The 111,883-nt window shown below is 41.2% G+C and carries 90 protein-coding genes and 1 riboswitch (1 of these 91 only partly in view); of the genes, 64 read left to right on the forward strand and 26 right to left on the reverse strand.

Features of this window, described 5'->3' with window-relative positions; all coding sequences use genetic code 11:
- Positions 1 to 910: the 5' portion of a glucose-1-phosphate adenylyltransferase gene (gene glgC / locus PR833_RS05080; RefSeq protein WP_272525937.1), read on the reverse strand. Its footprint begins 383 nt before the window's first position; the window shows 910 of its 1,293 coding nt (coding positions 1-910); it begins with the start codon at positions 908 to 910; its stop codon lies off the left edge, out of view.
- Between the two features lie 754 nt (positions 911 to 1,664).
- Here glgC and PR833_RS05085 point away from each other — a divergent pair.
- The gene (locus PR833_RS05085; RefSeq protein ID WP_004922128.1) at positions 1,665 to 1,919 is read left to right on the forward strand and encodes a helix-turn-helix domain-containing protein; all 255 of its coding nucleotides are present in this window, start codon (positions 1,665 to 1,667) and stop codon (positions 1,917 to 1,919) included.
- Between the two features lie 269 nt (positions 1,920 to 2,188).
- Here the strand turns inward: PR833_RS05085 and PR833_RS05090 are convergent, their stop codons facing one another.
- Both PR833_RS05090 and PR833_RS05095 read right to left on the reverse strand, forming a co-directional pair.
- Complete coding sequence (locus PR833_RS05090; protein WP_272525938.1) at positions 2,189 to 3,181, reverse strand: hypothetical protein; 993 nt, start codon at positions 3,179 to 3,181, stop codon at positions 2,189 to 2,191.
- A 318-nt stretch (positions 3,182 to 3,499) separates the two neighbouring features.
- Complete coding sequence (locus tag PR833_RS05095) at positions 3,500 to 4,336, reverse strand: MurR/RpiR family transcriptional regulator (protein WP_004922124.1); 837 nt, start codon at positions 4,334 to 4,336, stop codon at positions 3,500 to 3,502.
- A gap of 286 nt (positions 4,337 to 4,622) precedes the next feature.
- Here PR833_RS05095 and PR833_RS05100 point away from each other — a divergent pair, with 286 nt between their 5' ends.
- The 11 genes from PR833_RS05100 (at position 4,623) to PR833_RS05150 (ending at position 21,159) form a co-directional block, all read left to right on the forward strand.
- Positions 4,623 to 6,134, forward strand: a complete 1,512-nt coding sequence (locus PR833_RS05100; protein WP_004922117.1) for a CoA-acylating methylmalonate-semialdehyde dehydrogenase — start codon at positions 4,623 to 4,625, stop codon at positions 6,132 to 6,134.
- 12 nt (positions 6,135 to 6,146) lie between these two features.
- Positions 6,147 to 8,084: a 3D-(3,5/4)-trihydroxycyclohexane-1,2-dione acylhydrolase (decyclizing) gene (iolD, locus tag PR833_RS05105; protein WP_272525939.1), complete on the forward strand. Its 1,938-nt coding sequence runs from the start codon at positions 6,147 to 6,149 to the stop codon at positions 8,082 to 8,084.
- A 1,044-nt stretch (positions 8,085 to 9,128) separates the two neighbouring features.
- Positions 9,129 to 10,115, forward strand: a complete 987-nt coding sequence (gene iolG / locus PR833_RS05110) for an inositol 2-dehydrogenase (RefSeq protein ID WP_004922108.1) — start codon at positions 9,129 to 9,131, stop codon at positions 10,113 to 10,115.
- Between the two features lie 120 nt (positions 10,116 to 10,235).
- Positions 10,236 to 11,924, forward strand: a complete 1,689-nt coding sequence (locus tag PR833_RS05115; RefSeq protein WP_004922104.1) for a solute:sodium symporter family transporter — start codon at positions 10,236 to 10,238, stop codon at positions 11,922 to 11,924.
- Positions 11,925 to 11,940: 16 nt separating this feature from the next.
- The gene (locus PR833_RS05120; protein ID WP_014656439.1) at positions 11,941 to 13,812 is read left to right on the forward strand and encodes a DUF294 nucleotidyltransferase-like domain-containing protein; all 1,872 of its coding nucleotides are present in this window, start codon (positions 11,941 to 11,943) and stop codon (positions 13,810 to 13,812) included.
- Entirely contained in the window at positions 13,809 to 14,513 is a 705-nt protein-coding gene (locus tag PR833_RS05125; RefSeq protein WP_004922098.1) for a 3'-5' exonuclease, read from the forward strand. Before PR833_RS05120 ends, PR833_RS05125 begins: the two co-directional genes overlap by 4 nt.
- Before the next feature lie 276 nt (positions 14,514 to 14,789).
- A complete protein-coding gene (locus PR833_RS05130) occupies positions 14,790 to 15,923 on the forward strand; it encodes a Gfo/Idh/MocA family protein (RefSeq protein ID WP_272525940.1) in 1,134 nt (377 codons plus the stop codon).
- A 20-nt stretch (positions 15,924 to 15,943) separates the two neighbouring features.
- Positions 15,944 to 17,848, forward strand: a complete 1,905-nt coding sequence (locus PR833_RS05135) for a bifunctional 5-dehydro-2-deoxygluconokinase/5-dehydro-2-deoxyphosphogluconate aldolase (protein WP_004922090.1) — start codon at positions 15,944 to 15,946, stop codon at positions 17,846 to 17,848.
- Between the two features lie 32 nt (positions 17,849 to 17,880).
- Entirely contained in the window at positions 17,881 to 18,774 is an 894-nt protein-coding gene (gene iolE, locus PR833_RS05140) for a myo-inosose-2 dehydratase (protein ID WP_004922086.1), read from the forward strand.
- 143 nt (positions 18,775 to 18,917) lie between these two features.
- Entirely contained in the window at positions 18,918 to 19,751 is an 834-nt protein-coding gene (gene iolB / locus PR833_RS05145; RefSeq protein WP_004922083.1) for a 5-deoxy-glucuronate isomerase, read from the forward strand.
- Positions 19,752 to 20,046: 295 nt separating this feature from the next.
- Entirely contained in the window at positions 20,047 to 21,159 is a 1,113-nt protein-coding gene (locus PR833_RS05150; RefSeq protein WP_014656437.1) for a class II histone deacetylase, read from the forward strand.
- Between the two features lie 55 nt (positions 21,160 to 21,214).
- Here PR833_RS05150 and PR833_RS05155 read toward each other — a convergent pair whose 3' ends face one another.
- Together PR833_RS05155 and PR833_RS05160 are read right to left on the reverse strand one after the other, a co-directional pair.
- On the reverse strand, positions 21,215 to 21,856 hold the full coding sequence (locus tag PR833_RS05155) for an NAD(P)-dependent oxidoreductase (protein ID WP_014656436.1): 642 nt from the start codon (positions 21,854 to 21,856) through the stop codon (positions 21,215 to 21,217).
- A 213-nt stretch (positions 21,857 to 22,069) separates the two neighbouring features.
- Complete coding sequence (locus PR833_RS05160; RefSeq protein WP_004922072.1) at positions 22,070 to 23,038, reverse strand: FUSC family protein; 969 nt, start codon at positions 23,036 to 23,038, stop codon at positions 22,070 to 22,072.
- Between the two features lie 207 nt (positions 23,039 to 23,245).
- Here PR833_RS05160 and PR833_RS05165 point away from each other — a divergent pair, with 207 nt between their 5' ends.
- Positions 23,246 to 23,863: a malonate decarboxylase holo-ACP synthase gene (locus tag PR833_RS05165; protein WP_004922067.1), complete on the forward strand. Its 618-nt coding sequence runs from the start codon at positions 23,246 to 23,248 to the stop codon at positions 23,861 to 23,863.
- Positions 23,864 to 23,990: 127 nt separating this feature from the next.
- On the opposite strand, the gene PR833_RS05170 is transcribed toward PR833_RS05165, so the two are convergent.
- Positions 23,991 to 24,629 carry a glutathione S-transferase family protein gene (locus tag PR833_RS05170; RefSeq protein ID WP_014656435.1) on the reverse strand — a complete coding sequence of 213 codons (639 nt, stop codon included), beginning with the start codon at positions 24,627 to 24,629 and terminating at the stop codon, positions 23,991 to 23,993.
- A gap of 405 nt (positions 24,630 to 25,034) precedes the next feature.
- On the opposite strand from PR833_RS05170, the gene PR833_RS05175 reads away from it, so the two are divergent.
- From PR833_RS05175 to tehB, 5 genes are all read left to right on the forward strand, one after another.
- Positions 25,035 to 25,592, forward strand: a complete 558-nt coding sequence (locus PR833_RS05175; RefSeq protein ID WP_272525941.1) for a cytochrome b — start codon at positions 25,035 to 25,037, stop codon at positions 25,590 to 25,592.
- 14 nt (positions 25,593 to 25,606) lie between these two features.
- Positions 25,607 to 26,185 carry a YceI family protein gene (locus tag PR833_RS05180; protein WP_014656434.1) on the forward strand — a complete coding sequence of 193 codons (579 nt, stop codon included), beginning with the start codon at positions 25,607 to 25,609 and terminating at the stop codon, positions 26,183 to 26,185.
- Between the two features lie 208 nt (positions 26,186 to 26,393).
- Positions 26,394 to 27,203 (forward strand): topoisomerase IV, encoded by an 810-nt coding sequence (locus PR833_RS05185; protein WP_272525942.1) that lies wholly within the window; start codon positions 26,394 to 26,396, stop codon positions 27,201 to 27,203.
- A gap of 349 nt (positions 27,204 to 27,552) precedes the next feature.
- Positions 27,553 to 28,632: a linear amide C-N hydrolase gene (locus PR833_RS05190; protein WP_004922053.1), complete on the forward strand. Its 1,080-nt coding sequence runs from the start codon at positions 27,553 to 27,555 to the stop codon at positions 28,630 to 28,632.
- 113 nt (positions 28,633 to 28,745) lie between these two features.
- Positions 28,746 to 29,633 carry an SAM-dependent methyltransferase TehB gene (gene tehB / locus PR833_RS05195; RefSeq protein ID WP_004922049.1) on the forward strand — a complete coding sequence of 296 codons (888 nt, stop codon included), beginning with the start codon at positions 28,746 to 28,748 and terminating at the stop codon, positions 29,631 to 29,633.
- Between the two features lie 59 nt (positions 29,634 to 29,692).
- Here the strand turns inward: tehB and clcA are convergent, their stop codons facing one another.
- Both clcA and PR833_RS05205 read right to left on the reverse strand, forming a co-directional pair.
- On the reverse strand, positions 29,693 to 31,093 hold the full coding sequence (clcA, locus tag PR833_RS05200; RefSeq protein WP_036941215.1) for a H(+)/Cl(-) exchange transporter ClcA: 1,401 nt from the start codon (positions 31,091 to 31,093) through the stop codon (positions 29,693 to 29,695).
- A gap of 404 nt (positions 31,094 to 31,497) precedes the next feature.
- Complete coding sequence (locus tag PR833_RS05205; protein ID WP_014656430.1) at positions 31,498 to 32,595, reverse strand: porin; 1,098 nt, start codon at positions 32,593 to 32,595, stop codon at positions 31,498 to 31,500.
- Between the two features lie 318 nt (positions 32,596 to 32,913).
- Here PR833_RS05205 and hcp point away from each other — a divergent pair, with 318 nt between their 5' ends.
- Both hcp and hcr read left to right on the forward strand, forming a co-directional pair.
- Entirely contained in the window at positions 32,914 to 34,566 is a 1,653-nt protein-coding gene (gene hcp / locus PR833_RS05210; protein ID WP_014656429.1) for a hydroxylamine reductase, read from the forward strand.
- Between the two features lie 46 nt (positions 34,567 to 34,612).
- Positions 34,613 to 35,617 carry an NADH oxidoreductase gene (hcr, locus tag PR833_RS05215; protein ID WP_060560862.1) on the forward strand — a complete coding sequence of 335 codons (1,005 nt, stop codon included), beginning with the start codon at positions 34,613 to 34,615 and terminating at the stop codon, positions 35,615 to 35,617.
- 148 nt (positions 35,618 to 35,765) lie between these two features.
- Here the strand turns inward: hcr and PR833_RS05220 are convergent, their stop codons facing one another.
- Positions 35,766 to 36,002, reverse strand: a complete 237-nt coding sequence (locus PR833_RS05220) for a HEAT repeat domain-containing protein (RefSeq protein WP_004922032.1) — start codon at positions 36,000 to 36,002, stop codon at positions 35,766 to 35,768.
- A 615-nt stretch (positions 36,003 to 36,617) separates the two neighbouring features.
- Positions 36,618 to 36,789: riboswitch (M-box (ykoK) riboswitch) on the forward strand.
- Between the two features lie 74 nt (positions 36,790 to 36,863).
- Between PR833_RS05220 and PR833_RS05225 the strand changes: the two genes are divergently transcribed.
- A complete protein-coding gene (locus tag PR833_RS05225; protein WP_004922030.1) occupies positions 36,864 to 37,934 on the forward strand; it encodes a magnesium transporter in 1,071 nt (356 codons plus the stop codon).
- A 29-nt stretch (positions 37,935 to 37,963) separates the two neighbouring features.
- On the opposite strand, the gene PR833_RS05230 is transcribed toward PR833_RS05225, so the two are convergent.
- Positions 37,964 to 38,497, reverse strand: a complete 534-nt coding sequence (locus tag PR833_RS05230; RefSeq protein WP_141173165.1) for a SprT family zinc-dependent metalloprotease — start codon at positions 38,495 to 38,497, stop codon at positions 37,964 to 37,966.
- 106 nt (positions 38,498 to 38,603) lie between these two features.
- Here PR833_RS05230 and PR833_RS05235 point away from each other — a divergent pair, with 106 nt between their 5' ends.
- The 6 genes from PR833_RS05235 to PR833_RS05260 all read left to right on the forward strand — a co-directional run bounded on the left by PR833_RS05235 (position 38,604) and on the right by PR833_RS05260 (position 43,631).
- Positions 38,604 to 38,930 carry an ArsR/SmtB family transcription factor gene (locus PR833_RS05235; protein ID WP_040133352.1) on the forward strand — a complete coding sequence of 109 codons (327 nt, stop codon included), beginning with the start codon at positions 38,604 to 38,606 and terminating at the stop codon, positions 38,928 to 38,930.
- A 2-nt stretch (positions 38,931 to 38,932) separates the two neighbouring features.
- On the forward strand, positions 38,933 to 39,370 hold the full coding sequence (locus PR833_RS05240; RefSeq protein ID WP_272525950.1) for a YeeE/YedE family protein: 438 nt from the start codon (positions 38,933 to 38,935) through the stop codon (positions 39,368 to 39,370).
- A 4-nt stretch (positions 39,371 to 39,374) separates the two neighbouring features.
- Positions 39,375 to 39,782, forward strand: coding sequence for a DUF6691 family protein (locus PR833_RS05245; RefSeq protein WP_272525943.1), 408 nt, complete (start codon positions 39,375 to 39,377; stop codon positions 39,780 to 39,782).
- A gap of 268 nt (positions 39,783 to 40,050) precedes the next feature.
- Positions 40,051 to 40,662 carry a lytic polysaccharide monooxygenase gene (locus PR833_RS05250; RefSeq protein WP_004922007.1) on the forward strand — a complete coding sequence of 204 codons (612 nt, stop codon included), beginning with the start codon at positions 40,051 to 40,053 and terminating at the stop codon, positions 40,660 to 40,662.
- 67 nt (positions 40,663 to 40,729) lie between these two features.
- The gene (locus tag PR833_RS05255; RefSeq protein ID WP_061063804.1) at positions 40,730 to 42,409 is read left to right on the forward strand and encodes a glycosyl hydrolase family 18 protein; all 1,680 of its coding nucleotides are present in this window, start codon (positions 40,730 to 40,732) and stop codon (positions 42,407 to 42,409) included.
- Positions 42,410 to 42,716: 307 nt separating this feature from the next.
- The gene (locus PR833_RS05260; protein WP_004922001.1) at positions 42,717 to 43,631 is read left to right on the forward strand and encodes a LysR family transcriptional regulator; all 915 of its coding nucleotides are present in this window, start codon (positions 42,717 to 42,719) and stop codon (positions 43,629 to 43,631) included.
- Between the two features lie 444 nt (positions 43,632 to 44,075).
- Here PR833_RS05260 and metK read toward each other — a convergent pair whose 3' ends face one another.
- The gene (metK, locus tag PR833_RS05265; RefSeq protein WP_004921998.1) at positions 44,076 to 45,230 is read right to left on the reverse strand and encodes a methionine adenosyltransferase; all 1,155 of its coding nucleotides are present in this window, start codon (positions 45,228 to 45,230) and stop codon (positions 44,076 to 44,078) included.
- Between the two features lie 644 nt (positions 45,231 to 45,874).
- Here metK and speA point away from each other — a divergent pair.
- The 4 genes from speA (at position 45,875) to PR833_RS05285 (ending at position 51,151) form a co-directional block, all read left to right on the forward strand.
- Positions 45,875 to 47,779: a biosynthetic arginine decarboxylase gene (speA, locus tag PR833_RS05270; RefSeq protein ID WP_004921992.1), complete on the forward strand. Its 1,905-nt coding sequence runs from the start codon at positions 45,875 to 45,877 to the stop codon at positions 47,777 to 47,779.
- Positions 47,780 to 47,883: 104 nt separating this feature from the next.
- On the forward strand, positions 47,884 to 48,804 hold the full coding sequence (gene speB / locus PR833_RS05275) for an agmatinase (protein WP_004921989.1): 921 nt from the start codon (positions 47,884 to 47,886) through the stop codon (positions 48,802 to 48,804).
- A gap of 326 nt (positions 48,805 to 49,130) precedes the next feature.
- Positions 49,131 to 49,910 (forward strand): acetoin reductase, encoded by a 780-nt coding sequence (locus PR833_RS05280; RefSeq protein WP_272525944.1) that lies wholly within the window; start codon positions 49,131 to 49,133, stop codon positions 49,908 to 49,910.
- A gap of 335 nt (positions 49,911 to 50,245) precedes the next feature.
- Positions 50,246 to 51,151 (forward strand): sphingomyelin phosphodiesterase, encoded by a 906-nt coding sequence (locus tag PR833_RS05285; protein WP_004921983.1) that lies wholly within the window; start codon positions 50,246 to 50,248, stop codon positions 51,149 to 51,151.
- Between the two features lie 37 nt (positions 51,152 to 51,188).
- Here the strand turns inward: PR833_RS05285 and PR833_RS05290 are convergent, their stop codons facing one another.
- Entirely contained in the window at positions 51,189 to 52,058 is an 870-nt protein-coding gene (locus tag PR833_RS05290) for an alpha/beta fold hydrolase (protein WP_004921981.1), read from the reverse strand.
- Between the two features lie 178 nt (positions 52,059 to 52,236).
- On the opposite strand from PR833_RS05290, the gene PR833_RS05295 reads away from it, so the two are divergent.
- Together PR833_RS05295 and PR833_RS05300 are read left to right on the forward strand one after the other, a co-directional pair.
- On the forward strand, positions 52,237 to 52,476 hold the full coding sequence (locus PR833_RS05295; RefSeq protein WP_004921978.1) for a hypothetical protein: 240 nt from the start codon (positions 52,237 to 52,239) through the stop codon (positions 52,474 to 52,476).
- A 173-nt stretch (positions 52,477 to 52,649) separates the two neighbouring features.
- Positions 52,650 to 52,982 (forward strand): hypothetical protein, encoded by a 333-nt coding sequence (locus tag PR833_RS05300; RefSeq protein WP_225829648.1) that lies wholly within the window; start codon positions 52,650 to 52,652, stop codon positions 52,980 to 52,982.
- Here PR833_RS05300 and mutH read toward each other — a convergent pair.
- The 6 genes from mutH to leuA form a co-directional block, all read right to left on the reverse strand.
- Entirely contained in the window at positions 52,969 to 53,652 is a 684-nt protein-coding gene (mutH, locus tag PR833_RS05305) for a DNA mismatch repair endonuclease MutH (protein WP_004921972.1), read from the reverse strand. The genes PR833_RS05300 and mutH overlap by 14 nt on opposite strands.
- Positions 53,653 to 54,202: 550 nt before the next feature.
- Positions 54,203 to 55,882, reverse strand: a complete 1,680-nt coding sequence (gene sgrR / locus PR833_RS05310) for an HTH-type transcriptional regulator SgrR (RefSeq protein WP_141173512.1) — start codon at positions 55,880 to 55,882, stop codon at positions 54,203 to 54,205.
- Positions 55,883 to 56,197: 315 nt separating this feature from the next.
- A complete protein-coding gene (gene leuD, locus PR833_RS05315; RefSeq protein WP_004921966.1) occupies positions 56,198 to 56,800 on the reverse strand; it encodes a 3-isopropylmalate dehydratase small subunit in 603 nt (200 codons plus the stop codon).
- A 12-nt stretch (positions 56,801 to 56,812) separates the two neighbouring features.
- Entirely contained in the window at positions 56,813 to 58,216 is a 1,404-nt protein-coding gene (gene leuC, locus PR833_RS05320; protein ID WP_004921962.1) for a 3-isopropylmalate dehydratase large subunit, read from the reverse strand.
- Position 58,217: 1 nt separating this feature from the next.
- Positions 58,218 to 59,309 carry a 3-isopropylmalate dehydrogenase gene (gene leuB / locus PR833_RS05325; RefSeq protein ID WP_004921959.1) on the reverse strand — a complete coding sequence of 364 codons (1,092 nt, stop codon included), beginning with the start codon at positions 59,307 to 59,309 and terminating at the stop codon, positions 58,218 to 58,220.
- 2 nt (positions 59,310 to 59,311) lie between these two features.
- Complete coding sequence (gene leuA, locus PR833_RS05330; protein WP_004921957.1) at positions 59,312 to 60,892, reverse strand: 2-isopropylmalate synthase; 1,581 nt, start codon at positions 60,890 to 60,892, stop codon at positions 59,312 to 59,314.
- Positions 60,893 to 61,783: 891 nt separating this feature from the next.
- On the opposite strand from leuA, the gene leuO reads away from it, so the two are divergent.
- The 21 genes from leuO to lpxC all read left to right on the forward strand — a co-directional run bounded on the left by leuO (position 61,784) and on the right by lpxC (position 87,008).
- Positions 61,784 to 62,737, forward strand: coding sequence for a transcriptional regulator LeuO (gene leuO, locus PR833_RS05335; protein ID WP_004921954.1), 954 nt, complete (start codon positions 61,784 to 61,786; stop codon positions 62,735 to 62,737).
- A 288-nt stretch (positions 62,738 to 63,025) separates the two neighbouring features.
- The gene (locus tag PR833_RS05340; RefSeq protein ID WP_036943978.1) at positions 63,026 to 64,807 is read left to right on the forward strand and encodes an AMP-dependent synthetase/ligase; all 1,782 of its coding nucleotides are present in this window, start codon (positions 63,026 to 63,028) and stop codon (positions 64,805 to 64,807) included.
- Between the two features lie 296 nt (positions 64,808 to 65,103).
- Complete coding sequence (ilvI, locus tag PR833_RS05345) at positions 65,104 to 66,831, forward strand: acetolactate synthase 3 large subunit (RefSeq protein ID WP_040133349.1); 1,728 nt, start codon at positions 65,104 to 65,106, stop codon at positions 66,829 to 66,831.
- A 2-nt stretch (positions 66,832 to 66,833) separates the two neighbouring features.
- Complete coding sequence (gene ilvN / locus PR833_RS05350; protein ID WP_004921945.1) at positions 66,834 to 67,325, forward strand: acetolactate synthase small subunit; 492 nt, start codon at positions 66,834 to 66,836, stop codon at positions 67,323 to 67,325.
- 164 nt (positions 67,326 to 67,489) lie between these two features.
- Positions 67,490 to 68,500: a catabolite repressor/activator gene (cra, locus tag PR833_RS05355; RefSeq protein WP_004921942.1), complete on the forward strand. Its 1,011-nt coding sequence runs from the start codon at positions 67,490 to 67,492 to the stop codon at positions 68,498 to 68,500.
- A gap of 698 nt (positions 68,501 to 69,198) precedes the next feature.
- A complete protein-coding gene (mraZ, locus tag PR833_RS05360; protein WP_004921936.1) occupies positions 69,199 to 69,657 on the forward strand; it encodes a division/cell wall cluster transcriptional repressor MraZ in 459 nt (152 codons plus the stop codon).
- A gap of 2 nt (positions 69,658 to 69,659) precedes the next feature.
- Entirely contained in the window at positions 69,660 to 70,610 is a 951-nt protein-coding gene (gene rsmH / locus PR833_RS05365) for a 16S rRNA (cytosine(1402)-N(4))-methyltransferase RsmH (RefSeq protein WP_163886168.1), read from the forward strand.
- A gap of 2 nt (positions 70,611 to 70,612) precedes the next feature.
- A complete protein-coding gene (gene ftsL, locus PR833_RS05370) occupies positions 70,613 to 70,933 on the forward strand; it encodes a cell division protein FtsL (RefSeq protein WP_004921932.1) in 321 nt (106 codons plus the stop codon).
- Between the two features lie 12 nt (positions 70,934 to 70,945).
- Positions 70,946 to 72,712 carry a peptidoglycan glycosyltransferase FtsI gene (ftsI, locus tag PR833_RS05375; RefSeq protein WP_004921927.1) on the forward strand — a complete coding sequence of 589 codons (1,767 nt, stop codon included), beginning with the start codon at positions 70,946 to 70,948 and terminating at the stop codon, positions 72,710 to 72,712.
- Entirely contained in the window at positions 72,699 to 74,186 is a 1,488-nt protein-coding gene (murE, locus tag PR833_RS05380; RefSeq protein WP_272525945.1) for a UDP-N-acetylmuramoyl-L-alanyl-D-glutamate--2,6-diaminopimelate ligase, read from the forward strand. Before ftsI ends, murE begins: the two co-directional genes overlap by 14 nt.
- Positions 74,183 to 75,556: a UDP-N-acetylmuramoyl-tripeptide--D-alanyl-D-alanine ligase gene (murF, locus tag PR833_RS05385; RefSeq protein WP_004921921.1), complete on the forward strand. Its 1,374-nt coding sequence runs from the start codon at positions 74,183 to 74,185 to the stop codon at positions 75,554 to 75,556. Before murE ends, murF begins: the two co-directional genes overlap by 4 nt.
- Positions 75,550 to 76,632 (forward strand): phospho-N-acetylmuramoyl-pentapeptide-transferase, encoded by a 1,083-nt coding sequence (mraY, locus tag PR833_RS05390; protein WP_004921918.1) that lies wholly within the window; start codon positions 75,550 to 75,552, stop codon positions 76,630 to 76,632. Before murF ends, mraY begins: the two co-directional genes overlap by 7 nt.
- A gap of 2 nt (positions 76,633 to 76,634) precedes the next feature.
- Positions 76,635 to 77,960, forward strand: coding sequence for a UDP-N-acetylmuramoyl-L-alanine--D-glutamate ligase (gene murD / locus PR833_RS05395; protein ID WP_004921917.1), 1,326 nt, complete (start codon positions 76,635 to 76,637; stop codon positions 77,958 to 77,960).
- Positions 77,960 to 79,153 carry a cell division protein FtsW gene (gene ftsW / locus PR833_RS05400; protein ID WP_004921913.1) on the forward strand — a complete coding sequence of 398 codons (1,194 nt, stop codon included), beginning with the start codon at positions 77,960 to 77,962 and terminating at the stop codon, positions 79,151 to 79,153. The genes murD and ftsW overlap by 1 nt, the downstream gene beginning before the upstream one ends.
- Positions 79,150 to 80,223 (forward strand): undecaprenyldiphospho-muramoylpentapeptide beta-N-acetylglucosaminyltransferase, encoded by a 1,074-nt coding sequence (murG, locus tag PR833_RS05405; protein ID WP_272525946.1) that lies wholly within the window; start codon positions 79,150 to 79,152, stop codon positions 80,221 to 80,223. Before ftsW ends, murG begins: the two co-directional genes overlap by 4 nt.
- 57 nt (positions 80,224 to 80,280) lie before the next feature.
- Positions 80,281 to 81,744 carry a UDP-N-acetylmuramate--L-alanine ligase gene (gene murC, locus PR833_RS05410; RefSeq protein ID WP_036941184.1) on the forward strand — a complete coding sequence of 488 codons (1,464 nt, stop codon included), beginning with the start codon at positions 80,281 to 80,283 and terminating at the stop codon, positions 81,742 to 81,744.
- A 3-nt stretch (positions 81,745 to 81,747) separates the two neighbouring features.
- Positions 81,748 to 82,668 (forward strand): D-alanine--D-alanine ligase, encoded by a 921-nt coding sequence (locus PR833_RS05415; RefSeq protein ID WP_004921904.1) that lies wholly within the window; start codon positions 81,748 to 81,750, stop codon positions 82,666 to 82,668.
- A gap of 1 nt (position 82,669) precedes the next feature.
- Positions 82,670 to 83,479, forward strand: a complete 810-nt coding sequence (gene ftsQ, locus PR833_RS05420; protein WP_004921902.1) for a cell division protein FtsQ — start codon at positions 82,670 to 82,672, stop codon at positions 83,477 to 83,479.
- A gap of 36 nt (positions 83,480 to 83,515) precedes the next feature.
- Positions 83,516 to 84,772, forward strand: coding sequence for a cell division protein FtsA (gene ftsA, locus PR833_RS05425; RefSeq protein WP_004921898.1), 1,257 nt, complete (start codon positions 83,516 to 83,518; stop codon positions 84,770 to 84,772).
- A 57-nt stretch (positions 84,773 to 84,829) separates the two neighbouring features.
- Complete coding sequence (gene ftsZ / locus PR833_RS05430) at positions 84,830 to 85,990, forward strand: cell division protein FtsZ (protein ID WP_014656415.1); 1,161 nt, start codon at positions 84,830 to 84,832, stop codon at positions 85,988 to 85,990.
- A gap of 100 nt (positions 85,991 to 86,090) precedes the next feature.
- A complete protein-coding gene (gene lpxC, locus PR833_RS05435) occupies positions 86,091 to 87,008 on the forward strand; it encodes a UDP-3-O-acyl-N-acetylglucosamine deacetylase (RefSeq protein ID WP_004921892.1) in 918 nt (305 codons plus the stop codon).
- Between the two features lie 63 nt (positions 87,009 to 87,071).
- Here the strand turns inward: lpxC and PR833_RS05440 are convergent, their stop codons facing one another.
- Positions 87,072 to 87,593: a DUF721 domain-containing protein gene (locus PR833_RS05440; protein ID WP_004921887.1), complete on the reverse strand. Its 522-nt coding sequence runs from the start codon at positions 87,591 to 87,593 to the stop codon at positions 87,072 to 87,074.
- 211 nt (positions 87,594 to 87,804) lie between these two features.
- On the opposite strand from PR833_RS05440, the gene secM reads away from it, so the two are divergent.
- The 3 genes from secM to mutT all read left to right on the forward strand — a co-directional run bounded on the left by secM (position 87,805) and on the right by mutT (position 91,605).
- On the forward strand, positions 87,805 to 88,332 hold the full coding sequence (gene secM / locus PR833_RS05445; RefSeq protein WP_014656414.1) for a secA translation cis-regulator SecM: 528 nt from the start codon (positions 87,805 to 87,807) through the stop codon (positions 88,330 to 88,332).
- 103 nt (positions 88,333 to 88,435) lie between these two features.
- Entirely contained in the window at positions 88,436 to 91,147 is a 2,712-nt protein-coding gene (gene secA / locus PR833_RS05450) for a preprotein translocase subunit SecA (RefSeq protein WP_004921881.1), read from the forward strand.
- Positions 91,148 to 91,200: 53 nt separating this feature from the next.
- Positions 91,201 to 91,605 (forward strand): 8-oxo-dGTP diphosphatase MutT, encoded by a 405-nt coding sequence (gene mutT / locus PR833_RS05455; protein ID WP_040133346.1) that lies wholly within the window; start codon positions 91,201 to 91,203, stop codon positions 91,603 to 91,605.
- A gap of 189 nt (positions 91,606 to 91,794) precedes the next feature.
- Here the strand turns inward: mutT and yacG are convergent, their stop codons facing one another.
- The 7 genes from yacG to ampD all read right to left on the reverse strand — a co-directional run bounded on the left by yacG (position 91,795) and on the right by ampD (position 97,668).
- Positions 91,795 to 91,992, reverse strand: a complete 198-nt coding sequence (gene yacG / locus PR833_RS05460) for a DNA gyrase inhibitor YacG (protein WP_004921873.1) — start codon at positions 91,990 to 91,992, stop codon at positions 91,795 to 91,797.
- Positions 91,993 to 92,008: 16 nt separating this feature from the next.
- Complete coding sequence (zapD, locus tag PR833_RS05465) at positions 92,009 to 92,767, reverse strand: cell division protein ZapD (RefSeq protein ID WP_060560869.1); 759 nt, start codon at positions 92,765 to 92,767, stop codon at positions 92,009 to 92,011.
- Between the two features lie 9 nt (positions 92,768 to 92,776).
- Positions 92,777 to 93,382 carry a dephospho-CoA kinase gene (coaE, locus tag PR833_RS05470; protein ID WP_014656411.1) on the reverse strand — a complete coding sequence of 202 codons (606 nt, stop codon included), beginning with the start codon at positions 93,380 to 93,382 and terminating at the stop codon, positions 92,777 to 92,779.
- Between the two features lie 155 nt (positions 93,383 to 93,537).
- On the reverse strand, positions 93,538 to 94,725 hold the full coding sequence (locus PR833_RS05475; RefSeq protein WP_060560871.1) for a type II secretion system F family protein: 1,188 nt from the start codon (positions 94,723 to 94,725) through the stop codon (positions 93,538 to 93,540).
- Positions 94,725 to 96,125 carry an ATPase, T2SS/T4P/T4SS family gene (locus PR833_RS05480; protein WP_004921861.1) on the reverse strand — a complete coding sequence of 467 codons (1,401 nt, stop codon included), beginning with the start codon at positions 96,123 to 96,125 and terminating at the stop codon, positions 94,725 to 94,727. Before PR833_RS05480 ends, PR833_RS05475 begins: the two co-directional genes overlap by 1 nt.
- 14 nt (positions 96,126 to 96,139) lie before the next feature.
- Positions 96,140 to 96,565: a prepilin peptidase-dependent pilin gene (ppdD, locus tag PR833_RS05485; protein ID WP_272525947.1), complete on the reverse strand. Its 426-nt coding sequence runs from the start codon at positions 96,563 to 96,565 to the stop codon at positions 96,140 to 96,142.
- 554 nt (positions 96,566 to 97,119) lie between these two features.
- Positions 97,120 to 97,668, reverse strand: coding sequence for a 1,6-anhydro-N-acetylmuramyl-L-alanine amidase AmpD (gene ampD / locus PR833_RS05490; protein ID WP_116820419.1), 549 nt, complete (start codon positions 97,666 to 97,668; stop codon positions 97,120 to 97,122).
- A gap of 259 nt (positions 97,669 to 97,927) precedes the next feature.
- On the opposite strand from ampD, the gene nadC reads away from it, so the two are divergent.
- The 7 genes from nadC (at position 97,928) to acnB (ending at position 110,777) form a co-directional block, all read left to right on the forward strand.
- Positions 97,928 to 98,827 (forward strand): carboxylating nicotinate-nucleotide diphosphorylase, encoded by a 900-nt coding sequence (nadC, locus tag PR833_RS05495; RefSeq protein WP_004921849.1) that lies wholly within the window; start codon positions 97,928 to 97,930, stop codon positions 98,825 to 98,827.
- A 1,050-nt stretch (positions 98,828 to 99,877) separates the two neighbouring features.
- Positions 99,878 to 100,648 carry a pyruvate dehydrogenase complex transcriptional repressor PdhR gene (gene pdhR, locus PR833_RS05500; protein WP_014656406.1) on the forward strand — a complete coding sequence of 257 codons (771 nt, stop codon included), beginning with the start codon at positions 99,878 to 99,880 and terminating at the stop codon, positions 100,646 to 100,648.
- A 165-nt stretch (positions 100,649 to 100,813) separates the two neighbouring features.
- Positions 100,814 to 103,480, forward strand: coding sequence for a pyruvate dehydrogenase (acetyl-transferring), homodimeric type (gene aceE / locus PR833_RS05505; protein WP_004921831.1), 2,667 nt, complete (start codon positions 100,814 to 100,816; stop codon positions 103,478 to 103,480).
- A gap of 13 nt (positions 103,481 to 103,493) precedes the next feature.
- Positions 103,494 to 105,365, forward strand: a complete 1,872-nt coding sequence (gene aceF, locus PR833_RS05510) for a pyruvate dehydrogenase complex dihydrolipoyllysine-residue acetyltransferase (RefSeq protein ID WP_061063815.1) — start codon at positions 103,494 to 103,496, stop codon at positions 105,363 to 105,365.
- Positions 105,366 to 105,569: 204 nt separating this feature from the next.
- A complete protein-coding gene (gene lpdA, locus PR833_RS05515) occupies positions 105,570 to 106,997 on the forward strand; it encodes a dihydrolipoyl dehydrogenase (protein ID WP_014656403.1) in 1,428 nt (475 codons plus the stop codon).
- 388 nt (positions 106,998 to 107,385) lie between these two features.
- Positions 107,386 to 107,739, forward strand: coding sequence for a VOC family protein (locus tag PR833_RS05520; protein WP_014656402.1), 354 nt, complete (start codon positions 107,386 to 107,388; stop codon positions 107,737 to 107,739).
- Positions 107,740 to 108,179: 440 nt separating this feature from the next.
- Entirely contained in the window at positions 108,180 to 110,777 is a 2,598-nt protein-coding gene (gene acnB / locus PR833_RS05525) for a bifunctional aconitate hydratase 2/2-methylisocitrate dehydratase (protein WP_004921820.1), read from the forward strand.
- Positions 110,778 to 111,883 lie beyond the last annotated feature (1,106 nt).

The raw sequence follows: 111,883 nt of genomic DNA on the forward strand, positions 1-111,883 counted from the left end.
AGTTGCGGTCATACATATCTAACTCAGGGGTTACCGAGGCAAGATCCAGTGTTGCTGACCAATAGGCTTCTAATGTTCCGACATCGCGCCAGTAAGGAGGAACATCGGCATTGCTGGTGACACATGAATATTCAAAGGGATGAGCGAGAGCTTCTCTTCTGGCCACTATTTTGGGAATAATATCTTTACCGAAATCATTACTGGAACTCGGGCAAAGGCTATCGTCTTCTAACATTTTGTAGAGGTAATCACTGTTAAAAATATAGATCCCCATGCTCGCTAAACATGAATCAGGCGAATCTTTTAGTACCGGCGGGTCTTGTGGTTTTTCATGGAATTGGGTTATCCAACGATTCTCATCAATTTCCATTACACCAAATTGATGGGCTTCCTCTTTTTTCACTTTGATGCAGGCAACGGTAAATTTTGCATCATTGTTAACATGATCGAGCAACATGCGTGAATAATCCATTTTATAGATGTGGTCACCCGCAAGGATCACAATATATTCTGCACGATAATTACGGATAATATCCATATTTTGATAGACCGCATCGGCCGTGCCTTTATACCAATGGTCGGTAATTTCGCGTTGCTGTGCGGGTAGTAAATCGACAAACTCATTCATTTCTTCATTAAAAAACGACCATCCTCTTTGGATGTGTTGTACTAATGAATGAGATTGATATTGGGTAATAACACCAATTCGTCTAATACCCGAATTTAGGCTATTTGATAATGCAAAATCGATAATACGAAATTTACCACCAAAATGAACAGCAGGCTTGGCTCGTTTACTCGTTAATCCTTTAAGGCGAGTACCTTTACCTCCAGCAAGGATCAAAGCAACGGCCTTTTGAGGCAAATGACGAGCTAACATCATCATATTATTCATATCATTTTGAGACATACCTTAGAACTCTCCAAAATAAGCAAACTGTTATTTAAAGATTTCCCTATTGGTGTATACCTTTCATATTTCAAGTTTTTGTTCTTTTGAACTCAATGACTTAACTATTATTTTGTTCGCCATCTACTGTTATTCAAAATATTCAAGTATAGTAAAACTTAATATAATCGTTTATTGATTACTTTTAATCTAAAAAAGATGACTTTTTTATTTTTTTTATATTACTTACATTCAATAATATACTAGACTTTAGAAATTTAAATATGACTTTAAATGTTTTTCTTTTTTGGAATAAAATTAGTCCTAAATCAACTGACATAAAATGTCATAATTAGTAACAATAAAGTTATTTATCTTAATAATAATATGGCGATAATCTTATGAATGTTTTTAAAGAGTGATTATATAATTTAATAAATAAAAATAATAAAACACATAAAAACCACATAAAACTTACATGTATAAAATTCTTAAAAAGACGGTTTAATGCTGAATAATACGAAGTTAGGATACACATTTTTTGTGATTAATGTCACAATAAATATCTAGGGATAAAAAGATCTATTTTAAAAATGTCCTTATGATTCACTGGATTATGTTTTATGGTTGAAATTAATCATTTAGTGCTATTCATAATTCGATGAGTTTTTTGGCGTCATTTTTTAATTTAAATCAATTAATTTATGGAAGCAGAATGCTAATTTACGCATCGTCAAAACTAACTTTACTTAATTTATTTTTTTAGGGGGTTATTATGCAAAAAGATAATATTGCAAAACTACTTGGTATCAAAATTCGTAAACAAAGAGAAAGTCATAAAATGACGTTAAAACAAACGGCTAGACTAATTGGCGTTTCTGAAGATGAGATGACTCGCTTTGAAAGTGGTGAAAGCTGTATCGATGTCGATTCTTTATTCCAATTTGCCTGTTTATTTAACTTGGAGCCAACGACGTTTCTGTATGGTGTTGTTAACGTTAACCTAGGTACACGCTGCACCATTCATTAATAGGCGTATGATACACTCAGGGAAGGCTATAAAATATCTTGTAAACACCGTCAACAAAAGCACCAAATATCAACATAGAGAGATACTATGAGAAAGTTAATCGGACCGGAAGGAATGACAGAGTCATTATCTTTTTTGGCTCTATTTCTTCCGGCCTTGATTGTTAATTAAGTAATTATACTGAATAGTTTGATTTTTATTATCAAAAAATAATCAACAAGGTTATTATTGAATACATTATTGATTTAGGTAGATTATAAATTCACTTATCAAATAAACTGATTTAATTCCAATTGATTTAAAATCGATTCAGTTATTTTATTGATATCAATTAATTGTGAGTTTATGACGATTTTGTTTGTTTTATGTGGATTTAAGATGAAATGGTCAAGCTGTTTTATAATCAATGAATTTTCGTTAATTATTGAGAATTGGTTATTAGACATTAGAAAATTCTCAAATTGGAGATCATGATGGCATTGCTTAAGGGATAATTTATCAGAAACATTCCCTGTATTAAAAAACAGTTCTAGCGAGGCTAAAAAGCCATTGCTGTCTTTTAAATTAATCATAAGCACATCACCTTTTTCAATGTGTGAAAATGGACGAGAATATTGAATTGAGAGGGAATCAAATTTAAATTCAGGCAGTAAATTAAGGAGCAGCGATACTTTTTCTGCAATTAATGAACGTAATGTCTCTTTGGAAAGGCAATCCATTTTATCAATTTGACGGTGGGCGGATAAGCGCAATAAACCACTATCACGAGTACTCTTATTTGATAAGATTGATTTCATTTCATCATACAGGTGAGAAAAACGAAGCAGGCTATTTTGGCAGATATTAACATCGTTGTATTTAGCTAATTTGAGTAAATTAACTAACTCATTGGTTCCATAATTTGGAACATTATTGAGTAAAATATTTTTTCCTGAATTAATCGCAGATTGAATAATAAACTTTAATAGCTCTTCACTGCATAGGGATGTCACGATAATTGTATCAACCGCATCATTGTCGATGAGATGCTCGATTTTTCTTTTTTGGCAAATAAAGTATGCAGCTGAAGGTATCGGTGAATCTAACGAACAAACGGAGTTGAGTTGACAATGATGTTGGCTATGCAATATCGCTTCTGTATACCATGTATTGTGCGTGGGGGAGCCTATGAGGCCAATACCTGTCTTATTTAACGAGACAAGCGCATGCTGCTCTTCAAGTAAGCGAAGGTGGCCAAACAAATAGAGAAAATGTGTATTCATTACCAAGCTCCTCACCGAAAGGTTAGTTTCAGGTGTTTACATAATCTCAACATAACAGTGTGAAATAATAATTTCATTATTATTTTTATTGAAATTCATGTTTTCTGATGAGTCTCACAATTTTTAAAGACACTGGTAATAGGCTTAGATTTCATCCATGAGTGGTGATTAATAGCATCAAGAAACGAGGTACAGGTTAGTGAGTTTGGAGATTGCCGAAATTGAGGAATATTGAAAGGGAAGGGGAATCGATACCGCTTTGTAATGTTCCGGGCTAAGTCACAACGGAGGTATTTGTGTCCAAAGCCCGTCTTAAGATTAAACTAGCTTACTGCCTTGGCGATAAGCCAGTGCAACAGTGAGTGATTGCGCAAGACACAAGGTTGCTGACTGGGAACGGAAGGCATCAACTTGGGCTTCTTTGATCACAAAACAGACATCACTAAAACTAGCGAGTGGGCTGATTTGGCTATCTGTGATAACAATCTGCTTTGCGCCAGTTTGGGCGGCTTTTTCGCTCACCATAATGGTTTCTTCTGCATAAGGTGTGAAACTAATAGAAACCACAACATCTTTTTCGTTAATTCGGTTGATTTGCTCTTTGAACATACCACCAAGGCCATCGATCAATTGTGGACGGCACTCTAAGTGGCTAAGGGCATAGCTAAGATAGGTTGCAACGCTGAACGAACGACGTAACCCAATGATATAGACATTTTCTGCTTCGGCTAATAGGGTGACGGCTTTTTCAAGATCTTCAGCGGGGGTTCTCGCTGCCATTTGTTGTAGCGCTTGCGCATTTGAGTGAGCAAACTCTTTTAAAATCTGAGCAGGATCATCACTCAGTTCTTGGTCGCTATCCATTTCACGAAATAAACGGGCGCGATCGGTGTAACTTGCCGTTTCTTCCACTAAATTCATACGAAATAACTGTTTCATTTCGTTAAATCCGCTGAAATTAAAGGCATTAGCGAAACGGATTAAGGTAGATGGTGGAACATTGGCTTCCTTAGCGATGACAGCAACTGTATCAAAAGCCACACTATTTGTGTTATCTAAAACATATCGTGCTACTTGCTGTAGCCGTTTACTTAGTTCATCGTAACGGGAACGAACTTGCTCCTGAAACTCATTTAAATTCGATGCAGTTGACATAAAACCTCCGTGACTAGGCTATTGATTGTAGTTATTTTCAGCCGTTAGTCGAATTTTTTTGAAAAACTAATCCAACTAAATGGAATAATCAATTCATATTGCTTTTTATCTGAGGGCTGATTAAAACGATTTTTGAAACCAGTGTCTTTATCTTCAATCGACAATTTCATAAAAACTCAGTCTGGATCACATAAATTGAATGTTATTTCAGTTTTAGTTGAAAATGAAATGAATATTTCATATATCTTTAGCAACAAGGTAACTCTATCAGCTAAAGAGAGGCAACATGCAACAGATTCAGAATTTCATTGGCGGTGAACTTGTATCCAGCCAAAGTGGGCGTTTTGCACCCGTATATAACCCTGCAACCGGTGAACAAACAGCTCAAGTTGTGTTGAGCAGTGCTGCTGAAACTAAACAGGCAATAGAGGTTGCCCATAAAGCCTTCCCTAAGTGGTCAAAATTGTCTCCACTAAAACGTGCGCGTATCCTATTTAAATTTAAAGCGCTGCTTGAAGAGAATATGGATGATTTGGCGCGTTTAATTTCGAAAGAGCACGGTAAAGTATTTTCAGATGCTGTCGGTGAATTAACTCGCGGTCTGGAAGTCGTTGAATTTGCTTGTGGCATTCCACATTTACAGAAAGGTGAACATTCCGCCAATGTGGCAACCGGTGTTGATAGCCACTCCTTAATGCAGCCGTTGGGGGTATGTGCTGGCATTACGCCATTTAACTTCCCTGCGATGGTGCCTATGTGGATGTTCCCAGTCGCATTGGCAACGGGCAACACCTTTGTCCTAAAACCGTCGGAAAAAGATCCATCACTCGCTATTGAATTAGCAAAACTATTAAAAGAAGCGGGTTTACCCGATGGTGTTTTTAACGTTGTTCAAGGCGACAAAGAGTCCGTTGATGTATTGCTTCGTGCACCTGAAGTTCAGGCGGTCAGTTTCGTGGGTTCAACACCAATCGCAGAATACATTTACACAACAGCCTCAGAGCATGGCAAACGTTGCCAAGCACTAGGTGGTGCAAAAAACCACTGTATCCTAATGCCTGACGCGGATATGAACCTAGCGACAAATGCGATTATGGGGGCGGCGTTTGGTGCGGCTGGTGAGCGTTGTATGGCATTATCCGTCGTGCTTGCTGTTGGTGATGAGACCGCAGATACACTGATTGCAAACTTGAAACAGCAAATCGCTAAAATGACCGTAGGTCCGGGTATCGTTGATGGTAAAGAAAATGATATGGGGCCTGTGATTTCAGCACAGCATAAAGCAAAAATTTGTGACTATATCACCAGCGGTGAAAAACAAGGTGCTAGCCTGTTAGTTGATGGACGTGATTTCAAAGTGGCAGGTTTTGAAAATGGCTACTTTGTAGGGCCAACTCTGTTTGATAATGTCACTCCAGACATGGACATCTATAAAGATGAAATTTTTGGTCCAGTACTCGCCATTGTGCGTGTTCCAGATTTTGAAACAGGTCTGAAACTGATCAATCAACATGAGTATGGCAACGGTACGGCTATCTTTACTCGTGATGGTGAAACGGCTCGTGAATTCCAAGAGAATGTGATGGCGGGGATGGTGGGTATTAACATACCAATTCCAGTTCCGATGGCTTTCCACAGTTTTGGTGGCTGGAAACGTTCTATCTTTGGACCGCTGAATGTTCATGGAAATGATGGCGTACGTTTCTATACACGCATGAAAACGGTTACCAGCCGTTGGCCTGCAAGTGTCCGTCTGGAACATCATGAAAGCAGTTTCACAATGCCAACTATGGAATAAATGGAGCCCCATATGAATAAGCAGACAATGACCACAGCTCAGGCATTAGTTAAGTTTCTTAACCAACAATATGTTGAGGTTGATGGCGAGCAGTATCCGTTTATTCAGGGAGTATTTACCATCTTCGGCCATGGTAACGTAGTAGGTTTAGGGCAGGCGCTAGAAGAAGCGCCTGGGCACCTGCAAGTTTATCAAGGATGCAATGAACAAGGGATGGCGCATATTGCTACAGGGTTTGCGAAACAGAAAAAACGCAAGCAAATTTGTGCAGTGACATCCTCTGTTGGGCCGGGGGCAGCAAATATGGTGACGGCGGCTGCGACAGCGACCGCGAATCGCATCCCTCTTTTATTGCTGCCAGGTGATACTTTCGCAACACGTCAGCCTGATCCAGTATTACAGCAAGTTGAGCAATATGGTGATGGCACGATCAGTACGAATGATTGTTTCCGGCCTGTTTCGCGTTATTGGGATCGGGTATCTCGTCCAGAGCAATTGATGTCAGCGATGATCAATGCCATGCGTGTCTTAACCGACCCGGCAGATACGGGAGCGGTAACAATCTGCTTGCCACAAGATGTTCAAGGTGAAGCTTGGGATTATCCGGACTATTTCTTTGCTAAACGTGTTCATCGCATTGAACGTCGTCCAGCGACAACCGTGAGTTTAGAAGAAGCGGTCAGTTTAATTCGTAGCAAGAAAAAGCCACTGTTAGTCTGCGGTGGTGGGGTACGTTATTCCGAAGCGCATGATGCTTTCCGTACTTTCGCGGAGCACTATGCAATCCCATTTGGCGAAACTCAAGCAGGTAAAAGTGCCATTGTGGCAAGCCACCCTTTAAATGTGGGGGGGATTGGTACAACAGGCGGCCTAGCCGCGAACCTACTAGCAAAAGAAGCCGATTTAGTGATTGGTGTGGGAACACGTTTCACTGACTTTACTACCGCATCAAAGTCGCTGTTTAGTCACCCTGATGTACAGTTTTTGAATATTAACGTTGCTGAGTTTGATGCCTATAAGCTCGATGCCTTAAAAATTATTGCAGATGCAAAAGAAGGGCTAACGGCACTGGATGCTTTATTACAAGGTACTGGCTATCAAGCACAGTGGGGTGAGCGTATTCAACAAGCTAAGCAACAGTGGCAATCTGAGTTAGATAGATTATTCTCGATTCAATATAGCCCATTGAATTTTGTGCCAGAAATAGCGGGTCACCTTGATGATAAATTAGAGGAGTATCGTGAAGCGCTTGGTAGCGAGTTGGCACAGACTCGCGTCTTGGGGCTAATGCAGCGCCATATGGAAGATGATGCCATCGTTGTTGGTGCAGCAGGGTCATTGCCGGGAGACTTACAGCGTATTTGGTTACCTAAGCATCCTGATACTTATCATTTGGAATATGGTTATTCATGTATGGGGTATGAAATTGCTGCTGCCATTGGCGCAAAAATAGCAGCCCCGGAACAACCTGTTTATGCGATGGTCGGTGATGGCTCCTATTTGATGCTACACAGTGAGTTACAAACGGCTATCCAAGAAAACGTGAAGATCACCATTCTGTTATTCGATAACGCAGGTTTTGGTTGTATTAATAACCTGCAAATGAGTCAAGGCATGGGGAGTTTCGGAACGGAAAACCGTCATCGTAACCCACAAACAGGGCAAATGGATGGTCCATTAGTTAAAGTTGATTTTGCTAAAAATGCCGAAAGTTATGGGTGTAAGAGTTATCGCGTACATGATGAAGCTCAATTGATCGCCGCAATTGAGGATGCTAAATCGCATTCAGGTTGTGTATTAATTGATATCAAAGTACTCCCTAAAACGATGACTAACGGTTATGAAGCGTGGTGGCGTACCGGAACAGCGCAGGTCGCGAAGAAACCGGAAGTGGTTGCCGCAGCAGACAAAATCAAAGACATGGTTGCTAACCGAGTACGGCAGTACTAAATCATTACTCTGTAGGGAGGGTAATGGGCTAAATGCTTTAGCCATCTCTTTGCATCGCTCAAAATAAGTTGAAATATGCTTGTTTAATAAGGGGAAATAATCCGCCTTAGCCAATCGGCACATTGAAATATTGAGAGCGGTGATGAGCTCTAATCAGACAAGATCAGGTTATTTATCGGGAAGTTTGCATGGATGCAGTGGTTGTTATTTGACGATTAAAGTGGTTGACGTCATTAGGTTATTTCTTTTTACCCAGCGAAAGCTGGGTTTTTTGTTTGTCCATTTTGGGCATTGAAGGTTAAAAGCGATTTAATAAAATGATGAGCGTCGGCAAAGACTAAGTGAGATTGATGAAAAAAAATACCATCAATCAGCGAAGAAGAGACACCTCAATGTTTCTCTAATAGGGCTGGGCATTGTCGAAGATTGTCGGGAAAGCAATATGATTTAGGTTGATGTATCACGGCAAGTGTTAACTCGTTTTACCGAGTGCGAGAAAAAACGCATTTTGGTGAAGGTATGAAGTACTCGTTGGTGAAATGGCAACAACAATTCAAAGTCGAAAAGTCGTTTTTTTGGCATAAAGTGGCGTAACTCCTTTCACTTCACATCTTAAAGCTGTTCCTTTGATCGTTGGTCGTTCAGTTCGCTGGGAGCTTATCTTGTGCCATATTTATGGTTTTAGCGGGGGAACTCACGTCGACTCTTTCATTTTATCAGGAAAAAGGCAGTCAAAATAAAAGGAGTCGCTGTGACGAAATGATAATTAATGAAATGAATATTCTAAAATATCCGTTAAGTTGAATATCTCCCGTTATTAACCTTACTCTAATTGTGACTATCGGCATGCTCTAAAGGCTAATTGATTGAGTTTACATTGTTATTTTGTGATCAGAATAACACTAAAAATCCACTTTATTATAGCAATTGTTATCTAGTCCTCAAAAACATAATTTTCAATTAATTATAAATTGAAATGAATGTTTTATTTGTTATATTTCATCATATCCTAATAGTGGATTTATCGCCTCAAGGAGCATTTCAATGTTCAATATAGCACTATTTGGCGCAGGACGTATCGGGCAGGTTCATGCTGTCAATATTGCCGGCCACAAAGAAACTACACTTTACTCTGTGATTGACCCTTACCAACCTAATGCGCAAGCATTGGCTGAGAAGTACCAAGCGAAAGTTCAATCTACAGAAGAAGCGATGCAGGACCCAAATGTTCATGGCGTTCTGATTGCTTCTGCAACGGATACTCACGCAGATTTAATTGAACTTGCTGCAAAAAATAAGAAAGTGATTTTTTGTGAAAAGCCGGTGCACTTAGATCTTGAGCGTGTTAAAGCGTGCTTAAAAAGCGTTAAAGAGCACAATGTACCTCTCTTTATTGGCTTCAACCGCCGCTATGACCCACAATTTCGCCACCTGAAAAATTTATTCGAACAAGGCGCAATTGGTAAAGCTGAATCTTTAATTATTACATCACGGGATCCATCACCTCCACCAGCGGAATACGTTAAGGTTTCCGGTGGTATGTTCAGAGATATGACAATTCATGACTTTGATATGGCTCGCTTTATGATTGGCGAAAACCCATGCTCAGTCTATGCACAAGGTAGCAATGTCGTTGATCCTGCAATAGGGCAAGCAGGGGATATTGATACCGCGTTTATTATTTTGAAATTTCCATCAGGAGCCATGGCAACCATCTCTAATAGCCGTCGTTCAGGTTATGGCTATGACCAACGTATCGAATTACATGGTGAAAAAGGGTTGTTAACAGCAGGGAATATCAAAGAAAACAGCGTTGAGTTTTTAAGTGACGTTGGTTGCTTATCCGCAAAACCTGAATTCTTCTTTTTGCAGCGTTACCATGAAGCGTATAAAGCAGAATGGGAGCATTTTGTCGATATCCTTGCAGGCCGTGCTGAATCAGAGACAACAGGTACAGATGGTGAATTGGCGCTTTACTTAGCAGACAAAGCCCTAGAATCACTAAAAACAGGCAAAGAAATTCAACTTTAGTTTTAAATACCTCTTGTTTACCGATTACTAAATAAAAAGCGGGAAATGCCATTCCCGCTTTATCAGTCACCTTACATAAATTTATGCGCTAATTATAAATAGAAAGGCTTGGGGGTACTAATGCTGGCTCTACTTTCATTTATCGGCTTTACCTTATTGGTTGCTGGGATTGCTTATTATAAAACCCGAAATGCACATTTGACCTCGTCTGCCGAGGGCTATTTTTTGGGTGGCCGTTCCATGACTGGCCTGTATATCGGTGGCTCTATGCTACTGATGAATTTATCTACTGAACACCTTGTGGGACTAAATGGTTTATCTTTCCGAACCGGTTTTATTGTAATGGCTTGGGAAGTTATGGCGGCATTAACCATTGTGTTATTCGCTATTTATTTTTTACCGAAATATCTTAAATTAGGTATTTCGACTATTCCGGAATATTTAGAGCGCCGTTTTGATAAAAACACCTTATTAATTACCTCTATTTTATTCCTCGCAATGTATGTGATTTCATTGCTACCTATTGTGTTATATACGGGAGCTATTGCTCTTGAAAGCTTATTCCAAGTTTCACATGTTTTTAATGTTGATAAAACAACCGCCCTGTGGATTATGGTATGGGGAGTTGGTGGTTTAGGCGCTATTTACGCCATTTTTGGTGGTATTAAGGCGATCGCGATTGCAGATACTGTGAACGGCGCAGGTTTGATTATTGGCGGTCTATTAGTGACAATATTTGCCCTGATTTATGTGGGAGATGGCAACGCTTGGGCTGGATTAACTGAAGTCTATCAATCACATCCAGAGAAATTTAACTCCATTGGTGATGAAGATTCACTCGTACCGTTCTCAACTCTATTTACAGGGTTAATTGTTTCAAATATGTTTTTCTGGTGTACTAACCAGTCAATTGTCCAAAAATCATTGGGTGCTAAAAACTTAGCGGAAGGGCAAAAAGGGGTGATGCTCTGCGCGTTCTTTAAGTTGATCATCCCATCAATCATTATTTTACCGGGTATTATTGCATTCCATATTCTTAATGGCGAAATTGATAATCCAGATAACGCTTATCCCGTCTTAGTACACATGGTTCTACCTGAATTCTTAGTTGGATTCTTTGCCGCGGTGGTGGTTGGTGCAGTTTTCTCAACATTTAGTGGTGGTTTGAACTCTTCAGTCACTTTATTTACGGTTAATATTTATAAAGATCGTATCAATAAGAATGCGACAGAAGCTCAGACGGTTAAAGTCGGTAAATATTTGGGGATCGCTTTAGCGCTGGCAACCATGATTATTGCTCCTTTGGTTGCTAATGCTCCTGATGGCCTATTCTATTTAATTCAACAATTACAAGGTATCTTTAACGCACCTATTTTAAGTGTGGTGTTAGTTGGTTTGATGACTAAGCGTGTTCCTGCCATTGCTGCAAAATTAGGTTTATTGTTTGGTATGTCTGCTTACATCATTTGTAACTTTATTTTGGATCTAGATATCCACTTCTTCCATTTAGTGGGCATTTTGTTTGTCGCAAATATCCTCTTTATGCTGACTATTGGTTACTTCTTCCCGGGTAAACCTTATGAAGATGTTTATACTGAACAGGTTGATATCTCACCATGGCGTTTTGCGACTCCTGTTGCTTGCTTGATTGTACTAGGCGCTATCTCAATGTATGTCTATTTGGCTCAAGGTGCACCAAGCTATGTCATGATTGGTTACTATATTTTTGCCGCTATCCTTTTAACCTTTATTATTTATAAATTCTCAAAGGCGTGGTTAGTGGGTAAAACTCAGTCGGTTAATGCATAAAGGAGAGTGACGTATTATGGAGCCATCACTTATCCCGATGGTTAAGCAGTTTATCTCACAGCGTGACCCATTTGATCGCTTAGATGATATGCAGCTAGACCAATTAGTAAATAGCGTTGAAATTAGCTATTTGACTCAACGGGAAGTGTTGAAGCCGCACCAAATTGCTGGTCAAGGTTTATATCTGGTAAGAACGGGAGCGGTGGAACAACGTTATGAGGATGGCTCCTTAAGAGCAAGGCTGGGGTCTGGGGATGTTTTTGGGTTCAGTGTGTTAAACAAAACCCCAGAATCCCCCGGTGAATACCAAGTGATCGCTATAGAAAACACATTGCTTTATTGCATCCCTCGCGACTCGTTGTTGTTAGCGATGGAACAAAACCAAGCGGTTCGCCATCATTTTGCTTGTGAGGAAGGGCAGCGATTAGCATCACGGCCCAAAATCGATAACCTCACAGAAGATAGCCTGTTGTACTTAAATCCAGTCTCCTCCATTGAAAATGGCAATATCGTCGTGATTACACCCGGCACAAGTGTTCAAGATGCAGCTCAAGAGATGGTGCGAAAGCACCGTTCATCGGCATTAGTCATGGATGGGGAGACATTACTCGGGATCATTACCGATCGTGATCTGACGAAGCGGGTTGTGGCTTTAGGGCTGGATATTAAAACCCCCGTCAGCAAAGTGATGACTGAAAACCCAATCACCATTGCAGCCAATGCTCCTATCATTAATGCCATTGAATTGATGATGCAGCATAACATTCGTAGCTTACCAGTTATGACAAACCACCGTATCACTGGTGTTTTAACTGCAACGAGCTTAGTGCAGAAAAACAGCATGCAAGCGGTGTATTTGATTAGCCGCATTTATCGCCAAGAGAGCCTTGCTGAATTAAAAATGCTTGGGGTACAAAGGCAAGCTGTGTTTGAGTCTTTGATTGAATCCGGTGTTCAATCACACACTATTCAATTAATGATGACATTAATTGCTGATGCATTTAATAAGCAATTGTTAAGGCTGGCGGAACGAGAGCTAGGAGAGCCTCCCTGTGACTATTGCTGGTTTGCCGCAGGTTCACAGGCACGACAAGAGATGCATTATCTTTCAGACCAAGATAATGGGATCATTTTAGCGCGTGAAGTGACTAAGGAGGAGGAGGGCTGGTTTAGGCAACTGGCAGAGTATGTCTGCTATGGTTTAGACGAGTGCGGCTATTCTCTCTGTCCTGGGCATATTATGGCGACCAATCCCAAGTGGTGTAAGCCGTTAACACAGTGGCAGACCTATTATCAACAGTGGCTCAAAGAGCCTGAGCAACTGGCCTTATTAAACATTTCAGTTTTTTTAGATATTCGGTTTCTTTATGGTAGCCAAGTGCTGTTTAACTCATTGGTGCGTTCAGCAGAATCACATTTAAAAGGAAGTAAGCGGTTACTTTCAATGTTGGTCGCTAATTCAACGCGCATAAATCCACCTTTAGGTATGTTTAGGCAGTTTGTGTTGGTTAAAAATGGCGAAAACCACAGTGTCTTTAATATTAAAAAGCAAGCCGTTAATTTATTAGTGGAGCTTGCACGAGTTTACGCATTAGAAGCTGGTATTTTTACGCCATCAACCTTGACTCGGTTTGAAGTGGCGCGTGATTCAGGCATTATCAGTGCAGCGTCTTGCCAAGAGTTAACAGAAGCTTATTTGTTTATTAATCAGGTGCGATTTGGCTGCCAGCGCAGGGCATTGTTAGCCGGAGATGCGTTATCGAATTTAATTGTGCCTCAGCGGCTCACGCAATTTGAACGAAATCATTTGAAAGATGCGTTTCGTATTATAGCTCGCACGCAAGAAGCGGCGGAACAACGTTATCATGCTAAAGGTGTGATGAAATGATAGGTTCAATGCTGTGTTACCATCAGCCATTGGCGCGTTTAGCACGTCGCCGTGCGAAATTATTGCGTTCACCCCAACTACCGAAGCTATTGCAGGCAGCCTTACAATCACCGATACCGAGCGAGGATAGTTTATTAAAAACCCAACAAATTCTGTCGATTGATTTAGAAACTACAGGGTTAGATCCTGAAAAAGATAGAATTTTAAGTATTGGGATGGTGACCATTGCAGATAGCAAAATCCTACTCAAAAGCGCCCAACACTATTATGTGAATGATAACGAACCGGTGAAAGCAGAAACGGCGGTGATTAACCACATTACGCCGGAACAGCTCAGCGATGGGGTATCGTTGCCTCACGCCATTGCATCATTTTTACATGAAGCAAAAGGTAAGTGTATTTTGGCGCACGGCAGTGCGATAGAACATGCTTTTCTTTCTAAGGCATTGAATATCAAAGAACTCCCTTTGCTCTGGTTTGATACACTTAACATTGAAAAAACGTTACTAAGCCATAAGAATATTAATCGTAATGACTTTAGTCTGTCAGCCTTAAGAAGCCGTTATCAGCTACCCGATTATGATGCCCACAATGCGCTCTCTGATGCTATTGCTACAGCAGAACTCTTTTTAGCGCAATCTAAAGTGATTTACCCTTCCCAACATCCTGTTATTAAACAGCTCTATAAGCGCTCACAATAATATTTATAATGATTTTTTGAAATTTTCATTTCATTTTTAACCCTTTTTTATTTCATTCGTGAGATCAGATATAAAGAATATTATTTTTATTTCTTTATATATTAACTAATTACACAAAAAATTAAGGCTAGATCACATAATGAAATTAATATTTCTCGTTTTGTTGAAAATGAAATGAATATTCCGTATAAAGTCAGTATCAAATAAAAACATCAGGCACAGACATCGGGCTAGCTTGCGCTACACATGATGAGTTGCACGAAGGGAGAATACAGAATGAAAGAAATCCGCATTGGTCTGATTGGTACTGGCTATATTGGTCGTGCTCACGCAATAGCTTATGCGCAAGCGCCGACTGTTTTCCCATTAAAAGGCAAATTGGTTCGAGAAATGATCGCGGAAGTCACGCCTGAATTAGCCGAAGCACGTGCTAAAGAGTTGGGCTTTAATCGCTCAACGGATGATTGGCGAAAATTAGTTGCGGACCCAAACATTGATGTGGTCGATATTTGTTCACCAAACTTTTTGCACAAAGAGATGGCGATGGGAGCAATTAAGCATGGCAAACATGTTTATTGCGAAAAACCATTAGCCCTCAACTCTGACGATGCGAAAGAGATGGTGGCTGCCGCTGAGAAAGCTGGTGTGAAAACCTTAGTGGGTTTTAATTACATGAAAAACCCAACGGCCCAATTGGCAAAAGAGATCATCGCTAATGGTGAGATTGGAGAAGTTATTCATTTCTACGGCACTCATAATGAAGATTATATGGCAGATCCTAATGCACCAATCCATTGGCACTGCTTTAAAGAAAAAGCCGGTTTAGGTGCTCTAGGTGATTTGTCAGCCCATATTGTCAACATGGCGCAATTCTTAGTCGGTGATATTGAAACGGTATGCGGTGATATGGAAATTGTCATCAAGCAGCGTCCAGAAAAGGCCGGCTCGTCAGTGATGGTCGATGTGGAAAACGAAGATCAGGCCCATGCCATGGTACGTTTTGCGAGTGGGGCGATGGGCGTTATCGAAACTTCACGGATCGCGGCAGGGCGTAAAATGGGGTTAACCTATGTGGTTACGGGTACTAAAGGGACTTTATCCTTCACCCAAGAGAGAATGGCTGAGCTAAAACTATACCGCCATGATGAGCCTTCCAATCGCCAAGGTTTTAAAACAATTTTAGTTGGTCCAGAGCATCCTGACTATGCACCTTTCTGTAATGGCGCAGGGCATGGTATTGGGTTTAATGACCAAAAAACAGTTGAAGTCCGCGATTTAATTGATGGTGTCGCGACCGGTGAAAATATGTGGCCTGATTTTGAAGAGGGCTGGAAAGTGTCGCGTATTCTCGATGCTATCGCACGTTCTTATGAAGAACAGCGTTGGGTTAAAGTCACTGAAATCAATTAATTCTGTTCAAGGGGTAATTAATGGATAAGCAGAAGAAGTTAGATGTTATCTGCATGGGCCGTATCGCCGTTGACCTTTACGGACAGCAGATAGGTGCACGCTTAGAAGATATGAGTAGCTTTGCTAAGTATCTCGGAGGATCTTCAGGGAACGTTGCGTACGGAACAGCAATACAAGGCTTGAAGTCATCAATGTTGGCGCGTGTTGGTGATGAGCACATGGGACGTTTTATCCGTGAAGAATTACAGCGGGTAGGTTGTGATACTAGCCATCTAATTACGGATAAAGAGCGATTAACTGGGTTAGTGATCTTGGGGATCAAAGATGAAGATACTTTCCCTCTGATCTTCTACCGTGAAAACTGTGCGGATATGGCTATCACGCCAGATGACTTTAGTGAAGAGTACATTGCATCGGCACGTTGTCTGGCGATTACAGGCACCCATTTATCACACCCTAAAACCCGAGCAGCAGTGTTAAAAGCCCTAGAATACGCGAAACGCAACGGGGTGAAAACGGCGATTGATATCGATTACCGTCCAGTACTTTGGGGACTCACTTCATTAGGGGATGGTGAAACCCGCTTTATTGAATCGGACAAAGTGACAGAACAACTGCAAGAGGTTTTATCGTTATTTGATCTGATTGTCGGAACAGAAGAAGAGTTCCATATTGCAGGTGGCTCTACCGACACCATTCAAGCACTAAAAAATATTCGTCAATTGACCGGCGCTGAACTGGTGTGTAAACGAGGTGCACTTGGATGCTCAGTATTTACTGATGCAATCCCAGACACCTTGGATGAAGGTATTACTGTCAAAGGGGTACGGGTTGAAGTCCTGAATGTATTGGGAGCAGGTGACGCCTTTATGTCGGGCTTACTTCGCGGTTATCTCAATGGGGAAGGTTGGGAAAAAGCCTGTACTTATGCCAATGCGTGTGGAGCGCTGGTGGTTTCTCGTCATGGCTGTGCACCAGCGATGCCAAGTCAGCTTGAGTTAGATAACTATCTTGAGCGTGCGGCGGTTGTACCGCGCCCTGACTTAGATCCGATGTTAAATCACTTACATCGTGTTACGACTCGTGCAACACAGTGGGAAGAGCTGTGTGTCATGGCTTTTGATCATCGAATTCAGTTCGTTGATATGGCTCGCGCGGCGGGAGCTGATGTTTCATGTATTCCTTATCTGAAAAAATTGATTTTCCGTGCCAGCCGTGAAGTCGCGGAGGAAGCAAACTTACAAGGTAAAGCGGGGCTACTGTGTGACAGTACATTTGGTCAAGACGTGCTAAATGATGTGACGGGACGTGGTTGGTGGATTGGGCGTCCAATTGAACTACCGGCTTCAAGACCGCTGTGTTTAGAGCACGGTAATATTGGTTCACAGCTAGTCAGTTGGCCAAAAGAGCATATTGTGAAGTGCTTAGTTTTCTTCCACCCAGAAGATAACCATCCACTACGCCTTGAGCAGGAAAAAACGGTACAAGAGGTCTATAGCGCTTGTTGCCAATCCGGCCATGAACTACTGCTTGAAGTTATTCTACCGGCTGATATGGAACGTAATGACGAACTATACCTCAGAGCCATCAAACGCTTCTATAACCTTGGTATCAAGCCAGATTGGTGGAAACTGCCGCCATTGAAAGCCGAGAATTGGGATGAAGTGGATAGATTGATCCAAGAGCGAGACCCTTACTGCCGTGGTGTCGTGTTACTGGGTCTTGATGCGCCACAATCAGAGCTAGAAGCTGGTTTCAATGCTGCTGCTGGGAAATCGATTGTAAAAGGGTTTGCAGTAGGTCGCACCTTATTTGGTAAACCTTCTCTCGCATGGATGAAAGGTGAACTGGATGATGATGCGTTAGTGCAGACCATTAAATCTAATTATCACAACCTGATCGCCTTATGGCGTCAGCGTAAATAATTTTACTCTTACCTATACACAGGAGCTTCATCATGGCAATCCAACTCGGAATTAACCCTTTGACATGGACCAATGATGATTTACCAACATTGGGCGCAGAAACGCCTTTAGAAACATGTTTAACTGAAGGCCGTCAGGCGGGGTTTGCCGGTTTTGAATTAGGCAATAAATTTCCACGTAAAGCCGAAATTTTAGGGCCAATTTTAGAAAAGCATGATCTTAAATTAGTTTCAGGTTGGTATTCAGGCGAACTACTGACTCGCAGCGTAGAAGAAGAAATTGAAGCAGTGCAAGGCCACTTAGCGTTATTACGCGATTTGGGCGCAAAAGTGATGGTGTTCGCGGAAGTCACTCACTGTATTCATGGCGACCAAGACAAACCTGTCCATATGCGTCCTTTGTTCCCTGCGGATAAATGGGAAGAATACGGTAAAAAATTAACCGAATTCGCTAAATATACCTTATCTCAAGGCGTACAAATCGCGTATCACCATCATATGGGAACCGTGATCGAATCAGCGGAAGATGTTGATAACCTGATGAAACACACCGGTGATGAAGTTGGTTTACTGCTTGATACAGGCCACTTAACGTTTGCCGGAGCAGATCCTGTCGAGGTTGCGAAACGTTGGGCTAAACGCATCAACCACGTTCACTGTAAAGATATTCGCCCTGATGTGCTAAAAGACGTGAAAAACCGTAAAACCAGCTTCTTAAATGCTGTTTTAGCGGGTGTCTTTACGGTTCCTGGTGATGGTTGTGTTGATTATCCAGCGGTATTTAAGGTATTGAAAAATAGCCAGTATGAAAATGGCTGGTTAGTGGTTGAAGCGGAGCAAGATCCTGCCATCGCTCATCCGCTGACTTATGCGACAATGGGCTATAAGAATCTGCATAAATTCGCGAAAGATGCAGGTCTTATCTAAATGACCATGGATAGCAAATCTCAATTATTTGAGTTGCTAATAATTGAAGAGTGAAGTTAGCCCGATGAGTCGAGTGATATCGATAATTCGGGTAACTGAGCTTCCACAGCTTAAAGTATTTTTTAGAGGCCGAGGTAAGCGATATGTCTAAATTATTATCAAAGTATCATTCTCCAGATGCGCATAAGCGTACTCAGCATATTACGCCTGAAATCGCCAACTGGGGATATGTGCACTTTGATGTGTATGAACTCAAACAAGGTGAATCTATTTCCTTGCCGGCATCTGAGAATGAAGTTTGTCTAGTGTTGGTTGCAGGTAAAGCAACGGTGAAAACGCCGGGGCAAACATTCGAAAATATCGGCGACCGTATGGATCCTTTTGAGCGCAAAAAACCGTATGCAGTTTATGTGACAGCACAAGAAGCGGTTGAGGTGAAAGCAGAAACGGCGCTAGAGCTAGCAGTATGCCAAGCAAAAGGTAAAGGCACGTATCCGACACGCTTGATAGGGCCAGAAGACATTGATGCTGAGCAGCGTGGTCATGGTAATAACAAGCGTTATGTTCATAACATTCTACCTGATAATAAATCAGCAGATAGCTTACTGGTGGTTGAAGTCTTTACTGATGAAGGGTGCACAAGCTCTTACCCAAGTCACAAGCATGATACCGATAATGAACCTGCAGAAACTTATTTGGAAGAAACCTATTACCACCGTCTGAATCCATCTCAGGGTTTTTGTATGCAGCGTGTTTACACGGATGACCGTGAATTAGACGAGTGCATGGCGGTATATAATAAGGACGTCGTCATGGTGCCTAAAGGCTACCATCCAATGGCAACAATGGCGGGTTACGATAACTATTACTTAAATGTAATGGCTGGCCCGACACGTAAGTGGCTCTTTACGTGGGAAAAAGACCATAGTTGGATCAATAGTGAAACGTATGCCGCTAAACATCGTGATGAAAAGTAGTTATTAATACTCACAGACGGTTGTTTCTTGAATTAGTGAGAAACAGCCGAGGTTGTAGAGTACGTACCAAAACCAAACCAAAATCTGTTATCTATTGTTTGCCGGTAATTTATTACCGGCTTTTTTGTTTATTACGATATTAATAAGTTTGTGATGCCATTATTGCCAGTAATAAACAGTATAAATGTGAAAAATTGAATTGTAATATCAGTCACATTATTAATATATTAACCTGTTTGTGTGTTTCCATTGTGTTAATTTTGTGTAAACAAAAAACATGATGAGTGAGGTGTCAATGAAGCGTAAAACAGGTTTTTTCTTCGATGAACATTGTTTTTGGCATAGTACTGGCTTACATGCCACAACGTTACCCGTTGGCGGCTGGGTACAGCCTCCCGCTGGAGCTTCACATGCGGAATCACCGGAAACGAAAAGGCGGCTGAAAAGCCTAATGGATGTTTCTGGTTTAAGCCGCTCTCTGATTTTATCTTCCGCTGAGCCTGCAACTGAAGAGACATTACTTAAAATACATCCTCAAGAATATTTAACCCGTTTTAAACAAGTGAGTGATAATGGGGGAGGGCTGTTGGGAAAAGAAGCACCATTAGGCCCTGGAAGCTATGAGATTGCTAAATTATCTGTAGGATTGGCTTGTGCTGCTGTAGAGGCAGTACTTAAAGGCGAACTGGACAATGCTTATAGTCTTTCACGTCCACCGGGTCACCACTGTTTACCGGATGAATCGATGGGATTTTGTTTCCTTGCGAATATCCCATTAGCGATCGAACGCGCTAAGACACTATTTAATATTGAGCGTATCGCTGTCATTGATTGGGATGTTCACCATGGCAATGGAACTCAACATATTTTTTGGGATCGCTCAGATGTTTTAACCATTTCAATACACCAAGATGGTTGTTTTCCTCCTGGGTACAGTGGGGAAGATGATATTGGTGGTGGAGATGGTACAGGGTATAACATAAATATTCCGCTACTCGCGGGAGCAGGGCACAACAGTTACATCTATGCGATGGAGCAGATAGTGATCCCTGCATTGGCACGTTTTAAGCCTGAATTGATTATTGTGGCGAGTGGTTATGATGCGAATGCCATGGATCCATTAGCCAGAATGCAACTGCATAGTGAGAGTTTTCGTGACATGACTCGTCTTGTGATGAATGCCGCGGATAGCTTGTGTGACGGTAAGTTAGTTATCGTTCATGAAGGTGGATATTCAGAGGCGTATGTGCCTTTCTGTGGACTTGCTGTTATAGAAGAGATGAGCGGTGTACGTACCGAAGTGGCTGACCCCTTATTGGATTTTATTAGGTTACAGCAACCAAGAGCGGAGTTTGAACATTTTCAGCAACAGTTACTGGATAAGCTGAAAAAGAAATTTGGCTTATAACCAAATAAGTTTAGGTTTGCTCCTCGTGATGTGAGTCAGGAGCAAACCCTGCTTTTTAATAAGCAGCTGTAAATTGTTTGCGAATAAATTGCGGCTTTTCTGCTTCATCAAGAATGGCAACCGCAAGATCTTCAACTGAAATTTTGGCAGGAACGTTACCGTTCATCAATAATTGGTTGCCTGCAAGCCGAAATGTTTGTGTGCGCTCACCTGATTCTAACACCGCGGCAGGAGAGACAAATGTCCAATCTAGCTCGGGGGTGTTTTGCAGTTGTTGTTTGAACTCTCTGACCGCTTGCGCTCCCGGTTTGATTTCAGCAGGGAAGTCAGGGGAATCGATTAATTCTACTCCAGGAGCGATTTCAAGACTCCCAGCACCCCCTACGACAATAAAGCGTTTAACGCCAGACTGTTTGACGGCCTGTAAAATAGCCTGATTGCCTGTCACTGTATCTTGATATAGGTTTGGGTTTTGCCAACCGCCATTAAAAGCACTGATTACAATATCCTGCCCTTTAAGGCGTGCTGTTAGCCAAGCAATATCAGTAACATCCCCTGAAGCGGTGACTAAATGAGCATGTTGCTGTAGTTGGTTACTATGGCGAGAAATGGCTGTCACTTGATGTTGGCGAAATAAGGCTTCATTCACGAGAACCTTGCCGACGAAACCCGTCGCTCCAATAATCGATATTTTCATCATTTTCCCCGCAAGTTATTAATAACATTAAGCTATAGTGAAGTTTTATAGCTGCAATTGGATCAGATTTCCTACATCGCTCTATTTGAGTATATCTCAATGTGGAGAAGTATAGTGGTATTCCCTTAACCATTTACTGAACATTACGCGCAGTTTTCGGGAGAAGTAATGGGAACGCCCTGAACACTCAGGGCATCTTAGCTAGACAGGTTGTTATTTGGCATCCCTAAACAGTTTTAAGATGATACTTGTGATAATGGCAATAACGCCACCTAATGCCGTTTCCAATACCCTATCAAATAGCAGTACATAGGCAGGGTGTCGCCAATAGATGACCTGTTCAAGCACGGAAAGGATCAAACTTGTCACGATAAAGGTCATAAAAGTATAACCATGATGGAAACTCATCGGCATTAAAAAGGCAAAAACCACAATAGCGGTAAGACCAATATAAGGCATCAAAGGGGTATTGAATAAAAAATAAAGTAAAATAACCGAGAGCAAACTACCCGCAACACGTTGTAGCGTTATATGAATAATACTTTGTGATTTTGGATGTAGAACAAACACAAATGTCAGTAGCGTCCAATAAAAATGGCCGAGCTCCAACATCCGAGGGATCGCTAACGAAAGTGATAAACCAATAGCATAAGTCATCGACCGAGGAATAATGTATTTGCGTAGCGTAAATAAATTTTGTTCGACGAGGCTACCAGTAAGGATAATATGGCGATGCATCTTCTTACTTAGCAGGTAACAGGTCATTAGGGTGACGCTGCTCCCAATTAAAAAACCCAGTGCAAGGCTCTTTGATATATCCGGTAGAACCGTTCCAATGGTTGACATGATAATCATAAATTTCATCGTCAAATCCATAACGGGATCGGTTCCATAGAGTTGATAATAAATAAAAGAGAAAATAGCTAGGTAAACATAAAAGCTGGTGCCTAACCGTAAGGTATCCCCAATAAAAATGGCGAGCATGATCATGGCTAACCAAAAAGCCGTATAGAAATAGTTTTTATACTCTTTAGCAGCGTTAAAAAGGTTAAAGGCATATAGTGTTGAGAAAGCGGCCCACATAGAAGCTTGTACATCCATAATGGCGAAAGCAACTGCTGCACTTAATAGCATACAGCCACTAAACATAAGACCGTCATTAATCGCTGGTATTTTCCTCATAAAAAGATGCTCACAAATTGCGGTGTAAGTTATTATTTATTAAAGTAAATTTATACTATCATAAATATCAGCCAAAGGTCTGTACTCAATCAATTAGAATGAAAATAGACACAAAATGCCAAATTCCATCTAACGGTATTTTTTGCCATCTAAAAATTGCATAATAATCTAAGAGCATGTCATTAGAATTAAAATAAGGAATCTGTAATGCAAGTGAATCCCCATGATTTTGTCTGGATCAGCAGCCTTGATGATTTACCCGTGGAATCACTGCCGGAATGGGTTATTTCTCAATGGAATAAGCAATTGCCATTGGTCGTACGCCGAGAAGCAACGGATGAAAATAAACTTTCAGTGGGTATTCGAGGGATCAAACCGGGACAGCGTGTTATTACTCAAATAGATAAGTCAGCAATTACTCATATTATGAATGTAGAGTCTCTCGTTTCTAACTCACGAGAATTACAGCGCTCTATGTTTATCGCATTACCGCCAGTACAAGTATTATTATTACTTTCACAGCATAATTGGCCATGGAAATGGGCGGTGACAGGGAGCTGTGCCTATACATTAGTGACCGATATTCAAAGTATGCTCGCAGATTGTGATTTGGATGTTTTGATCCGTTGCCCTACGCGCCACAAAAAAGAAGACTTTGCGGAGTTTGCCATTAAAGCGAATACGCCTTTATGCCGCATTGATATACATGTTGAGACACCAAAAGGTGGTTTCTCTTTGGCAGAATGGTTTAAAAACGAAAAAGTCACGCTTCATACGCCGAATGGCGATGTCATGACAGCAGATCCATGGGATGAAAACCTGTAATTGATGGTGTTACAACCGATATTTGCGGGCGATTTAGCCATATTGAATAAAAATTAGTTTTGATGCTCGTACAGATGATTTTTTTATAAACAATCGGTTAAGTTGGGCTGCAAACAGCCCAATCGTATTAGATATGTTCAACGCTTGGCTCTTCAAGCCCTGCTCGATACCATTCCTGCATTGCCGGTAACGCTAGCATGCGGTCAACCCATTGTTGAGCGGCATTACTCATAGGCAGTTGATAACTACGGATCCTAAAGGCGACAGGGGCGTAAAAAGCATCCACCGCCGTAAATTGATTCCCTGCTAGCCATGGTCCACCAAAGGTCGTAAAGCCTTCTTGCCATAACTGTTGAAGCCGATTAAGGTCGGCTTGTAATTCTCGAGAAAGTTTTTCTAATGGAGCTTGGTGAGTCAGATTCATCGGACATGTTTGGCGAAGCGCCGTGAATCCAGAGTGCATTTCTGCACTAGCGCAGCGAGCCCATGCACGTGCTTGTTTATCAGCAGGCCATACTTGAGGGAACGCTTCATAGAGATACTCACAAATCGCCAGCGAATCCCAGATCGTTTGCTTCCCATCGACTAAGCAAGGAACAAGGCCAGTGGGCGAGAAATTTTTAAACTTATCGTGGCTACTTTTCCCTCTACCAGTTTCAAAATAACAGAGGTTTTCATCGAAAGGGATACCGAGCGTTTTGAGCAAAACCCAAGGGCGTAGTGACCACGAAGAGTAATTTTTATTAGCAATCCAAAGTTTGTACATAGTATGACACCCTATATCGGTAGAATAATGAGAGGGAAGATAGTGGCTAACAAGCCCATTTAATTTAAGTGTTTTATGGACAATGACAACGATTTATTAGACAGAATACAAAATTAGGTTATATTTTTTTTATATAAGTTATAACGAAAATTATAGTTGCAATAAGAGTAATAAAAATAAATGGTTTCTTTTATTTACATAAACTGAAGATAATTTTATTTACATTAAATGATTGGCACTAGACAAATTGAAATTTATTGAAAAAACGATAATGTTGATAGTATTTGAATATGTTCAACAAAATATTTGTTTAAGTTAGGGATAGGAATAATTTAAAAATCCCCTTATGATTACGGCAGGTTATTAAAACAAATGATTACCTTTTAATTTATAAGGCTATTTATCATGCAATGGAAAAATAGTGCCACTCGTTATGGGCATATATCACTGCTCATACATTGGTTAGTTGCGATTGTTGTATATGGAATGTTCGCACTGGGTTTATGGATGGTGACCCTTGGTTACTATGATAGTTGGTATCATCAAGCACCCGAAATTCATAAAAGTATAGGTATTTTATTATTTATTGTTATGGCATTTCGTGTGATTTGGCGGTTTATTTCTCCGTCACCTAAACCGCTTGAGAGTTATAGTCGTTTAACCAAAATAAGTTCAGCGATCGTACAAATATTAATTTATGTGATTTTATTTAGTATTTTGATCAGTGGTTATTTAATCTCAACTGCTGATGGCCAACCCATTAGTGTTTTTGGTTGGTTTGAAGTACCCGCTTTATTTACTGGTGCAGCAACACAAGCAGATACAGCAGGGGATATTCATCTTTATCTTGCTTGGGCAGTTGTTTTGCTATCACTTTTACATGCCTTTGCAGCATTTAAACATCACTTCTTTGATGGTGATATTACTTTAAAAAGAATGTTGGGTTTTAATCCCGATAAATAAACGTGGAGAAAGATATGTTTAAGAAAACGGTTCTTGGTCTGGCAACTGGAGCATTATTTTTAACAGCAGGTTCTGCATTAGCTGAAACCTATAAATTTGATAAGCAAGGTCAACACGCATTTATCGAATTCCGTATCCAACATTTGGGTTATAGCTGGGTTTATGGCAGCTTTAAAGACTTTGATGGTAGCTTTACCTACGATGCAAAAGATCCTGCAAAAGACAAAGTCGAGGTGACAATTAAAACGGGTAGCATCGATACTAACCATGCTGAACGTGATAAGCACCTACGTAGTGGCGATTTCTTGAATGCGGCGAAGTACCCAGAAGCGAAATTTGTCTCTACTGACGTGAAAAAAGAGGGTGAAAATTACAAAATTACAGGTGATTTCACACTCAATGGTGTCACTAAACCTATCACTTTAGATGCTAAATTGATGGGTGAAGGTAAAGACCCTTGGGGTGGATACCGTGCTGGTTTTGAAGCACAAGGGAATATTAAACTGAAAGATTTTAACATCAAATCAGACTTAGGTCCTAAATCTCAAGAAGTTGAGTTGTTAATTTCAGTTGAAGGCGTGCAAGAGAAGTAATGATTCTTTAGCCTAAAATGCCCTCAATGCGACCCGCGCATTGGGGGCAATATATTTGGATTTTTAATTTCCTTTTTTCCTATAGCTTAATGACTTTGTAACAGGGTAGAATACATTAAAAATCAAATGGCTTGATCGTAAGTGCTTATTTAGGATAAGTCAGTTGAGGCGATTTATTAGTCAGGCATTGTTATAAAGGTATAGGCTCTTGGAGACAAATAATTCACGTAAAACAGCACTGGTTGTTGTTGTTATTTTTATCGCGTTTGCACTCGGTTTTTATTGGTTGGGCAAAGATAACAATACATTATCAACACAAGCAGAGGCTGAAGTTCAATCAAGCTCTTTAGAGGCACCATTAAGCGTTGCTCAGATAGAGGCATTATCTGATATCGAAAAAGATATGCCGGTTATTAAAACGATAAAAAAAATCAATCCTGATGTTTATCAAGCCATAGAAAATATTGTTCGTGATTACGATCCTTCTAATGAACTACTGAGCCGACATATGTTTGATCAGATAGTGGGTAGTGTCATGAAGCTCGTGACTGAACGTATCCCTTATGCTTCGGATGAATCCATCATTAATTTTACCAGCAAAGTGAACGATTATTTAAATGTGCTGTTGGAAGCAGACCCGTCAGGAAAAACCTGTTTCTATTCACTGTTCCCATATTTGCGTGATTCAGCGGCGATTATGCCACCACAAAAAAGTCATTCGGTCCTCCTTAAACAATTAGAGGCAACCAATGAATTACTGATTTCCAGTGAAGCTGGCGTTAAACAGCCGACATTGTCGAATGAAGAAAAAAACACAATTCTGACGAATATTCAGGCTAAATTAACTGCAAAATATGGTAAGAAAACCTCATTACTAGGGGATTTAGAAAAAGCTAAGCAGCAACCGGCCGTCACTTGCCGTATTACAATGAGTTTTTACGATCACATTTTGGCGATGCCAGATAGCCAGAAAAAAGCGGCCTTTTTACGCTCTCTATTCGCTGGCACGAATCAATAATCAGTGACGCAATATCCCATCTTAAAATGATGGGATATTGCTTCATCATGTTATTTCCCTGCCAAATATGACGGTTTAATAGACAAAGTCGAATATATCCTCACATTAATGAATGTATTTTTTGAAGCTAAATAGCCTTTAATTGTTATTGAATGTTTCAAAAGGTTGATTCGTCCTGCGCATAGCTCATAATTCTTCTATACTTTTATCATCAAATTATATTTTCAATTTTATGATGAATATGAACATGTTAATTGAGCCAAGTTGATACATTTTATTTATTCAGTCCATCACTGTTTGACGATGTGTAAAGTCTATTGGCGGTAACTCTTTGTTTCTAGGAGGTCAGATGTCGTTTGTTAAGAAAAGCATGGTTGCACTACTCACCGCGGCCGCAGTTTATGTTCCCTCAGTTGTCACTCAAGCATGTACGCGCGTCGTGTATTTAGGTGAAGATCAGCAAACCATGACAGCGAGGACGATGGACTGGAAATATGATATTGGGACTAATTTATGGATATTTCCGCGAGGAATGAAGAGAGAGGGTATCGCTGGGCCTAACTCCCTAAAATGGACGTCAAAATACGGTAGTGTGATTGCATCAGGCTATGATATTTCAACGACCGATGGGGTGAATGAAAAAGGTTTAGTGGCTAATTTATTATGGCTTGCAGAATCACAATACCCGCCAGCGAATGATAAGCAGCCAGCGCTCTCTATCTCATTATGGGCCCAATATATGCTTGATAACTTTGCGACGGTGGCTGAAGCAGTAGAAGCATTAGAGAAAACACCGTTATTGGTTATGACCGATAACGTACCCGGGCAAGACCGTTTAGCCACTTTGCATTTATCATTGTCAGATGCGAGTGGTGATAGTGCGATTGTTGAATACATTAATGGTAAGCAAGTTATCCACCACAGTCGCCAATATCAAGTCATGACAAATTCACCTATTTATGAAAAGCAATTAGCTATGCAGGAATATTGGCAAGGAATAGGTGGTACGGTTATGTTGCCGGGCACAAACCGCTCAGCGGATCGGTTTGCACGTGCACAATTTTATATTAATGCTATCCCACAACAGACAACACCAAATAAAGCCGTTGCCAGTGTGTTCGGCGTTATTCGTAATGTGTCTGTTCCTTATGGATTAACCACAGAAAACTCACCTGAAATTTCCTCGACTCGCTGGCGGACTCTAGTTGATCATAAACGTCAACTCTATTTCTTCGAATCCGCTCTAACCCCAAATATCTTTTGGACTAACCTTAAGAAGATTGATTTCTCTGCTGAAACGGGCAAGGTGAAAAAACTGACCCTCGGTGCTGAGCAGAGTCATATTTTTTCTGGCGATGCGACCAATGAGTATGTAGAGAGTGAGCCTTTTGAGTTTTTAGGTTTATCAGCAAAACAACTGGGTTATTAATCTTCCGCTATCAACCTTCTGGTTTTCCAGAAGGTTGATTCTGATCAAGCTACCAAACATCATCTTATGAAACCTTTGCAGGTCGATTAATAAAGTTATAAGATGTATTTAATATGCAACTTAAAGGTGATGATATGAGCGAGTTAGTTTGTTATAAGACTATGCCTGTGTGGGATAAAGCCTCTCTTCCTCTGATGTTTCAAGAGCGCCATAACACGAAAGAAGATACCTATGCACAACTTCGAGTACTAAAAGGAACACTCGATTTTGTTATTTTTTCAGAAGACGGTAGCGAGCAAAAATTTACATTTGATATTAATAACCAACCACCGATTATTGAGCCTCAAGTTTGGCATCGAATTTCGGATTGCAGCGATGATATGCAGTGCCAACTCTCCTTTTTATGTCATCCCGATATCAAATTCTATAAAGAATATGGCTTAACTATCCCACATTCGGAAGTGAGATTTTTGTGTGAAAATAACCTGTCTCAGCCATGTAAAACGTTAGATTTAGGATCAGGACGTGGACGCAATAGCTTCTATCTTGCATTGCAAGGTTATGACGTGACAGCGGTAGATATTAACCCACAACATATTCAGGCCATTGAATTTGTCAAAAAACAAGCTGGTATAGAGAATATTAAAACTGCGATTTATGATATTAATAGCCATCAAATCAAAGACGATTATGATTTAATCATCTCTACCGTTGTATTAATGTTTTTGCAGCGTGAACGTATTGCGGATGTTATTGCTAACATGCAAGCACACACATTACCGGGTGGTATTAATGTGATCGTATGTGCTGCTGAAACGCCAGATGCTCCTTTAGATTTGATCCCATTCAAATGCTTTCTCAAAGCAGGGGAGTTGCATGAATATTACAAAGACTGGGAGATTTTAAAATATAATGAAAATCCTGGTCATCTGCATAGAACGGATGCGCAAGGTAACCGTATAAAACTTAATTTTGCGACATTAATTGCCAAAAAGCGGTAGTGTTTGATTAGGTTAAGACAATTGCGGGATGCGTAAAACATCCCGCTGGTTGATTAAGCTTAGCTCGCCGCTTTGGTTTGCTCTGCTGATTTTTCTTGCGCACTTCTTTGCAATGTTCTTTCTAATAAAACCGAGTAAAGTGGTCTACCACCTAAAAATTGCGCTACCATGGTCGCGCCTAGACAGGTAATAATCATAGGTAAAATAAGTTGGTAGTTACTGGTCATTTCGAGTACTAACACTAACCCCGTTAGCGGCGCTCTGACTGTCGCGGCAAATAAAGCGCCCATACCCGCAATAGCAAAAGTGCCCACTTCAATGTGGTAATCCGGAAAAAGCTCTAACACGCAGTAACCGTAAATGCCACCGAAAAGCGTACCTAAAGCGAGTAGTGGAGAGAAAATACCACCGGGGGCACCAGAGCTAAAGCTGATAGTGGATGTGAGGAAGCGTAGGGCAAAAAACAGTATTAAGACCGATACAGTAAAACTTCCTGCTACCATTTGGTGGATCACAGAAAAACCGCCTCCAACAACTTCAGGAGTATAAACACCAATAGCACCACAGCATCCACCGATTAGGCCTCCCATTAATACAAAACGAGAAACTTTATTTTGATAAAATGCGAGGAATTTCGTTTGTAGATAAAGCAAAAAGCGGTTAAAGCAAATACCAATCACCCCAAATAGCATTCCTAAAATTAAATAAAGCCATAATGTATTTAAGGGGGCAGATGAAAATTGTCCAATATTTAAGATGGCGGCTTGACCACTGATTAATTGGTAGACAATGGTAGAGGTAATTGAACCAATAAACACCGCTTTTATGGATATTAAGCTATATTTAAACTGTGGACGCATCTCTTCAATAATAAATAAGATACCTGCCAGTGGGGCATTGAACGCCGTTGATAGCCCCGCTGCTGCACCCGCAGCTAATAACGTATGACGTGATTCATTATCTTTAATACGAAAAATATCATAAAACATTTGGCTGATATTGGCGCCGAGCTGTACTGTTGGGCCTTCGCGGCCTAGCACCATTCCAGAGCCTAATGCACCTAATCCACCAAAAAATTTAACGGGGATAACGCGCCACCATCGTACAGGGCGTAGGTCTTGTAATGCGCCTTCAATTTCAGGTATCCCTGATCCCCCTGACTCTGGTGAGATTTTCTTGACGAGATAATAGCCTATCATCGCTAATATTGCAGATACTGCAAACATAGCAGGAATAAGTAGCCATTTGTCGGTAATAAGTTCATTAACAGAACTGCTTCGATAGTTGCTCACCCATGTTGTGCCTAGTTCAAATAAGGTTCCCACCAAGCCAACAAATGCACCAATGACCGCGGATAAAAGCAATATGCCAAATGGGGTCTTATTAGATTCTTTTAATCGTCTGAGTATTCCGAAACGATATTTCATTGCGGATTGACTCATTGAACTTTGTTCAGACATCTTTTTATGACTCTCTATTAGTGATGTATAGCAACTTATTGTAATTTTAGTATGACAAGCAGTATGTCAAACCATACCACAATTTTATTGTCAGGTATTTTATTTAATAAACAAAGCAAATAAAACGTAAGACTTTACTTTTTTTAATTATTGGAATATGACGTTATTTAATTAAAGTGAAATTAATAAGTCATAAATGTGTAATCATTTATAATATCTGTATAAAGTAAGCTAGTTTAAGTAAATAATAAGGGATATGCGCTAAAGTTTATTAGATTTGTTAATAAAATAATCGGTAAGTTAATATTTAAGTCGGGGAATGACAGGACGTTTGGGGATAATTGCGTATGATGGAATTCACCCCACTATGAAAACCATAATGGGGGTGAATTACTTAAATAGATTTAAAATTGGTAAATTAAACCTAAGCCAAGCACATTGTCTGTATTGATACCATAGTCATCGGTGAATTGGTTATCTTTTAATAAATTGATTTTGTAATCAATGACAGCGGCCATATTCTTGTTGAAATCGTAGGATGCACCAACTGCAATATACTTCACTAAGTCTTTATTGCCATAATTACCTAGGTTTTTACCTTTAGATTGGTTATAGCCAATGGAGGGTGTCAGGCCAAAATCGAACGAATACAATGCAACTAGTTCAAGATTTTCTGTTTTGTTGGCAATCGCCTCAGCGTCATCATCGCCAAATCGGGTTGTGTTGAGTGTTTGCCCATACATCGCGGCTAAATATAACTCATCAAGTTCTAATTTACTGCCAAGGTTCCAAGCTTCGGCGCGTTTTCCTGTTGCTCCCGTTTTAATATTATTCTGGCTTGGCGTACGCGATGAATTTGAATAACCGCCACCAATTGAGAGACCCCAACCTAATTCATAAGCGGTAGAAAAACCGTAGCCATCACCATTGTTATCTAATGCGCTTGAGCCGGTTGATTTATTTTGATCGCCATTTTTACCTTGGTACTGTAGAGCGAAGCTTAAACCATCAATATAACCAAAACCATTGTTATTACGATAAGTTAGTAAATTGCGGTTACGGCCCATCATGAAGGTATCTTCTTGATCCATGGTATCAGCACCCCAAAGTGGCAATACGTCTGTCCAAGCATTGGTATCATAAATCACACCATAATTACGACCGTAATCAAGTGAGCCGTAGTCTGCAAATTTTAATCCAGCGTACGCTAAACGATTTTGGTTATCATTACTGGTTTCCGCTTTATTGGTCGACGTTTCCCACTCAAAACGACCAAAACCAATTAACTGGTCTGTAATTTGCGTGTCACCTTTAAACCCTAAACGGACTCGTGAATCATCCCCATCTTCCCCGCTTTTTGCATCGGCAAAATAGTGGCGAACATCAATTTGACCGTAAACATCCAGTTTATTGCCATCTTTGTTATAAACCTCAGCAGCATTGGTAACACCCGCCGCGAATAATGTGCAGATAGTCACTGCAAGAATAGTCTTTTTCTTCATAAAAAATCCTTTAAGCCATTTACTAACTAAGTGAAATCTTTTTGTACCTAACAAATTAAGCGCGGGTATTATCAAGTTAACAAATCAAATTTAGCAAGTACTAATTCGAGCAAAAATGAAACTATTTATCTTAAGGATACTGTCATAAGGCTAATTTTCCTTATTTTATTAGTGAGATAGATGCAAATAGTTCTCATTTACTAAAAACATTAATATAGATCAATAAAGCATCAGATAAGCTTTAAATCCGCTTTCTTATTATCGAAAAAGGTTTAATCTTAATGTTGTATTCAAAATGCAACTTATGAGGCAATGAACATGTACTGTGTGCAATGTGAACAAACAATTAGAACTCCAGCTGGCAATGGCTGTGCATACGCGCAGGGTATGTGCGGTAAAACGGCGGAAACGTCTGACCTGCAAGATTTATTAGTGGCTGTACTACAAAGTCTGTCGGCGAGTGCAGTTACGGCCCGTGAATTGGGAATTATTGACCACGATGTCGATAGCTTTGCTCCTCGAGCTTTTTTCTCAACACTGACAAACGTTAACTTTGATTCAGAGCGTATTATTGGCTATGCACGTGAAGCGATTTATCTGCGTGATAAATTAATCAAGCAATGCCAAGCTAAAAATAGTGCCATTGTGTTTAATCACCCCCTGATTAATATCCAATTAAATGGTAACGATATTGCGACCTTGCAAAAACAAGCCGAAGCGTTCGCACTTGATATTGATAAAGCACAAGTGGGTGATGATATTCATGGCTTACGCATGCTTTGCTTATATGGGCTAAAAGGTGCTGCCGCTTATATGGAGCATGCTCATGTATTGGGCCAATATGATAATGAGATTTATCGTCAATATCATCAAATCATGGCGTGGCTCGGTACATTACCAGCGGATATGAATGAACTGCTTGATAACGCGATGGCGATTGGCCAAATGAATTTCAAAGTCATGGAAATTCTAGATGCAGGTGAAACAGGGGAGTTTGGTCACCCTGTGCCAACAGAGGTCAATGTTCGCCCTGTTGCTGGTAAATGTATTCTTATTTCAGGCCATGACCTGAAAGATTTGAAAATGTTGTTAGAACAAACGGAAGGAACGGGGATTAATATTTATACTCACGGTGAGATGTTACCTGCTCACGGTTACCCTGAACTTAAAAAATATTCACACCTTGTTGGTAACTATGGTAGTGGTTGGCAAAATCAGCAAACGGAATTCGCGAAATTTCCGGGTCCTGTGCTGATGACTTCAAACTGTATTATCGACCCTGATGTCGGTCAGTATAAAGATCGTATTTGGACTCGCAGTATCGTGGGTTGGCCTGGAGCGAAACATTTAACGGGAGATGATTTTTCTGAAATGATCAATCAAGCTCTATCAATGAATGGCTTCCCATATACAGAAATTGAACACAAAATTACGGTTGGTTTTGGTCGTCAAACATTATTGAGTGCCGCTGATACCGTAATTGATTTAGTTTCACAGAAAAAATTACGTCACGTATTTTTAGTAGGGGGTTGTGATGGTAGCCGTGGTGAGCGTAGTTATTATACGGATTTCGCTCGCAGTGTACCGGAAGACTGCTTAATTCTCACGTTGGCATGCGGTAAATATCGTTTCAATAAATTAGACTTTGGTACATTGGAAGGCTTGCCTCGTCTACTAGATGTGGGTCAGTGTAATGATGCTTATTCAGCAATCATGCTTGCAGTGAACTTAGCCGAAAAATTAGGTTGTGGCGTTAATGATTTACCATTGAGCTTGATTCTGTCTTGGTTTGAACAAAAAGCGATTGTTATTTTACTGACGCTGTTGTCGCTGGGCGTTAAAAATATTTATACCGGCCCAACAGCACCTGGTTTCTTAACTGAAAACTTATTAAATGTGCTGAACGAAAAATTTGGTATGCGTAGCATTACAACAGTTGAACAAGATCTAGCTGAAATTCTGCCTGCTTAATATTAAGAGTGAAGGGGGGATATTTCCCCCCAATTGGAGTGATAGGATGACAATGCCGAGTAGTTTATGTCCAAATAGAATGCAAATACATTCTATTCATCAAGAAACCTCCGATGTATGGACGATTAATTTAATCAATCACGACTTTTATACATATTCACCCGGTCAATATGCACTTGTTAGTATTAAAAACAGCGATGAAATCATGAGAGCTTATACGATTTCATCGACACCTGGGCAAAGCCGTTTTATCACGATTACGGTAAGACGCTTAGAACAAGGCACAGGATCATGCTGGTTAACGGGGGCAGTAAAACCCGGTGATTATCTCTGGCTTTCTGACGCTCAGGGGGAGTTTACCTGTGCAGAGCTCAATAGTAACCAATATCTGATGTTAGCCGCTGGCTGTGGTGTGACGCCAATTATGTCGATGGTGCGTTGGTTGATGGCTAATCGGCCTCAGGCGGATGTCAAAGTTTTGTTTAACGTGCGTGATAGCCAACAAGTCATTTTTGCGGATGAATGGGATCGGTTGATTGAGCGATATCCATCTCGATTACAACTGTGCATTATGGCGGAAACGCCAGATAATGGTGGCGTCGCAGAAGGGCGATTAACCCTTGAGAAACTTTCTGCCTTGGTGCCGGATATTAGCGCTAGAGTGGTCATGACTTGTGGGCCTACACCTTATATGAAGAATGCTCAGCAATTCGCTAAAAGCCTAGGTGTACCTGCTGATCATTTCTTTATGGAACGTTTTTCGCTAGAGCCGGAGCCGGTTGAAAGTGAAGACGTAGTGACATTAAAAATACGCCACCGTTTGGTCGATTTTAAAGTTCCTGTCGGAACGTCGTTGCTGTCGGCTTTAGAACAAAATAAACAGCCAGTCATTGCGGCTTGCCGTGCTGGTGTTTGTGGTAGCTGTAAAACAAAAGTACTCTCAGGCAATTATACGACGAGCAGTACCATGACATTGACAGAAGAAGAGATTGCGGCCGGTTATGTCTTGGCTTGTAGCTGCCAATTACAAGGTGATACAGAAATAGCGTAAGTGACCTCATCAATGAACTGTCTCATTATAGTGGCTAAGTAATGAGACAGTGACCTATGTATTATTTATTAAACAAAAATACGTAATTGGTTGTAAGTTATTATATAATAAAAGGTAACTGAATATCGATATAACACATTAAACGAGTTTATTTAAGTGTATATCCTTCAGGTATAAAATAAACGGATAATTTACTTAATGTGTTGATAGCTGATACTGCAATCTCTTTATTTGGATCTTGGCAAAGATTGATAATACGAACAATAGCTTCTTGGTGTTCAATAGTTGCTTTATAATCTCCTAACGCTGATATAGCGGCGATTTTTATCTCATCATTCACTCGAAATGTTAGATTTGTCAGCATACCGACAATGGTTCTGTCCATAATTAAAACTTCACTCTTTAATTAACCTTGCGGTATTTTAAAATAAAAATAAATATATTAACCACTAAATTAATATGTGATTATGTATTTTTATTTTGAAATACTAATAAGCTGAGACTTTTTTCGAATTAAATAATGCATTAAGTGCATTCTCTTATTAAGACGTTTTTTATGATGGTTGATTAAAATTAAATAAGATGTGACAGAAATAAAATAATTTACCTGTTTGGCGGGTTTGTTTTATATAGTATAGATTATTCAAAAAATTATAATAATGCAAATTAATATATTCAATATTATTCTTTTACCTTAGGATGAAAGATAAAATAAATTAGATAAAATCAAGTAATTTTCCTTTTTTGTCATTGCGTTATAAATTTATTAATCGGGTAACTACGTTTTTTATTCACGTGTAAAAAATAAGTCAAAAGCAGCGTATTTTGAACAGTGAATAAAATATTAATACATGCTTGGTTACATTTAGTAACGCGACGAATTGTTGTCATACATCAACTTAAACAAAACCTAAACAAGATAATCAACATGTGTTATTAACGCTATTTTCGGGGTGGTAATTAATAATCTTATGGTTATAATTCGCGTCGCATCAAAAGTGCAGTATCTCGTTAGGCGAGGCTCCTATACAAACACAGGTTACTGATCTGACGACGTCGAGAGACGCCCAAGATCAGGACAGGATATATCGAACGAAGGTATATCCCCATGTAACTTCCAATGTAAGTTGGATACGTTGTATAGTGCTAAAACCGAGACGTAGAGATAGCCACCGCATTCTCTCATCTGGTTTCGCCCCTATGTGAGTACTGTTTGAGTAAACAACAGTAACTAGGGACTAAAAAAATGACTTTCACTACCCAGAACAAAGCGGGATCTGTAGCAATTGCTCAGTCCGCAATGAAAGGCGCACGCCTGAATAACAACAACACTCAGCAACCAAAAATTGATGACGCAACTGTCAGCGCATATATGAGCCAATCTTATTTGCCTGTTTCTATTGCGGATTCTGTTGCTTGCGTGAAAAAGAATTTGATCGAACACTTAGACGGTGAGCAGATCCCAACGTATTTATTTGTTGTTGATCAGGAAAATTATTTAAATGGTATTCTTTCAGTCAAATCGCTATTAGCGGCGGATGAAGGGTTGCTTGTATCCGATATTATGAGACACAACTACTTTTCAGTGGCGCCTGATCAATCACGTCATGATGTTTATGATCTGATCAACCATAGTGGTTTGGATATGATACCCGTTGTTCAATTTGGCAAATTGATGGGGGTATTACGTCCTCAAGATATTGCTGAATTAATTGAAGATGAGAATACGTTAGACGCACAACTTCAAGGGGCGACTACACCACTTGAAGAGCCTTATTTAGCAACCAGTCCTATTACGTTATGGCGTAAACGTGTCGTATGGCTATTAATGCTATTTGTTGCGGAAGCTTATACCGGTACAGTATTAAAAGCCTTTGAAGAGCAATTAGAAGCTGCGATTTCTCTGGCCTTCTTTATTCCATTATTGATTGGAACGGGCGGGAATAGTGGAACGCAAATCACTTCAACCCTTGTCAGGGCGATGGCGCTAGGGGAAGTGAGCCTACGTAATTTGGGCGCGGTATTGAAAAAAGAAGTATCAACCTCTTTCTTAGTGGCCGTGACTATTGGTGCAGCTGCTTTGATTAGGGCATGGATACTGGGTGTGGGCGCTGAAGTGACGATTGTAGTAAGTCTAACTATTGTTGCTATCACCATGTGGAGTGCAATTGTTTCTTCGATTATCCCAATGGTATTGAAGAAATTAAAAGTTGACCCCGCAGTAGTATCTGCGCCGTTTATTGCAACCTTCATTGATGGAACGGGTCTAATTATTTACTTCGAAATTGCCAAATTGGTAATGACGGAGTTCGCCTAAAGACACACCATCGACTTGATGCGGCAGTGTTATTCAACATCTGCCGCATTCACCCACTCATTCTGTTTTAAAACCTCCCCACATTTTCGGCACAAATACTGATTCTCCCCTCTGACAATTTTATTATGTCTTCTAATGGTTAATTCGTGTGTTGTGGAACACGCACAATGGTAGGTAAAAGTGCGACTTTTGACGGACGTGACTTCAAAGCGATGTGTACGTTTTGCGGGAACGTCTAAAACGTGTTCCATCATCCACTTCCACTCTTTGCCATGGGGAGCAATACCTTTACGGCCAAAGACTTGATACACTAATAGATGAGCCAACTCATGAGGGATCACCTCATTAATGAAGCTATCACCATTTTCAATCAGTAAGACAGCATTTAAACGAATTTCCCACTCTTTTAAGTAGGCACTCCCTGCTGTTGTTCCTCGCTGCTTATAGTTAAGTGTTGGTTCTGGAAAGATTTGTTCCAGCTTTTGTTGGGCTAAATTCAGTTTTGCCCTCAGCATGCGCATGGCTTTTTGTTGAAGATAAATGGGGATTCGAACGGTTTTCATATAACTAAGCATAATATAAGCCGATATGAGGAAACAAGCATTATTGGCTATCATTATATAAAAATATATATTATATTTTATGATAATGTATTTATTGGGAGGATTTATGAGCGAGGACTCTACAAACCAATTGCTTTTGGCGATGAAGCAGGCTGCAACACAAACGTCATCATTGCTGAAAACATTAGGTAATCCGGATCGATTACTTCTGTTATGCCAGTTAACGCAAGGTGAGGCGTGTGTGAGCGATCTTGAAACGTCGCTGGGCATACAGCAACCAACCCTTTCTCAACAACTAACGGTATTGCGTCATGAAGGGCTCGTGACGACACGTCGTGAAGGTAAACGAATTTATTATGCGATTGCCGATGAAAAGCTCTTCACGTTACTGAATACACTTTACCAACTTTATTGTCCGGTTCAGGAGAAATAATGATGTCTATTGATTGGGCTAATTTTACCCCTTGGTCAGCTGCGATGGGGGGCTTATTAATTGGCGCGGCAGTTTCCCTATTACTTCTTTTTAATGGCAGAATTGCTGGTATCAGCGGTATTTTAAGTGGCGTTTTAAAACCGATTGCAGGGGATACCGCTTGGAAGGTGGCATTTGTGCTCGGGATTATGGCGGCTCCTGCTTTATTTACGCTCTTTTTCTTTTCACCGGAAGTGTCGATCACGACGAACACCCCTATCCTTATCCTCGCCGGTTTATTCGTCGGCTTTGGTACGCGATTAGGGAGTGGCTGTACAAGTGGTCACGGAATTTGTGGTATGGCGAGGTTTTCTCGGCGTTCGATAGTTGCGGTTATCACTTTTATGTTAGTGGCATTTGCGACGGTAGCGGTTATAAATTTATTGGGATTAAGAGGATAAAGTTATGCCAGTTATTATCGCATTAATCTCAGGTTTATTATTTGGCTTGGGGCTATTATTAGCGGGGATGGGAAATCCGGCTAAAATTCTTAGCTTCTTAAATATTACGGGTAATTGGGATCCTTCTTTATTAGTCACTATGGCAGTGGCGATGGTGATCAGTGCAATTGCATTTTCCTTCGCCAAAAAACGTCAAGCTAGTGTATTAAAATGCCCTATGCAGATCCCGACGAATCAAAAAATTGATAAGCCTCTAGTGATAGGGAGTGTGTTATTTGGACTTGGCTGGGGATTAGCCGGTATTTGTCCTGGGCCTGCATTGCTATTAACGGGGATGGGGTTAACACAAGGGATCATTTTTACATTAGCCATGATTGCGGGCATGTCTGTTTTTCAATTATTCAAAAAATAATAGCGTCAGCCCCAAATTTAAAGGGGCTGAATTTTTTATTAAAGATTAGTGATATCTATTAAATAACATTTCTGCTTTTCTATTTTCATATAAAAATATATCTATTCATATTTAAAAAAATACTTATCATGATAAATATTTAATTTAGCTCGTTGATTTATTCATAAAAAACGCTTTTAAACTGATAATAATATAAATGAACCGTGTGATGGCTATTAATCGCACTGTTTAAAAAACATTTATTATAAAGTGAATAAAGAGGTGCATTATGAAAAATCAATTTAAGCATCTTATATCCTTAAGCTGTTTAGGATCGCTATTACTAGGCGTTTCTCAGTTTGCCCTAGCACATGGTTATACAACAGAGCCACCAAGTCGTGCTTATTTATGTTCGGTGCGTAATACCACTGAATTAAAAAATACGGGCTGTGGCAATCAAGTACCTTATGACCCACATAGTTTTGAAGCACCAAAAGGATTCCCTGAGGCTGGTCCGGCTGATGGAGTCATTGCCAGTGCTGCGATAGCAGCTCACTCTGAAATGGATGAACAGTCGCCGACCCGGTGGGTAAAAAGTGAGCTTAAAACAGGGAAAAATACCTTTGCTTGGTATTTAACCGTTGTGCATTCTACCGATAGCTGGCGGTATTTTATCACTAAGCCTGATTGGGACCCATCACAGCCACTCACACGCGATTCTTTTGATTTAACGCCTTTCTGTGTCAAATATGAAAATGGCGTTAGACCACCAGTCGTCACAGAAATCGAGTGTGATGTGCCGAAAGATCGCTCTGGCTATCATGTCATCCTTGCGGTGTGGGATGTTTATGATACGTCAAATGCATTCTACCAAGTTAGTGATGTCAATATCAGCGATTAATATCGAACGATTAATTGTTGAACTCAATAAAATATCCCGTATTCCTTAACACATTAAGGGGTAAAACATGTTTAGACTAAATAAGTTAATGCTAGCAGCACTTATCGGTCATTGTGCTACTCAGTTTGCATATGCAGCGTTGCCCGGAAAGCCCACAATTCAATGGATGGATAACACCTATAGCATTGTTGAAATTAACCCTAATGAGGATAAATATGAATTATTAGTGACGAGAAAAGAGGCGGCTACTTTTAATGTCTCCTGGGATTTATGGTATGGAGATTATGGAACTACGGCAAAAGTGTATTTGAATGACCAAGAGGTATGGAGTGGTCCTTCAACCAGCTCTTCAGGTCAAGCAAGCCTTTCAATATCTAAAGGCGGGAAGTATAAATTGAAGGTTGCACTATGCAATGGCGACGAATGTAATTTTAGTGATGTGGTTGAAATTACAGTCCAAGATACAGATGGAAGTCATTTTGCTCCGTTGCAAACGCAACTTTTAGAAAATAACCAAGCTTACAAGCAAGACTCAGGAAAAGTCGTTGCTGCATATTTTGTTGAATGGGGAATATATGGACGGAAATTTTCTGCCGATAAAATACCGGCACAAAATCTTACTCATATTTTGTATGCTTTTATTCCTATATGCGGCGGAAATGGAATTAATGATAGCTTAAAGCAAATTGAAGGTAGTTTTGAGTCATTGCAGAAGTCATGTACAGGTAGGGATGACTATAAAGTGACTATTCATGATCCTTGGGCTGCAATTAATGTCTCTCAAACAGGAACTTCATTGTCATATAAAGGTAACTTTGGGCAGTTAATGGCAATAAAGCAAGCCTATCCCCATTTGAAAATATTACCTTCTGTTGGTGGATGGACATTATCAGATCCATTTTATGCAATGAAGGATAAAACCAAACGAGACAAATTTGTAACGTCTGTCAAAGAGTTTTTGTTGACATGGAAATTCTTCGATGGTGTTGATATCGATTGGGAATATCCTGGTGCAAATGGAGCCAGCACCACATTAGCGTCAGATAAAGATGGTGAAACTTATTTATTGTTGATGCAAGAGCTTCGCGCGATGTTGGATGAATTAGAGAAAGAAACCGGGCGCGAATATCAATTAACATCAGCTATTAGTGCCGCGAAAGCCAAAATAGATAAAGTCGATTTTGGGCAGGTACAAAAATCGGTTGATCACTTTTTTATGATGAGCTACGACTTTTATGGTGCATTTGATTTAAATACACTTGGCTACCAAACCGCACTTAATGCCTCCAGTTGGCGTCCAGATACGGAATATACAACGGTTAATGGGGTAAATGCTTTATTGAATCAAGGGGTTGATCCCGCGAAAATCGTGGTAGGTGCAGCGATGTATGGGCGTGGATGGACGGGGGTGAATGGCTATACCAACGGTAATCCATTTACAGGGAAAGCGACAGGCCCAGTTGCAGGGACATGGGAAAATGGAGTTGTTGATTATCGCCAAATCAAAAATCAGTATATGAGCGGACAATGGGTATATAGCTATGATGAAGTCGCAGAAGCGCCCTATGTATTTAAAGCATCAACAGGGGATCTGATTACCTTTGACGATCAACGTTCAGTGCAAGCAAAAGGGAAGTATGTGTTAGAGAACAAACTTGGAGGATTATTTGCATGGGAAATTGATGCGGATAATGGTGATATTTTAAATAGCATGAATTCGAGTTTAGGTAATAGTCTTGCTAAATAAATTGATATTAATATTTATTATAGAGGGAGTCTATTTCCCTCTATAATTATCCAGCGTTAAGTGAGCGCTGTTTTTCATAAAGATATACTTCTATAAGATCTATTATTTTATATTACCAATGACTTTTATTTTAATTCTATTTATTAATTATATATCTACTAAGAAAATTAATGACTATTAAGTTAGTAGATTAGGATGTTTCTTGATTGTTTATGAACAACATTATGATAGTTCTATATATGAAGTCGACTAAATATTAATGCGCTGAAATCATTGTATTAGCTATTTAAATTAATTAGGAGCTTATATGACTAGATTATCCGTGGATGCAATTAATATAATAAGCACTATCAAAAAAACAGGTTCTTTTTCAACAGCGGCAGATGTATTGCATAAAACACCGTCTGCGATTTCCTATCAAGTATTAAATATAGAAAGTCGATTGAAAGTTAAGCTTTTTCACCGTAATGGACCTGTAATTCGTTTAACTAAGGAGGGGGAATTTTTATTACAGGAGGGGGCATGGATCTTAAATGCAGTGCAAGATCTCGAAAATAGAGTGAGAAATATTCCAACATTTGATAACCAAATTCGTATTGTGGTTGAAAAATTTCTACCGCTAGATATCTTTGTTCAAGATATTCGTGATTATATTAAGGCAAATGGTGATGTTCATATTTCAATCCTAAGAGAAGCAATGACAGGGGCTTGGGATGCATTAAAAGAAAATAGAGCAGATTTTATTATTGCTCTTGGGGGGATCCCTGAAAACATAAAGGTAAGAACCCAGCTACTAGGAAAACTTAGTTTTGCCCTTTGTGTTTCCCCATCACATCCATTCGCTTCACAAAAAACGATAATAACGAGAAATCAGTTAATAAACGATATCCACGTTGAAATTGCAGATAGTAGCCATGAGCTATCAATTAATAGAGAAAAAGAAGTCATATTAGGAAGGCAAATATTGGTTTGCGATTTAGAAAGTAAATTAGTCTTAATTAAGCGAGGAATAGGGTATGGGTTTATTTGTCCTTCACATATTAAAAAAGAGTTAAAGAACCAAGAATTAGTCATTGTTCCGGTAGAGATCCCTAAAGATGATCAATTTATTTGGCTAGCTTGGCATCCATCAAGTCAAGGTGGTAATTTCTCTTGGTGGAAAGAGCGATTAATAAAGAAGATTGATACATCAAGTTTTATTGAAAATTTATCTACGGTATAATAGAAAGCATACATAATATCTTGCATATTGTAGGCTTGGATGACGCTGAGCTACCCTAGTTATAAAAATACCTAATATATCTAGGGTTGGCTTCTTCTACGATTTCATTACGTTTATTATTCCATAGTAAATAAACGTTTTCTCTATAGACACTACCGCCTTTAACTGGTCTTTATAACCACTTATCTCTTTCCACTATGAAATAAATATGAGATATGCGTTTCTAAGTGCGAATCATTGCTAATATAAAAATTATTACATGGCAATACTTATTCTATAGGTATGATAAGGCCCAAACGTGATGATTATATTCTTTAGCCCAATTAGTTTAGGAGAATTGTACTTTTGCTCAAGGAGTTCTAAAAATGAATTTAAGCGAGGAAATAAGATAGAGGATGAATAAAGAAATAAACCCCACAGTGTGGGGCTTATTGGTTTGGCTAATTATTTTAGGCCAGCAGCTTCACGTAAAATAGCGGCTTTGTCTGTTTTTTCCCAAGGAAATTGAGAACGACCGAAATGCCCGTAAGAAGCCGTTTGTTGGTAAATTGGATGTAGTAAATCCAGCATTTGAATCAAGCCGTATGGGCGTAAATCAAAGAATTCACGCACTAACAGAACCAGTTGCGCTTCTGGGACTTTACCTGTACCAAATGTTTCAACCATGATTGAAGTTGGCTCTGCAACACCAATTGCATAGGAGACTTGGATTTCACAGCGATCAGCTAAGCCGGCTGCAACAATGTTTTTGGCAACATAGCGAGCAGCATAAGCCGCTGAGCGGTCTACTTTAGAAGGATCTTTACCGGAGAATGCACCGCCACCGTGACGAGCCATGCCGCCATAGGTATCAACGATGATTTTACGACCAGTTAAACCACAGTCGCCCATTGGTCCACCGATAACAAAGCGACCTGTTGGGTTGATAAAATATTTTGTTGTTGGCACTAACCACTCTGCTGGAAGAACAGGTTTAATAATTTCTTCCATTACAGCTTCATGTAAATCTTGCTGTTTAATATCTTCTGCGTGCTGTGTGGATAAAACAACCGCATCAATGCCAACAATTTCGTTGTTGTCATATTGGAAAGTGACTTGGCTTTTGGCATCTGGACGTAACCATGGCAGAGTGCCATTTTTACGAACTTCTGCTTGGCGCTGTACCAGACGGTGAGCATAAGTAATTGGTGCAGGCATCAGAACGTCAGTTTCGTTTGTCGCATAACCGAACATAATACCTTGGTCGCCAGCCCCTTGTTCTAATGGGTCTGCGCGGTCAACACCTTGGTTGATATCAGGTGATTGTTTACCAATCGCACTTAAAACCGCACACGAGTTTGCATCAAAACCCATGTCAGAGCTGGTATAACCAATTTCGCGAACGGTTTTACGTGTGATCTCTTCAATATCAACCCAAGCACTGGTGGTGATTTCTCCCCCGACCATCACCATACCTGTCTTGACATAGGTCTCGCAAGCAACGCGAGCTTTTGGATCTTGCTCAAGAATCGCATCAAGAACCGCATCAGAGATTTGATCGGCAATTTTATCAGGATGCCCTTCCGATACAGACTCAGAAGTAAAGAGATGTGTAGCCATGAGATTAATACCTTAAGAATTCGCTGATTGTAATTGGATGTTTTAACATCTAGACGTCTATTTTAATGTTTTAACAAAAAAAGTGCTACCTGTTTTTACGTTTGACAGAAAAACAATAAGTAAAAAGACGAGCCTTACAAATTTTATTTCTATTAAGCCAATAACGTTTTGCAATTTCTGCCTAATCAATGTATAAACAGCGACCGTGACGGTTAGTTAAAAATGTTCCGTTATATACCAGTAGGCGTACAATGTGCCTGCTATCTATCAGGAGTGTTTATCTTTCTCGCTATTGATAAAGATTAAACAGTTATATTGGGGGTTAATGGGTAATGATCCATAATCTACTGAATAACAGTAATCAGCAGCTAAATGCGGATCGCCGCGTGTTTTTGGCGTTTACTTTCCTGTCTTTATTTACTTCTTCTCGAAGTTACTATCATCTTCCTAGTACACCCTTGGCTATCAGTCAGTAACTGTCAGCCAAATGGTTGTATTTGTCACCGTTTAGATGTTCTAAGCACTTTAATTAATCCGAGTAATAGCTGTTTCCCCGACATAACTGCCTTGCAGAGCCACGTCTTAGGACGGGTCGCTGTCTGGCCGGAGAAAGCGTCACTCACCCCTCCATAAAGGAGTTTGTTATGAATGATAATATCGCTCGCAAAATGCGCCAGACGTACAACATCGCGTATTGGGGCGGTGGTTACTATCAGGTGAATGAGCGCGGAAATGTCTGTGTTTGCCCAAATCCTGATAACCCAGACACGTCTATTGATCTAGCCGAACTTGTTAATCAAGTTAAAGAGGAGCAGGAGCACTTGCGTTTACCCGCATTATTCTGTTTCCCACAAATCTTACAGCACCGTTTGCGCTCAATTAATGCGGCATTTAGGCGTGCTCGTGAATCGTACGGCTATACAGGCGACTATTTTCTGGTCTATCCGATTAAGGTCAACCAGCAGCGTCGAGTCATCGAATCATTAGTCAATTCAGGTGAACCGCTTGGACTAGAGGCAGGGTCGAAGGCTGAATTGATGGCTGTGCTAGCAAATGCCGGCCGTACTCGTACCGTTATTGTTTGTAATGGTTATAAAGATCGTGAATATATTCGATTAGCGCTTATCGGGGAAAAATTAGGTCACAAGGTTTACCTTGTTATCGAAAAAATGTCTGAAATTGAGGTTGTTCTTAAAGAAGCGGAAAGCTTGAATGTGACACCTCGTTTAGGCGTTCGTGCTCGTTTGGCGTCGCAGGGGTCAGGCAAATGGCAGGCAAGTGGTGGCGAGAAATCAAAATTTGGTTTAGCGGCAACACAGGTTTTACAACTTGTTGAAATTTTACGTCAGGCAGGTCGCCTAGAAAGTTTACAGTTGCTGCATTTCCATCTTGGTTCACAAATGGCGAATATTCGTGATATCGCGACAGGTGTCCGTGAATCTGCACGTTTTTATGTTGAGTTGCACCGTTTAGGCGTAAAAATTCAATGTTTTGATGTGGGTGGCGGCTTAGGTGTGGATTACGAAGGAACGCGCTCCCAATCAGATTGTTCAGTAAACTATGGTTTAAATGAATATGCGAATAATGTGATTTGGGCGATTGGTGATGCGTGTGAGGAGTTTGATTTACCACATCCGACGGTGATCACCGAATCAGGGCGTGCATTGACCGCACACCATACGGTCTTAGTTTCTAATGTGATCGGGGTGGAGCGAAATGAATTTACCAAAACATCTCCTCCCGATGAGGATGCACCGCGTTCATTGATTTCATTGTGGGAAACCTGGGAATCAATGCAGCACCAAGGTAATAGCCGTTCGTTACGTGAATGGCTCCATGATAGTCAGTTTGATTTACAAGAAGCGCATACGCAGTATGCTCATGGTGTACTCGACCTGACTCAGCGAGCGTGGGCCGAGGAGCTTTATTTGAATATTTGTCGTCGTATTCAACAAGACTTAGATCCCAGTAACCGTGCTCATCGTCCAATTATTGATGAGCTGCAAGAGCGGATGGCCGATAAGTTCTATGTGAATTTCTCGTTATTCCAATCGTTGCCAGATGCTTGGGGGATTGATCAGGTGTTCCCCGTTTTACCGATAGAAGGCCTTGATAAGCCTCTTGACCGTCGCGCGGTATTATTGGATATCACTTGTGATTCGGATGGTATTATTGACCATTATGTCGATGGTGACGGTGTTGAAACAACTATGCCAATGCCTGCATACGACCCTGAAAACCCACCCATGATCGGCTTCTTTATGATAGGGGCCTATCAGGAAATTCTAGGTAACATGCATAATCTATTTGGCGATACAGCAGCAATCGATGTTTGGGTTGATAGCCAAGGCAACGTGCGTTATCTGCAAAGTGAAGAAGGCGATTCGGTCGCTGATATGCTGCAATATGTGAAGCTAGTACCAGAAGTATTGCTTGAAAGCTTTACAGAGCAAGTTAAAGGCACTGGGTTGAGCGAGCAGTTGCAAAAAGATTTCGTTGATGAGTTTGAGAATGGGCTTTATGGCTATACTTATTTAGAAGACGAATAATTGGCGATAAATAAACGGTAGCTAATCACAGGTGATGTAGAGCCACCTATGAGTCTAAATAATAAAAGTATTTGCAGATTACAAATACTGATAGAGGAAGAGTGATGATTAATAGCACATTAGGTAATCAGGTCGATAATTCACTGGTTTCTAACGCATTTGGCTTTTTACGTTTCCCATTAAACTTTCAACCTTATAACTCAGATGCTGAGTGGGTGATAACGGGGGTGCCGTTTGATATGGCAACTTCTGGTCGTGCGGGCAGCCGTCATGGACCTGCTGCTATTCGTCAGGTATCTACCAACTTAGCGTGGGAAAGCCATCGTTGGCCATGGAATTTTAAACTAACAGAGCGCTTAAATGTTGTGGATTGTGGCGATGTGGTGTTTGCTTTTGGTGATGCACAAGACATGTGCGATAAGCTACAAGCACATACAGAAAAATTGCTGGAGGCGGGCAAGCGCTGCTTAACATTTGGCGGTGACCATTTTGTGACTTTGCCTCTGTTGCGCGCCCATGCAAAGCATTTTGGTAAAATGGCGTTAGTCCATTTTGATGCACACACAGACACTTATGGTAATGGTAGCCAGTATGACCATGGCACTATGTTCTACCATGCACCAAAAGAAGGGCTAATTGATCCGACTCGTTCTGTACAAATTGGTATTCGTACAGAGCATGAAAGTGATAACGGGTTTACAGTCATTGATGCCGCACAAGTTAATGATCGCGGTGTTGATGAGATGATCGAACAAATTAAATCTATTGTGGGTGATATGCCTGTTTATCTCACTTTCGATATTGATTGTTTAGATCCTGCTTTTGCGCCGGGAACCGGAACACCTGTCATTGGTGGATTAACCTCAGATCGTGCATTAAAACTGTTGCGTGGTTTACAACCGTTAAATATCGTTGGTATGGATTTAGTTGAAGTCGCACCAGCTTATGATCAATCTGATATCACTGCATTGGCCGCAGCAACCATTGCTTTAGATATGTTGTACTTACAAGCATCTAAAAAATAACCTATAGTTTGTCTGATTTTTAGGCTGCCTTCTAGGCAGCCTAATTTATTCTCAATAAAATAGATTGTTATTTAAACAAATATGAGGAAATAGCACTTTTTGCTATACCTCTTTGTGAGTAGTTCCACTTCGATTTGTTACCTATTTCCCTTTTAAAAGTTATTTCTTTCATAAATGCGAGTGATTATCACTCAATTACAGTCATATTTATCTCTATAGAACATAGTTGTAGTCTAATATCATGATTTTGTAACTTATTGTTAATCTTGCTAACGTATTAATCAGTTAGAGTCATTCATTTAACTATCCTTATTGGGAGAAAGCTTATGGCACTGAATAATAAAGTCATTTTAGTTACTGGCGCAGTACAAGGTATTGGTCGTGGTATCGCATTACGTTTAGCGAAAGAAGGTGCCAATATTGCACTTGTCGACCTGAAAAAAGAAAAATTAGCGGATGTGGCTAAAGAAATTGAAGCATTAGGCCGTAAAGCGACAACATTTGCTGCTGATGTCAGTAAGCGTGAGGAAGTTTTTGCCGCAGTTGCACATGCAGAAGCTGAACTCGGTGGTTTTGATGTAATGATCAATAACGCAGGGATTGCACAAGTTAAGCCTATTGCTGATGTACGCCAAGAAGATATGGATCTGATTTTCAAGATTAACGTCGATGGTGTGATGTGGGGAATTCAAGCGGCGAGTGAAAAATTCCAGCAGCGTAAACAAAAAGGGAAAATTATTAACGCTTCTTCCATTGCAGGGCATGATGGCTTTGCAATGCTAGGTGTTTATTCCGCTACAAAATTCGCTGTACGTGCATTGACCCAAGCCGCAGCTAAAGAGTATGCAAGTTCTGGCATTACCGTTAACGCATATTGCCCTGGTATTGTAGGTACGGACATGTGGGTTGAAATTGATGAGCGTTTTGCTGAAATTACAGGTGCACCAAAAGGTGAAACCTATAAAAAATATGTTGAAGGCATTGCATTAGGACGTGCTCAAACTCCAGATGATGTTGCTGGTTTAGTCGCATTTTTAGCAAGTGATGATTCAGACTATATTACAGGGCAGTCGATCTTGACTGACGGTGGTATTGTTTACCGTTAATCAAACCACTTATTAAGCAGAGCATTTTCTGTAAATTAACATTGTGCCTTGGCTAGTTAAAATAGGCCCAAGGCACAATTTAAATATTAATTCGCTATTATATTAGAAACTATATTTCTCCTACCTTTATTAACAGTAGATAAAACTATTTTATTTATTGTTATCATCCATCAAAAATCTTTAGGTAATGCATTAATTAATAATATGTTCAGGCATGTTAGTCTCGTTTAGCATACTCCTTGTCGTCATTGTGAATTCAATGTTTTCAATAAAACAGTATTGATAGGATAAAGAAATTTATACATTTATTAATGGAAAACGAATAAGGAAAAACTATGCCACATAAAATTAAAGTGATGACATTTAATACCTATTTATTGCATATTCCTTTTTTTAGTATTGGCGCATCCACTCAAGATGCTCGCATTAATGCGATGATAAAAGATAATATATTCTATGATGTTGATATCGTTATTTTACAAGAGGTATTTAATACTCATTCAGCACAAAAGCTTTTTTCGGGTATGAGGAGTTTAGGCTTTTTTTACCACACACCGGTTGCCGCACAATATAATGAATCTGTTCTCTCTTATTGTGATTCAAACCATTGTTGGAATGCTAAAAAAGGTGAATGGGATATGGTTCAGCAGGTCAATTCAGGGATCGCGATAGTTTCCCGTTATCCTATAGTTTATCGTGAATATCAACTGTTTGATGATGCAGGATGCGGTGCTGACCGTTTCAGTGCTAAAGGTGGGGTGAGAGCCGTTATTGAAATAGAAGGTAAAATGCTTCAAGTCATAGGAACTCATCTGCAATCGGATGACAACTTCTGCCTAATGACCTCACCTTCATCCCATCGCAAAGCCCAACTTACTCAGTTAATTAATTGGGCTGAAACTTCAATCACTGAAGATCGTCAAATAACAATCTTAGGGGGAGATTTAAATATTAATTATGGTTCGGAAGAGTACGAGCAAGCATTAGATATTATTGGTTGGGGGGAGCCTCACCATTTTAATCCACGACCGTCATGGGATTTTTCAACCAATAACGTGATTAGAGAAGCTTATCCCGATACTAGGCAAAGTTGGCATTTGGATTATATTTTTGCCAAAAATATGCGTTCAATTAAACAGCAAACACGGGTGATCAAAAGCAAAATTGGTTATAACTATAATAATAAAGTCTTTTTTGATTATTCCGATCATTATCCTGTAGTGGCTGAAATTGAGTTATGATAATTAGATATTTCAGCCACATATTTTTAAGGCGCCTTTATTGTGGAGCTAAATGGGTTAAGATGCGCTCCGCTTGTGTCCAGAGTAGTGAACCACCATCATCTTCTAACACGAAATGTTGGCAATTAGGGAAACGCGTTGCGAGGGTTTTACCAAAGTCTGGTGAATGAACAGTGCTTTCATCTTTCTCACCATACCACAGTGAAACAGGGCAATGGATCTCTTCAGGCTGGAAAGGCCAAGGCTGTAATGAGATCAATAAGTCTTGTACATAGCCTAAATTGCCTTGAAGAAAGGCTCGGTTCATACAGTCAGTATAGGCTTGCAAAAATGAGGGCTGATTGTAAACATTTTGATCAACCGTCGCGCTGCTATTGAGTATAAAAGCCAGTAACCAAGGTGCACTCACGTTTTTCTGTAACCAATCAGATAGCGCATCAGGTGTATTTCTGGCTTGCTCTTGCATATTGATAATATCGGCTTTTAATAAAGCACTTGTCGCGGGATAGTCAAATTGATCTTGTCCAGCAACAATAGATAAAGTGTTAGGGGTGCCATAGAAAGCTAATGCCATGGCAAATACAGCACCTTGAGAAAAGCCAATAACAGAATATTGCTCAATTTGCTGAGCTTGCAATAACGCGTCAATATCTGCCGCAAAACGTGAAAGCGATTTTTGTGGATCTTGTGACGATTCGCCTAGCCCAGCACGTTCAGGTACGATGAGTCGGATATTAAGTGGATCAAGTTGCTCAAGGCCAAAGCCTAACGTTCCACTCATACCCGCGCCAGTACAAAAAATAACAGGGAATCCCGTTCTTGGGCCTGATTCATACCAACTTAAGTTGCGGCCATCAGACAATTGAAGTGAACCTTGGCGCGTGTTTGTGAATGTGTTTGTCTGCATTGCTGAGTCCTAACTTATTTTGGGGCACGGGATGGTCACAATCAATGTGAAAGTGGCAAGGGTATATTTGATTGAATCTTAATAATGCTAGCCATAAAACGAATAATAAAATAATCGTCAGGTATAATGCAAAGCCAATTACGAAAAAGATTATTTGTTCTCTCAATAAGGAGCTGATATGGGGTTTTCAGATGCGGATAAGCAGTGCCTACTGGCGGTAAAAGGTGTTGGCCCAACAGTTATAAGTCGGTTAGAACAAATGGGATTTTCGACATTAACTCAACTGAGTGAAGCATCATATGAAGACATTTTAATTGCTGGGGCTGCTTTAACAGGCTCGAGTTGTTGGAAAAATAGTCCACAAGCGAAGAAAGCCGTAGAAGGGGCAATTGCCGCGGCGAAACAAGCCATCAAATAACCCTGATTCGGTAAAAGGGTTTCATTATCTAATTTGATAAAAACAACCTCTCTTTTTGCATGAAGTACTAAAAGGTTTGCTTTAAGGTTAGCTTAAAGCTAAATCATAATATTATTAACATCATGTATAAGAAAACTATTAGGGCAGTCATTATTATATTCGCTGTTATGGCGATGACTGCGAGCCCAAAAGGTATCAATATTTTTTCGAATCAATGTGAAGCCTATAAAGGGATACCAAAAAGAATTGCCGCAATGACATTCGGTGAGCAACTGATTAATCAGCAACGTGTTTTTTATACAATAACGTTAGTTGATGGCAAAAAAACGACGCAACAAATCGCCGTATTTAATACCATTGAGCATGAGCTAAACAAAAAAATGTTGGAGTTAATCCAAGCGGCTTTTGTCGTTGGTGCACCGGTTACGATACAACAGTGTGAGCAGGCGAGTATTGCAGGGTTAATGGTCGACTTTAACGGAGGAAAAACCATTAATCGATTTTAAAATGTCGAGCAAGCAATGGGGCGGTAAAGTCTTTTTTCAGATAGAAACCCCTCGGCAGCGTCATGATTGTTTGCCCAAATTCGCCAATTCCCTCTGTTAGTGCTTTGCTATTTGCCGCTTTAGGGCGTATTTGTAGGACTTGTCCATGTCGAGCGGTGATACTTTCCACTTTGCCTAACACAATCAGATCCATCAACTCTTCCCAGTCTTGGCGCAGCAATTGCTCTTCCAAAGGAGAAGGGCTCCATAATAATGGGCTTGCGATACGACGTTGAGCGAGTGGTATTTGTCGTTCGCCTTCAATTGGAAACCATAAAACACGAGAGAGTTTTCGGTACACATGGCTATTTTTCCATGTTAACCCACTATTGCCTGTGAGCGGTGCGACCGCCACAAATGTGGTTTCAAGGGGCATTCCATTTCGGTCAATAGGGATGGTTTTTAGTTCGACACCAATATTGGCGAAATCTTGTTCGGGTTTACTGCCAGCGGTAGCTCCTAAAAAATATTCTAACAGCATACCCACCCAGCCTTTGTCACGTTTAAGATCGGGCGGCATAGGTAAGCCAGCGTATGCCGCTAATTCACCAAGAGTATAGCCAGCGAGAGCTTGTGCCCTAGCCATTAAAACGGACTCATTTTCAGGAGGGGATGGTGGTATAAATGGCATAATACGATTAAATAGTAACCAGAAAAAATTCACAGAGTAGCAATAGTATATCACTTTTTATAAGAGATATTTAATTTGCTGATATATAAGGAAATAATTCAGTCTATTAAAAAATAATCCTCAAAGAAAAATAGGTTATTCATGTTCATCCCATAATAATCACAGGATCATTCACTAGGTTATCCACAGAATTATTGGATAACTGTGAAAAACTTTAATTACTGTGTGTATTTACAGGCTTGACTTACGTGGTTTTTTGAACCTAATCACATAAATTGGGTAAGTTAAGCACATTACTTGTGGATAAATCATACATTGATTGATCTTTGCGCATTTGAACTCCTAAAGCATAAAGTCGAAAAGATAAACTGTGTATAAAGAGAGGGTGATTGATTCATCCTATTGTTTTTAATGAAGTTAATTAGTTTTCTTGTTTTCTGTTAAAAAACAGGGGAAGGGATATACCCTGATTACTAGCGGGTTGTTCACATGGATATCCACAGAAAAAGTGAATAACATCCTTATTATTCACTCTCAGTGTTTATAACTTTTATGATTTCTGTGTATTATCCTCAGTAGGTTGAAACCATGCAGATTTAAAATCAAACCAACCAAAGGTATTCATGCGTGCTCCGCGCATGGTTTTTTGGCCTTGCAACTCTAGCCAATGGTGAAAAATAGGGTGAAAAATTTGTGTGTCAATGAGGCTTTCACACCAAGATTCGACATGCAGCTCCTGCCGACGCCATTTTGATAACGCCTCAGAGAGCGTAGAGCCTAAACATTTGCGCAATAGTGGCATTTCATACAAGGTGGCAAAAATAGAAAATTCGAGCGGTTTAAAGAAGTTAGCGGTAGCAAGCCAAATATCGCTCTCGACAGTGCCATTAAACCACTCAGGATAATCAACAATGTTGATTTTTAGATCAACGCCTTGAGTTTTCAACACACGTTTCATGATTTGGCTAATAGAATAAAATTCATGGTGTTGATGATAGAAAGTGACGGTGAGTTCCGTTAAATCAGCAGGCTTAGGTAACTGTGTGAGCATTCGGCTATGATGCCAATGTAGCAATAATCCGTAAGCAGGCGCCCAATGCCGCTGATAGAAGGATTCACAGTGAGCTAATAAATTGATTGGTGTTAAAAAACTACACAGCCATTTACGTATATCGCTACGTCTGGAAAGCTCAGAGCGTTGATCCATTAATAAAAAGTAGCATCCTTCTTCCATTCTGCTTTCTAATGAATCATTAGGTTTATTATCGCTGTCCATTTTCAACGTGGTACAGACCATCTGCTCAGATAGTTCAGGCACCACCCAAATGGTCACTTCATCAAGGAGTGCTCGATAACCAAAATAGCGATCAAATGCGGTAATCGTGAGTTTTTGAGGCAGGTTTTTCTCAACGAAAAAAGGGCCGGTACCAATTGGCATTTTGTCAAAATTATCAATGGACTCCCACTCTTTAGGAATAATTGCTGCATGGGGGCTACCAAGTAGCAAAGGGAGTTGTTTATCCACTTCACTTAATTGAATATCGATGACATTAGGGAGAGGAGAGGTAACCGATTGGATGTGTGAAAACAGAGGCCAACAACGTCGTAAACGCATAAGCGAACTGATGATGTCATCGACTAACATTTCTCTACCATGATGAAAGTAGATGCTAGGCCTTAAATAAAAGCGCCATTCAGTATCACTTATCGCCTGCCAATGATGTGCGATACCATTTTCAACTTCCCCTTTTTCCTCATTTATATGGGTTAAGCCATTAAATATTTGGCTCATTAAATGAATTTCTGAACGCCGCATAGGTGTTCCCGGTAATAAATTGGGGAAGTCTCGATAGTAGATAATACGTAATAAATTTTTACCTTGCCGATAGCTTCTTTCTAATTCGGAGAGCACCATTTGGCGAATAGTTTCTTTATCGCCGACTAAGGCAACCAATTTTTCTATGCTCTCTTCTTTTAATAGACGCTCTGCTTGGGCTTGCTGTAGCTCTAATCCATTAACATGAAACAGAAGGGTAGAACGCTTTCCTCTACCCGCTTCGGCTTGCCAACTAAGCCATCCATGAGACTGCATACTATTGAGCAAGGTACGTACATGGCGTCGAGAACAAAACAGGGTATCTGCAATATGCTGCAATGTGGTTTCACTGTCTTGCCCCTGAAAATGTTGCCACAGACGAACAAATTGTGTTTGTAAACGAGAACTGGTCATAAAAGAGGAACTCCGCTGGCGATTGTATCAATTTTTATTTCCTAATATCCGTTGATAATAGATACCAGTATGTAGCTCGTTTGGTCTGTTAGTTGACAGACTGACTCCCCGAATTATTGAGTAATGGTAATTTACCAGCCGATAGCATCATTATCGGCTTTTTTATTACCTTTATTTTGATGGCAATTTTTTAATGATTATACCTAATAATAGGGATAATTTTAAAAGAGATTAACCCTCTATGGTAAATTTATTCACTATTTTACAATAAAAAACGCCTGCGATTGGCAGGCGTTTGGGGCAGCGTTTTTGCTCTTAACGCATAAATGAAGGGATATTTTGCTCATATTGACGGATTTGATCAGCATGTTGCAGCGTTAAGCCAATGCTATCAAGGCCGTTCATCATGCAGTGGCGACGGAAGCCATCAATATCAAATCGATAAGTCTTTTCACCCGCCTTGACCGTTTGCTTTTCTAAATCAACAGTGAATTGGCAGCCTTCATTGCTCTTCACATAGTTAAACATTTCGTCGATTTCTGCTTCGCTCAATTTAATCGGTAACAACTGGTTATTGAAAGAGTTACCATAAAAAATATCAGCAAAACTCGGCGCGATGACGACTTGAATGCCAAAGTCTGTTAAAGCCCATGGAGCATGCTCTCTCGATGAGCCACAACCAAAGTTTTCACGCGCAAGTAAAATCGTCGCCCCCTTAAAAATGGGTTTGTTTAACACAAAATCAGGGTTGGGCTGTTGGCCTGCATCATCAAGAAAGCGCCAGTCATGAAACAGATGTTGCCCGAACCCTGTGCGAGTCACTTTTTGTAAAAACTGTTTTGGAATAATGGCATCAGTATCGACATTCGCTGCATCTAAAGGGGCAACAATGCCAGTATGGGTGATAAATTTTTCCATGAATGATCTCCTTTAGATTTGGATATCGCGAACATCCGCGAAATGCCCGTTGATTGCTGCCGCTGCCGCCATTGCTGGGCTAACTAAGTGGGTGCGTCCAGCACGGCCTTGGCGACCTTCAAAGTTACGGTTACTGGTCGATGCGCAACGTTCGCCGGGGTTTAAGCGGTCATTGTTCATTGCAAGGCACATGGAGCATCCAGGTAAACGCCATTCAAAACCTGCGTCAATAAAGATCTTATCTAATCCTTCTTGCTCAGCTTGGGCTTTAACAGGTCCAGAGCCTGGAACAACAATCGCCTGTACCCCTGAAGCCACTTTTTTACCTTTTGCGATAGCGGCGGCTGCACGCAAATCCTCAATGCGTGAGTTAGTACAAGAACCAATAAACACTTTATCAATCTTAACGTCAGACAATTTAATGCCCGATTCTAACCCCATATAAGCTAATGCTTTTTCTGCCGATGCGCGTTCTACTGGGTCACTAAAAGAGTCCGGAGATGGGATCGGTTCGTTGATGGCAATCACTTGACCGGGGTTCGTTCCCCAAGTGACCTGCGGTGCGATTTCGCTGGCTTGCAAGGTGACAATTTTATCGAATTGTGCACCTTCATCGGTTTTTAATGTTTTCCAGTAAGCAACGGCGTCATCCCACTCTTGGCCTTTAGGGGCAAATTGGCGACCTTTCATATAATTAAAGGTGGTTTCATCTGGTGCAATGATCCCGGCTTTCGCCCCTAATTCGATGGCCATATTACACACTGTCATACGGCCTTCCATGCTGAGGTTTTCAATGGCTTCACCACAAAACTCAACAATATAACCTGTGCCACCCGCGCTACCAGTTTTACCAATAATCGCCAAGACGATATCTTTTGCGGTGATCCCCACAGGTGCTTTACCAACAACTTCAATTTTCATCGTTTTGGCTCGAGCCTGTTTCAGGGTCTGTGTCGCCATGACGTGCTCAACTTCAGAGGTTCCGATACCAAACGCCAATGCACCGAATGCACCGTGTGTTGCTGTATGTGAATCCCCACACACAATGGTCATTCCCGGCAAGGTAATGCCTTGCTCAGGCCCCATAACATGCACAATCCCCTGATAAGGGTGGTTGAGGTCATATAAAGTAACGCCAAATTCTTGGCAGTTTTTCATCAACTCTTGCATTTGAATGCGTGCCATATCACCGCAGGCGTTGATATCTTTCGTTTGAGTGGAAACGTTATGATCCATCGTTGCAAATGTTTTGCTTGGTTGGTGCAACGGACGGTTTTTCGTTCTCAGTCCATCAAATGCTTGAGGTGAGGTGACTTCATGAACCAGATGGCGATCGATATAGATAAGCGGGATCTCATTATCCACTTCGCGCACAACGTGAGCATCATATAATTTCTGATATAAAGTTTTGGCCATGTTACACCCCTTCGGCGATATAACGGGCGATAATATCACCCATTTCACTGGTACTGACTGATTTGCCCCCTCCCGCTAAGTCAGCGGTACGGTGACCATTTTCTAACGCTTTATTTACAGCCCTTTCAATGGCATCAGCGGCATCACTTTGATTCAAACTGAATCGTAATAACATAGCGGCTGATAAAATTTGGGCGATTGGGTTAGCGATATTTTTACCTGCAATATCTGGGGCAGAGCCACCAGCAGGTTCATATAAGCCAAAGCCTTCTTCATTAAGACTGGCTGACGGTAGCATTCCCATTGAACCTGTGATCATTGCGCACTCATCTGAAATGATGTCACCAAACAGGTTTGAACACAGCACGACATCAAATTGAGAAGGTGCTTTGATCATCTGCATCGTCGCATTATCAATATACATATGACTAACAGACACATCAGGGTATTCTTTCGCGATTTGATTCACGACTTCACGCCATAATACAGAGCTTTGTAATACGTTGGCTTTGTCAATTGACGTCACTTTATGGTTACGTTTACGCGCAGATTCAAATGCAATGCGAGCAATCCGCTCTATTTCATAGCGATGGTAAACCTCAGTATCAAAAGCATATTCATCTTGACCTTCGCCTTTACGACCTTTTGGTTGACCAAAATAGATACCGCCAGTCAACTCACGCACACAGAGAATATCAAAGCCTTGTGCTGCAATATCAGCTCTCAATGGGCAAAATGCTTCTAATGCCTGGTACAAACGAGCCGGACGTAGATTACTAAATAATTTAAAGTGTTTGCGTAATGGCAGTAATGCGCCTCGCTCAGGTTGACTATCGGGTGGCAAATTTTCCCATTTAGGGCCACCAACAGAGCCAAACAGAACGGCATCTGCACTTTCGCAACCCGCGACTGTTGCTTCTGGCAGCGGTTTGCCATGGCGGTCAATTGCAATACCACCAACGTCATACTCTTTTGTTGTGATAGATAATGCAAAGCGCTGGCGGATCGCATCTAACACTTTATGGGCTTGGGCCATAACTTCAGGGCCAATGCCATCTCCAGGCAATACGGCAATATGATAGCTTTTAGACATTGTTATACAGCTTCCTTTGTATTGGATTGTGATTCTTTTTGATTTATTTTTTGTTTTTCTTTTTCAACTTGTTCAGAGCGCCAAATACTATTCAATACGTGCACCATTGCTTTGGCTGACGATTCGACGATATCCGTTGCCAAGCCCATTCCGTGGAAACGGCGGTTAAAACATTCCACGACAATATCCACTTGACCTAACGCATTTTCCCCTTGGCCTTTCGCTGACAATTTATAAGAAACCAATTTAATAGGGTAATTGGTGATATTGCTAATCGCTTGGTAAATAGCATCGACAGGGCCATTTCCTGTTGCCGCTTCTGATTTAACCTCTTCACCGCAACGCATTTTGACGGTAGCCGTGGCGACAACGCTAGAGCCTGACTGAGTACTGAAATAATCCATCGAAAAATGGTCGGTATCATCTTGTTGACTAGCGAAGAAGGCCAGAGCTTCCAAGTCGTAATCAAACACTTGGCCTTTTTTATCCGCTAAACTTAAGAAGGCGGTATACAACTCATCCAAGTTGAAATCTTTCCCTTCTTGATACCCCATTTCTTCCATACGATGTTTAACCGCAGCACGGCCAGAGCGGGAAGTTAAGTTCAATTGAATCGCTTTTAAGCCGATGGATTCCGGTGTCATGATTTCATAGGTTTCACGGTTTTTCAGCACACCGTCTTGGTGAATACCGGATGAGTGAGCAAAGGCATTGCTACCAACAACCGCTTTATTGGCTGGAATAGGGGTGTTGCATAATTGACTAACTAATTGGCTGGTACGATAAATCTCTTTGTGATTGATGTTGGTATGGACGTTTAACATTTGCTCGCGCAATTTAATCGCCATGATCACTTCTTCTAAGGCGGTATTACCAGCGCGTTCACCTAACCCATTAATCGTTCCCTCAACTTGGCGAGCCCCCGCTTGGACGGCAGTGATAGAGTTGGCAACAGACATACCTAAGTCATCATGGCAGTGAACTGAAATGATGGCTTTATCAATATTTGGTACTTTTTCATATAAAGAGGTGATGATCCCACCGAATTGGTAAGGGGTTGTGTAACCGACAGTATCTGGAATATTGATGGTTGTCGCGCCAGCTTTAATGGCTGCTTCAACAATGCGGCATAAGTTATCAATATCAGTACGGCCCGCATCTTCACAAGAAAACTCAACATCATCAGTATAACGTCTTGCGCGTTTGATAGAGTCGATAGCCATGTCCATCACTCCATCAAATGTTTTATTCAATTTCTTTTCGACGTGTAAATTTGATGTCGCTAAAAAAATGTGGATGCGGAATGCTTCGGCAACTTTCAATGATTCAGCGGCCACATCAATATCATTTTGTACGCATCGCGCTAATGCACAAATACGGCTGTTTTTGATTTCACGAGCGATAGTTTGTACTGACTCAAAGTCTCCCGGTGAAGAGACGGGGAAACCAGCTTCAATGATATCGACCCCAAGGCGCTCTAAAGCAAAAGCGATTTGCAATTTTTCTTTAACGGATAAACTTGCCTGTAATGCCTGCTCGCCATCACGTAACGTGGTGTCGAATATAATGACTTGATCGCTCATGTTGTGTTCCTCTTATACAGAATTTGTCGTTATATTTTTGCGGTGCCGGCAGGCATAAAAAAACCCGCGGCTAGCGCGGGTTTTTATGTTTCTGGACTGTGAGTTTCCTATCTTCCGTCCATAAGCATACCGCGCACATTGGATGCGAGTAGTAGTAGGCTTAGTAGGCGGATAGAAGTTGTCATTTTCACAGTCTCTAAATTTGGTTTTAATCAATCTGTATTTATTGATACGTGATCTTTTCTTGGCTGTCAACTTTAGTTTTTTTCGTCAATTTTGGAGAATGATGAATCATCACTAATACTTGGTGATTGTGACTAATTTCTATATTTTTAGTGATGTTTTTCCCTATATTTTACCGATAAGTTAGGGGTAAAATTCTTTTTATGAAAGAGCTGGGCTGAAACATAGCATAAACTGATGGTTTGGTTGCTTTTTGAACTGCTTTGTGAGGGGAAAACGAAAACGATAACATGAGATATAAAAATAAATTTTAATTATAGTTTTTATTAAATAAATTATTTAGTAAATGAATTATTTAAAATTAATCTGATAATGGGATAGTATCGTGGTTGTTGATGATATTTATTATGATTTATTTTTAGAATTGTTTTATTATTTTGATGCTAACAATAATAGTTTTAAATGATTTGATAAAACTTATTATGTCGATGAATACCTTCGTTTCATTATCGTATCTATATTGTGTTGCTAAAATGATAGGTAATATAATAGAAGCGTCGTTTTAATAAATGCAGGGAACGCGAAATAGCTTATCATTGATAAGTTTTTTGAAGAATAATATTTAATGAATTTATAAAAACCTTATTTATTTAAGGGGAGATGATTTTCATTAATTAAAAATGATAAATATCTTTATTGGAGTACATAATGACTGATTTTGATACGGCTTCACCAGCTAAAAAAGAGAATAATGACATCAATTTGCGAAATGTTGATCTCAACTTACTCACCGTTTTTGATGTGGTTATGCAGATGCAAAACGTAACAAGGGCAGCACAGGTATTAGGCATGTCTCAACCTGCCGTGAGTAATGCTGTATCCCGTTTAAAATCAATGTTCAATGATGAGCTTTTTGTCCGCTATGGACGCGGTATACAACCGACATCCCGCGCTAAACAGTTGTTTGGGCCGGTTAGGCAAGCTCTACAACTCGTTCATAATGAGTTACCGGGGGCTGGTTTTGACCCTAAATTAAGTGAGCGAGTATTTAATCTTTCTATTTGTTCTCCATTAGATATTCGTTTAGCTGCCGTTATCGTTGAAAAATTCAAACAAGTATCACCAAATATTAATGTACGTATTCATTGTTTCTTAGATAATAACATTGAGCATAAATTAAAGTACCAAGAGACAGATTTTTCGGTAAGCTATAATCAATTCGAAAAAAGCGAATATCAACATCAGGTTTTATTTAATGATGAGTTAGTTGTCGTGGTCGCCAATGATCATCCACGAATTCACGGTAATGTTACGCAAGAATTATTAATTAATGAAAAGCATGCCGTGATGTCAATGGATAATATGGGGTCCTTTAGTAAGCCTTATTATCATAATACAGAGTTATCACATACAATTAGCTATCAGGGCACGGATTTAAATAGTGTTTTAAATATCGTTTCTTTAACTGATTTAGTGGCAATTGTGCCAAAATGGCTTGTTGAAAACTCAGCAAATAAACTTCAATTACGAACAGCCGCTTTGCCATGGGCAGAAAATACGCGCCCTTGCTATTTAACGTGGCATGAATCAACGGCTCGGGATAAAGGGCATCAATGGATGAAGTCACAATTTTGCCAACTAATCACTGAATTACCTATGTAGCATTGGCTTAATCATCCGCTGAAATCGCGGCAGTTGCACGGTTTATGATTAACTCATCATGGTAAAACTCTATGATGAGTTATGTTACCTGACTAACATTTGCAAAATATTTACATAATATCTCTTTTCACGACACTCTTTCACCTATACACTCAAATCATTCAGCTAACACTTGTAAGCTGAAATAATTAACTGGTGAAGCGCTTCGTGGGTTTACCGAGCGGCTTCAGTTAACAAATGTACTATAGGAAAAACATTTTGATTACTGAAAATCTATATCCATACCATATGGTCAATCGCTTGCACAGCCGGTTTAATGCCGCTGATTCAGCGACTCGGATAGCTTTCAGTCAATGGCATAATGGGCAACAGAGTGATCTAACATGGAAAGAGGTTGAACAGCACTCTTTTGCCATTGCTCGCCGCCTTTTGGCACTCAATGTTGAAGTACAAGAAAATATTGGGTTATTTGCGCATAACAGTATGAATTGGGCTTTGGTGGATCTTGCGGTCTTACAGTTAAAAGCCGTTACTGTACCTTTATATGCGACCAGCAGTGTTGAACAAGCTGCTTATATTATTAATGATGCAAATATTCGTATTCTATTTGTTGGTGAGCAAGAGCAATACCAAGTTGCATGCCAACTAAAATCACGCTGTCCTCAATTAACCACTATCGTGGTGCTGAATGAGGATGTTGAATTAGTCGATGGAGAACTGGTTTCTGTTCACCTATCAAATTTTATCGCGCAAGCAGAGCCTGAATACCAAGACGAGCTAAATCAACGTATTGCGGCTCACCATCTGAGTGATCTTTTCACCATCATCTATACATCGGGTACGACAGGGGAGCCTAAAGGGGTCATGTTGGATTATTACAATATGGCGGCGCAGCTCTATCTTCATGACCAGCGTTTGAAGTTAAACATCGATGATGTTTCATTAAGTTTTCTACCGTTATCACATGTTTTTGAGCGCGCTTGGAGCTTCTATGTCATGCATACAGGTGCTCGCAATGTTTATCTCACTGATACTAATGCGGTTAGGGATGCATTGACACAAGTTAAACCTACCGTGATGTGTGCGGTGCCTCGTTTTTATGAAAAAGTGTATAGCGCTGTACAAAGTAAGGTTGCTAAAGCACCACTTATGCGTCGTTTGTTATTTAAATGGGCAATCGCACAAGGCAATAAAAGGGTTAAAGCGCTGGCACAAGGTAAGCAGCTAAATGCGCTGAATCAGTCATTGTTTAATTTAGCCGACAGGTTAGTGTTAACAAAGCTACGCCAACTGTTAGGTGGACGTATTCGCTTTATGCCTGCCGCCGGTGCTCGTTTAGATGATGATGTTATCGCCTTTTTTCTCGCAGTAGGCGTGAACATCAAATATGGTTATGGGATGACAGAAACTTGTGCGACGGTGTCATGTTGGGAAGAGGGGGAATACCCATTAGGCTCTATCGGCACACCGTTGTCATCGGTTGAGGTACGTATTGGCGATAATAATGAGATTCAGGTAAAAGGGCCTGTGGTCATGAAAGGCTATTATCATCGCCAAAAAGAGACAGAAGATGCATTTACCCCTGACGGCTGGTTAAAAACTGGGGATGCAGGTGAAATCGATGCTCAAGGTAATTTGTATATTACCGACCGCTTAAAAGATTTAATGAAAACCTCAAATGGGAAATATATTGCACCACAAATGATCGAAGGGGTGTTAGGCCAAGACCGGTTTATCGAGCATATCGCCGTTATCGCGGATGCGCGTAAATTCGTTTCGGCGCTGATCGTACCTTGTTATGATTCATTAGAAGAATATGCGCGTTCGATCAATTTAAAATATCGTGATCGATTAGAGCTATTAAAAGATTCGAATATTGTGGCTCTGTTTGAAAATCGCTTAAAAGAGCTACAGAAAAATATCGAAAATTTCCATCAGGTTAAGCGTTTTACGTTACTCCCGGCTAATTTTTCCATGGAAAAAGGGGAGCTCACACCAACCTTAAAGCTGCGTAGAAAAATTATTTCAGAGCGTTATCACTCTGAAATTGAATCAATGTACCGCGAATAATTCCTCAATAGAGCCGGATAACACATAGCATGATATCCGGCTTCTCTTTGTACTCTTTTTCATCGCTTTATAGTGATATTTTCCACCATTCTTCCTTTTTTTGGTTAATTCAACCAATAATCTGAGTAGATAAAGATAATATTCAAAGTTGTCATGTTTGCTTAATAAATGGTGTTTGCGTCACCTTAGACACAACGATATGTTAATAGCAGTCATAACTACGGCAGAAATGACAATACATAGTAGAGGACTGTCATACCTCTGTTAACTTGTAAAAATAGTCTGGGGGCAAACTCATGGAGATGTTGTCGGGAGCAGAAATGGTCGTCAAGTCTTTGATTGACCAAGGTGTAAAGCATGTATTTGGGTATCCAGGTGGTGCTGTTTTAGATATCTATGATGCACTTCATACGGTAGGTGGTATTGATCACATCCTCGTTCGCCATGAACAAGCCGCGGTTCATATGGCGGATGGTTATGCACGCTCAACAGGAGAAGTCGGGGTGATTTTAGTGACCTCGGGTCCTGGTGCGACAAATGCAATTACAGGGATTGCGACGGCATATATGGACTCTATTCCTTTGGTTGTTTTATCAGGACAAGTAGCAAGCTCCTTGATTGGGAATGATGCATTTCAAGAGTGTGATATGGTGGGAATATCTCGCCCAATTGTAAAACACAGCTTTTTAATTAAAAAAGCCGAAGACATACCTGAAACCATTAAGAAAGCCTTCTATATCGCTGCAAGTGGTCGTCCAGGTCCTGTGGTTATCGACTTACCTAAAGATACGGTTAATCCGGCAAATAAATACCCTTACCGCTATCCTGAAGCGGTTTCTTTACGCTCTTATAACCCAACCCTTCAAGGGCACAAAGGGCAGATTAAAAAAGCGCTAACAAAACTGATTGCGGCGCAGAAACCTGTTTTCTATATCGGTGGAGGGGCAATCAACGCAAATTGTTCGGCTGAAATCATCGCATTAGCAGAAAAACTGCAACTGCCTGTTGTATCAACACTCATGGGGCTAGGGGCATTTCCAGAAACCCATCACCAGTCAGTTGGGATGCTTGGTATGCACGGTACATATGAAGCCAATAAGGTGATGCATAATTCTGATGTTATTTTTGCTGTTGGTGTGCGTTTTGATGATAGGACAACGAATAATCTTGAAAAATATTGTCCGAATGCAACAGTGATCCAAATTGATGTCGACCCAACCTCTATTTCTAAAACCGTTAATACAGATATTCCGATCGTAGGGGATGCTAAGCTGACACTTCAGCAAATGTTGAGTCAGCTCGATCAAGTTTCCACCAAACAAAATAGCCAAGCATTAAAAACATGGTGGAAAGAGATTGAAACTTGGCGAGAGAGAAAATGCCTCCGTTATGAAACCAATAGCCAAAAAGTGAAACCTCAGCAGGCGATTGAAACCATTTACCGCCTGACAAATGGTGAGGCGTATGTCACTTCTGATGTTGGGCAGCATCAAATGTTTGCCGCACTGTATTACCCATTTGATAAGCCTCGCCATTGGATTAATTCAGGGGGCTTAGGCACCATGGGCTTTGGTTTACCTGCCGCTTTGGGGGTTAAATTAGCACATCCACAATCTACGGTTATCTGTGTTACTGGCGATGGCAGTATTCAAATGAATATCCAAGAACTGTCGACCGCAATGCAATATGGTTTACCGGTGGTTGTGTTGAATCTCAATAATGGGTTTTTGGGGATGGTTAAGCAGTGGCAAGATATGATTTATCAAGGCCGCCATTCTCAATCTTATATGCAATCGCTTCCTGATTTCGTCAAACTTGCAGAAGCTTATGGTCATGTAGGTATTTCGATTCATTCCCCCGATGAACTCGAAGAAAAATTAAAACAAGCACTGGTAGAAGTGAATGAAAACCAACGCTTAGTTTTTGTGGATATTAACGTTGATGAAACTGAACATGTTTACCCAATGCAGATACGTGGTGGTGCAATGGATGAAATGTGGCTGAGTAAAACAGAGAGGACCTGATCATGCGTCGTATTTTATCCGTCTTACTAGAAAATGAATCGGGGGCACTTTCCCGTGTTATTGGGTTGTTTTCTCAACGTGGTTATAATATCGAAAGTTTAACGGTTGCACCTACCGATGACCCAACACTGTCACGTATGACCATTCAAACAAAAGGTGATGCAAAGGTGCTTGAGCAGATTGAAAAGCAACTGCATAAGTTAGTCGATGTCTTACGTGTAAGTGAACTGACGGCTTCAGCACATGTTGAACGTGAGATCATGCTAGTTAAACTGCAAGCATCGGGTTATGGCCGCGATGAAATTAAACGTTGCTCCGATATTTTCCGCGGTCAAATCGTTGATGTAACGCCTACGCTGTATACCGTTCAGCTAGCGGGAACAAGCGATAAACTGGATGCATTCATTGAAGCAGTCCGTGGCGTTGCTGAAATTGTTGAAGTTGCACGCTCAGGTATTGTTGGTGTTTCACGTGGCGATAAAATTATGCGGTGAAAAATTTATCGGCTGAAGGTAGAATACCATTGCATAGAGCCCCGATTGATTCGGGGCTTTAACCGTTGGCGGCTATTTTAGCTTGGCTACGGTTATCAGGGATTGTAAAAAATAAATAGTAAAATCAATATGTTGGTTTTATCTGATAACACAAAGAGGTTAACGTGAAACTGGATGAAATAGCCCGTTTAGCGGGGGTATCTCGCACAACGGCTAGTTATGTGATCAACGGCAAGGCCAAGCAGTATCGAGTCAGCGATAAAACTGTAGAAAAAGTGATGGCTGTTGTCAGAGAGCACAATTACCATCCAAATGCTGTAGCAGCAGGGCTACGTGCAGGGAGAACACGTTCGATTGGGCTAGTGATCCCCGATCTCGAAAACACAAGTTATACTCGCATTGCTAATTATCTTGAGCGTCAAGCACGTCAGCGTGGCTACCAACTGTTGATTGCCTGTTCAGAAGATCAGCCCGATAACGAAATTCGTTGCGTTGAGCACCTTCTACAACGCCAAGTTGATGCGATTATTGTTTCAACGGCGCTGCCACCTGAACATCCTTTTTATCAGCGTTGGGCCAACCGTTCTTTGCCGATTATTGCGTTAGATAGGGCGCTAGAACAAGAGCACTTTATTAGCGTTGTCGGGGATGACCAAGAAGATGCATTGATGCTCTCTACGGAGTTGAGGCAATTTTCCGCGGAGTCAGTCTTGTATCTTGGCGCTCTGCCAGAATTATCGGTGAGCTACCTTCGTGAACAAGGTTTTAGAAAAGGCTGGCAAGGTGATGCTCGTGAGGTCAAGTATCTCTATGCAAATAGCTATGAGCGGGCGTCAGCGGCGGAGGTCTTTGCTGACTGGTTAGATAAAGGCAATCAGATGCCTGATGCACTCTTTACAACCTCATTTTCGCTGTTACAGGGGGTGTTAGATGTTGCATTGAAGCGTGATGGTCGTCTACCTGAGCATATGGTAATTGCAACGTTTGGTGACAGTGAGTTGCTGGACTTTTTAGGTTGCCCTGTTTTATCACTTGCACAACGTCACAGAGATATTGCTGAGCGTATTTTAGAACTGGTGTTGGCAAGTTTAGATGAAAAACAAAAACCGGATGCAGGGATTACTCGTATTCGTCGTGATCTGTGCCGACGTGGTAGCCTCGGGCGCAAACAGTAAAATATCATTTAAATAATAAAAACCAGACAAAAAGTCAGGTTGAATATTAAGTGATATCGATCACGTTTATAAGTATTATGTTAGCCCCAAAGTAAATGGGGCTTTTTATTTCATGCTAAAAATAAGTAAATATTTAACTTTAGGACTATTCTTAACGAGGTAAATCTAATTTATCATTGTAAAGAAAATAAAATAAAAAAATTTGATTTAAGAAATAATTTTTAAATCAAAGAAAGCACGTAAAATTTTATTTATTGTAAAATACTGGCTATTAAAACAGTATTTTAATTATATGAAATATATGGTTTTTATTTTTCTGTGAGGCTGTTATCGATAATATTTACCTTTATTAAACATTCACGGTTATTTTGAAAGTAAAGAATCGGTTAACGATATACTGATTAAAAATGAGACATATAAAGGAAATATCATCATTTGAGTGTTTTTTCATCAGTAAAATAGAGTTTACGTAATATTTGCTCTTTTGTTGAAAATAAATGAATTATATCAATCCGTTATTCCTCATTTTATCTCCGAAGTAGATTTTACCCACTCTTATCTTTTCTGAATTGTTCTGTAAATAAAGCAAAAGCTAGGCGCGTCTGGCTTGACAACGTTTTCCTACCATTCGTAAACTTTATAAGTGGAGAATTGTGGGGTAAAGTGGGTAAATAGGAAATAAAGAGGTTTTACTGGGTATGTTTCGTGGGGCAACACTGGTAAATCTCGACAGCAAAGGGCGGCTTACCGTGCCTACCCGATATCGGGGAATGTTGAGCGAGGAATCTAAGGGGCAGATGGTTTGTACTATCGACCTCCACCAGCCATGCCTGCTGCTTTACACTTTACCTGAGTGGGAAATCATCGAAGAAAAGCTCTCTCGCCTATCAACCATGAATCCAGCAGAAAGACGTGTCCAACGACTTTTGTTGGGACATGCCAGTGAATGTCAAATGGATAGCTCAGGGCGTCTTTTGTTAGCCAGCACGCTACGTCAACATGCAGGGCTAACAAAAGAGGTCATGCTAGTAGGCCAAATAAATAAATTTGAACTTTGGGATGAACAGACTTGGTATCAGCAAGTGGAAGAGGATATTGCCGCTGAACGACAAACCCAAGAACCACTGTCAACCCGTTTACAGGATTTGTCACTATAAACATGACACAGCAACAATTTAAACATGTAACAGTACTGCTTGATGAAGCAGTAAATGGCCTAAATATTAAACCAAACGGTATTTATATTGATGGAACTTTTGGGCGTGGTGGGCATTCAAGGCTGATTTTAAGCCAGCTAAACGAGCAAGGGCGTCTGATTGCTATCGATCGTGATCCAGAGGCGATTAAAGCAGCGCAAGAAATTGATGACCCTCGCTTTATGATCAAGCATGGCCCATTTTCTGCAATTGCAGAGTATGTAGAAGAAGAAGGGCTAGTTGGCAAAATTGATGGCGTATTACTGGACTTAGGGGTGTCATCCCCCCAACTGGATGATCCTGAGCGTGGTTTTTCATTTATGCGTGATGGGCCGTTGGATATGCGTATGGATCCAACGAAAGGGCAGTCAGCCCAACAATGGCTAATGAATGCACAAGCTGATGACATCGCATGGGTTTTGAAAACTTTTGGAGAGGAACGTTTTGCAAAACGCATTGCGAAAGCCATCGTTGAGCGTAACCACAATCCAGAAGAAACACCTTTAACGAGAACTCGTGAGTTGGCTGAATTGATCGCTAAAGTCAGCCCTATCAAAGAGCGTCATAAGCACCCTGCAACGCGAAGTTTTCAAGCAATACGTATTTACATTAACAGTGAGTTGGAAGAAATAGAGCAGGCGCTTGAAGGTGCTGTCTCTGTATTAGCACCGGAAGGACGTCTTTCGGTGATCAGTTTCCATTCATTGGAAGATAGGCTAGTGAAGCGGTTTATTCGTCAAAATAGCAAAGGGCCTAGTGTTCCTGCTGGCATCCCTCTTACGGAAGCTCAAATACGAGAACTGGGTGTCGCTAAGCTGCGTGAAGTGGGCAAAATGAAGCCTTCAGACGCTGAAATTGACGAAAACCCAAGGGCACGTAGTTCTGTACTGCGTTTTGCACAGAGGATACTGTAATTATGGTTCCAGAAAGGCATAGTCTTGGGAAAGTGATTGGTCGTGACCTTTTTCGTCATGGGGTAATTCCTTTGATTTTGCTAGTGGCCATCATTATTAGCGCTATTTTTGTGGTCACAACTGCCCATGAAACGCGTTTGCTAACGGCAGAAAAAGACAAGTTATATGAAGAGAAAGATGCGCTGGATATTGAATGGCGTAACTTGATCTTGGAAGAAAACGCATTGGGAAGTCATAGCCGAGTTGAACGTTTATCGGTGGAAAAGTTGCAGATGGTTCATGTTGAACCTTCTCAAGAAAATATCATTGTCTCTAAGCAGTAGATAAGGTTACGAATGAAAGCACCTAAGTCAGCTAGGAATAAAAAACAGTCTGAAAATACCAGCTTTGTTAGCTGGCGTTTTGCCTTGTTGTGCGGCGGTATTCTACTGGCTTTAGTCGGGCTTTTAGTGCGTGTAGCTTATCTACAAATCATTTCGCCTGAAAAGTTAGTTAAAGAAGGGGATATGCGCTCCCTACGTGTTCAAGAGGTCTCTACAGCACGTGGCATGATAAGCGATAGGGAAGGGCGGCAACTGGCTGTTAGTGTGCCTGTTAATGCGATTTGGGCTGACCCAAAAGTGGTATTTGAAAAAGGTGGGGTGAACAATGATGAACATTGGAAAGCGCTCGCTGATGCATTGGAGATCCCACTTGAGCAGATCACCGCTAAAATTTCTGCCAATCCAAAAGGGCGCTTTGTGTACCTCGCTCGTCAAGTCAACCCTTCTATTGGCGAATACATCACGAAACTAAAATTACCCGGTATCTATTTACGCAAAGAATCACGCCGTTACTACCCCTCAGGGCCTGTTGCAGCGCACTTAATTGGTGTGACAAATATTGATGGCGAAGGGATAGAAGGCGTCGAGAAGAGCTTTGAGCGCTGGTTAAAAGGGGAGCCAGGTGAGCGTATTGTTCGTAAAGACCGTAATGGGCGTGTGATTGAAACGGTTTCTTCCGTTGATAGCCAAGCGGCTCATAACTTAGTGCTAAGTATTGATGAACGCATTCAATCTATCGTTTATCGTGAATTAACGAAAGGTGTTCAGGAAAACAAAGCTGAATCAGGTGTTGCCATTTTAGTGGATGTGCACACGGGGGAGATTTTAGCGATGGCGAATAGCCCATCCTATAACCCGAACAATTTGGCAGGAACCCCCATGGATGCTATGCGTAACCGTGCGATCACCGATATTTTTGAACCGGGTTCAACGGTCAAGCCGCTCGTCGTTATGAGTGCATTAAATAACCGTATTGTCAAAGAAAATACCGTATTGAATACCTACCCATATCGAGTTAATGGTCATGAAATCAAAGATGTAGCTCGTTATCCTGAATTATCAATTACAGGTATTTTACAGAAGTCGAGTAACGTGGGTGTTTCAAAACTGGCGTTAGCGATGCCTGCCACAGAGCTGGTGGATGTGTATAGCCGCTTTGGGTTTGGCAAGCCGACTAATCTGGGGTTAGTCGGGGAAAGTAGTGGCATCTTTCCAAGTAAAAAAACACGGTGGTCTGATTTAGAAAGGGCCACCTTTTCTTTCGGGTATGGGCAAATGGTAACACCGTTACAGTTAGCCCGTGCCTATGCAACAATTGGTAGTTTCGGGATTTATCGCCCGCTATCGATTACTAAAGTTGACCCTCCTGTGCCGGGAACACGCGTTTTTCCTGAGCATATAATGCGCACCGTTGTGCACATGATGGAAAGTGTTGCCTTGCCGGGTGGTGGGGGAACAAGAGCCTCAATAAAAGGCTATCGTATCGCGATAAAAACAGGTACTGCGAAAAAAGTAGGGCCGGAAGGGCGCTACATTAATCAATATATTGCTTATACCGCAGGCGTCGCGCCTGCAAGTAACCCACGCTATGCCCTTGTCGTTCTTATCAATGAGCCTAAAGCGGGTAAATATTATGGTGGTGCAGTATCGGCACCCGTGTTTGGTTCAATTATGGGCGGTGTTTTACGCATGATGAACGTTGAACCTGATGCACTACAAACAGACGATAAAAACGACACAGTTCTTAACAGAAAAGAGGTTAAAAGTGGCAGATCGTAATCTTTGTGATCTTCTTTCGCCATTTGGCGTTAGCACAGCAAGTGTCTCGTTACGTGAGATGACATTAGACAGTCGTAAGGCGGCTGCCGGTGATCTGTTTATCGCAATTAAAGGCCATCAATCAGATGGTCGACACTATATTTCTCAAGCGATCGCCCAAGGGGTCGCCGCGGTGGTTGCAGAAGCGCATGGTGAAGCCGCTGAAGGTGAAATTCGTTATATCCACGGCGTTCCCGTTGTTTACCTAAATGATCTGAATAGTCGCCTATCAGCATTAGCGGGGGCATTTTATCAACATCCTGCTGAAAAAATGAAATTGATTGGGGTGACAGGCACTAATGGTAAAACGACGACAACTCAACTGATCGCGCAGTGGGCACAAGGATTAGGTGAAACCAGTGCTGTCATGGGGACCGTAGGGAATGGTTTACTTGGGCAAGTTGCGCCGAGTGAAAACACCACAGGTTCCGCTGTGGATATTCAAGTTGAGTTGACTCAGTTATTGAAGCAGAAGGCTACATTAACCGCGATGGAAGTCTCCTCTCACGGCCTTGTGCAAGGTCGCGTAGCTGCCTTACCTTTTGATGCCGCAGTATTTACAAATTTAAGCCGTGACCATTTAGATTACCATGGTGATATGGAAAGTTATGAAGCGGCGAAATGGTTACTGTTTTCGACACATCAAACCAAAGCGCAAATTATTAATGCTGATGATGATGTGGGTCTAAAATGGTTACAGCGTTTACCGCAAGCTTGCGCCGTTTCTATGGAACAACGAATTCCTGAGCAATGGCAAGGGCCATGGTTACAAGCAACAGCGGTTGAATATCATGATCGCGGAGCAACCATTCAATTTACCTCATCATGGGGCAACGGAACGTTAGAAAGCCCATTGATGGGCGCATTTAACGTCAGCAACTTATTGTTAGCTATGGCAACACTGCTGACGATGGATTATTCGTTAGAACAGCTATTAGAGGCATCATCATCTCTTTCACCAGTATGTGGTCGAATGGAAGTGTTTAGTGCGCCAAACAAACCAACCGTGGTTGTTGATTATGCCCACACACCGGATGCACTCGAAAAAGCGTTGGCGGCAGCACGCTTACATTGTAAAGGCCAATTATGGTGTGTCTTTGGTTGTGGGGGAGACCGTGATAAAGGCAAGCGACCTTTGATGGGCGCAGCGGCAGAAGAGTGGGCGGATAAAGTCGTTATTACTGATGATAACCCGCGCAGTGAAGAGCCGTTAGATATTATCAATGACATTATGGCGGGGATCCTCGATTCAAGTCGAGTTCTTGCGATCCCAGGGCGTGCGGAAGCGGTTACCAGCTCAATCATGCAGGCAAATGCGGATGATGTGATTGTGATCGCAGGTAAAGGCCATGAAGATTATCAAATTATCGGTCATCGCCGTTTAGATTATTCAGATCGCCTAACCGTTGCAAGGCTATTGGGGGTGTTAGCATGATCCCCTTAACGTTAGCTCAACTGGCGGCCGTGACCGCTGGGCGTTTATTTAATGCTGAAGGTATTGATGCCGCTACACTGACATTAAGTGAAGTGAGTACAGATAGCCGCCAAATTGGTCAAGACTGCTTATTTATCGCCTTAAAAGGTGAGCGTTTTGATGCCCATGACTTTGCCCCTTCTGTGGTTGAAAATGGCGCTGTTGCATTACTGGTTGAGCGTGAGCTTGATGTTGATTGCCCACAGGTTATTGTGGCGAACACTCGTCTTTCTATGGGGCAACTTGCTGCATGGGTGCGCAAGCAAAGCCAAGCGAAAGTAGTCGGTTTAACAGGCTCCTCGGGGAAAACCTCTGTTAAAGAGATGACCGCATCCATTTTATCTCAGCGTGGCAAAACCCTGTATACAGCGGGTAACTTAAATAATGATATTGGTGTGCCATTAACGCTATTTCGGCTAACTCACGAATATGATTATGCCGTAATTGAAATGGGGGCGAATCATCCAAATGAAATCGCCTATACCACGAATATCGTGAAGCCTGAGAGTGCACTGGTGAATAATTTATTTGCAGCACATCTTGCCGGCTTTGGTTCACCTGAAGGTGTGGCTCGCGCAAAAGGGGAAATTTACCAAGGTCTACCTGACGAAGGTACCGCGATTGTTAACCTTGATAGTTATTCGCCACATTGGCAATTTCAACCGCGGCAAACCGTGTGGTATTACTCGCTGAAGCCACAAGACAAAGCGGATTTCTATCCATCGGATATTGAAGTTAAACAACTTTCAACAAACTTTACGTTGCATACGCCAGTTGGGCAAATTGCAATCACATTGCCTTTACCGGGGATGCATAACATTGCCAATGTCCTTGCGGCAAGTGCGCTTGCCATTTCAGTTGGCGCAACGCTGGAAGATATTCGCAATGGGTTAGCGACGACGAAAGCGGTGCCGGGGCGTTTATATCCGGTACAACTGAGTCCAACAAAAGTGGTATTGGATGACACTTATAACGCGAATGATGGCTCAATGATTGCAGCAATTAATGTTTTAGCTAAAATGCCCGGCTATCGTATTTTGATTGCAGGTGATATGGGCGAGCTTGGCGATTACGCACAAGATTGTCATCAACGCGTTGGCATTGCGGCAAAAGATGCAGGTCTGGATAAAGTACTGAGTGTGGGTACACTGAGCGAAATGATCAGTCAATTCAGTGAATGTGGTGAGCACTTTGCATTCAAAAAAGATTTATTAACCCGACTGATTCCGCTAGTCCAGCAGAATGAAGTTGTTTCTATTTTAGTTAAAGGTTCACGTAGCTCCGCGATGGAAGATGTCGTGAATGCATTAAAGGAGTGCTTTGCATGTTAGTCTGGCTTGCCGAAATATTGGTGCATCATTTTTCTGTTTTTAACGTCTTTTCTTATCTGACGTTCAGAGCCATTGTCGGTTTGCTAACGGCACTCGCTATCGCGTTATGGATGGGGCCACGTTTAATTACCTATTTACAAAAAATGCAGATTGGTCAAGTCGTTCGCGATGTAGGGCCTGAGTCTCACTTTAGTAAACGTGGCACACCTACAATGGGCGGCATACTGATTCTATTTTCAATCAGTATATCGGTGTTGTTGTGGGCGCGTTTAGATAATCCCTATGTTTGGTGTGTCCTGTTGGTATTGGTGGGATATGGCCTTGTAGGCTTCGCTGATGACTACTTAAAAGTGGTTAGAAAAAATAGCCGAGGCTTAATTGCTCGCTGGAAATATTTTTGGCAATCCGTCATTGCGCTCATTGTTGCTTTTTCAATGTATGCAGTCGGTAACGAGACGCCAGCGACACAATTAGTCGTACCTTTCTTTAAAGATGTGATGCCTCAACTGGGAATGCTTTATATTCTGCTGGCTTACTTTGTGATTGTTGGAACCAGTAATGCCGTTAACTTAACTGACGGTCTTGATGGTTTAGCAATTATGCCAACAGTATTCGTTGCGGCAGGGTTTGCTTTGGTCGCGTGGGCGACAGGTAACGTTAACTTTGCGAGTTACTTGCATATTCCGTTCTTGCCACACGCTGGTGAACTAGTGATCGTCTGTACGGCTATTGTTGGCGCGGGATTAGGTTTCCTATGGTTTAACACTTACCCAGCACAAGTCTTTATGGGGGATGTAGGTTCTTTAGCACTCGGAGGCGCTTTAGGTACTATCGCAGTTCTACTACGCCAAGAGTTTTTGTTAGTCATTATGGGTGGCGTGTTTGTTGTAGAAACATTATCAGTCATCTTACAAGTGGGTTCTTTCAAATTACGTGGTCAACGTATATTCCGTATGGCACCAATTCATCATCATTATGAGTTGAAAGGGTGGCCGGAACCACGCGTAATTGTGCGTTTTTGGATTATTTCCTTAATGCTAGTCCTGATTGGGCTAGCAACATTGAAGGTACGTTAAACATGGCTCGTATTCAGGGTAAACAGTATCAAGGTAAAAAAGTGGTGATTATCGGGTTAGGTCTAACAGGCCTATCCTGTGTGCACTTTTTCTTATCACAAGGTGTCATTCCACGTGTGATAGATACTCGTTCTGCCCCACCCGGTGTAGAGCAATTACCTAGCAATGTCGAATATCACCATGGCAGTTTAAATAACTCATGGTTACAAGAAGCTGATTTGATTGTCGCAAGTCCGGGTATTGCTCTAGCGACACCTGAGTTGCAACAGGCGGCTAATAAAGGCATTGAGATTGTTGGCGATATTGAGCTGTTTTGTCGTGAGGCTGATGCACCAATCATTGCCATTACTGGCTCTAACGGTAAAAGCACGGTGACTTCTTTAGTCGGGGAAATGGCAAAAGCCGCAGGTATCTCTGTTGGTGTGGGTGGTAATATTGGTATTCCTGCATTATCCCTACTTAACCAAGGTCACCAGCTTTATGTGCTTGAGTTATCAAGCTTCCAATTAGAAACCACATCCAGTTTACAAGCCTTAGCGGCAACCGTACTGAATGTGACAGAAGACCATATGGATCGCTATCCATTAGGGTTAGCGCAGTATCGCGACGCTAAATTACGTATTTATCATAATGCGGCGAATTGCATTGTGAACGCGCAAGACCCACTGACGTTACCACGAGATAGACGTCATGAAGCGTGTATCAGCTTTGGGGTCGATAGTGGTGATTATTATTTTGATACACAACAGCGTTTATTAGTTGCGAAAGGGCAAGCCATCATTGATGTTGCTGATATGCATTTGACTGGGCAACACAATTACACGAATGCGCTGGCAGCGCTTGCACTGGCAGATATTGCAGGCATAGAGCGTAAGGCTTGCTTGGATGTACTGAAAAATTACGCTGGATTAATGCACCGTTTCCAACTGGTGTTATTGAATAACGGAGTACGTTGGATTAACGACTCTAAAGCGACCAATGTGGGTAGCACGGAAGCCGCACTAAATGGCTTAAAAGTGGATGGAACACTGCATCTGCTATTAGGTGGTGATGGTAAAGCTGCCGATTTTTCACCCTTAAAGCCATATCTTGCCCAAGATAATGTGCGTGTGTACTGCTTTGGTCGTGACGGTAAAGCTCTAGCCCAATTGGAGCCTGAAAAATCTGTGCTGACGGAAACGATGGAGCAGAGCATGCGTTATTTGGCTCCACATTTAAAATCAGGCGATATGGTTTTACTGTCTCCAGCTTGTGCAAGTATCGACCAATTTAAAAACTTTGAGCAGCGAGGGATGATTTTTGCTCAGTTAGCGAAGGAGTTAGGCTGATGACTATACCAGGTGCTGTGCGCATAAAAAACTGGGTGCTTGGTGAAAAGGGTGGCGTTATTGCTGGCTCAACACTCTATGACCGCACCTTGGTATGGCTGGCACTTGGCCTCGCTGCAATCGGTTTTATTATGGTGACATCGGCATCCATGCCGGTGGGGCAAAGATTGACAGAAGATCCTTTTTATTTTGCCAAGCGTGATGCCGTTTATTTAGCCATTGCCTTTGTTTTAGTGTTAGGCGTGATGCGGATCTCAATGGCAGTTTGGGAAAAATACAGCTTTGTATTGTTAATGGTCTCCCTGCTGTTATTAGCGGTAGTACTGGTTGCAGGGAGCTCTGTCAACGGGGCATCGCGTTGGATTGATATCGGTATTGTTAAAATTCAGCCGGCTGAGTTATCTAAATTAGCTCTATTTTGCTATGTATCCAGTTACTTAGTAAGAAAGTCAGAGGAAGTGAGAACACGCTTCCTTGGTTTTGTAAAACCAATGTGTATCTTGATTGTGATGTCATCATTATTGCTACTACAGCCTGACTTGGGAACCGTTATCGTACTAGTCGTCACCACCCTAGGGTTGCTCTTCCTTGCCGGAGCAAGATTGGCCCCCTTTATTATTGGGATTGCGGCGTGTGTTGTCGGGGTATTAGCACTGATTTGGTTTGAGCCTTACCGTTTGCGCCGAGTGACATCATTTTTGAATCCATGGGAAGACCCGTTTGGTAGCGGTTATCAGCTTACCCAATCATTAATGGCATTTGGTCGAGGTGAGTTAGTTGGGCAAGGGTTAGGGAACTCAGTCCAAAAACTGGAATATTTACCAGAAGCGCATACGGACTTTATTTTTTCGGTTTTAGCTGAGGAGCTTGGCTATATTGGCGTTGTGTTGGTGTTATTGATGGTATTTATGCTGGCATTTCGCGCAATGATGATAGGCCGTCGAGCTTTATTAGCTAACCAATTATTTGCTGGCTATTTAGCGTGTTCGATAGGTATTTGGTTTACCTTCCAAGCATTAGTTAATGTTGGAGCTGCTGCCGGTATGTTACCGACGAAGGGGTTAACATTACCATTGATCAGCTATGGTGGCTCAAGCCTATTAATTATGTCTGCTGCTATTGCCGTGTTATTACGTGTCGATTTTGAAACACGTCTGCAAAAAGCGCAGGCGTTTGTAAGGAGTGTTAAATGAGTCAAGCAAAAAGGTTATTAGTCATGGCTGGTGGTACTGGGGGGCATGTATTCCCAGGTTTAGCTGTGGCCCATTATTTGCAGGCTCAAGGCTGGGAAATCCGTTGGTTAGGCACAGCCGATCGCATGGAAGCAACGTTAGTACCGCAACATGGTATTGAGATTGAATTTATACGGATATCAGGGCTTAGAGGTAAAGGCGCGTTAGCATTGGCTGCCGCGCCTTGGCGGATCTTTAAAGCGATACGCCAAGCAAAAGCCATTATCAAACAATATCAACCTGACGCTGTACTCGGTATGGGCGGATATGTTTCAGGGCCTGGTGGGATTGCGGCTTGGTTATCAGGTGTACCTGTGGTGCTACATGAACAAAATGGGATTGCAGGTTTAACGAATAAATGGTTGTCAAAAATTGCAAAACGAGTACTTCAAGCGTTCCCCGGTGCTTTTGCGGATGCGCCAATTGTTGGCAATCCAGTACGAAAAGATGTCTTAGCGCTGCCACTGCCCGAGGAGCGATTATCGGATCGCGACGATAAAATACGCGTACTGGTTGTAGGTGGTAGTCAAGGCGCGCGTATTTTGAACCAAGTAATGCCAGAGGTTGCTGAAAAAGTAGGCAAACAGTTAAATATCTGGCATCAAGCGGGAAAAGGCAGTAAGGAAACTACAGAAGCGTTGTATAATGAACGGCTAAAAAATTCAGTTAATTCCGAGTATAAAGTTACGGAGTTTATTGATGATATGGCTCAGGCGTATGCATGGGCGGATATTGTGGTTTGCCGTTCTGGAGCGTTAACAGTCAGTGAAATTGCCGCAGCAGGGTTACCTGCGATTTTTGTGCCATTTCAGCATAAAGATCGTCAACAGTATTGGAATGCGCTTCCGCTAGAAAAGGCGGGAGCGGCAAAAATCCTTGAGCAACCACAATTTACTGCGGATAACGTTGCTAGCCTATTGGCGCAGTGGGATAGGCAAGCATTATTATCGATGGCGAAAAAGGCACGTTCTTGTGCTATCACCGACGCGACAGAGCGTGTAGCGGCAGTAATCAGTGAAGTGGCTAAATAGTTATCACCATCGATAACATGGCATAGATATAGAATTAACTAAAAGCGAAGACATACAGTGAATACACAACAGTTGGCGAAATTAAGAACATCAGTGCCAGAAATGAGAAGAGTCAGGCACATCCATTTTGTCGGTATCGGTGGTGCTGGCATGGGTGGTATCGCCGAAGTGTTGGCAAATGAAGGTTACCAAATTAGTGGTTCTGATTTAGCGCCAAATGCCGTTACTCAGCAACTCACGGCTTTAGGTGCAACTATTTATTTTAATCACCGTCCTGAGAATGTTGAAGATGCGAGCGTAGTCGTTGTTTCGACTGCAATTTCAGCGGACAACCCTGAAATCCAAGCGGCGCATGAATTACGTATTCCTGTTATCCGCCGCGCTGAAATGTTGGCGGAATTAATGCGTTATCGTCATGGTATTGCAGTGGCAGGTACACACGGTAAAACTACGACAACAGCGATGATTTCAGGGATCTATGCGCAAGCGGGCTTAGATCCTACATTTGTTAACGGCGGTCTAGTGAAATCCGCGGGGACTCATGCCCGTTTAGGTAGTAGCCGTTATTTAATCGCAGAAGCTGATGAAAGTGACGCCTCTTTCTTACATTTGCAGCCTTTAGTTGCGGTGGTTACTAACATTGAAGCGGACCATATGGATACTTACCAAGGTAACTTTGAAACCTTGAAAGATACGTTCATCAACTTCCTGCATAACTTACCATTTTATGGTCGTGCGGTGATGTGTATTGATGATCCTGTGATCCGTTCATTATTACCGCGAGTCAGTCGCTACGTGACGACGTATGGCTTTAGTGAAGATGCCGATGTACGCATCGTTAAATATGAGCAAAAAGGTAATCAAGGCTTCTTTACTATTGCCCGTGAAAATATGCCGGAACTGACCGTAGTGCTGAATGCACCGGGGCGACATAACGCTCTGAATGCAACAGCGGCTGTCGCCGTGGCGACGGAAGAAGGCATTGATGATCAGCATATCTTGTCTGCACTGGTTGAGTTCCAAGGTACAGGGCGCCGTTTTGATTTTCTTGGAAACTATTCACTACGTCATGTGAATGGTAAAGAAGGCGAAGTGATGTTGGTGGATGATTATGGTCACCATCCAACAGAGGTTGACGCGACAATAAAAGCGGCAAGAGCCGGATGGCCAGACAAACGAATTGTGATGGTGTTTCAGCCACACCGTTATTCACGTACTCGTGACCTATATGATGACTTTGCCCATGTCCTCAGCCAAGTAGATGTATTGCTGATGCTAGAGGTTTATCCTGCGGGAGAGAAGCCTGTGCCGGGGGCGGATAGTCGTTCATTATGTCGGACGATACGCGGTCGTGGTCAGCTTGATCCAATTTATGTGGCAGAGCCTGAACAAGTTGCACAAATTTTAGCTCAAGCACTTGAAGATAATGACTTAATCTTAGTTCAAGGTGCTGGGAATATTGGTAAAATAGCGCGTAATCTTGCTGAAACAAAATTACAGCCACCCATGGTAGAGGAGTGATTCATGGCCGAGAAAGTCGCGGTGTTATTTGGCGGAACATCTGCTGAACGTGAAGTTTCTCTTCAATCAGGCAATGCGGTGCTTGCTGGTTTACGTCAGGCTGGAATTGATGCGCATCCTATTGATACAAAAGATTTTCCAGTGGTCACTCTCAAGGATGCTGGGTTTGATAAAGTGTTTATCGCCCTTCATGGCCGAGGGGGAGAAGACGGTACAATTCAAGGGATGCTGGAGTTTTTAGGTTTGCCGTACACAGGTAGTGGCGTGATGGCCTCCGCCTTGAGTATGGATAAATTAAGAACAAAGCAACTTTGGGAAGGAGCAGGGCTAGCAGTATCGCCTTATGTTTCGTTGAGTAAATTTGAGTTTAGTTCACTTAAAACTGAAAAAATTGAAGAATTAGTCGCATATCTAGGATTACCACTTATTGTCAAACCGAGCCTTGAAGGGTCAAGTGTAGGGATGAGCAAAGTTGATAATTTAGGTGATTTATCAGCGGCGTTGGCACTAGCGTTTCGTTTCGATGAAACCGTACTGATTGAGAAATGGTTAAGTGGTCCAGAATATACGGTCGCAGTGCTTGGTGAACAAACATTACCATCAATTCGTATTCAGCCTCCTGGGGTATTTTACGATTATGAGGCGAAATATCTTTCTGATGAAACGCAATATTTTTGCCCAAGTGGCTTAGATGCAGGATCAGAAGCGCAGTTATCACAACTTGCGATGCGTGCTTATCAGGCGGTTGGGTGTCGCGGTTGGGGGCGAGTTGATGTGATGCAAGATAGTGACGGTCAATTCTACTTGCTAGAGGTGAATACCTCACCAGGAATGACAAGTCACAGTTTAGTGCCAATGGCAGCGCGCCAAGCAGGTATGGATTTTTCGCAGTTGGTAGTACGTATTTTGGAATTGGCTAACTGATATGTCACAGGCAGCATTGAATGTTCGGCATCATAAGCATAATGATGACAACAACGAGTCAGGGTCAGGCCCAAGTAATGGTGCTTTTCTCGGCGGGTTGATTTTCTTTCTAATGGTTGTGGGAACAATCATTTGGAGTGGCTGGACCGTCATGAACTGGATGAAAGATGCAGATAGGCTGCCAATGTCAAAGTTAGTATTAACCGGAGAGCGCCACTATACCAGCAATGATGATGTGAGGAAGGCGATATTATCTCTAGGGCAACCTGGTACTTTTATGACAGTTGATGTCAATGCCATCCAAAATCAAATAAGTGCGATGCCTTGGATCCGTCAGGTGACGGTTCGCAAACAGTGGCCTGATGAGTTAAAGATACATCTGGTAGAATACGTACCTTACGCACGTTGGAATGACCAAAATATGGTTGATCAGGAGGGGCGAGTATTTAGCCTCCCTGCGAGTGAAAGCAGCAAGGGCAATTATGTGATGCTCTATGGCCCCCAAGGTAGCCAAAAAGAAGTTATAAAAGAGTACATTGAATTTAAAAGAATATTGTCAGAACACAATTTAAAATTGAAATCAGTATCTATGACGGCACGCCATGCTTGGCAACTTATCTTAGATAATGATGTCCGAGTAGAGCTCGGGAAAAAAGAAGTTTTTCAGCGGTTAAATCGTTTCCTTGAACTTTATCCGCTTTTGCAGCAAGCCACAGATAAACGTGTCGACTATGTTGACCTTCGTTATACCAGTGGTGCTGCGGTGGGGTGGGCTCCGCTCCTAGTGGATGCACCACTGGAGTTACAATAATTAATATTGCTAATAACTCAGACTAGGCAGAAGCAAATGATCAAAACGACGGACAGAAAATTAGTTGTAGGCCTTGAAATTGGAACTTCCAAGGTGTCGGCCCTTGTCGGCGAAATTCTGCCCGATGGTATGGTGAATATTATCGGGGTGGGAAGTTGTCCATCTCGTGGAATGGACAAAGGTGGCGTTAATGACTTGGAATCAGTCGTTAAATGCGTGCAAAGGGCGATTGATCAGGCTGAGTTGATGGCGGATTGCCAAATTTCTTCAGTTTATCTTGCGTTATCAGGTAAGCATGTTAGCTGCCAAAACGAAATCGGCATGGTGCCCGTTTCGGAAGAGGAAGTGACACAAGAAGACGTTGACAGTGTTGTTCATACCGCAAAATCAGTTAGGGTTCGTGATGAGCATCGAATTCTTCATGTCATACCACAAGAATTCGCGATTGATTACCAAGAAGGTATTAAGAACCCTGTTGGTTTGTCAGGTGTACGTATGCAAGCCAAGGTACATTTGATTACTTGTCATAACGACATGGCAAAAAATATTGTAAAAGCGGTTGAGCGTTGTGGATTAAAAGTCGACCAGCTGATTTTTGCAGGTCTTGCGGCGAGCTATTCAGTATTGACCGAAGATGAACGCGAACTTGGCGTTTGTGTTGTCGATATTGGCGGCGGAACCATGGATATGGCGGTATACACCGGTGGGGCACTACGTCATACCAAAGTTATCCCTTATGCAGGTAATGTCGTCACCAGTGATATCGCTTATGCCTTCGGTACTCCACCGAGTGATGCGGAGGCAATCAAAGTTCGTCATGGCTGCGCTGTCGGTTCGATAGTGAGCAAAGATGAAACTGTTGAAGTCCCTAGCGTGGGAGGGCGTCCTCCAAGAAGTCTACAACGTCAGACTTTAGCGGAGGTCATTGAACCACGTTACACAGAGCTGTTAAACCTTGTAAATGAAGAAATTTTAAATTTACAGGAACAGTTACGCCAACAAGGTGTCAAACACCATTTGGCAGCGGGTATCGTGCTAACGGGAGGGGCGGCACAAATCGACGGTCTCGTCGAATGTGCTCAAAAAGTCTTCCATACACAAGTTAGGGTCGGTATTCCGCTCAATATTACAGGCTTAACGGATTATGCTCAGGAGCCATACTATTCAACTGCGGTTGGGCTTCTGCATTACGGTAAAGAGAGCCATCTTGGCGATGATACCGAAACGGAAAAACGTGCTTCAGTTAAAGGGTGGTTTAGTAAAATCACAGGCTGGCTGAGAAAAGAATTTTAATTTTTATTCAGAAGCATATTATTAGCTTCGAAGTAAAGCACAAAACGGAGAGACATTATGTTTGAACCAATGGAGCTAACCAACGATGCGGTGATTAAAGTCATCGGCGTTGGTGGCGGCGGCGGTAACGCCGTTGAACACATGGTGCGTGAACGTATTGAAGGCGTGGAATTCTTCGCCGTCAATACTGATGCACAGGCACTGCGTAAAACTGCAGTCGGACAAACAATCCAGATCGGTACTGGTATCACTAAAGGCCTTGGCGCGGGTGCAAACCCAGAAGTCGGTCGCAATGCCGCTGAAGAAGATCGTGAAGCTTTACGTAATGCACTTGAAGGTGCTGACATGGTCTTTATTGCAGCTGGTATGGGTGGTGGTACAGGTACAGGTGCTGCCCCAGTTGTGGCTGAGGTTGCCAAAGAGCTGGGCATCTTAACAGTTGCTGTTGTGACTAAGCCATTCAACTTTGAAGGCAAAAAGCGCATGGCATTTGCGGAATCTGGTATCACTGAGCTATCTAAGCATGTTGACTCATTGATTACGATTCCAAATGATAAATTATTAAAAGTCTTGGGTCGTGGTATCTCTTTACTTGATGCATTTGGCGCAGCTAACGATGTACTGAAAGGCGCTGTTCAAGGTATTGCGGAACTGATCACACGCCCAGGTCTGATGAACGTGGACTTTGCTGACGTACGTACTGTGATGTCAGAGATGGGCTACGCAATGATGGGGTCCGGTGTGGCTCGTGGTGAAGATCGTGCTGAAGAAGCGGCTGAAATGGCAATTTCAAGTCCACTGTTGGAAGATATCGATCTGTCTGGCGCACGTGGTGTTCTTGTCAACATTACCGCTGGTTTCGACCTGCGTTTGGATGAGTTTGAAACGGTGGGTAATACCATCCGCGCATTCGCATCTGATAATGCAACCGTCGTAATTGGTACATCACTTGACCCTGAGATGAATGATGAATTGCGCGTCACTGTCGTGGCTACCGGTATCGGTATGGACAAACGCCCTGAAATCACTCTGGTGAATAACAAGATGTCACAGCAAGCGTCTATGGAGCAGCGTTATCAGCAAATGCAAAATAGCATGTCTTCTCTGACAGAGGAAAAACCAGTTGCTGCGAAAGCGGTGAATGACCAAAATACGCAAGCGAATAAAGAACCTGATTACTTAGATATTCCGGCATTTTTGCGTAAACAGGCCGATTAATTTTAATTAATATTGGATTCTCCGCTTTTTGTGCTAAACTTTCCCGCTGGTTATCTAGTAAGATAATCAGCAGGACGGATAACATTGCGAGAAAAATACGATGATCAAACAAAGGACACTTAAACGTATAGTTGAAGCGACTGGTGTTGGTTTACATACCGGCAAAAAAGTCACGCTTACTCTGCGTCCAGCGGCGGCAAACACCGGGGTCATCTACCGTCGTACTGACCTAAATCCTCCGGTTGATTTTCCGGCTGATGCTAAGTCTGTCCGCGATACCATGTTATGTACTTGCTTAGTCAACGAAGACAACGTGCGTATTTCGACCGTAGAGCATCTGAATGCTGCTTTGGCAGGATTAGGTATCGATAACATTGTTATTGAAGTCAATGCGCCTGAAATCCCGATCATGGATGGCAGTGCAGCACCGTTCGTTTTCTTATTACTAGATGCTGGTATTGAAGAATTGAACAGTGCGAAAAAATTCTTACGTATAAAAGAGAAAGTACGTGTAGAAGATGGTGATAAATGGGCAGAATTTGCACCATACAATGGTTTTAGCCTAGATTTTACCATTGACTTTAATCACCCAGCGATTGATAGCAGCACTCAACGTTATAAGCTGGATTTTTCAGCAGAAGCGTTTGTGCGCCAAATTAGTCGTGCGCGTACATTTGGTTTTATGCGTGATATTGAATATCTGCAATCCCAAGGCTTATGCTTAGGTGGTAGCTTCGATTGCGCTATCGTTGTTGATGACTATCGTGTACTCAACGAAGATGGCCTACGTTTTGAAGATGAATTCGTTCGTCACAAAACTCTCGACGCTATTGGTGACCTATTCATGTGTGGACATAATATTATTGGTGCATTTACTGCATACAAGTCAGGCCACGCATTGAATAACAAACTTCTACAAGCGGTATTAGCAAAAGAATCTGCTTGGGATCTGGTCACATTTGAAGATGAAGCTGAATTGCCGGTGGCATTCAAAGCACCTTCAACTGTTTACGCCTAATCACACTGATAATAGTCAGTGTTGAGTAAGCAGTGATATTACTACCACATATATAATGATGTGTTAGTCTTTTCTGTTGGTTGTACTGGTACTCTCTCCGGCCAGTGCAGCCAGCCGCTCTAATCTCTCTTTTAATCTCTTCGGGCTATTCTCCGCTAAATGCAAAAGTTGTTTTGCCGTTTCTGTACTGATCTTACGTTTATTCGCAACCTGAGCAGTTTTAGCTGTTTGATTATTCAGTGAGCTATTTTCAGCCTTTTTTCGCATGAGAACGGGATTGATTCTGATGTCTATAGAAGATAAAGATGGTAGAATAGAGTTTCGTAATGCAGAAAGTAGCTGAAGTTTTTCGTAATTCAGTCGCGTCATCCAACTTGCGTTAGCAACTTCGATAACCAAAATGCAATTACGGTAGTTTGCTACGCGGCACATGGGCTTTAATTCGCTTGGCAGCAGTGCTTTAACGGCTTTGTTTAGTTTATTAATCGCGATAGCATTACGTTGAATGGTGAGCAAGGGGCTGCGCGTTTTGGCGAGTGACTCCTCAAGAACATCGAACAAAGCTTGTGGGTGGCTATCTCTCATTGTTAGCTCCGTCTAAATAGGTAGGTTTAGTATCTAAGTATACTCTAAATTACCAAGGCTGTAGCAAGGTGCTGTTGGGTGTTTGAGAAAATCGCGCCAACGAGGGCCACAATCATAGAGATTGGTGAGTTATAGCAAGCGGGTATGGTTGGCATGCTGTTAAGCAATCATGAATAAGAATGGTATATTAGAAATATAATATAAGACTTTGATGGGCATTTTAAATCTTTGGCGACAATTTGGTATAAAATACTTTTGGCCGCACCTTTTACTAGGGGTTGTGGCTACGAGCATTGGCATGCCTGGGATTTTAAATGCGTTATCTGATGCTCAGCAAACGCAGTTCAACTCCTCTTCAATTAATCGCCAAAACCAAGCGGTTAATGCGTTTGATAATTTATTTGCTCAGCAAAGCCCTCAGCGCTCCTCATCATCATCTTCTTATTCCGTGAATTACTGGCAGCAGCATGCGGTCAGGAATGTGATTAGGCAATTAACATTCGCTTTTTCAATCTCTGAAGATGATGATGCAAATCAACAAGATGAAAAAAAAGGGCCACTGTTAGCACCTCAAGTCATGCTTGATACGTTGTATGCCATGTTGGCACAACGTTCACTTCAATGGAGTGATAGTTTCGATCAAACTGATCACTATGCTTACCCTCATTTCGTTGCATACCAACCCGCTATTTGGGTTGCTCAGGTACATGGTATCCGTGCGGGCCCTGCTTTCAGTTAATTGTTAGTTTTATTTAAGCATCTGTTCGAGATGCGCTGTATTTATTCAAAATACAGGATTTTACTATTTAGTAATTAACTGAATTACCTGAGAATATATCAATATGTTAACAAAATTATTAACCAAGGTTTTTGGTAGTCGTAATGATCGTACTCTACGTCGCTTGCGTAAAGAGGTTGAAAAAATCAATCGTCTTGAGCCTGAATTTGAAAAATTGAGCGATGATGAGCTTAAGGCAAAAACGCAGGAATTTCGTGATCGCCTAAGCAAGAATGAAAGTCTCGAAAGCTTGATCCCAGAAGCGTTTGCGACAGTGCGGGAAGCCAGTAAACGTGTTTTCGGTATGCGCCATTTCGACGTACAGTTGATTGGTGGTATGGTTCTGAATGAACGTTGTATCGCTGAGATGCGTACAGGTGAAGGTAAAACACTTACCGCGACATTGCCAGCTTACTTGAATGCCTTAACGGGTAAAGGGGTTCACGTTGTTACAGTAAACGACTACTTAGCTAAGCGTGACGCCGAAAATAACCGTCCTTTATTTGAATTTTTAGGTTTAACCGTTGGTATCAACCTTCCGGGTATGCCTGCTGCGCTGAAACGTGAGGCTTATGCGGCTGACATCACTTACGGAACTAACAACGAATTCGGTTTCGACTATCTACGTGATAACATGGCATTTAGCCCAGAGGAGCGCGTACAGCGTAAACTTCATTATGCGTTAGTGGATGAGGTTGACTCCATTCTTATCGACGAAGCTCGTACCCCACTGATTATTTCAGGCCCTGCTGAAGACAGTTCAGAGCTGTATAAAAAAGTTGATAAATTAATTCCTAAGCTAGTGCGTCAAGAAAAAGAAGATTCAGACACTTTCCAAGGCGAAGGTCACTTCTCTGTTGATGAAAAATCACGTCAAGTTACGCTGACTGAACGCGGCTTGGTGCTGATTGAGCAGCTGCTGACAGAAGCAGGCTTAATGGAAGAGGGGGAATCACTCTATTCGCCATCTAACATTATGTTGATGCACCATGTTATGGCCGGCCTACGTGCGCATGCGCTGTTTACTTTGGATGTCGACTATATCGTTAAAGATGGTCAAGTTATCATTGTTGACGAACATACAGGTCGTACAATGGAAGGGCGTCGTTGGTCAGATGGTCTGCATCAAGCTGTTGAAGCCAAAGAAGGTGTTGAGATCCAAAACGAAAACCAAACATTGGCATCGATTACATTCCAAAACTATTTCCGTTTGTACGAAAAACTTGCTGGTATGACAGGTACAGCGGATACCGAAGCATTTGAATTTAGTTCTATCTATAAACTCGATACGATTGTTATTCCAACTAACCGTCCAATGATCCGTAAAGATTTACCTGATCTGGTTTATATGACAGAAACAGATAAATTTGCGGCTATTATCGAAGATATTCGTGAAAGAACACAAAATGGTCAGCCTGTTCTGGTCGGTACAATCTCAATTGAAAAGTCAGAGTTAATTTCTAACGCGCTTAAAAAAGCAAAAATTGAGCATAACGTATTGAATGCTAAATTCCACGCCTTAGAAGCAGATATTGTTGCAAACGCGGGTCAAGCGGGAGCAGTAACTATCGCAACTAACATGGCAGGTCGTGGTACCGATATTATGTTAGGTGGTAGCTGGCAGACAGAAGTTGCTGCTTTAGAATCGCCAACTCAAGAGCAAATCGATGAAATTAAAGCACGTTGGAAAGAGCGCCATGATGCCGTTCTTGCCGCGGGTGGTTTGCATATCATTGGTACAGAGCGCCATGAATCCCGCCGTATTGATAACCAGTTACGTGGTCGTGCGGGTCGTCAAGGGGATGCCGGTTCTTCTCGCTTCTACTTATCAATGGAAGATGCGCTTATGCGTATTTTTGCGTCTGATCGTGTCACAGGCATGATGCGTAAATTAGGTATGAAACCTGGTGAGGCGATTGAGCATCCATGGGTAACCAAAGCGATTGCTAATGCCCAGCGTAAAGTAGAAAACCGTAACTTTGATATTCGTAAGCAACTTCTTGAGTACGATGATGTTGCGAGTGACCAACGTCGTGCTATTTATAGTCAGCGTAACGAATTGCTCGATGGTGGTGACATTAAAGAAACCGTGGATAGCATTCGTGAAGATGTCTTTACGGCAACAATCGATACTTATATTCCACCGCAATCACTAGAAGAAATGTGGGATATTGAAGGCCTACAAAAACGACTGGTGAGTGACTTTGATTTAGATTTACCCATTAAAGAGTGGCTGGATAAAGAACCAGAGTTACATGAAGAAACGCTTCGTGAGCGTATAATGGAAAAAGCCATCGAAGTCTATCAGAAGAAAGAAGAGATTGTTGGCGCAGAAATGATGCGTAACTTTGAAAAAGGTGTCATGCTACAAACGTTAGATACGTTGTGGAAAGAACACTTAGCTTCGATGGACTATTTACGCCAAGGTATCCATTTACGTGGTTACGCACAAAAAGATCCGAAACAAGAATATAAACGTGAATCTTTCAACATGTTCGCGAATATGCTTGAATCGTTAAAATATGAAGTAATCAGTACACTTTCTAAAGTGCAAGTTCGTTTGCCTGAAGAAGTTGAAGCTTTAGAGCAACAACGTAAAGAAGAAGCTGAGCGTTTAGCTAGAAGACAACAGTTAAGCCATGAAGCTGGCGCTGAATCATTGATGTCTGAAGCGGAAGCGCAAATAGCAACACAAGGTCATAAAATTGGTCGTAATGACCCATGTCCTTGTGGTTCAGGTAAAAAATACAAACAGTGTCATGGTCGGTTAAAATAATTAATTATTACATCAAACAAGGCGGGGTAACCCGCCTTTTTAACGAAGAAATTATGGAAAAAAAACACCTTTATATCGCTGCTGGAATTATTCGTAATAACGCGCAAAAAATATTTATTACAGAGCGTCCAAGTGGAACGCATATGGCCGGTTTTTGGGAATTTCCCGGGGGAAAACTGGAAAACGGCGAACAACCGCAAGATGCACTTATCCGTGAACTAGAAGAAGAAGTTGGCATTATCGTCACTGAATGTGAGCTTTTTCATTGTGTCGAACACGAATTTGATGAACGTTATGTCACTTTATACTTCTTTATGGTTTCAGATTGGGAAAATGAACCTTATGGGAAAGAGGGACAAAAAGGGCGTTGGGTCGATCAAAAAGACTTGGTCGCAAGTGAATTTCCTCCAGCTAACCGAGTGATTATTGATATGTTAAACGCAGAAGATATTCACTGAGATTAAGTTAGGGGTTGTTGACGATAAACCGGGGCCGTATCCCAAGGTAAACAGCCATATTAGTGTTTTCTTGTTCGTGTAGAAAAATATCATTACTAGCTTATAGCAGCAGGATATTTATCAAAAATGCTTTATATCTCAATCTATCTCAGAGGAATGATTGGGATATAAAGCTCATCACTCATGTTGCTACTGGTCGGGCTGTTCGCTCCAGTTATCGCTGTCAGAAATATCCCCTTGGCTGGTAATACGCTTTTCTTCAGCAGCCCATTCACCTAGGTCAATGAGCTGACAGCGTTTACTGCAAAAGGGCCGATAAGGGCTTTCTTCACCCCAAACCACAACTTTTTGGCAAGTTGGACAATTAACTTCAATTTTCTCAGTCATTTATTACTACCCCTTATTAGCAGCAGGATAATTCAAAGGCCATCGTTGTGGGTACAATACCATTTTCACTGTCAATGTGAAGAAAACGGATAGCAAATCGCGTTTTATGACCTGAAATCTGAGGGAAAATTAATTTATCGCTGGATAACTTCACTCTTAATAACTCTTTGTCTTCAACACTATCTTGATAAAAACCATTATGGCACTCTTTTAGCTCAAAAGCGCCTGCGTGGCGGATTAAGCTCAAGATAGTATCTAATGCATCTTTGAGTGGCATGAGACTCTTTAGCCACTCGCTAATAGCCTGATCTTTTTGTTCTTGTGGCATATGAAGCCATAACTGTAATGTGGGCAGATCGAAACTACAGCATCCACCAGGGATACTTAAGCGCTGGCGCACCATACTAATAATTTTGTCATTTCGTAATTGTTGACCAAATCTAGGCGCCGCGGTGATATTGGTAATCTTAGCCGCAAGATCATCAAGAAGTGTTGAGATCAACTGGTTGTCTGCATTTGGAGCCTCGGCCCATGCAGCTAAACGCTTACGCTGTTTTTCTAGCTCTTTGATCAGATCAGAGCGTACTTCACCTCTATCAAGGATTTCAATTAATTCTGAAACTGAGCGGAAAAAGGCAATACCAGAGGTATAGGATGTAATGTGACTAAGCTCATAAACCTGTTGTAATAGTGTTTCGAGCCTTAACCATGAGCGAATTTTTTCATTCAATGGATACTCGTAAGTGACGAAGTTTACAGTGTTTGATTCACTCATATTTATTTCCTATTTTTGCTGTTGTGCTAACGTCATATACTTTTCGTGCAATGTGGCTACCTTTTCAGCTATGTTTAATTCACCATCATGGTTTGTAATAACATCATCAGCTTGTAGTAAACGGTTTTCTCTGCTGGTTTGGGCTTTCAAAATATTCACTACATGCTCTTCACTCACATTGTCTCTTTGTACCGTGCGTAAAATTTGTTCTTCAGGGGTGACATCAATAACCAGCACCCGATTGGCAAGATGAGCGAGTTTATTTTCAAATAACAGAGGTACAACCCATAACACATAAGGGCTATCGGCCTGCTGTAATTGTTGTTGTGTTTCTTGATGAATTAAGGGATGAAGTAGGGCATTTAGCCATTGTTTCTCGGCGACATCAGAAAAAATAATTTCCCTAAGACGTTGTCGATTGAGAGAGCCATCAGGTTGAATAATGTCTGCGCCATAACGAGAGGCGATAGCTTCAAGGGCTGGTGAGCCAGGCTCGACGACTTTTCTGGCAATAATATCAGCATCAACTAGCGGTATTCCTAGCTTGGCAAAGTGATTCGCAACGGTTGTTTTACCGCTACCGATCCCCCCTGTTAATGCAACAATATAGCTCATATTCTTCTTCATTCTATTGAAAAATAGTAGGTTACACGGATTTTTTTGATTTGTCTTCACTCACAAGATAATACGCACGGTAGGTTTACTGATCTTAACATCCGCAAGTAGTTTTATAGCATAAATAGGCAAAATGCTATCCTATAATTAAGCCATTAAATCCCTGTTATAACATTTCCTAAATTGAAGATAGGGAGGTACATTGCCACCATAATAGTTCCAACGAGGAATGCCATTAGCAATAGTAAGATAGGTTCGAGATTCTTTAATGACTTTTCAGTTAAGCTAGTATGTTGCGTTGAAAAATGTGTAAATAAATACTGTAAGAAGTGAGGAAGCTGACCAGACTCTTCTGCAACAGCGATTAGCTGATGCACAATACTTGGAAAGAAAGCGCTGTTTTTAACGGCAGCAGATAATGACTCCCCTTTTAAAACAGCATGATATACAGAAAGGCTTTCTTTTTTATACAACGGATTATGCAGCGTATCCGCTGTACATTTTAAACATTCTGTTAGTGGCAAACCCGCTTGGAGTGTTGAGGATAAGGTTAAGAAAAAGATATTCAAGTTACTATTTTTGATTAATTTTTTGATAGGTGGAACATAAAATAGCAACGTAATAATGAATCTTACGGTATTCGCTTTAAATTTCCAAATCAGTAATGAAATAATTAGCGTTATAAGTAAAAAATAAGGAAAATAATCAGTGACCAAATTAGATAAATAGATCATGATTTTTGTGATTAAAGGAAGCTCGTGTTGAAAACTTTGATAAATAGTTTCAAATTGTGGTAACACATAAACCAACATAATGAAGATTAATGCGATAGAAAATAATGTTAATACAATAGGGTATCTAAGTGACTTAGTGATTTTTTTCTTTGTCTCTTCATTGTGTTTTAGCATACCTGCAATGATTTTAAAGTTATTTTCATAATTTCCGGTTTTTTCTGCGACGCTTATTAAACTGATTATGGTGGGGGTGAAGATGTCAGGGTGTTTTCTTAAGCTATCAGAAAACCGATTGCCTTTCTTTAAGTCAGTGATCGTCGATGTGATAATCTTTTGCCAAAATGGTGAGTGTGTATTTTTTTGCAAAATATATAGACTTTGGAGTAAATTAATACCGGATGATACGAGGGAATTTAGTTGATAGAAAAAATGCGTTCGGTAGTTAATATTGGCCGCGTTGAGAATGAATATGGCTTTTAAACGAATATGAAGTGGAGTTTGTTCCGCTTCTAAGAGTTCAATAAAGGCTGATTTTTTATTTTTAGAAATAATAAAATCTTGGACAATATTATTATCATGAGATAAAGCGGTATAAGAATAGATAAACATTAAATAATCTCCCCTGTCCCTGTAATAGCATAGAGCTCTTGTAATGTGGTTTCACCTGCTTCAATTAAGTTCAATCCATCCTGAAAAAGTGTTTGAAAATGAGTGATACATTGTTTTCCATGCTGAAAAATCTCAGTCAGTGCATCTTGCCCTAGATACTCATATATGGCGGTTCTCCCCATAAACCCTGCAAAACAGAGATCACATCCCGTGGATGACCACTCTTTAATCGTTTTATTGTCGCTAATTTGAGTATTTTTAGGGTGTGTGACTTTACAGTTTGGGCATAATCGGCGTACCAGCCTTTGTGCAATCACCATTTTTAAGCAAGAACTCAATTGGGATTGACTCACACCTAATTGCGCCATCCTTTCAATGGCGCTAAATGTGCAATTGGTATGTAGAGTTGATAAGACTAAATGGCCTGTTTGTGCGGCTCTGGTTGCTATTTGTGCCGTTTCTTCATCTCGAATTTCTCCTACCATGATAATATCAGGATCTTGCCGGAGTAAGGCTCTTAGTATGTGAGCGAAACTCAAGCCATATTTATCGTTTACTTGAACTTGGTTAATTCCAGATAGTGGGATCTCAATAGGGTCTTCAATGGTAGATATGTTACGTGAAGATTGGTTGAGATACTCTAATGCACTATAGAGCGTGACGGTTTTCCCACTGCCAGTCGGGCCAGTGACAAGAATTAAGCCCTGTGGTTGCAATAGCTCTTTTTTTAAACTTAATAGCAAATTATTGTGCATCCCTATTTGTTCTATAGAATACTTTAGCTGGGTGCTAAGTATCCGTAGAACCAATTTTTCACCATATAATGTTGGTATCGTTGACAGGCGAATACTGTAATTATGCCCTTCGAAATGCCAACTCATTTGCCCATCTTGTGGTAATCGCTTCTCTGCAATATTCAATTTGGCAACTATTTTTATTCGAGCAATAATTTCATTATTGATTTCGAGAGGTGGTGAAGGAATAAAATAGAGCTTGCCATCTACACGTAAACGGATTTTTATCCCTTGTTTTGATGGTTCGATATGAATATCAGATGCGCGTTTTCTTACCGCTGTTTTGAGCATATTCTCTACAAAATCGACGGCGGGTGAACGTGTATCTAGCTGCTCGGCGCCATTAGGTTGATAGTTTGTTTCTGGCTCTTGGATCTCCTCATATTTTTTATTGAAGTAATGATCAATCTTTTCTTTCGGCCAAATGTCATAGCATACTGGCACGCTAGCAATAAAACGTAAAGTAGCAAGTATATTGTCATCTGGCTTTTTAGGTACACCTATAGATAATCTTTTATGATTATAATCAACAATAATAATATAGTGTTTATCACAAATACTTTTTAATTCTTTAAATATAAAATCTCTTTCCCTGGTGCTATTCATAAACTTACCTTATATTAAAAGATGAAGGTATTTTCACATAATGCTTTTAATTTACTGTCACTATCATGTTCGCAGGCTACTTGCCATTGGAATGGTGAACTATCAGTAGGGATAATTGGGGTTAAAGTCACAGAGAGATTGGCAAGACTCTTATCGGCTATAAAGTTAATAATGCCTGACTTTACATCTATTGTTTTGATATATTTTCCTTTTATATTATTAGGAATATTTTCACTTCCTGCATTACAGCCAGTTAATGAGCTTTTATTAAACGCACAAATTTCAATATTATTCTTATATGGTAAAACTGTTTGTAATACATCGGTTATTGCCGCTTTTTGCATATAACCTTGATATCCCGGTATTGCAATAGCACTTAATATAGAAATTATTGCAATGACAACCATTATTTCAATTAAAGAAAATCCTTGTTGATTCATATAGCCTCCTTGTTGAGTGAGGAGGTATCTTAAATTGTTCCATTTGATTATTTAATCTCTTCAAACCCTGCATACGAGCACCTACGAAAAATTAAAATAAAAAATGTATCGTATTACATTTTCTTGGGAGAAGACTCGCAAAGGTAAATATGGTGGACAATAAAATATCGCGTTAATGAGAAAGTATGATAAAACTAATGAGTAGAAGCGGGGGAAGTAGGGGCTATTTTAGAGAGAATGCTATAAACCTCGCGCAGTGTGGATTGGGATATAAGATGAAAAAAACTAAAGGGCTTTAAAGAGTAATCCATCGTTGAACATGACTGACAATCCACATCCGGCATAAGGGAATTATAGGGGGCAATAGCTGAGCTTGTCGTATCAGCCGACAAAGAGCAGTCTTATCCGTCATATCGGCAGTTGCGGGCCGAAAAGTGGAAAGCTTCGCGGTTTATGGCGAGGGGTAGTCATTGTAGAGACTTAAAAGAGTCCATCTAAAGTAGGTTTAAACAGAGATAAGGCACTCAGTTAAGTCGGTTGCACTATAAATTATATTATCTTTTATGTTTTAACAGGGCCTTGAATTGTTGCCAATCAAAATAAGGGCCGGGATCTGTTTTACGGCCGGGGGCAATGTCGCTGTGACCGGTGATGTTATCTTGTAATTCAGGGTATAGCTCAATAAGAGCATGTGTCAGTTTTACTAGCGAATTGTATTGTAGAGGCGTGAAAGGCTCAAAATCCGTGCCTTCAAGCTCGATCCCAATTGAAAAATCATTACATTTTTCTCTACCCTTATAAAGGGATTGCCCTGCGTGCCAAGCTCTTAAATGAAAAGGAACATATTGAATAATCTCGCCATCACGGCGAATTAAACAGTGGGCTGAAACACGAAGGTGTTTGATTTCATCAAAAAAGGCATGCTCTGTTGGGTCGAGTGTTCCAGTAAAAAGCTGGTTGATATAAGGCCCACCAAATTGGCCGGGGGGTAAGCTAATATTATGGATAACTAACAGGGAAGGGATAACGTTCTCAGGGCGCTCATCATGGTGTGGTGAAGGGATATGAGTCACATTTTGTAGCCAGCCATTATGTATTTTTATCTCTGGTAGCATAGTATTCCCGTTTTATTACTCGCTTATATTCGTTATCTTGAGTTGAGAAGATTAGCATATACACAAAATTATTCGAGATGTATGTTTGTAGCGGTGGTTCTATTTTCATACCCAAGCACATTGAGTTGTATGTACTGTAATAGCTTAGATGATTGGGCGATAGCAAGATGAATAACGTGCGCCATAAGGCTTGATACATGATGGGTATAGATAGCAATGGGCACAAGAAATTTATTGGAGTGGATTGATGGCGACGAGGCGTTATAGCGAAGAACAAAGACGTGAATTATTGCTTGAAAGGTTAAATAGCGATATTCCATTTATAGTAAGCCACGCGTTAAAAGAAGATCTTGGGCAAACAGTTGATTTTAAGCAAGATATTACGGGGCAGCTTTTACAACCTACTTCACAAGCTAAAGCGCGTATTATTACACGGGAAGAAGGCGTTTTTTGTGGACAAAAATGGTTAGAAGAAGTTTTTAGCCAGCTTGGTGGGCAAGTTAGCATTGTATGGCATGTGAATGATGGAGATAAGGTTGCGCCAAATCAGCTGCTTTGTGAAATGTCAGGGCCTTCACAAGTATTACTCACTGGAGAAAGAACGGCATTGAACTTTATCCAGACATTGTCTTCTGTTTCTACTGTAACTGCTCAGTATGTGGCGAAAATTGAAGGCACAAGAACCAAATTATTAGATACACGTAAAACGATCCCCGGTTTAAGAAGTGCTCTTAAATATGCGGTACTAATGGGTGGAGGTTTTAATCATCGTCTTGGTTTATCAGATGCTTATTTAATTAAAGAAAACCATATCATTTCGGCAGGCTCTGTTGCTCAAGCAGTGGCGTTAGCGAGGCAAGCTCATCCGGAAGTTCCTATTGAGGTTGAAGTTGAAGATTTAACTGAATTACTTCAAGCATTAAAGGCGAATGCAGACATTATTATGCTTGATAATTTCACTGTCACGATGATGAAAGAGGCTGTTGTACTGACAGCGGGTAAAGCCGCTCTCGAGGTGTCTGGTGATGTTACATTAGATACTATCAGAGAATTTGCGGAAACTGGGGTTGATTTCATTTCTGTTGGTGCATTGACGAAACATATTAGAGCGATGGATCTTTCAATGCGTTTTATTGAAGAAAAATAAGCAATATAGCCAGGACTCCCATCGCTAACCTAGTGCCCGATGATGGCTGCATTTAGCAACAACAGAATAAATATTAACCATCATAACTCCCCCTTTCTCATAACAAGAAAGGGGGAAGAGATTTTCTGTTTATTTAGTCACAACAGTGGGCATTTTGCCTTGATTCATGTATGGCAGCAGTAATAGCAAATATGAAAATTGAGAGCCGTTAGCTTAACAAATTCACCTTATTACGCTGTGCATAAAGCTAAAACGTGGGAGTGATAGACCAACGCTTTTTACTCAGAAAGGTGGGTTTTGAGTATGGCCTTGATATTAGCTTGTTGATTGCTAGCTAACGAAAATAAATATTGGAGCGATAGGCCGCGAAAGCGAGCATCGCCGTCTCATGCTAGTAGGCCTCCTAGGTTGAGGCAGGCTTATTTTTTCGTATAGGTAGTATCATCTAGGGCGCTTTGCTGTTTTTTGAACTATTCTAGGTGTATTCATTCCAACTAATTAGCCAGACATTTTTATCTATAAAACGCAGTGCAGTTAGAGTCTAATCAAGATGTAACCTCATCATTAATCGATAGATGAGCCGATTACAGATTTTTATATCGTGTAGCCTTGCTATCTTGGTGAATATAGACAACGCTTACATTGCGTAAAATAACAAATGACGTGAATATTTAACTAGATTGTTAAGGTTGCTCCTTGCGGATCTGCATTTGAAACGGTTACTGCGAGTTAATATGGTTATTATTCGTTATTATTGAATAATAAAACGCTAATGGTTTGGCTATATCGATTCAGTTAGCGAGTTTATAGCATAGAAATTCGCTTCAAATGTTAAATTACCGTGCTGGCAATCGGAGGATTAGTTATCAAAACATGCTAAAATTTAAAAAAATCTGTTAAAATTTGCAGGATTTTATGATTTAGCTCAAGGTCTTTATGGACAGTTAGTGAATACTTTGTTACTTTATTAATCCGTAAAGAAATTGGTATTACCAATTAACACTGAGCAATACCTAATCAATAATTAATCACTAACGATCATGGCAGGTTATGGCTTACGGTAAAATTCGCCAACCAAAATTATCAGATGTTATTGAGCAGCGCCTCGAGCATCTTATTTTCGAAGGGACATTGCGCCCCGGCGAAAAGCTGCCTCCTGAACGTGAGCTGGCAAAACAGTTCGACGTTTCTCGGCCATCAGTGCGTGAAGCTATCCAAACTCTTGAAGCTAAAGGTCTATTATCTCGCCGCCAAGGTGGCGGAACTTTTGTTCAAAAACAGATGTGGCAAAGTTTTAGCGACCCACTAACTGAACTTCTTACGGGGAATCCCGAATCTCAATTTGATCTTCTTGAAACACGCCATGCCCTTGAAGGGATAGCTGCTTATTATGCGGCGTTGCGTGGTACGGATGAGGATTTGGAGCGAATTCGACAAAGCTATGAGCTAATTATTAAAGCTCAACAAAGTGGCGATATTAATGCGGAATCAAATGCGGTTTTGCAATATCAACTGATTGTCACAGAAGCGGCGCATAATGTGGTGATACTGCATTTGCTACGTTGTATGGTGCCAATGTTGGAACAGAATATTCGTCAAAACTTTGAGTTTTTGTATACCCGCAAAGAAATGTATAAAGCAGTTAGTGAACATCGAGCTCAAATATTCTCCGCTATAATGGCAAGAGAGCCTGAGAAGGCAAGGGAGGCTTCCCATCGCCATTTAGCCTTTATTGAAGAGCTACTTTTGGATATTAGTCGTGAACAAACAAGGCGGGAGCGTTCTCTACGTAGGTTGCAGCAACATCCTGAATTAAATTAGTAATGCAGATTACTGACTGCTGCGTCTGCATTACTGTGACTACTCTCTGTGAGAGTTCTAGCGGCAACAACAGCAGGGCCTATCTTCTCGCTATTTTGTAGAAAGTAGCGCGAAGATAGGCTCCACATAAACATTAAAAAATAGATAACAGATAAGGAATACACCATGTCAGATATGTTGAAAAATGACGTGGATCCGATTGAAACTCGCGACTGGCTACAGGCGATTGAATCGGTCATCCGTGAAGAAGGTGTTGATCGTGCTCAGTTCATTATCGAACAGGTATTGAATGAAGCGCGTAAAGGCGGTGTTAACATTGCTGCTGGTGCATCTGGTAGTTCTGATTATATCAACACTATTGCTGTTGAAGACGAGCCTGCATACCCTGGTAACATGGATTTGGAGCGCCGTATTCGCTCCGCAATTCGTTGGAACGCAGTCATGACTGTACTGCGTGCTTCTAAAAAAGACTTGGAGCTGGGTGGTCATATGGCATCATACCAGTCTTCTGCAACTTTATATGAAGTCTGTTTTAACCATTTCTTCCGCGCTCATAACAACAATGATGGCGGTGACTTGGTCTTTTTCCAAGGTCATATCTCCCCAGGGATCTACGCACGCGCATTCTTGGAAGGTCGTTTAACTGAAGAGCAGATGAATAACTTCCGCCAAGAAATTGGTGGTAAAGGTCTGTCTTCTTATCCACACCCTAAATTAATGCCTGATTTCTGGCAATTCCCAACTGTTTCAATGGGTCTTGGCCCGCTAAATGCTATTTATCAAGCGAAATTCTTGAAATATCTTGAAAACCGTGGCCTGAAAGACACTTCAGCTCAAAGAGTGTACGCTTTCTTAGGCGATGGTGAGATGGATGAGCCAGAATCTAAAGGTGCTATCACTATCGCGACACGCGATAAGCTAGATAACCTTGTATTCGTGATCAACTGTAACTTACAGCGTCTAGATGGCCCTGTTACAGGTAACGGTAAAATTGTCAACGAGCTGGAAGGTATCTTTAATGGTGCAGGCTGGCAAGTCATCAAAGTTATGTGGGGCGATCGTTGGGACGAGTTGCTGCGTAAAGACACTAGCGGCAAACTGGTTCAATTAATGAACGAAACCCTTGATGGTGATTATCAAACATTCAAATCACGTGATGGCGCGTACGTTCGTGAGCACTTCTTCAATCGTTACCCAGAGACTGCTGCATTAGTTAAAGACATGACTGATGACGAAATTTGGGCGCTGAACCGTGGTGGTCATGATCCGAAGAAAGTGTATGCCGCATTTAAAAAAGCAGCAGAAACTAAAGGCAAGCCAACTGTTATTTTAGCTCAGACCATCAAAGGTTATGGTATGGGTGAAACAGCTGAAGGTAAGAACATTGCGCACCAAGTGAAGAAAATGAACATGGACGGTGTTCGTCACTTCCGTGATCAATTCAATGTGCCTGTGGCTGATGATCAACTGGAAAAACTGCCATTTATTACTTTTGATAAAGATTCAGAAGAATACAAATATCTGCATGAGCGTCGTCAAGCTCTAGGTGGTTATCTACCAGCACGTCGTACGCACTTTGATGAGAAATTAGAAATCCCTACGTTATCTGATTTCAGCCAATTGCTAGAAGAGCAATCAAAAGAAATTTCAACCACTATCGCATTTGTTCGTGCGTTAAACGTGATGTTGAAAAACAACTCTATCAAAGACCGTTTAGTGCCAATCATTGCTGACGAAGCTCGTACTTTCGGTATGGAAGGTTTGTTCCGTCAAATTGGTATTTATAGCCCTAAAGGTCAGCAGTATACGCCTCAGGATCGTGAGCAAGTGGCTTACTATAAAGAAGACTCTAAAGGTCAGATCCTACAAGAAGGTATTAACGAGCTAGGTGCAGGTTCATCATGGTTAGCGGCTGCAACATCATACAGCACAAACAACCTGCCGATGATCCCATTCTACATTTACTACTCAATGTTTGGTTTCCAACGTATCGGCGACCTAATGTGGGCAGCGGGTGACCAGCAAGCTCGTGGTTTCTTGATTGGTGGTACTTCAGGCCGTACAACTTTAAATGGTGAAGGCTTACAACACGAAGATGGTCATAGCCATATTCAATCACTGACTATCCCTAACTGTATCTCTTATGACCCTGCTTATGCTTATGAAGTTGCCGTCATTATGCAGGATGGTTTAGAGCGTATGTATGGTGAAAAACAAGAGAACGTGTACTACTACATCACGACTCTGAATGAAAACTATCATATGCCTGCAATGCCTGAAGGTGCTGAAGAGGGGATCCGTAAAGGTATTTATAAACTGGATTCAATCGAAGGCAGCAAAGGTAAAGTTCAGTTGTTAGGTTCTGGTTCTATGATGCGTCATGTTCGCGAAGCAGCTAACATTCTGTCAGCGGAATATGGCATCGGTTCTGATGTGTATAGCGTTACTTCATTCACTGAATTGGCTCGTGATGGTCAAGATTGTGAACGTTGGAACATGCTGCATCCTTCTGAAGCACCACGTGTACCTTATGTTGCTCAGGTAATGAATGATGCGCCAGCCGTTGCATCAACTGACTATATGAAACTGTTTGCAGAACAAATTCGTACTTACGTACCAGCAAGCGATTACCGTGTATTAGGTACTGATGGTTTCGGTCGTTCTGACAGCCGTGAAAACCTACGTCACCACTTTGAAGTGGATACATCTTATGTAATCGTTGCGGCGTTAGGTGAATTGGCTAAACGTGGTGAAGTTGATGTTAAAGTCGTTGAAGAAGCGATTAAAAAATACAACATCAACCCAGAAAAAGTTAACCCACGTCTGGCATAAGAGGTAATAATCAATGTCTATTGAAATCCAAGTGCCTGATATCGGTGCTGATGAAGTTGAAGTCACCGAAGTTATGGTTAAAGTTGGTGATAAAGTAGAAGCAGAGCAATCGCTGATCACTGTTGAAGGCGATAAAGCATCTATGGAAGTCCCATCACCACAAGCAGGTGTGGTTAAAGAAATTAAAATTGCAGTAGGTGATAAAGTCACCACTGGCAAATTGATCATGGTCTTTGAATCAGCAGAAGGCGCGGCTCCGGCTGCGTCAGCAGAAGCACCAGCGGCACCAGCCGCTGCCCCAACAGCAGCAGCTCTGAAAGAAGTGTCTGTCCCTGATATTGGCGGCGATGAAGTCGAAGTGACTGAGATCATGGTAAAAGTAGGTGATACAGTTGCAGAAGAGCAATCGCTGATCACTGTTGAAGGTGACAAAGCTTCCATGGAAGTTCCTGCACCCTTTGCTGGTACTGTAAAAGAGATCAAGATTGCGACTGGTGATAAAGTGAAAACAGGTTCACTGATCATGGTCTTTGAAGTTGCAGGATCAGCACCAGCAGCGGAAGCAGCACCCGCATCGGCACCTGCGTCAGCGCCAGCAGCCTCGGCAATTAAAGATGTTAATGTACCTGACATCGGTGGTGATGAAGTTGAAGTCACTGAGGTTATGGTGAAAGTTGGTGATACTGTTTCAGCTGAGCAATCAATCATTACGGTTGAAGGCGATAAAGCATCAATGGAAGTTCCTGCACCCTTTGCCGGTACCGTGAAAGAGATCAAAATCGCCACTGGTGATAAAGTGAAAACAGGTTCACTGATCATGACGTTTGAAGTTGCAGGTGCAGCACCAGCAGCATCGGCACCAACTGCGTCACCAGCGCCAGCCGCTTCCGCTCCGGCAGCCGCACAGGCGCCAGCACCAGCACCAGCAAAAGCAGCTGATAGCAAAAATGAATTTGTTGAAAACGACGCTTATGTACATGCAACGCCAGTCATCCGCCGTTTAGCGCGTGAGTTTGGTGTTAACCTTGCTAAAGTAAAAGGCACGGGTCGTAAAGGTCGTATTCTGCGCGAAGACGTACAATCTTACGTTAAAGACGCCATCAAGCGTGCCGAAGCACCAGCTGCTGCGGGTGGTGGTTTACCGGGCATGTTGCCATGGCCAAAAGTGGATTACAGCAAGTTCGGTGAAGTTGAAGAAGTTGAACTGGGTCGTATCCAAAAAATCTCTGGTGCTAACCTAAGCCGTAACTGGGTGATGATCCCTCATGTTACGTTGATGGAAGAAGTCGACACTACAGATGTCGAAGACTTCCGTAAGCAGCAGAACAAAGAAGCTGAGAAGAAACAACTCGGTGTTAAAATCACGCCACTGGTGTTTGTGATGAAGGCTGTTGCTCGTGCGCTAGAAGAAATGCCTCGTTTCAATAGCTCTATTTCTGAAGATGGCCAACGCCTATTCATGAAGAAATATGTCAATATCGGTATCGCGGTTGATACGCCAAATGGCCTAGTTGTTCCTGTTATCAAAGACGTGAACAAAAAAGGCATTATGGAACTGTCTCGCGAACTGATGGAAGTTTCTAAGAAAGCGCGTGCAGGCAAATTAACAGCTTCTGATATGCAAGGTGGATGCTTCACTATTTCTAGCCTTGGTGGCATCGGAACAACTGGTTTTGCACCAATTGTTAATGCACCAGAAGTTGCAATTATGGGTCTATCTCGCTCTTCCATCAAACCAGTTTGGAATGGTAGTGAGTTTGTACCTCGACTGATGTTGCCTATGTCTCTTTCATTCGACCACCGTGTGATCGACGGCGCTGATGGTGCTCGTTTCATCACCCTAGTAGGTCAATTGATGAGCGACATTCGTCGATTGGTGATGTAATAAATTAGGCCGGCTTATTAGCCGGTCTGTTTTATTTAGGCTGGGGCAGAATTTTTTACTGTTCATCCGAAACGTTGCGAGTTACGTCACGTAATGAGCCTTTTCAGGATGTTAACAATTCTGTAAACTGCTCGCGGTGTGTATTTTCCGGTGGAATAATTCGTTTTTCGGCTGCCCCGCTGGACAAAACAAAAAGAGGTCATGATGAGTACTGAAATTAAAGCCCAAGTAGTGGTACTTGGTGCAGGCCCTGCAGGGTATTCTGCGGCTTTCCGTTGCGCTGACTTAGGTTTAGATACTGTTTTAGTAGAACGTTATTCAACTCTGGGTGGAGTTTGTTTGAACGTTGGTTGTATTCCTTCTAAAGCACTATTGCACGTTGCTAAAGTGATTGAAGAAGCTAAAGCGTTGGCTGAACATGGTATTGTTTTTGGTGAGCCAAAAACCGATATTTCTAAAGTTCGCCTGTGGAAAGAGAAAGTGATTAACCAGCTGACTGGTGGTCTAGCTGGTATGGCAAAAGGCCGTAAAGTAAACGTTGTGAACGGTCTTGGTAAATTTACTGGTGCTAACACACTGGTTGTTGAAGGCGAAAACGGTAGCACAACTATCAACTTTGATAATGCGATTATTGCTGCGGGTTCACGTCCTATTCAGTTACCATTCATTCCTCATGAAGATCCACGTATTTGGGATTCGACAGATGCGTTAGAGCTAAAAGAAGTTCCAGAGCGTCTGCTTGTTATGGGTGGTGGTATCATCGGTCTGGAAATGGGTACTGTGTATCATGCTCTGGGTTCTCAGATTGATGTTGTTGAGATGTTTGACCAAGTCATCCCTGCGGCTGACAAAGATGTGGTTAAAGTCTTCACTAAACAAATCAGCAAGAAATTTAACTTACTGTTAGAAACCAAAGTGACTGCCGTTGAAGCAAAAGAAGATGGTATTTATGTCACAATGGAAGGTAAAAAAGCACCTGCTGAACCACAACGTTATGACGCAGTTCTGGTCGCGATTGGTCGTGTTCCAAATGGTAAAAACCTTGATGCTGGTAAAGCGGGTGTTGAGGTTGATGACCGTGGCTTTATCCATGTTGATAAGCAAATGCGTACTAATGTACCTCACATTTTTGCAATTGGTGACATCGTTGGTCAGCCAATGTTGGCGCACAAAGGTGTTCACGAAGGTCACGTAGCGGCTGAAGTTATCTCTGGCTTGAAACACTACTTTGATCCAAAAGTTATTCCATCAATCGCTTACACTGAGCCAGAAGTGGCTTGGGTTGGTTTAACTGAGAAAGAAGCGAAAGAGAAAAATATCAGCTATGAAGTTGCAACATTCCCATGGGCAGCATCAGGCCGTGCGATTGCATCTGACTGCGCAGAAGGTATGACTAAGCTGATTTTCGACAAGCAATCTAACCGTATTATCGGTGGTGCTGTTGTCGGTGTTAATGGTGGTGAACTTCTGGGTGAAATTGGCCTTGCAATTGAAATGGGCTGTGACGCAGAAGATATCGCATTGACTATCCACGCTCACCCAACGCTGTATGAATCAATTGGTATGGCAGCGGAAGTCTTTGAAGGTAGCATCACTGACTTACCAAACGCAAAAGCGAAAAAGAAAAAATAATTTCTTAAGTCGCCTTAATAAACGGCCTCTGTAGTTGGCTGTTTATGACCAAAGAGCATAAAGCCAATGTGGAAACACATTGGCTTTTTACTTTTTCAAATATAAGCGGAGAGTCATATATATTTATCCTCTTATTTAAGTTGGGTTTATATTCTTAAGGAAAAAAATTATCAACAATAATGTTTAGATGACTAATGGAATATTAAATTCTCATTTTTATTCTGTTTTTATTTATATCTAATAAAGGGATGTGCATTTGATAACACGTAAATACGTAAGTCATGGCAAATTGGATTATTGTTTATATGTTCCGTAACTTACCTTCAATTGTGAACGAACCTGACATATCATTATCGATTATGGGTACTCACATAAATAAGCTAATTCAATGAAACTAATACCGACTGCCATTTTAATCCATGTTCCTGACGTTGCTGTCGGCTTAGCTTGGTATCAACAAGCCTTTCCACAGGCGGTTGCCGAATATCTACCAGAGTTTGATTTTACCGTATTACACGTAGGGAATTTCACTATCGAGGTTGTCCAAGCTGACGCAAAGGTCTGTGAAGGTAAACGAGGCACAGTATTATATTGGCAGGTGGAATCTTTCGATTTAGCGGTTGAGCATTTATCTAAATTAGGCGCAAAACGGTATCGAGGGCCGATGTTAATAGAAGGTAACAAACGAATGTGTCAGCTTGAAGATCCGTTTGGTAATTTAATTGGATTAAAAGGGCAATAAAATCAATTAAAACCTTTAAAAAAATTAAAGCCAATCGTAATGATTTACCTTATCAATTAGTAACGTAAATAAAATTACGATAAAAATATAATTTGTGATATGAGAGGTAAAAACACATCAAAAAGGGTGCGTTAAATGCGTAAATGCATTATAAAAAGTGAGGTTTTATCTGCTTTTTATAACTCTTTATAGTATCTTAAGCTAAAAAATAACCCGAAATTAATGGTTAAGGCTTAAAGTAAGCAGAGGGATGTTGCTTTCTTGTGAATGAATTAACATTTCGTTTAAACTCTGCTATGCTGAACGCCCGAAGCTGGGCATAATTTTACTGCCATTGAGATTATGCGAGCAAGTTCCTCTGACCTGGCACCGGATGATGATTTTTTCAAGATGGTGCAGACAGCCGGGTATATAAATTACAATGAAGCGAGGAGAACGTCGTGCTAGAAGATTACCGTAAGCACGTAGCCGAGCGTGCCGCTCAAGGGATTGTCCCTAAGCCATTAGATGCTGCGCAAGTTGCTGCATTAGTAGAATTACTGAAAAATCCACCTAAAGGTGAAGAAGATTTCCTATTAGACCTGCTGACCAACCGTGTGCCCCCCGGTGTTGATGAAGCAGCGTATGTCAAAGCGGGCTTTTTAGCCGCTATCGCGAAAGGTGAAACTACCTCTCCTCTTATCAGCCCAGAAAAAGCCATTGAACTGCTCGGTACAATGCAGGGCGGGTACAATATTCATGCGCTAATTGAAGCTTTGGATGATGCTAAGCTAGCACCAATCGCGGCTAAAGCACTTTCCCATACTTTGCTCATGTTTGATAACTTCTATGATGTAGAAGAAAAAGCAAAAGCAGGGAATGAGTACGCGAAACAAGTTATTGAATCATGGGCAAATGCTGAATGGTTCATCGAGCGTCCTGAGCTGGCTGAAAAGCTGACTGTGACTGTATTTAAAGTTACAGGTGAAACTAACACAGATGACCTGTCTCCAGCTCCGGATGCATGGTCTCGCCCTGATATTCCGCTTCATGCCCTAGCTATGCTGAAAAATGCTCGCGATGGTATTGAGCCGGATGAACCAGGTAATGTCGGGCCAATTAAACAGATTGAAGCCTTGAATAAGAAAGGTTTCCCGTTGGCCTATGTTGGCGACGTTGTGGGCACAGGCTCTTCTCGTAAATCAGCAACTAACTCTGTGTTATGGTTTATGGGGGATGATATTCCGTTTGTTCCTAACAAACGTGGTGGTGGTGTTGTACTTGGTGGTAAAATCGCCCCTATTTTCTTCAATACCATGGAAGATGCCGGCGCGTTACCTATTGAAGTGGACGTATCTAAGCTGAATATGGGCGATGTTATTGATATCTACCCATATAAAGGTGAAGTGCGTAACCATGAAACGGGCGAGTTACTGGCAACATTTGAACTGAAAACGGATGTATTGATTGATGAAGTCCGTGCTGGCGGTCGTATTCCATTGATTATTGGCCGTGGTTTAACGGCTAAAGCGCGCGAATCACTTGGCTTAGAGCCAACTAACGTATTCCGTCATGCGAAATCTGTTGCACAAAGCAATCGTGGTTTCTCTTTGGCTCAAAAAATGGTTGGTCGTGCTTGTGGCCGCCCAGGTATTCGCCCAGGTGAATACTGTGAGCCTAAGATGACTTCTGTTGGCTCGCAAGATACCACAGGCCCAATGACACGCGATGAGCTAAAAGACTTAGCTTGCCTAGGGTTCTCCGCAGATTTAGTTATGCAATCATTCTGTCATACTGCGGCATATCCAAAACCCGTTGATGTGACTACGCACCATACATTACCTGATTTTATTATGAATCGTGGTGGTGTTTCCTTGCGCCCAGGCGATGGCATCATTCACTCATGGTTGAACCGTATGTTATTGCCAGATACTGTCGGTACGGGGGGTGACTCGCATACCCGTTTCCCAATCGGTATCTCTTTCCCAGCAGGTTCTGGTTTGGTGGCATTTGCAGCAGCAACAGGTGTAATGCCGCTTGATATGCCTGAATCTGTTTTAGTGCGCTTTAAAGGAGAAATGCAACCGGGCATCACGCTTCGTGATCTTGTTCATGCTATCCCTTTATATGCAATCAAAGAAGGCTTACTGACTGTTGAGAAAAAAGGTAAGAAGAATATTTTCTCTGGTCGTATCCTTGAAATTGAAGGGTTGCCTGAGCTAAAAGTTGAGCAAGCATTTGAATTAGCAGATGCTTCCGCAGAGCGCTCAGCAGCAGGCTGTACGATTAAACTGGATAAAGCACCAATTATTGAATATCTCCAGTCAAACATTGTTCTGCTGAAATGGATGATCTCAGAAGGGTATGGTGATCGCCGTACCATTGAGCGTCGTATCAAAGGAATGGAAAACTGGTTAGCTGACCCGCAGCTTCTTGAAGCAGACGCTGATGCAGAATATGCCGCAGTGATCGAAATCGACCTAAATGAGATCAAAGAGCCTATCTTATGTGCTCCTAACGACCCTGATGATGCACGTTTGCTGTCTGATGTTCAAAATGAAAAAATCGATGAAGTCTTTATCGGTTCTTGTATGACAAACATTGGTCACTTCCGTGCGGCAGGTAAGCTGTTAGATCAGCATAAAGGGCAGCTACCAACACGCCTATGGGTTGCTCCACCAACTAAGATGGATGCAGCACAATTGACTGAAGAAGGTTATTACAGTGTGTTTGGTAAGAGCGGAGCACGTATTGAAGTGCCGGGATGCTCTTTGTGTATGGGTAACCAAGCACGTGTTGCAGATGGGGCAACCGTTGTTTCAACCTCAACACGTAATTTCCCGAACCGTCTTGGTACAGGGGCAAATGTATACTTGGCTTCGGCTGAACTTGCTGCTGTCGCATCTTTGCTCGGTCGTCTCCCTACGCCTGCTGAGTATTTGCAGTTTATGGATAAGGTCGATGAAACTGCTGAGGATACTTACCGTTATCTGAACTTTGATCAGTTAGAGCAATATACTGAAAAAGCAGATAGTGTTATCTTCCAAACAACAGTTTAATTTAGCGATTTAGCAACAAATCAAAAGCCCTGAATTTAATCAGGGCTTTTTTTATGGTCGCTAATTAGGGTGTTAGTAACTTGATTAGCCGATTTGATAGGCGATAGTAACAGTGAGGAAAAATGTCGCTAATCGCTCGATAGGAAGCGCAATAGATCCTTTATCGTTTGGTGGATGATGAAGGGGAATCTATATAGTTAATGCATAAAAAGTGGTTTTAAGTGATACAGAGGAGTAATTCGGTTAGATCGTAAGCGTCGAATACGCAATATTGTGACAGAGTATGCGGATATTTTGTTGTAGATCTATATCGATATCACTCTAAACTGTTATCTTTTTGGCTAATTAATATTCATTAATTTCAATCTTGGTATGATTACTTTTTAAAACGACTAGCTAAAAAAGACTATTTTATCATTATTTGAAATTCTTAATTTGAATATTAAAAAAAGAAAAAAGATTATCTTTTTATTGATTATATTAATTTGATGATGCTTATTTGATATTGAAACAATATTACTCGTTGCATTGAAGGCTATATTTATCATGTTTTTATTTTAAAAAGTCATAATAATCAAAGAGGTGTGGTATTTTTTTAACTTGGTTGTTTTATTTATGCAAATAATTACTCGCGTTGCGAGTTAAAGTTGAAAGATTATATTATAAAGTATTAAACTACATTAAATTAGATATTTTGTTCTTTTCTTTAGTTCTTATTGTGATTTGTTTGGAGTTATTTTCTTATCAATCTTGATTGGTATGAGTGACTATTACTATATTCTATTGTTTTTAATGGTGAAATAAATTGTTACATCTATGACTCCTTTGGTGAGTGTGTAATTTACTCGAGTTAGGTGTAATGTTAATTATAAAAAAGTTATCTATAATACTTACATCTGAAAAACAGTATTTCGTTGAGATGTTTTAAAGATGCATAAAAATAGAATGTGTTATCATAATTAGAGGTAATTAATATCGGCAGTAAAAATATTTTTATAACTCTTATTAAGATAAGTAATAATAATAATTAAAATATTTTTTTATATATTTACTAATATAAGTATTGGTAATGGATTCTATTTTTCTTTATTTTGTTTTTTATTATA

The organism is Providencia sp. PROV189 (assembly GCF_028480065.1).
In the GTDB taxonomy this organism is placed as follows: Bacteria; Pseudomonadota; Gammaproteobacteria; order Enterobacterales; family Enterobacteriaceae; genus Providencia; species Providencia stuartii.

Coding starts and splice junctions, on each gene's coding strand:
- murD (WP_004921917.1), top strand. CDS start 76,635: ATGGCTCGTATTCAGGGTAAACAGTATCAAGGTAAAAAAGTGGTGATT.
- PR833_RS05205 (WP_014656430.1), bottom strand. CDS start 32,595: ATGAAGAAAAAGACTATTCTTGCAGTGACTATCTGCACATTATTCGCG.
- PR833_RS05165 (WP_004922067.1), top strand. CDS start 23,246: ATGCAAGTGAATCCCCATGATTTTGTCTGGATCAGCAGCCTTGATGAT.
- aceF (WP_061063815.1), top strand. CDS start 103,494: ATGTCTATTGAAATCCAAGTGCCTGATATCGGTGCTGATGAAGTTGAA.
- PR833_RS05100 (WP_004922117.1), top strand. CDS start 4,623: ATGCAACAGATTCAGAATTTCATTGGCGGTGAACTTGTATCCAGCCAA.
- pdhR (WP_014656406.1), top strand. CDS start 99,878: ATGGCTTACGGTAAAATTCGCCAACCAAAATTATCAGATGTTATTGAG.
- PR833_RS05220 (WP_004922032.1), bottom strand. CDS start 36,002: ATGGACAGAACCATTGTCGGTATGCTGACAAATCTAACATTTCGAGTG.
- nadC (WP_004921849.1), top strand. CDS start 97,928: ATGGCGACGAGGCGTTATAGCGAAGAACAAAGACGTGAATTATTGCTT.
- iolD (WP_272525939.1), top strand. CDS start 6,147: ATGAATAAGCAGACAATGACCACAGCTCAGGCATTAGTTAAGTTTCTT.
- PR833_RS05235 (WP_040133352.1), top strand. CDS start 38,604: ATGAGCGAGGACTCTACAAACCAATTGCTTTTGGCGATGAAGCAGGCT.
- PR833_RS05295 (WP_004921978.1), top strand. CDS start 52,237: ATGGGGTTTTCAGATGCGGATAAGCAGTGCCTACTGGCGGTAAAAGGT.
- PR833_RS05255 (WP_061063804.1), top strand. CDS start 40,730: ATGTTTAGACTAAATAAGTTAATGCTAGCAGCACTTATCGGTCATTGT.
- aceE (WP_004921831.1), top strand. CDS start 100,814: ATGTCAGATATGTTGAAAAATGACGTGGATCCGATTGAAACTCGCGAC.
- sgrR (WP_141173512.1), bottom strand. CDS start 55,882: ATGACCAGTTCTCGTTTACAAACACAATTTGTTCGTCTGTGGCAACAT.
- PR833_RS05475 (WP_060560871.1), bottom strand. CDS start 94,725: ATGTTTATCTATTCTTATACCGCTTTATCTCATGATAATAATATTGTC.
- ftsI (WP_004921927.1), top strand. CDS start 70,946: ATGAAAGCACCTAAGTCAGCTAGGAATAAAAAACAGTCTGAAAATACC.
- PR833_RS05250 (WP_004922007.1), top strand. CDS start 40,051: ATGAAAAATCAATTTAAGCATCTTATATCCTTAAGCTGTTTAGGATCG.
- PR833_RS05125 (WP_004922098.1), top strand. CDS start 13,809: ATGATAGGTTCAATGCTGTGTTACCATCAGCCATTGGCGCGTTTAGCA.
- PR833_RS05190 (WP_004922053.1), top strand. CDS start 27,553: ATGTCGTTTGTTAAGAAAAGCATGGTTGCACTACTCACCGCGGCCGCA.
- PR833_RS05280 (WP_272525944.1), top strand. CDS start 49,131: ATGGCACTGAATAATAAAGTCATTTTAGTTACTGGCGCAGTACAAGGT.
- leuB (WP_004921959.1), bottom strand. CDS start 59,309: ATGTCTAAAAGCTATCATATTGCCGTATTGCCTGGAGATGGCATTGGC.
- yacG (WP_004921873.1), bottom strand. CDS start 91,992: ATGACTGAGAAAATTGAAGTTAATTGTCCAACTTGCCAAAAAGTTGTG.
- hcp (WP_014656429.1), top strand. CDS start 32,914: ATGTACTGTGTGCAATGTGAACAAACAATTAGAACTCCAGCTGGCAAT.
- PR833_RS05095 (WP_004922124.1), bottom strand. CDS start 4,336: ATGTCAACTGCATCGAATTTAAATGAGTTTCAGGAGCAAGTTCGTTCC.
- murF (WP_004921921.1), top strand. CDS start 74,183: ATGATCCCCTTAACGTTAGCTCAACTGGCGGCCGTGACCGCTGGGCGT.
- PR833_RS05090 (WP_272525938.1), bottom strand. CDS start 3,181: ATGAATACACATTTTCTCTATTTGTTTGGCCACCTTCGCTTACTTGAA.
- ftsW (WP_004921913.1), top strand. CDS start 77,960: ATGACTATACCAGGTGCTGTGCGCATAAAAAACTGGGTGCTTGGTGAA.
- mraY (WP_004921918.1), top strand. CDS start 75,550: ATGTTAGTCTGGCTTGCCGAAATATTGGTGCATCATTTTTCTGTTTTT.
- PR833_RS05120 (WP_014656439.1), top strand. CDS start 11,941: ATGGAGCCATCACTTATCCCGATGGTTAAGCAGTTTATCTCACAGCGT.
- iolE (WP_004922086.1), top strand. CDS start 17,881: ATGGCAATCCAACTCGGAATTAACCCTTTGACATGGACCAATGATGAT.
- PR833_RS05225 (WP_004922030.1), top strand. CDS start 36,864: ATGACTTTCACTACCCAGAACAAAGCGGGATCTGTAGCAATTGCTCAG.
- lpxC (WP_004921892.1), top strand. CDS start 86,091: ATGATCAAACAAAGGACACTTAAACGTATAGTTGAAGCGACTGGTGTT.
- leuD (WP_004921966.1), bottom strand. CDS start 56,800: ATGGAAAAATTTATCACCCATACTGGCATTGTTGCCCCTTTAGATGCA.
- PR833_RS05440 (WP_004921887.1), bottom strand. CDS start 87,593: ATGAGAGATAGCCACCCACAAGCTTTGTTCGATGTTCTTGAGGAGTCA.
- speA (WP_004921992.1), top strand. CDS start 45,875: ATGAATGATAATATCGCTCGCAAAATGCGCCAGACGTACAACATCGCG.
- mutH (WP_004921972.1), bottom strand. CDS start 53,652: ATGCCATTTATACCACCATCCCCTCCTGAAAATGAGTCCGTTTTAATG.
- PR833_RS05240 (WP_272525950.1), top strand. CDS start 38,933: ATGTCTATTGATTGGGCTAATTTTACCCCTTGGTCAGCTGCGATGGGG.
- PR833_RS05300 (WP_225829648.1), top strand. CDS start 52,650: ATGACTGCGAGCCCAAAAGGTATCAATATTTTTTCGAATCAATGTGAA.
- ftsQ (WP_004921902.1), top strand. CDS start 82,670: ATGTCACAGGCAGCATTGAATGTTCGGCATCATAAGCATAATGATGAC.
- iolB (WP_004922083.1), top strand. CDS start 18,918: ATGTCTAAATTATTATCAAAGTATCATTCTCCAGATGCGCATAAGCGT.
- PR833_RS05230 (WP_141173165.1), bottom strand. CDS start 38,497: ATGAAAACCGTTCGAATCCCCATTTATCTTCAACAAAAAGCCATGCGC.
- PR833_RS05415 (WP_004921904.1), top strand. CDS start 81,748: ATGGCCGAGAAAGTCGCGGTGTTATTTGGCGGAACATCTGCTGAACGT.
- mutT (WP_040133346.1), top strand. CDS start 91,201: ATGGAAAAAAAACACCTTTATATCGCTGCTGGAATTATTCGTAATAAC.
- PR833_RS05520 (WP_014656402.1), top strand. CDS start 107,386: ATGAAACTAATACCGACTGCCATTTTAATCCATGTTCCTGACGTTGCT.
- PR833_RS05130 (WP_272525940.1), top strand. CDS start 14,790: ATGAAAGAAATCCGCATTGGTCTGATTGGTACTGGCTATATTGGTCGT.
- clcA (WP_036941215.1), bottom strand. CDS start 31,093: ATGTCTGAACAAAGTTCAATGAGTCAATCCGCAATGAAATATCGTTTC.
- lpdA (WP_014656403.1), top strand. CDS start 105,570: ATGAGTACTGAAATTAAAGCCCAAGTAGTGGTACTTGGTGCAGGCCCT.
- ftsZ (WP_014656415.1), top strand. CDS start 84,830: ATGTTTGAACCAATGGAGCTAACCAACGATGCGGTGATTAAAGTCATC.
- ppdD (WP_272525947.1), bottom strand. CDS start 96,565: ATGAATCAACAAGGATTTTCTTTAATTGAAATAATGGTTGTCATTGCA.
- speB (WP_004921989.1), top strand. CDS start 47,884: ATGATTAATAGCACATTAGGTAATCAGGTCGATAATTCACTGGTTTCT.
- ftsL (WP_004921932.1), top strand. CDS start 70,613: ATGGTTCCAGAAAGGCATAGTCTTGGGAAAGTGATTGGTCGTGACCTT.
- murG (WP_272525946.1), top strand. CDS start 79,150: ATGAGTCAAGCAAAAAGGTTATTAGTCATGGCTGGTGGTACTGGGGGG.
- iolG (WP_004922108.1), top strand. CDS start 9,129: ATGTTCAATATAGCACTATTTGGCGCAGGACGTATCGGGCAGGTTCAT.
- secM (WP_014656414.1), top strand. CDS start 87,805: ATGGGCATTTTAAATCTTTGGCGACAATTTGGTATAAAATACTTTTGG.
- PR833_RS05175 (WP_272525941.1), top strand. CDS start 25,035: ATGCAATGGAAAAATAGTGCCACTCGTTATGGGCATATATCACTGCTC.
- hcr (WP_060560862.1), top strand. CDS start 34,613: ATGACAATGCCGAGTAGTTTATGTCCAAATAGAATGCAAATACATTCT.
- PR833_RS05285 (WP_004921983.1), top strand. CDS start 50,246: ATGCCACATAAAATTAAAGTGATGACATTTAATACCTATTTATTGCAT.
- leuO (WP_004921954.1), top strand. CDS start 61,784: ATGACTGATTTTGATACGGCTTCACCAGCTAAAAAAGAGAATAATGAC.
- PR833_RS05155 (WP_014656436.1), bottom strand. CDS start 21,856: ATGAAAATATCGATTATTGGAGCGACGGGTTTCGTCGGCAAGGTTCTC.
- PR833_RS05160 (WP_004922072.1), bottom strand. CDS start 23,038: ATGAGGAAAATACCAGCGATTAATGACGGTCTTATGTTTAGTGGCTGT.
- PR833_RS05340 (WP_036943978.1), top strand. CDS start 63,026: ATGGTCAATCGCTTGCACAGCCGGTTTAATGCCGCTGATTCAGCGACT.
- PR833_RS05180 (WP_014656434.1), top strand. CDS start 25,607: ATGTTTAAGAAAACGGTTCTTGGTCTGGCAACTGGAGCATTATTTTTA.
- tehB (WP_004922049.1), top strand. CDS start 28,746: ATGCAACTTAAAGGTGATGATATGAGCGAGTTAGTTTGTTATAAGACT.
- secA (WP_004921881.1), top strand. CDS start 88,436: ATGTTAACAAAATTATTAACCAAGGTTTTTGGTAGTCGTAATGATCGT.
- leuA (WP_004921957.1), bottom strand. CDS start 60,892: ATGAGCGATCAAGTCATTATATTCGACACCACGTTACGTGATGGCGAG.
- metK (WP_004921998.1), bottom strand. CDS start 45,230: ATGGCTACACATCTCTTTACTTCTGAGTCTGTATCGGAAGGGCATCCT.
- PR833_RS05135 (WP_004922090.1), top strand. CDS start 15,944: ATGGATAAGCAGAAGAAGTTAGATGTTATCTGCATGGGCCGTATCGCC.
- PR833_RS05170 (WP_014656435.1), bottom strand. CDS start 24,629: ATGTACAAACTTTGGATTGCTAATAAAAATTACTCTTCGTGGTCACTA.
- PR833_RS05290 (WP_004921981.1), bottom strand. CDS start 52,058: ATGCAGACAAACACATTCACAAACACGCGCCAAGGTTCACTTCAATTG.
- ilvI (WP_040133349.1), top strand. CDS start 65,104: ATGGAGATGTTGTCGGGAGCAGAAATGGTCGTCAAGTCTTTGATTGAC.
- mraZ (WP_004921936.1), top strand. CDS start 69,199: ATGTTTCGTGGGGCAACACTGGTAAATCTCGACAGCAAAGGGCGGCTT.
- coaE (WP_014656411.1), bottom strand. CDS start 93,382: ATGAGCTATATTGTTGCATTAACAGGGGGGATCGGTAGCGGTAAAACA.
- PR833_RS05150 (WP_014656437.1), top strand. CDS start 20,047: ATGAAGCGTAAAACAGGTTTTTTCTTCGATGAACATTGTTTTTGGCAT.
- PR833_RS05115 (WP_004922104.1), top strand. CDS start 10,236: ATGCTGGCTCTACTTTCATTTATCGGCTTTACCTTATTGGTTGCTGGG.
- leuC (WP_004921962.1), bottom strand. CDS start 58,216: ATGGCCAAAACTTTATATCAGAAATTATATGATGCTCACGTTGTGCGC.
- ftsA (WP_004921898.1), top strand. CDS start 83,516: ATGATCAAAACGACGGACAGAAAATTAGTTGTAGGCCTTGAAATTGGA.
- PR833_RS05085 (WP_004922128.1), top strand. CDS start 1,665: ATGCAAAAAGATAATATTGCAAAACTACTTGGTATCAAAATTCGTAAA.
- PR833_RS05245 (WP_272525943.1), top strand. CDS start 39,375: ATGCCAGTTATTATCGCATTAATCTCAGGTTTATTATTTGGCTTGGGG.
- zapD (WP_060560869.1), bottom strand. CDS start 92,767: ATGAGTGAATCAAACACTGTAAACTTCGTCACTTACGAGTATCCATTG.
- PR833_RS05260 (WP_004922001.1), top strand. CDS start 42,717: ATGACTAGATTATCCGTGGATGCAATTAATATAATAAGCACTATCAAA.
- ilvN (WP_004921945.1), top strand. CDS start 66,834: ATGCGTCGTATTTTATCCGTCTTACTAGAAAATGAATCGGGGGCACTT.
- rsmH (WP_163886168.1), top strand. CDS start 69,660: ATGACACAGCAACAATTTAAACATGTAACAGTACTGCTTGATGAAGCA.
- PR833_RS05480 (WP_004921861.1), bottom strand. CDS start 96,125: ATGAATAGCACCAGGGAAAGAGATTTTATATTTAAAGAATTAAAAAGT.